Origin of the sequence: Hymenobacter negativus (assembly GCF_017571495.1) — a bacterium.
GTDB lineage: Bacteria > Bacteroidota > Bacteroidia > Cytophagales > Hymenobacteraceae > Hymenobacter > Hymenobacter negativus.
Window position 1 is genome coordinate 1 of sequence record NZ_JAGETZ010000022.1, and the last position, 96239, is coordinate 96239.

Genomic DNA, 96239 nt, shown 5'->3' on the forward strand with positions numbered 1-96239 from the left:
GTGAATGGCACATTTGGCTATTCACTTCCCCATTCCGGCTTTCCGGCCTTCGCGCATTGAAAAAGCCTTGCCTACTTTTGAGGCATGATGAGCTGTTGACTCATTTACTCATTCACCCATTCACTCATTGAACCGATGAACCTGCCCGCCACCCTGCACTACACCAAGGACCACGAATGGATTCGCGTTGAAGGCGACGTCGCTTACGTTGGCATCACCGACCACGCCCAAAAAGAGCTGGGCGACATCGTGTACGTCGACATCGATACCCTCGACAAAGACGTGGCCCAACACGACGTGTTCGGCACCGTGGAGGCCGTGAAAACGGTTTCGGACCTATTCAGCCCCATCACCGGCACTGTGCTCGAAGTAAACGAGAAGCTGGCCGACGCTCCCGAAACCGTTAACGCTGACCCTTACGGTGATGGCTGGATGGTGAAAATTTCCATCACCAAACCCGAAGAGTTGGCTGAGCTGCTCAGCGCCGACGCCTATGGGGAACTGGTAGGTGCCTAGCAACGCGATTTTGGGCTTAGTTTGGGCGTTGTAATGACGACTCCTCAACCAACCCAACCAATCCGCCGTCCCTACGCCGCTTTGCCGCTGCTATGGGCCACCGTGGTGCTGGTGCTCACCCTCACCCCCTCTGATGAAATGCCGCGCACGCCCGAGTGGGAGCTACTGTCGTTTGACACAGCTGCCCACGCGGGCGTGTTTTTCGTTTTTGCGGCCTTAAGCTGGTTCTCGCTGCACCGGCAACGCCGCTGGCCGCGGCTGGCTCGACACGCTGGTTTGGCCGTGCTGGTCGGCAGCTTCCTATTCGGTGCCCTCATTGAGGTGCTGCAAATGACTATGAAGCTGGGCCGCCACGGCGAATGGTCGGACCTGATAAGCGACAGTATAGGAGCGGCGCTGGCAGTGGGACTGGCCGCCGTGTGGGCAAAACGTTTAGGCTATAAACCACAACCGCTGGTAATTGCAGTTGGGCTGCTATTGGTTTCCAGCGCTATTCAGGCGCAGGATATTCCCCGCGCCCGTCACACCATCGAAGCACTTGCTTCTGATAAAATGCACGGCCGGGGTTATGTGCAACAGGGCGAGCACATTGCCGCTGGATATCTACGCAAAAGGCTAAAGGAATTGAAGCTGGAACCGTTGGCCACAAACTACACCCAGCCATTTACGCTGGATGTGAACACGTTTCCAGGACAGATGCGCTTGTCATTTACGCATAGTAGTGGGTCGTGGAAATCATACACCAATGAGTTGAGGCCAGGCCGGGATTTTATTGCCGCTCCAGAATCAAGAGCCGCATCAGGCGTTGGTACAGCTATACTGCTTGACACATTGTGCTTTACTTCGCCAAATGCTCAACGGGCGGTACAACAGCAAGCGCGCCAGTTGTTAACCAGCAGGGCCGGCTATGCTTTTCTCGTTCTCACCGCTCACAATGAGCAACGGCTGACAAGCTTGCCTGTGAGCTTACGCCAAACCCTTGATTCGTTGTCGAACCGGATATTGTTGCAGCCTAAGCTTACGGCATCACTCGCTGCATCTCAAGGTCCTGGCATCCGCATTGAAGCATTAAACAAGCCTGCCATTTGGTATCCTCAGAACGAAATTCTTGCGCTCCAGCTTGACGCCCAGCTCCTGCACAACTACCAAACCCAAAACCTCGCCGCTGTCGTTCGGGGCAGCGTTCAACCTGATTCCTTCCTCGTCGTTTCTGCTCATTACGACCACCTCGGCATGATGGGCAAGGACGTGTATTTTCCCGGTGCCAACGACAACGCCAGCGGCGTGGCGATGGTCCTGGAACTGGCCGCCCACTATGCCAAGCCCGAAAACCGTCCGGCTTGCTCCGTCGTCTTCCTGCTCTTTGGGGCCGAAGAAGCCGGGTTGGTCGGTTCGCAATACTTCGTGGCGCACCCGTTGGTACCACTCAAAAGCATCAAGTTCCTCATCAACCTCGACTTGTTGGGAACCGGTGAGCAGGGGGCCACCATAGTGAATGGGCGCGTATTTGAAGCGCCTTATCGCCGCCTCGTGGCCCTCAACGACGCACGTCATTACCTGCCCGTATTGGGAGCCCGTGGCCGTGCCGCCAACTCCGACCATTTTCCGTTCTCCGAAGCTGGAGTACCTGCCTTTTTTCTGTATACACGCGGCGGCAGCGCAGCCTACCACGATGTGAACGATAAGCCCTTGGCTCTGTCACTGGCTGGTTTTGCCGGGGCCTTTGGGCTGGTACGTGATTTTCTGAACGAAGAGGGTGCCGGCCCGAAATAATAAGTACCCGGCAGCTTTGCTTCGGCTTACGTTGAACGGTTTGCTCTAATGGGTCGATGTGCAGCTTCAGGAGAACTCGGGACAAAAGCAAAAATCGGTGGCTGAACTTTCGTTCAACCACCGATTAAGTAGCACTAGTTTGCAGATTAAAGGCTTAGCCTTTGGCTTTCAGCGAAAGCATAATTTGCTTGGCGATGGGCTCCCATTCGGGCTTCTGACGGTCGGCACAGTTGAAGGTGCAAATCATCAGCTTGCCTTCCACATCGGTGAAAAAAACCAGCGTGTAAACCTCGTGGCCCATCTCGGGCTTCATGAATTCGAGGTAGCCCACTTTGCGGTTGTTGATGTTCTTCACACCATCGCCGAACCAAGTGGCCTCCTTGTACTGCTTGTGATAAGTCTTGCCAAACGACGCGGCGTAGATGTCAACCATGTCCTGGTCAGCTTCGTTGTCGCTGTAGTTGAAGGCGAGGCTGATGAGGTTGTTATTGGTGAAAATAACGCTCGGGCGGCTTTGGGCTTTGGCATAGGCAAAGTCCATCTGCTGCTCGGTCATTACTTCGAAGCCTTTGGGAATCAGGATTTCAACGCGCTCGCTGAGCACACGCTTCTTCACCAACTCAATTTCAGATGCAGGACGAGCGGCCATCAGCAGCACTCCCAGGATACAGAGTAAAAATGTAGATTTCATGTAATGGAGGATAAGAGGGTGAAGTAACTTCAACGCTATTTGCGAACCCAAGTTAGATACAATAACGAGATATCCAACTTTGCTGCCACAAATATTGCCATAATTTTTTAAACCGAGAGGGGGGCGAAAGGTTTATTGGCAATAAATGCTTCATTTTTGGGCCATTGGTGGCTTTTTTACGCTAGGGTTATCTCATTGTCAAATCTTCAGCCAAATAGCGTTTAAAGCATTTTTGAATTGAAAAAAATAATGTAAAAATCCAATTAGTGGAAAGAAATTTCGTTGAACAGCCCTTTTGCCTAGGCGGATGATAGGGAGCACCTGTTAGACCAGTGCGAGAGTAAAGGGGATAGATACTACAAAATATTATTTAACTGCTCTTTTATTTTTTCTAGCTCTTCTTTCATGCCAACAACCAAATGTTGTACGTTGGCATCGTTGGCCTTAGAACCGATGGTATTGATTTCGCGGCCGATTTCCTGGGCCAGGAAACCCAGCTTCTTGCCCACTGTTTCATCGGGCTGGTGCACGGCTTGCTCAAAGTAAGCAAGGTGGGCAGCCAAGCGTACTTTCTCCTCGGCGATGTCGAGCTTTTCGATGTAGTAGAGCACTTCCTGCTCGAAGCGGGTCTCGTTAAAGTGCTCGTGGCTGGTGAGTTCGGCCAGGTGCCCGGCCAGACGCTGGCGCACATGCTCGATGCGGACCGGGTCGCGCTCCTCCACGGCCGCCAGCTGCTGACGGATGGTGGCCACGTAGCCTAGAATTTCGGCGGTTAAGGTGTGACCTTCATCCTGTCGGAATTGCTGGATGGAAGCCAGGGCTTCAGTAAGCAACGGCTGGAGCTCAGGCCAGGCAATTTCCTCGGCGGCGGGTTCGGCATCGCGTAGTTCGGTGGCGCTGGGTATGACGCCGGGTAGGCGCAGAGCGGCCAGCAGGGTGTCTTCGCCGGTGGTCAGGCCCAGGGTTTGGGCTATGGCTTTCAACTCATGAAAAGCGGCGATGAGGGCCTCTGTGTTGAGGGTGGCAGCGGTGCGAGTGGCGGCGGGACGCGTGAAGTCAAGGTTGAGGTTGACTTTACCACGGAGTAGGGACTTGGCCACGGCGTTGCGGATTTCCAACTCGTGGGGCATCAAGAAGCGCGGGAGGCGCAGGGTCAGATCCAGGGTTTTGGAGTTGACGGAACGAAGCTCGACGGTGGCGGTATAGGTGTCGGTTTCGCGGTGGGCTTGGCCGTAGCCGGTCATGGAAATGAGCATAAGGAGGGGCTGGGGCTGATTAAGGGCCGTAAAGGTCGTCATGCGGCGGGCTGAACACATAGCACGCAGGCAGGTGCATGGGTGCGAGGCTAAAACCTCGGACTTTTACGGCAAGGAATAAAAAGGGCAAAAGGGCCGCAAAAGTAGCCGTTGATTCTGGCCGAAAAAACGGAAAACAGGAGCATAACAATTGGATAATCCGGCGGCTATGTTGCCGTAATAAGCCCCCGGTAGCTTTGCGGCATCAAACCAACTTGTCGGTATATGCGCATTCTTTTACTGGGGTTCTTTTTGCTGTTTATGAATGGGTTGGCCTTCGGTCAGCAGGGAAAGCTGGCCGGAAAGGTTACGGACAAAAAGACCAATGAGGGAGTAATCGGGGCCACGGTTTTGGTAACGGGTACCACTCAGGCGGCCCCTGTAAACGTGGATGGCAGCTACGAGTTGCCGCTCGACGCGGGTACCTACAACATCACAGTAACCTACGTGGGCTACAAGCCGCTCACCTTCCCCGGCATAGTTATCAAAAGTGGTGAAACTACGACGCTGAATGGTCAGATGGAGGAAAGCGCTACCAGCCTCACCGAAGTGACTGTGACCGGCGTGAAGCAGACCGGCACCGAAGTAGCCCTGATTCAGGACTTGCGGCGTAGTGAAGTGGTAGTGAGTGGCATGAGCAACGACCAGATTGTGAAGACTCTGGACCGCGACGCGGCTGAAGTGGTAAAGCGCATTCCGGGCGTAACTATCCAGAACAACAACTTTATCGTGATTCGCGGCTTGGCCGAGCGCTACAATACGGTGATGTTGAACGATGCCCTCACGCCGAGCGCCGAGACGGACACCCGCTCCTTCTCGTTTGACATTCTGCCCAGCTCGGTGATTGACCGGGTGCTGATTTTCAAGAGTGGCGCTCCGGAGTTGCCGGGCGAGTTTGGCGGCGGTGTAGTGAAGGTGTACACCAAAAACTCGGTGCTGGAAAATTCTACTTCGCTCTCGGTGTCGGGCTGGGCCCGCAATACCAACACCTTTAAGGGCGGTTTCCAAAGTACCGACCACAGTTCGACCGACTTCCTGGGCTTTGATAACGGGCAGCGCGAAATGCCGGGCCTACTCAGCGACCTGAAGCCGACCGGCACGACCAGCTCGCAGGAACTGACCACTGGCCGCACGTCGCTGCGCAACGAATTTCTGCCGCGCATCATCACCTCGCGGCCCGACCTGCGCTTTTCGCTGGGCATCAACCGCAAGTTTGAGATTGGCAAGGTGTACGTGAGTAACGTGACATCCATTTCTTATTCCAACACACAGGAGCAGTACACTTCGGAACGCCAGCGCTACGATTTCTACGACCCCAAATTCCCGGACCTGATGCCACTGCCACAGTTCCGCTACCAGGATACCCGCTCGCTGTCGGCGGTGCGGCTAGGCGTTATTCATAACTATCAGGTGCGTCTGAATGACCGCAACCGGTTGGAATTCCGCAATTTTTTCAACCAGTATGGTACCGATGAAGTGGTGAACCGCCGTGGGCCCAACTACAGCGAACTGCCCGACATTGGCCTGGAACACAACGACTACAGCCTGCACTACCAGAGCCGGAGCATCTACTCGGGCCAGTTGGGCGGCACTCACGAGGTGGGCCCTGCTAACCGTACAGCCCTGACTTGGGCAGTTGGCTACAACTACGTGAGCCGCAGCGAACCCGACTACCGCCAAAACCAGCAAACTCGCCTCTACGATGCCTCGAAGCCCGGCGACCTGAACCCGGCGCCTTTTGAAGTGCAGGTGAACAACATTCCGCAAACCAGCGCCCGGTTCTTCGCCAACCTGAAAGAAAATACTTACATGGCCAGCGGCCAGGCCGAGCGCCGCTTTGCGGGCCGCGATACCCTTAGCGCCAATCTGTATAAGCTACGAGCCGGCTTCTACACTGAGCAGAAGAGCCGCGACTACGACAGCCGGTTTTTCAACTACGCCCGCGCCGGCCGGCTCGACCCCGCAATTGCCAGCCAGCCCTTGAGCACTATTTTTAGCCCTGAAAACCTGAACACGGCCAACGGCTTCGTGCTGCGTGACAACACCAACGAGTTTGACCGCTACACGGGTCAAAATACCTTATTGGCAGGGTATATAAGTGGAGTGGCTCCGCTGTCGGAGAAGTTCAACCTGAGCGGTGGTGTACGGGTGGAATACAACCGCAAGTTTCTGGAATCGGGGGCTGCGGAGAAGCCCTACGAGGAAAAGCGCACCTTCCTGCTGCCCTCGCTCAATGCCACCTACAACTTCAATGAGCGCCACTTGCTACGGGCCGGTGGCAGCATCTCGGTAAATCGTCCCGAATTCCGGGAAGTAGCGAAATATAACTACTTCGACTTCAATAATAATTTCAATATCACAGGTAATGAGACGTTGCGGACAGCTAAGATTTACAACGCTGATTTGCGCTACGAGTTTTATCCCACTCGTTCAGAAATGATTTCCGTAGGGGTCTTCTACAAGCATTTTACGGACGCCATTGAGCAGGTAACGGACCCGACCACCGGCAGCGACCTATACCTGACCTTCCAGAACGCCCCCAAAGCCTACGACCTGGGCGTGGAAGTAGAAGCCCGCAAGTCGCTGGTAGGTCTCACCGATAATGCATTTCTGCAGCATTTCTCTCTCATTCTCAATGCCTCGCTGATTAAGAGCCGGGTGCAGCTTGATGAGACGCTGGAAAGCAACACAAACTTCGCCATTACCGACCGGGCTCTGCAAGGCCAGTCGCCCTATGTGGTGAACGCCGGCCTGTTCTATCAAGACGATGAGCGCCACTGGCAGATTTCGGCGCAGTACAACGTCATCGGGCCGCGCATCTCGTTTGTGGGCGACAAGCAGAACAACCCGTCCATCATCGAGCTGCAGCGACACGTGGTGGATTTGGCCTTGACCAAGGGCTTTGGCAACCACCTGGAGGTGCGCGCCGGCGTGCAAAACCTGCTGAACCAGCTGGTGCGCCAGAACTACGACTTCGACCGCAACGGTGAAATCAACGGTATCGAGCGGGACGCTTCGTTCAACCGCTACCGTCGCGGAACTTACTCTACTTTAGGCCTTACCTATCGTTTCTAAGCCCGACGCTTAACAATAGCTTAAACTAAGAGCGATAATATGATAACGGCCGCCAGGTTCTGGTGGCCGTTCTGTTTTCGGACCTTTGCGCTACCAACTTTTGCGACTCCATCCCATCTTCATTCCTCTGTATGAAAAAGCTTATACTTCCGGTTTTGCTCGCAGTAGCCAGCCTAACTGCGCAGGCCCAATGCCCGGCAGCAGGCACCGTTGTTTCCATCGGCCTCGGCAGCACCGTGACGTCGGGCGTGGAAATCACGACCAACACCACCTGGACCAGCAATAACATCTATTACCTCGACGGCTTTGTGTATGTGAACAGCGGCGTGACGCTGACCATCCAGCCGGGTACCATCATCAAGGGCAGCTTGGCTAACAAGGGTGCCCTCATCATCCGCCAAGGCGCCCAACTCATTGCGGAGGGTACCCCGACTCAGCCCATCGTTTTTACTTCAGCTCAACCGGCCGGCCAGCGCCAGCCCGGCGACTGGGGCGGGGTGATTCTGGTAGGCCGCGCGCCCACCAACCTGCCCGCCGTGACCAACGTGGAAGGCGGTGTGGTGGCCACCTTTGGTGGCCCTTCAGCCAACCTGCCCAACGACAACTCTGGCATTGTGCGCTATGTGCGGATTGAGTACCCCGGCGTAGCATTCCTGCCCAATAGCGAAATCAACGGCCTGACCCTTTGCGGTGTAGGCGCAGGTACTACCATCGACCACGTGCAGGTGACGGGCTCGGGCGATGACTCATTTGAGTGGTTTGGCGGCACTGTGAATGCCAAATACCTGATAGGCTTGGCTGGTACCGACGATGACTTTGATACCGATAACGGTTACTCGGGTCGTGTGCAGTACGGCATTAGCGTACGTAATCCTACACGCGGCGATATCGCCACGGGCGGCGTTTCGAACGGTTTTGAGAGCGACAACGACGCCACCGGCACCAACAACACCCCGCAGACGTCGGCCGTGTTCACGAACATGAGCGTGTTTATGCCCACCACGCCGGCCGCTGCTACGCCCTTTGCCAACTCCGATGCGGCCCTGATTCGCCGCAACTCGGCCCAGAGCATCTTCAACTCGGTGTTTGCCGGCCGTCCCTTTGGCTTGCAGCTCAACAGCGGTTCGAGCGGCAATACCCTGACCAATGCCCAAACTGGCCTGCTGGCCTTCCAGAATAACGTGGTGGCTGGCTACAGCCCCCGCGTGGCCCGCGCCACAGGCGGCGCCCTGGCCGGCTTCAGCATCAACTCCTTCATCGGCACGGGCAACGACACCACCCGCACGGTAGCCGCCCTGGGCCTGAATGCCGATAACTTCGCCTTCGATGGCAACTGCGGCGCCAGCGCCTCGTGCACGCCCAATTTCAACCTGCCCGCTGCTTCGCTCCTCAACACCGGGGCTGCCTTTACCAATGCCAAGCTCACCGGCACGGGCAACGGCGGCGTGAACAGCACCATTGATGTGGTAACCTTCCGCGGTGCCTTTGGCACGACGAACTGGGCCACCGGCTGGACCAACTTCAACCCCCAGATTACCTGCTACAACGTAGCTGGCCAGGTGCTCGCCAACCGCGAGGTTGTCAATGCTCCGCTGCAAGCCCTCACCGTGTCGCCGAACCCGACCGAAGGCGCTGCTGCTAGCTTAGGCTTCGACGTTAAAACCGCTACCACTGCTACTGTGCGCGTGGTGGATATGATGGGCCGCGAAGTGGCCGTGGTACTGAACGGCGGCAAGTTGAGCGCCGGCCCGCAGCGCCTGATGCTGCCCGCCTCGCTGGTGCCCGGCATGTATGTGGCTACCGTGGCTACCGGCGATGCCGTGCAGTCGGTACGCTTCGTAGTGAGCAAGTAATGAGCTGATTCGGGGGCGCGCTGCGGCGCCTGCTGAACGAATTAAAAAGCCTGCCCCATGCATGGGGCAGGCTTTTTTTATAATCAACGTGGCAGGACTGTTGAGTAAAGCAGTGTTACCTAATTGTGACCGATAGGGCTGAGGCATAACAATTTGATTAATCAATCTTCATGTTACGCCCTTGGATATCGGGGGAACTTTGTGGCTCAAACATTTCCCCTTCATCATGAAGCATGTTTTTGGAGTGCGAGCCACCTTTTTGAGCTTGTTATTTCTGGTTATTCAACACCTGGCTGTAGCCCAGGTAACCACCTCAGCCATAAGTGGAAAAGTGACATCTGACAAGGGCGAAGAGCTGATTGGCGTGACGGTGGTGGCCACCAACGTGCCCACCGGCGTGAAGCGCGGCACCGGCACCGAGCCCGACGGCCGTTTCACCATCCCCAACTTGGCCCCCGGCGGACCTTACTCCGTGACGGTGACCTACGTAGGCTACAAAGAGCAGACCGTTACCAACGTATTCCTGACCCTGGGCAACACCACCCGCCTCAATTTTGTGCTGGCGGCCGAGGCTCAGGCCCTGAACGAGGTAGTGGTGGTGGGCAACACCCAGGCCACCAAAACCGGTGCTGGCACCAACGTAAGCGGCGCGGCCATTCAGCAGCTGCCTACCATTTCGCGCAGCATCTCGGACTTCACCCGCCTCGACCCGCGCAACTCGAACGGCTCGTTTGCCGGCAGCTCATTCCGCTACAACAACGTGACCCTGGACGGCGCTGTGAACAACGACGCCATTGGTTTCTCGCCCTCGCTGGGGGGCCAGAGCGGCACCAGCGGCCTGCCCGGCGGCTCGGCCCGCTCCAACCCGATTTCACTCGATGCCATTCAGGAAATTCAGGCGCAGGTAGCGCCGTATGATGTGAAGCTGGGCAACTTCACTGGCGGTTCGGTGAATGCCGTGACGCGCTCCGGCACCAACGAGTACACCGGCTCGGTGTATGCCTATGGCCGCAACCAGTCGGTCACCGGCAAGAGCATCGACGACGCCCGCAGCAAAATTGGCACCGATTACCACGACTACCAGACCGGCTTCCGGCTGGGTGGGCCCATCATCAAGAACAAGCTGTTCTTCTTCACCAACGCCGAAATTGCCCGCCGCCAGGAGCCGCAGTTCTACGGCGTGGGCCAGGCCAATTCGCCGGTGACGGCCGAGTTGGCCCAGCAGATTACCAACAAGCTGCAGAACACCTACGGCTACAACGTGGGCGACTACGGCAACTACAACATCCACGCGAACAGCAACAAGATTTTTGGTCGCCTCGACTTCAACCTTGACGACAAGACCAGCATAGCACTGCGCCATAACTACATCGGTTCCGAAGCTACCAACCTGGAGCGCTCGGGCAGCTTGTTCAAGTTTGGCTCGCAGGATTTTACGCAGCATAACGTGCAGAACTCGACGGTGCTGGAGGTGAAAAGCAACTTCAGCAGCAAGCTGGCCAACAACCTGATTCTGGGCTACACCAACATTCACGACTACCGCGACCTCATCGGCGGCCAGGCTAACCTGTTTCCGGCCGTGCAGATTAACTCGGTGAGCACCAACGCGGCGGCTAATTTCGGCGGCGGCTCGAATCAGATTCTGCTGGGCTCCGACCGCGAGGCGAGCATCTTCAACACCCGTCAGAAGACGTTTGAACTGACCGACAACTTCACGTTCTACACTGGCTCGCACGCCCTCACGGTGGGCACGCACAACGAGTTCTACCACATCGACTACGGCTTCATCAACTCCTGGAACGGCCGCATTGAGTACAACAACGTGGCGCAGTTCCTGAACGACCAGCCCAACCGCATCCGGGGGACCTACAACAAGACCGACAATTCCTACGCCTACAACTATAACAACCCCTCGGCCGCGTTCAACATCAACTTCTACAGCGCCTACGTGCAGGACGAGTGGAACGTGAACGACAAGCTGAAAATCACGCCCGGTCTGCGTTTCGACATTTCCTCGCTGCCCACCAAGCCGGCCCTGAACTCGGACCTGGTGAACAACCCGCAGAACGATGCCAATACGCTAAACCAGACCTACTCGCACACCGCCTGGAAGGATTTGAACAACGGCTATCTGGGCCAGGTGCAGATTTCCCCCCGCTTGGGCTTCAACTACGACGCAAACGGCGACCAATCATTTGTCATTCGCGGTGGTTCGGGTGTGTTCACGGGCCGCGTGCCGTTTGCCTGGTTCGGCTACGCCTACTACAACAACGGCGTGAACTTCAACTCGGTTGACTTGAACAACATTCAGCCCAGTACGACTTCGACCACCGGCCCGAAGTACCTGCTGAACTCGAACCCCAACCAGATTTACGCCCAGTTGCCGGCCTCGGCCCAGAACACCACGGAGGTAAACCTAGTGGACAATAAATTCAAGATGCCACAGGTGTGGCGCTCGTCGCTAGCCTTTGATTTTAAGCTGAAAACCGGCACGCGCTTCTCGGTAGAAGGTCTCTACACCAAGACCTTGCAGGATGTGAAGTTTGAGAACATCAACCTCGCTGATAACGTGACTTACCTCACCCAAGGCCCCACTGAGAGCCCGCGCTACGGCGCCGCTGGCTTCGGTTCGAAGGTGAACTCGAACTTCTCGAACGCCTTCTTCCTGACCAACACCCAGAAGGGCTACCGCTACCAGCTCACCGGCTCGGTGGGCCAGACCCTGAACCAACTGCTCGACGTGAGCGTGGCCTACACTTACGGCAAGAGCTACGACATCAGCAACGGCATCCGCAACTCGCCGCAGAGTAACTGGGAGCTGAACCCTGCTCTGAATGTGAACGACCCGGCCCTGGCCTACTCCAACTTCGACCTGCGCCACCGCGTGGTGGCTTCGCTGAACCTGCACAAAACCTTTGCCCAGCGCTTCACCGGCTACTTCACCTCTGTGCTGACCTACGCCAGCGGCTCGCCCTACACCTGGGTGTACAACAACAACTTCCTCGGCAACGGCCAACAGAACGTGCAGCTGGCCTATATCCCGGCTTCGGCTTCGGATATTACGCTGGTTAACAAAGGCGCTGCTCCCATCACCACCGCCAACCCCAACGGCTACGGCCTCGACGCCAGCGGCGCGCAGTATGCCGCCCTGAGCAGCTTCATCGACGGCGACAGCTACCTGAAAACCCGCCGCGGCGCGTATGCCGAGCGCAACGCAGGCCGCACGCCCTGGAACAACCAGGCCGACATTCGCCTGATGGTAGAGGCCAAGCTCGGCAACCTGGAGCCCAACGAAGCCGGCATCGCGCCCAAAGGCCATACCATCCAGATTTCGCTGGACATCATCAACTTCGGCAACCTGCTGAATAAGGATTGGGGCCGTCAGTACTTCGTGCCGAACACCTTCAACTCGACGGTAGGCACCGGCCTCACGCAAGTGGGCTTTGCCGATGCCGCCGGCAACGTGCAAGCCAACTACAGCGCCGCCACTTTCAACAAGCCGGCCTTCACCTACGGCACGCCGGCCACCTATTCCATCGACCAGCTGGCTTCGCGCTGGCAGGGCCAGTTGGGCCTGCGCTACTCGTTTTAGCGGTCGGTGATGAATGGTTAGTTAACCTTCGCCAAAACATCGAACAAGCCGGCCCTGATTTTCAGGGCCGGCTTTGTTTTTAGGGCTGCTGCTTGCCGAAAGCCTAGCTTTGTAGTTAAACTAACCAATAATCATTAACCACTAACCGTTGAAGACGCCGCGCGTTTTGCACCTGCCCAAGTGGTACCCGCACCGCTACGACGACCAGGACGGCGACTTCGTGGCGCGGCACGTGGCGGCCATTGCGGCGCACGGCGGGGTAGAAGGCGCAGTGCTGTTTGCCACCGTGGCGCGCGGGCCACTGCCGGCCCTGATTGACTCGGAAGAGGATTTCAGTGGCCCGGTGCCGACGTTGCGCTACTACTACCGCGCCGCACCCACCGGGTTAGGTTTCGTTGACAAGCCGCTGAAGCTGCTGCTATATTTCTGGTGTCTGTTGCGGGGGTACCAGCGGCTACGGCAGCACTGGGGCGGCCAGCGGCCTGATTTGGTACATGTGCATGTGCTGCTACGCACGGGCCTGTTTGCCTGGGCGCTGAAAGCGGTACGTAGCATCCCGTTCATCGTCACGGAGCACTGGACGCTGTATTTACCCGAACGAGCCGGCGGCATTTCCTGGCTGCGGCGGGTGCTCACGCGGGCTGTGGTGCGGCGGGCGGCGGCGCTGCACACCGTGTCGGACGGCTTACGGCGGGCTATGGCCGCACTAGGCTTTGTGAACCTGTACTCGGTCGTCATCGCCAACGTGGTGGATACGGAGCTTTTCCATCTCGGCCAGCCAGCCGGTTATTCAGCTGTTCATCCCTTCACGCTGCTGCACGTTTCGGCTTTTCACGATGCGGTGAAAAATATATCCGGGGTGCTGCGCGTGGTAGCGCAGCTACGGGCCAGGTGGCCGGAGTTGCGCCTGCGCATTGCCGGTTATGGGCCCGATGAGCAGCAACTCCGCGCTTACGCTGCCGAGCTAGACCTGTTGGCTGATGGTGCTGTGACTTTCCTGGGCAAGCTGCCGCACGAGGCAGTGGCTGCTGAGATGGCGCAGGCTACCGCGCTGGTTTCGTTTAGCCGGGCCGAGACGTTTGGTTGCGTGCTGCTGGAGGCGCGGGCCTGTGGCTGCCCGGTAGTGGCCACGCGCACGGGCGGCGTGCCAGAGCTTTTTATCCCGGAAAACACCTTCGGTCTGCTGGTTAATCCAGATGACGAAAAGGGGCTGGGAGAGGCCTTAACCAGTGTTTTGTCGGATACTTTTGTCTTCGACCCGGTATTGCTGAGGAACGATGCGACGGCTCGGTGTGCGCCAGCAGCTGTGGAGCAAGCATTCGGGCAATTGTATCAAAAAGTATTAAACGAGTAATAAGAGTACAGTATCGGTACAAAAGCCTTGGTTTGGGTTATGGCTGCGTTGCTTTTTCGACTTCTCATCCATTTCCAACTGGGATTCCTGTTCGCATGATAAAACGCATCCTCCAGCATTTTGCGGCACGAGTCCTCACGGCAGGGCTCAGCTTTGCGGTGGTGTGGCTCACGGCGCGGTACCTGGGGGCAGCGGGGCGCGGGCAGGTCAGCTTGTTTTTTACCGATGTATCGGGGCTGGCGCTGCTGGCGGGGCTGGTGGGCGGCTCCTCGTTGATATACCTGGTGCCGCGCCGCAACGTGTGGCTGCTGCTACGGCCCGCCTACGGCTGGGGCGTGCTGGTGAGTTTGGCCGGGGCAGCTGTGGTAGGCCTGTTGCGGCCGGTGGGGCTGGCCTACGTGCTGCATCTGGGCGCAGTATCGCTGATACAAATTCTGCTGTCCATCAACGTGCTGCTGCTACTGGGGCGGCAGCGGGAGCGGAGCTACAACGCGCTGACTACCGTTCAGGCGGCGCTGCTGGCGGTAGCTTTGGCGCTGGCTTTCGGCCCGTTGCGCTGGCTTTCGGTAGAAGCGTACTACTACGCCAACTACCTGGCCTACGGGCTGCCGTGGCTCATGAGCACGGGGCTGCTGCTGCGCCTGCCCGATACCTGGCGCCACCGCCGCCTGCGCCGCCGGGCCACGGCCCGCGAGCTGGCTCGCCACAGCCGCGGCGCCCACCTAAGCAACCTGCTGGCTTTTGCCAACTACCGCTTCAGCTATTATGCCGTGGCGTACCTGGTCGATACGCAGGCGCTGGGAGTGCTGTCGGTCGGTGTGGCGCTGGCCGAGGCCATCTGGCTGATTCCGCGCAGTACTTCGCTCATTCAGTACGTGGCCCTGGTAAATGCGCCCGACAAGCGCCGGCAGACCCACGCGGCGCTACGTGGCAGCCGGCTCACGCTGCTGGCCACGGCCGGCGCGGTGCTGGCACTGGCCGCCGTGCCGGCCAAATGGCTGGCCGCCATTTTCGGGCCGGAGTTTGGGATGGCGCACGGGGTTATTCTGGCGCTCGCACCGGGCATTCTTATCAACGGGGCGGGCATGCAGGCCAGCACCTATTTCGCCGGCACCGGCCAGTATGGCGTGAACAACCGCGCCACGCTGCTAGGGCTGGCCACCACCGTGCCGCTGTGCCTGGTGCTGGTGCCGCGCTTGGGCATTGTGGGGGCAGCGCTAAGCATGTCGGCCTCCTATGCGGCGGGCGTGCTGTACCTAGTAGGGCGCTACCGCCGCGCCATTGAGGCCGAATGGTATGATTTGCTGCCCGGTTGGGAGGATGTGCGCGGGGTGGCGCTTCGCTTAATGAGGAATGAGGAATGAGGAATTGCTCATTAAGCGAAGCGTTACCGCACTACTTCCACGGTGCCTTTGAGGCGGTGGCCGTCGGGGTAAACGGCTAGGTAGTAGTACACGCCGCTGGGCAGTCCGTCGGCAGCCCAGTTGTCGTGGTAAGTGGAGGACTCGAATACCTGCTGGCCCCAGCGGGAAAAGATTTGCAGGCGCGGGTAGCAGTCGGGCCCCAACTGGAAGGTTTGGTTCTGGCCATCGCCGTTGGGGGTGATGATATTGGGCACCTTCTGGGTTTTGACTTCTACCACGGGCAACGTGGCCTGCACTTCGCAACGGTCGGTATTGTAGCGCAGGCGCACGCGGGGCGTGAAGCTGCCGGCCGTAGTGTAGGTGTGCGTAGGATTGAACTCCGACGACTGGGTGCCATCACCAAACTCCCAGACTGGTGTGGGCGAGGCCGGCAGCCCGGTACCGTCCAGGGTGAAGCGCAGCGTGAGGGGCGACAGCCGGTACTCGGGGCAATTGGTGCTGGCCCAGGTAGGCTGGAGCACCGGTTCTGGCGCTACCGATATCTGCCGCCGGGCATTACCCGAGCAGAGCGTGGCGGAGGTGATGGTATAGGTCAGCGTTGTAGTGCCCGAGAACCCGGCCGGCGGCGTGAACGTGAAGCCCGTGGCCACGCTGCCTGTCACCCCCAGGCCGGTGAAGATGCCGCCCGCTGGTGTGCCCCGCAGCCGAAACGACTGCGTGCTGCCGGGGCACAGCACGGTATCGGCGCCTGCATTGGCGGGCGGCAGCACGGTTACCAGGCGGGTGTCGGTGGTGGTGCATTGGCCGGTGCCAACCAAGGTGTAGGTCAGGGTTTGGGTGCCCACCACCGCGGCTGAGGGGGTGAATGCAAAGCCAGTGGCCACGCTGCCCGTCACGCCTACCCCGCTCCAGATGCCACCTGCCGGCGTGCCCACCAACGGCAGCGGCGTAGTGGTCACGCACAACGTCTGGGGCGGTCCGGCGTTGGCTATGCCGGGCTGGAAGTTGAGCACGAAAGCGGCGTTGTTGCAGCTCGTGCCGAAAGCCGTGCCGCTGTTGTTGGTGGCCGAGTAGGTGTGGGCACCCGATGGAATTGGGAAGCCCGTGGGCGAAAAGCAAGAGCAAACCGCCTGGTACACAATGCCGCGCGGGTCGAAGCGCGAGGTGCCGCCGTCGACGTGCTCGCCTTCGGCGGCGGGGTCTACCAGGCCGTAATAGGTGGCGTAAGCCAGGTTGGTGAGGCCAGCCGAGAACTGGGCCAGGTAGAAGTCGTTGCCGTCGGTGGTGGGTTGCACCGCGTCGGTGGTCACGGGCAGGCCGGTGGTGGTGCCGTTGGCCGACTGGTACAGGTAGGTGGTGGGGAAGTTGGGCAAAGTGCGGCCGTTCACCTGGCCGCCCCAGCCGCACACGTACACCCGGTCGCAGCGGTCCACCAAAAATGCCGTGGGGTCGAGGCTGATGAGGTCAAAATTATCCGGGTCGGAGCTGCCAAACGAGGTAGACAGCAGGCTCTGGCTCAGGTCGGCGCTGAGCTTCTGAATGAACTGCGTGCCGTTGGTAGTTCGAAAAACGCCCGGCGAAACTGGGAACGAGCCCAGCGTCTGGCCCAGCAGGTACACCCCGCCATCGGTGCCCAATTGCAGGAAATAGGCCTGGTCGTAGAGAGAGGTGCCTACGTAGGTGGCCCGCAGCAACCCCGTGCCGCTGGCCGAAATCCGGGCCACAAAGCCGTCCACATTGCCGGGCCGGGCGGTGATGTAAGCGCCCGTAGTAGTGGGAAAGTTGGGACTGAGCGTGCCACCAGCCACATACACGTCGCCACTAGCCGGCTCAATCTGAATCGAATACGCGGCATCGGGCCCGCTGCCGCCCAGAAAGCTGCTCCAGGTCAGGGCCGTGAGGTCGGGGCTGAGCTTGCACACCACGCCGTCGGAAGTGCCGCCCCGGTAGGTGCTGTTGAAGCCGCGGGCCACCGGGAAATTGGGGGACGTTGTGTGCGAGGCGATGTACACGTTGTTGGCCGCATCGGTCAGAATATCGCCCCGAAACGGGTCGCCGTAGTTGTGCGACAGCTGGGGCGTGGGGTTGAAGGGCGAGACGTTGACGTTCAGCGGAAGCAGGCCGTCGTTGCCCGAGCCGCCCAGATACGTAGAGCCCACCACCCCCGTGCCCGCCGCATTAAGCCGGGTAACCACCAAATCGGAGCCGTTGGGCGAGTCGTAGGGCGCGCCGTAGCCAAACGGGGCGGCGCTGCTGCCCCCGCCGTAAACGCGCTGGAAGGCTCCCGAAGTGATGGGGTAATTGGTTGAGCCCGACGAGCCCAGTATCAGCAATTCGCCCAGGCTATTCACTACCAGGCTGTGCGGAAAATCGGCGCTGCTGCCGCCGATGTAGGTGGCCCAGGCCCGCGCCGCCGGCCCGTTCAGGCTGGTGTTGTACTTGATGATGGCAATGTCAATCAGGGCGGCGAAAGTGGTTTGGAAGGCGCCCGGGCTGGTGGGGTAGCCCGGCCCAAACGCAATGCCGCCCGAGTACAGGTTGCCCGCGTTGTCATAAGTTGCCGTGAAGCCCCAGTTGTCGGCCGTCGAGCCCGAGTAGGTCGAAAACACCACCACCGGGTCGATGGTCAGCGGGCGCGAAACATCATACGCGCCCAGCGCGAAGCGCACCACCGGGCCACTGAGCACGTAGCGGCAGGGCACGGGCTGGCGGCGGCCGGCGGCATCGGTTTGCCAGGCCCGCGGGGCGCGCTCGGTGATGCGGCCCACGCTGGTTTTCACCAGCAGGCTGCCAGTGGCGGCATCCAGGCTCACGCCGTCGGTGCCGTCGTGGCGCAGGGCAATGGCGGCCGGGTTGGCCCCCGCCGCCAGCTCAAAGTCGTATTCGAGGTGCTGGTCGGCGCTTTCGTAGACGCGGGCGTTCACGCCGGGCCACAGGCCGGCGTAGCGCAGCGCGCGGTAGCCGCGCACGTCGCTGGCCCAGTGCTTGGGGTCAGCCCCCAGAAAGTAGTTGCGGTGCTCGGCCGTGGGCATTTCGGCGGTGATGGTGGCCGGCGCGGCCCCATCGAAGCGCAGCGTGAAAGCGTGGCCACGAATGGTTTTATCCGGAGCCGGCGCGTCCTTTTTCGGCCGGCCCTGGTGGCCGTGCTGGGCGGGGCCACCATCGGCCAGCAGGGCGAAAGTGAGGCCGGTGGTTTCGGCAAAAAGCCGGCCGCCGGGCAGCGGGGCCTCGTAGCGGGCACGGGCGTCCCACTGGCCTTTGTTCTCAACGAATTCCAGCGTGCGCCCGGCCTGCCCGGAGTGGGTGTCGGCCTGCGCGTTAGCGGTAAAATTGAACAGCAGTCCAGCTTCGAGCAGTAGCAGTAGCTTCATCCGTGGTAATAAAAAGTGCGGTGGGTGCTCATAAAGATAAAGCCCCGGTAAGCAGACACTACGCGGACAGAATATGGTTTGTTGAGGTCTGCCGCCCAGGGCGCGGGCAGCACGAAAGGCTGCCTTGAGCCGGCCGCCACGCCGCGCCGCATTCCGCTTGCATCTGTAATGTGCTTCTTGTGGCGCGAGCGGCCCGAATAGATTACCTTTCAAGCAATGCAGCACCAAGAATTTGCCCCGCCTGAAGCGCTCCGGGATACCATCAAGTGCTTTTGGCACAACCGGCAAGAATTCGGAGAATCACCGGCGAGCTTTGAGGTGGTGCCGGATGGCTACGCTGAAATTATTTTTTATTTCGGAAGCACTTGCAGCATATCTGTCAACGGAAGCTGGCAGCCCTTGCCCTCCCCGTTTATGGTGGGGCTGCTCAATCAGCCGGCGCTTTTCAACACCGGACACCGATTGGAAATTATCGGTGTCCGGTGCTTTCCCTGGACCATATTTGAGCTGCTCAGCCTGCCATCCGGCCAGGACGGCGTGCGCATCGTTGAGCACCCCATTGCCCAGCTGCAAGCCTCGTTGGCCCACTGGGTTCAGGCGGATAGAATACCGGAAGCGGTGGCGCAGCTAGCCCAGTATTTCCTGCAAGCCCGGTCGCGGATTGCCGATGACAACACGCTGGTTAAAGCAGGCGCTGCGTTGCGGGAAGCCAACGGCATCGTGCCCGTAAGCCAGGTAGCGGCAGCGGCCCATGCCACGGTTCGAACCCTGGAGCGAAAGTTCAAGCAAGCGGCTGGTTATACGGTGAAAGACGTATCCAGCCTGATGCGCTTCGAGCAGGTCCGCAACCACTTATGGCAGCACCCGCGGGCCAGCCTGGCTGGCTTGGCGCAGGAGCTGGGCTATACGGACCAGGCCCATTTGAGCCGGGAGTTCAAGCGCTACAGCGGCACGACGCCCGCGGCATTTGCCCGAAAAGCAAGGAAGGGGAAACCAGCAGCAAGCTCCGATTTTATCGCATTCACCCGGAGCTGACTACTGCTCAGAATGCTCAGGATAACAGCTACACATTGCTGCCGAATGGCGTCCGCTCATTTTGTGGTCTGACTTTCCATCTCAACGCCGAGTTTTTCATATTCGATGTCGTTGGGCTCCCATAGCTCCACCTTGTTTCCCTCGGCATCCAGGATGTGGACGAACTTCCCATAATCGTAGGTTTCGATTTCGTCCACGATGGTCACGCCTTCCTTTTTCAGCTCTTCAACAAGCAATACGAGGTTTTCGACGCGGTAATTAATCATGAAGTCTTTTGAGGAGGGCGCGAAGTAGTTGGTGGCAGCTTCAAACGGGCTCCATTGGGTAAAGCCTTTTTGGCTTGCGTCGGTGGCCTGTCTCCACTCGAATACTGCGCCGTAATCGTTGGTGTTCAACCCGAGATGGGTCTTGTACCACTCCCGCATCTTGTTGGGGTCCTGGCATTTAAAAAATACTCCCCCTATGCCTGTTACTTTCCTCATGTTGGTATAATGGTTTGACGTGACACTGATTAAATCGTTGAAGGCAAAGCCAAGTCCAAATGCCACAGCAAGTGCAAATGAGATTAGTATTGCCTTTTTCATGGTGCTAAAATTATGGAATAATATTGATTCAAACGACTATCTATCAGGGTATATATTTTTTATCCTGACTAATTATAGCGAGGCGCTGAATGCGAATGCATTGCCCCATCATGCCATACACGGTTACCAGCGCGTTGGAAAACAAGTCTGCGGTACGCCCCCATTTTGTCGCGTTTATACAAGCCTGGCGCCAGCGCTTACCGGAGCTTTGTGTTCATGAAAGCTACTCCTGAAAACGCGCAAGCTGCGTCAAATCAACCTGTTTATGATGTTATTATTGCCGGCGCCGGGCCAGTCGGGCTGTTTCTGGCCTGCGAGCTGGCGCAGGCCCGCTGCTCCGTGCTGCTACTGGAAAAGGCGGAACAGCCGCATTCGCCCCTAAAGCGGCTACCGTTCGGGATACGGGGGCTCAATGCCCCATCTGTGGAAGCACTCTACCGCCGGGGACTGCTGCAGGAGCTGAAGGTTCCCAAGCAGGTTAGCAGTCCGCATGCCGCCTCGCCGACTGGCCAGGGCGCAAAGCCCAAGCGGGGCGGCCACTTCGCCGGTATTCAATTTGATGAGACGATGGTTGACGCCGCGCAATGGCCGTATCGCCTGCCCAGCTCAACCGCTGTTCAACTGGTTTCGGAGCTGGAAGAGCTGGAAACGGTGCTGGCCCGCCGCGCCGAAGGCCTGGGAGTTGTAATCAGGCGCGGGCTGGCCATTACCGCTGCGCAGCAGACTGCAGATGGGGTGACGGTTCGGGCCGAAGACCGTTCGTGGGAGGGCAAATGGCTCGTCGGGTGCGATGGCAGCCGGAGCGTGGTACGGAAGACGGGCGGGTTTGAGTTCGCCGGCACGGAGCCGGAATTCACCGGCTACTCGGTCCAGGTCGACATCGCCGACCCCGAGAAGCTCCGCCTCGGCCGCAACGTAACCCCCACCGGTATGTACATGCAATCCCAACCGGGTTACCTGATACTGCAGGATTTTGATGGCGGAGCAGCCCACCACGCTGGCCAGCCCGTCACGCTTGAATACATACAGGAGCTGCTGCGCCGCATCTCGAACACCGACGTCACCATCAGCGCCCTGCACATTGCCAGCACCTGGACGGACCGCGCCCGGCAGGCCACCGCCTACCGCAACGGACGCATGCTGCTGGCCGGCGACGCTGCGCACATTCATTCGCCGCTGGGCGGTCAGGGGCTTAACCTAGGGCTGGGCGATGCCCTGAACCTGGGCTGGAAGCTTGCCGCTACCATCCACGGGCAAGCGCCGGCTGGCTTGCTGGACAGCTACCATACCGAACGGCACCCCATTGGGGCGCAGGTGCTGGATTGGTCACGCGCCCAGGTTGCCATCATGAACCCCGCACCGGCTGCGCGTGCGCTGCATGCCATCGTCCGGGACCTGATGAGCACACGCGACGGGGCCACCTATTTTGCCGGGCGGGTGTGGGGCGTCTCCACGCACTACGCCCTCGGTGGTGCCCACCCGCTAGCCGGCCGCAGCATCCCCAATTTTGAGTTCGAAGACGGGACCACGATTGGTGAGCTGCTGCGTGATGGCCAAGGGATACTGCTTGATTTCGAGTCGAATAGTTCCTTGAAAACCCTGGCAAGCGAGTTCGGTAACCAACTGAAGTACATTGCGGGCCAGGCGAAAGACCAGCTAGGCCTGAGCGCCGCCCTGATACGGCCCGATGGAATTGTCGCCTGGGCTTCCGACCACGCCCCGGATAGCACCGACCTTCAACAAGCCGTCGCCCGCTGGTTTGTGGGTGATTCAGGCAGCAGTCGGGTTAAATAGCCCGAAGACAGGTTTGCCGTAAAATACTGTTTAGAGCAATAAAAGCCGCGTAGCAGTGACAGAGCCAGTTGGGAGTCTGTCACCGCTACGCGGCTTTGTCTTCTGGGCACTTGTGCGCCACAAACCTGTCTTCGGGCTGTGGCTCTTCAACGGCGGAAGGCCTAGCGCAGCACTTCTACCCAGCCTTTCACCCGGTGACCGTCGGCGTAGGTCAGGAGGTAATAATACACGCCATCGGGAAGGCCAGCGGCGTTCCATTCGTCGTGATAGGCGGCCGACTCAAATACCTGCTGGCCCCAGCGCGAAAACACCTGGAAGCGGGCTTGGCAATCGGGGCCGAGCTGGAAGGTTTCGTTCTGGTCGTCGCCGTTGGGAGTGATGATGTTGGGCACCTTGCGCTCCTTGGTAACCACAGCCGGCAGAGTACTTTGAATCTCGCAGCGGCCCACGCTGTAGCGCTGCCGTAGGCTGGGCCGGAAGCTGCCCACCGTGGTGTAGGTGTGCACGGGGCTGGTTTCGGTAGAAGTGGTGCCGTCGCCAAAATCCCACACCAACGCAGTGTAAGGTGCCGCCGAATTGAGCGGTACCTGAAAGCGCACCGTGAGCGGTGCCAACCGGGTTTCGGGGCAGACCAGTGGCGTCCAGGAGGGCACGCCGTCTGGCACGGGAGCAATGGAAACGCGTCGCACGGCCGTGGCCACGCAGCCGCCGTTTTCCACCGAATACGTCAGGCTGGCGCTGCCCGTGAGCCCGGCCGGCGCAAACTGGTAGCCAGTGGTGGGGCTGCCGGTCACGCCCGGCCCGGTCCAGGTGCCGCCCGCCGGCGTGCCCCGCAGCCGAAACGCCTGTGTGGTGCCGGGGCATAGCACAGTATCGGCGGAGGCAAATGCCGTGGTGTTATTGGAAACCACCACGTTCATGCTGGCCGCATATGAGCAGGTAAAGTCGTTGATTCGGTAGGTGAGGGCGTAAGTGCCCACGCCATTGACGGGCAGGAAAGAGTAGCCCGAGCCGCTGAAGCTCACCCCTGGCCCGCTCCAGACGCCGCCGGTTGGGGTAGCCGTCAGGGGCTGGCGGGTGGTATTGTTCACGCACAGCGGGCCCAGCGGCGTGAGGCGGATGCCCGGGTCCTGCACCACCGTAAATGACATGGTAGCCGCGCTAAGGCAGGTCTGTGATGACGAGTTGGGCGCTTCGGTTCGCACCGAATAAACCAGAGCGTTGACGCGCGGCATGCCCACCGTAGGCGTGAACACAAAGCCTGTGGCCACGCTGCCCGTCACGCCCGGCCCGGCCCAGGTGCCGCCCGCCGGGCTACCCGTCAGGGCAACGGGTGCGGCGGGCATGCACAGGGTTGTAGAAGGGCCAACTGATACGAAGACCACCCGCACCTGCTGGCTTACGGCTACGGTGCAGCCGTTGAAGGAGGTGTAGGTGAGCGTGTGAGTGCCTGCGCCGGCCAGCATGGGGTCGAAAGTATTGTTCACCACGCCCGGCCCGCTGAAGGTGCCACCGGCCGGACTAGCCACCAGCGCCACCGCCGGCAGGGCCGGCCCCAAGGCAAGGCGGCAGAACACGCCCGTGCCCACCGGCGCAAACGTGACCGTGGGCGGAGTACCCACCACCATGCGGCGGGTATCCACGGTGGAGCACAGGCCGGTGCTGGCCACGGTATAGGTCAGAATTTGGGTGCCGAGCAGGGCCAGCGAGGGCGTGAATACGAAGCCTGTGGCCACGCTGCCCGTTACGCCCGTGCCGCTCCACACACCACCGGCGGGGGTGCCCACCAGTGCCACCGGCCCAGCCGTGGCGCATACCGATTGGTCGGAGCCCGCGCTGGCAATGTTGGGCTGGAAGTTGAGCACAAAGGCTGCATTGTTGCAGTTGTTGCTGTTGTTGGTGGTCGAGTACGTGTTGACGCCGCCCAAAATGGGGAAGCCCGTGCTGCCCCCGCAGGCACATACCGCCTGGTACACCACACCGCGTGGGTCGAAGCGAGCCGTACCGCCATCCACATGGTCGCCGATGCCGCTCGACTGACCAAAGAACGTAGCGTATTCCAGGGTGGTAAGGCCGGCCGAAAACTGAGCCAGGTAGAAATCGTTGCCATCGGTCGTGGTTTGCCGGGCACCGGGCGTGGTGGGTAGGCCTGTAGTGGTGCCGTTCAGGCTCAGGTACGTGCGGCTCTGGTTGGAGCTGCCGCCCCAGCCGCACACGTACACCCGGTCGCAGCGGTCCACCAGAAAAGCCGTGGGGTCGAGGTCGATGGTGGTGCGCCCACTGCCGAACACCGTGGCCAGCAGCGTAGCCCCCAAATCGGCCCGCAGCTTATGGATGAACTGCCGCCCGTTCGCGCTGGTGTACAGGCCCGGCGTGGTTGGCCACGCGCCTACCGTCTGGCCCAGCACGTACACCCCGCCGTCGCTGCCCAATTGCAGGAAATAAGCCTGGTCGTAGCCATTGGTGCCCAGATACGTGGCCCGGCTCAGGGTCAAGCCATTGGCTGCAATGCGAGCCACAAAGCCGTCCACATCGCCGGCCTTCGTGGTCCTGTAAGCTCCTGAAGTAGCTGGGAAGTTGGTGCTGAGTGTGCCGCCGGCCACGTACACATCGCCGCTACTCGGTTCAATCTGAATAGAATAGGCCGCGTCCGAAGCCGCCCCACCCAGAAAGCTACCCCAGGTCACGGCCGTCAGGCCGGGGTTGAGCTTGAGCACGAGGCCGTCGGTGTCGCCGCCCCGGTAGGCCCCGCCCAGGCCCTGCCCACCCAGCGGAAAATTGGCCGAAGCCGTGTGCGACGCCACGTACACGTTGTCGGCCGCATCCACCAGGACATCGCCCCGAAATGCATCGCCGTAGTTGTGGGCCAGCTGCGCGGTGCTGGCCAGGTTTACGGGCAGTAGCCCGTCGTTGGCGCTGCCGCCCAAGTAAGTTGAGCCCACCAGGGCACTGCCGCTGGGGTTGAAGCGCGTCAGCACCAGGTCGGAGCCGTTGGGCAGCGACTCCGCCGCGCCGTAGCCGTAGGGGTCGGCGTAGGTGCCGCCCGCAAAGGTGCGCTGCACTACGCCCGCTGTGGTAGGGTAGTCGAGACTGGACGTCACGCCCAGCAGCACCAGCTCGCCCTGGTTGTTCACCACCAGGCTGGTGGGGAAATCGGTGCTGGCCCCGCCCAGGTAGGTGGCCCACACTCGGGCGCCCGGCCCGCTCAACGCGGTGTTGTACTTGATGATGGCAATGTCCGTCATGCCCGCAAACGTGGTGCGGAAAGCCCCCGAACTGGCTGGATAGCCCGTCCCAAACACAATGCTGCCCGAGTACAGGTTGCCCTGCGCATCGTAGGTCGAGGTAAACCCCCAGTTGTCGGCAAACGACCCGGTATAAGTCGAAAACACCACTACTGGGTCGATGGTCAGTGCGCGCTGCTGGTCGTAGGTGCCCAGCGCAAAATGCACGGTGCCATCAGCGGCCAGCTGGTAGCGGCAGGCCACGGGCTGGCGTCGGCCGGCGGCATCGGTTTGCCAGGCCTGCGGGGCCCGCTCGGTGATGCGGCCCACGCTGGTTTTCACCAGCAGATTGCCGGCCGCGTCCAGGCTCACGGCCTCGGCGCCGTCGTGGCGCAGGGCAATGGCGGCCGGGTTGACCCCCGCCGCCAGCTCAAAGTCGTATTCGAGGTGCTGGTCGGTGCTTTCGTACACGCGGACATTCACACCGGGCCACAGGCCGGCGTAGCGCAGCTCGCGGTAGCTGCGCACGTCGCTGGCCCAGTGCTTGGGGTCAGCCCCCAGAAAGTAGTTGCGGTGCTCGGCCGTGGCCACGGCGGGCAGCAGCCGCGCCGTAGGTGCCGCGCCCACAAACCGCAGGGTCACGGCGTGGCCGTGCAATACCGAGTCAGCAGGTGTAGCCGCCGGGTGCTCGCGACCGGCCTCGTGGCCGTGGTGGGCCAGCGCCGGTGCATCGACTAAAGCGAAGGTCAGGCCATCGGTTTCGGCAAAAAGCCGGCCACTGGGGAGGGCTGCCGCGTAACGGGCCCGGGCATCCCACTGGCCTTTGTTCTCCACAAACTCCAGCGAGGCATCGGCTGCGCTGGAATGTGAAGTGGGCTGGGCAAAAGCCGGGGCAGCCAGCGTAGCAAAGAGTAAGGCACTCGTAGCGAGTAGGGGTAGATTCATCAACAATTAATAAGGCAGAGGAAAAGAAACCGCCTGCCATCCTGAGCTTGCGCAGGATGGCAGGCGGGGTAAAATTAGCGACAAGCCTAGCGTCGGATTTCGACCCATCCCTTGGCTTTGCGGTCCTGGGTGTCGCGCAGCAGGTAGTAGTACACGCCACTAGCCAGGCCGGCGCCATCCCAGTCGTAGTGGTAGTCGTCGGTATGGTACACGCGCTGGCCCCAGCGGGTGTAAACGTCGAAGGAAGCGGGCAGGCAGCTGAAAACGGGCTTGAATGTGTCGTTGAGCTGGTCGCCGTTGGGGGTGATGATGTTGGGTACTTTCACTTCGCCCACTTCCATGGGGGCAAAGCCGGTGAGCACCTCGCAGTTGCCGTAGCGGGCCGTGAGCTGGATGCGGTAGCTGCCGGGGGTGGCGTAGCGGTGGGTGGGAGTGGCCTCGATGCTGTGGGGGCTGCCGTCGCCGAAGTCCCAGCTGTAGGTGGCGCGCGGGGCCAGCAGCACGGGCGTGAGCGGGCAATCGAAGGGGGCCAGGCCGGCGTAGCGCGGGGTGGCGGCGCACACGGGCAGGTTCAGGTCCACGTTCTGCTCGGAGGTGGGGGCCAGCACCACCAGACGGGTGGCGGTGGCCGTGCAGGGGCCCTGCCGCACGGTGTAGGTGAGGGGAAATACGCCGCCGCGGTTGTTGGTATTGGGCGGGGTGAAGAAGCCGCCGGGTGTCACGCCCGTGCCACTCCAAGTGCCGCCGGCCGGCGAGTAGCCGCGCAGCTGGAAGGGTTGCCGCAGGTCGGCGCACAGCGTGGAATCCGGGCCGGCGATAATGGCGCTGGGGTTCACTACCGAAACCTGTTGGGTTGTCGTGCCGCAGCCCAGCGAGTCGGCCACGGTGTAGGTAAGGGTGTGGGTGCCCGCGCCGGCCGTGGCGGGGTTGAAGCTGCCGCCCGACACGCCCGGCCCGCTAAACGTGCCACCCGTTGGTGTTGCCGTCAGGGCCACGGCGGGCATCGTCACGCACTGCGGAGGCAGCGCCACCATAGCGGGCACCACCGGCGGGGCCACCACGTAGCGTACCGTGCGGGTGCTCTGACAGATGCCGGTAGTGGCCACCGTGTAGCGAATGATGTATTGACCAGGCCCTACGGCAGAGGGCATGAAGCGGTAGCCGCCGCCCGTGGCCGCCTGCACGCCCGGCCCGGACCATACGCCGCCGGCTGGGGTACCCCCCAGTGGTACCGGGCTACCATCCACGCACACAAAGCGGCGCGGACCGGGGTCGGCCGTCACCACGTCGAAGGTCATCTTGAAGGCGCCGTTGTTGCAGTTGGTGCTGCCGTTGCGAATGGTGTAGGTGCCAGCGCCCGAGGGCGTCGGGAAGCCCTGCGCGCCGCCGCAGCTAGCACACACGGCCTGGTACACAATGCCGCGCTTGTCGAAGCGCGAAGTGCCGCCATCTACGTGCTCAGGCACGCCCTGCTGGCCAAAAAAGGTGGCATAGTCCAGGGCCGTCATGCCAGCCGCAAACTCTGCCAGGTAGAAGTCGGAGCCGTCGGTGGTTGTCTTCAGCGCGCCGGAGGTCACGGGCAGGCCCACGGTGCTGCCGCCCAGCCAGCCGGTGCCCCGGTCGTTCACCGAGCCGCCCCAGCCGCTGATGTAGATGCGCTCACAGTCATCAACCAGAAAGGCGGTGGGCACCAAGTTGGGGCCCGCGCCCGTACCGGCTCCGTTGCCGAATACGGTGCTGTAGAAGCTGCTGGTGAGGTCGGGGTTCAGCTTCTGAATGAAAAGCGAGCCGTTGGCGGTGGTGTACTTGCCAGTGGTGACCGGAAAAGCGCCCAGCGTTTGCCCAAACAAGTACACGTTGCCCAAGCCATCGAGCTGGAGCAGCTGGGCCTGGTCGTATCCTGCAGTCCCGATAAAGGTGCTCCGTTCCAGCGTCTGGCCATCGGCGCTGATGCGGGCCGCAAACCCATCAATGCCCCCACCCTGGAAAGTAGGGCGGTAGGCCCCGGCCGTAATAGGAAAGTTATTGGGCAGGTTGGTGCTGGCTTGAACGGAGCTGCCGCACACAAAAATACGGCCTTGCACATCGCGCTGAATGCAGTAGGCCATGTCGGAATTATTGCCGCCGAGCAGGCCAGACCACGTCACGGCGCTCAGGTCAGCGGTCAGCTTGCACACCACGGCATCGGAAAGCCCACCGCCGTAGTTGCCCCGGAACCCCCGGGACAGGCCCGGGAAATTGCTGGAACTGGTGGCCGAAGCCACGTACACGTTGCCCGACCCGTCCAATTGTACGTCGCTGCGAAAAGCATCGCCGTAGTTAGCCGTAATGCCCGAAGCGGCCACCACGCCGTCGTTGCTGGTGCCGCCCAGGTAGGTGCTGGCCAGCAGGGCGCTGCCATCGGCGCTGAAGCGCGATATCACCAAATCGGAGCCATTGGGCATGTCGTAGGGCGCGCCATCGCCAAAAGGGTCGAGCCGCGAGCCGCCTGCAAACGAGCGCTGCACCGCACCGGCCGTGGTAGGATAGTTGTTGGATGACGTGCTGCCCAGCAGCACCAGTTCGTTGCGGGCATTCACTACCAAGCTGTGCGGAAAATCGGAGCTGACGCCGCCCAGGTAGGTGGCCCACATCCGCGCCGACGCCCCACTCGCGCTGGTGTTGAACTTCATAATGGCCATGTCTTCGGTGCTGGCGAAGGTGGTGCGATAGGCCCCCGGCGTGGTCGGGTAGCTGCCGCCCCGGTTGTCGCACACAATGCCGCCGGAGTAGAGGTTGCCGTTGTCGTCATAGGTGGCGGTGAAACCCCAGTTGTCGGCTGTAGAGCCGGTGAGGGTGGAGAACTGCACGGTGGGGTCGATGACCAGGGCCCGGGCCTTGTCATAGGTGCCCAGGGCGAAGGTCAGGGTGGTGCCCGTGAGCACGTAGCGGCAGGCTACGGCTTGGCGCTGGCCCGTAGCCGTGGTCTGAAACGCTTTCGGGGCCAGCTCGGTAGTCGTGCCCACGGTGGTTTTGATAACCAGGTTGCCGGCCGCGTCCAGGGCCAGGCTGCTGGCGCCTTCGTAGCGCAGGGCCACGCGGGCGGGGTTGGCTCCGGGGGCCAGCAGCACGTCGTATTCCAGGTGCTGTCCGGCGTTTTCGTACAGGGTCAGGTCGATGCCGGGCCAGAGGCGGGTGTAGCGCAACTGGCGGAAGGCCCCAACGTGACTAGCCCAGCGCCGCTCGTCTTTGCCGATGAAATAGTTGCGCTCGCCGGCCGTGGGGGTTTCGGCCGTGAGCGTAGCGCGGGCGCTGGCCTTTTCGAAATGCACCGTGTAGGCGTGCCCGGCGATGCTGTCGGAGGGGGCGGTGGTGGACTTGGGGCTGCCGCCGTGGTGATGGGTCAGCGCGGCCGGGTCCAGAAAGTTATAGGTCAGGCCGGTGGGCAGCACGAAAAGCCGGCCGGCGGGCAGGGCCGCCTCGTAGCGTACCCGCCCATCCCACTGCCCTTTGTTTTGGATGAACTCCAGGCTGGCCGCGCCCGGCTCGACTGGAGCAGTAGCGCGGACGGATGCTACTGATAGAAACAACAGCAGCACCAGCAAGGGGCGACGCAGCAAGCGGAAAAGTTGGGGCATAGAGGTGCCGAAGGCAGAAAAAGTGGAAAAGCCGGAAAACAAAGGAAGCGGAGCCGCCGTATTAGCTGCGCTTTTTCCGGGAACGGCGCTGGGGCAAATTTCGTGCGAGCTTCCAGTCGCAAACTTTTACCGTCCGGCCCCGGCTACGCGGCGGGCCCGTACCGCTACCTTTGCAACCCCCGTTGCTTGTGCCGTGCGCCGCTCCTTTGCCTTCAAACTTACATTCCTGACCCTGGTCTGGCTTCTGCTGGCCATTGCCTGCGAGCAGGTGCCGCCCAGCGCCTTTTGGCCCGCCGTGTTCGGCTCCCTCACCACGCCGGTAGCCTTGCTGTGCACAGCCTTGCTGGCTCTGTATTGGCTGCGCCGCAGCTGGCGAATGGCCCTGCTGCCCATTGCCGCCCTGGCCCTGACGTGGCCCCACGTGCAGCGCGGCTTGGCCCTGCACCTGCCGGTCGAGGCAAAATCCAGCGCCCAAGATGAGAAGCTGAACAATGGTGAAACCATCCATTCCACCTTTTTTGCCCCGCAGACCAGCCAGGTGAGCATGCTCTCGGCCAATGTGCGCATCTTCAACGTGTACGCCGAGCTGCGCGACCCCAACTATACGTCGTCCAAAGGCTCGATGAACTGGCTGGCCAACAGCCCGGCCGATGTGCTCTGCCTCCAGGAGTTCTACAACGAGCCCGCCGGTACGCCAGAAAATAGTGGGGTCTTCCGGGCTGAGGCGCGGCTGGGGAAGGGCAGCGGGCGGCACGCTTTCGTGTCCACGAGCTTCACCAACGGGGCCGGTGCTGAGTTTGGGATGGCAATTTTCTCGCGCTTCGTCATCGTGCGCCAAGGCGTCATCAACTTCGGGCACGTGTCTCAAAACCACGCCATGTGGGCCGACCTGGCCCGGCCCGCCGACCGCACCAGCCACGGCCGCCCCGATACCATTCGGGTATTCAATATGCACCTGCAAAGCATGAGCATGGCCGAAAGCGACATTGCCGCCGCTACCGGCAGCCGCGCCGGCTTGCGCGCCAAAGCCCCCAACCTGCTGCGCCGCTTCCGCTACGGAGCCGTGGCCCGGGGCAGCCAGGTCGATACCGTGCTGGCCCGCATCGCCCGCTCGCCCTACCCGGTGCTGCTAGCCGGCGATACCAACGACCTGCCCTATTCCTACACCTACGACCAGCTGGCCGACCATCTTCAGAATGCCTGGGCTACCGTGGGCCTGGGCATCGGGGCCACCTACAACGGCCGTCTGCCTGGCCTGCGCATCGACCAGCAGTTTGCCTCTGCGCAGTGGCAGGTGCAAGGCTGCCGCGTGCACCGCGAAATAAAGTGGAGCGACCATTTTCCGGTCGAAGGGCTTTATCAGTTAGCAAAGTAGAACAACAACTCCCCTCCTCAGATGAGGAGGGGATGTTCGAGCTTTAGCTCGGACGGGGGTGGGTAAAATAGTTGAACGAAGCACAAACAGCACCCGAATAAAGCCCGAATATCTTCTAAATAACACCCGGTACAACTTCCACAAATCTTCGAACAACCAGCCCGTTATTGTCGTTGCAACACGTCCGCAACCATCGTTCGGGCTTCGTTCAACGAGGTCAATCACTCCGGTTTCAGCTTCGCTGAAACATCCCTTCCTCATCTGAGGAAGGGAGCCGCTACCTTTGCACCATGTCGCTCTCGCTTTATAATACCCTCTCCCGCAAGAAAGAAGAATTCCAGCCCGTGCATCCGCCCCAGGTGGGCGTGTATTTGTGCGGTCCTACTGTGTATAGCGAAGCTCATTTGGGCAACGCGCGCGGCCCGGTGGTGTTCGATGTGCTCACGCGCTACCTGCGTTTCTTGGGCTACCAGGTACGCTACGTGCGCAACATCACCGACGTAGGCCACCTCGAAAGCGACGCCGATACCGGCGAAGACAAGATGGAAAAGGCCGCCCGCGCCGCCCGCATCGAGCCCATGCAGGTGGCCCAGCACTTCACCAACCGCTACCGCCAGCACATGCTGGCCCTCGGCTGCCTGCCGCCCGACATCGAGCCCCAGGCCAGCGGCCACATCATCGAGCAGATTCAGGTCATTGAGGAAATCATCGCCAATGGCCTGGCCTATGAGGTGAATGGCTCGGTGTATTTCGACGTACCCAAGTATAACGAGCACCAACGCTACGGCAAGCTCTCGAACCGCAGCATTGAGGACCAGTTGGCCGGTACCCGCGCCGGCCTCGAAGGCCAGAGCGAGAAGCGCAGCCCGCTGGACTTTGCCCTCTGGAAAAACGCTTCGCCCGAGCACATCATGCGCTGGCCCTCGCCCTGGGGCGAAGGCTTCCCCGGCTGGCACCTGGAGTGCTCGGCCATGAGTCGCAAGTACCTGGGCGACATCTCCGACATCCACGGCGGTGGCCTCGACCTCATGTTTCCGCACCACGAGTGCGAAATCGCGCAAAGCCAGGGTAGCCACTCGCACACCGACGAGGCGCGCTTCTGGGTACACAACAACATGATAACCGTGAACGGCACCAAGATGAGCAAGAGCCTGGGCAACTTCGTGTTGCTCGGCGACATGTTCAAGGGGCCAACCGGGCCGCTGGCGTTCGGCTACTCGCCGATGGTGGTGCGCTTCTTCCTACTGCAAGCCCACTACCGCAGCCCGGTCGATGTGAGCGACGACGCCCTGCAAGCCGCCCGCAAAGGCTACCGCAAGCTGATGAATGGCCTACGTCTGCTCGATAAGCTGGCCGCCGACAGCCTGTCGGGCGAAGTAATCCGTGACCGTACGGTGATGCCACTGGCCGAAGGCCGCCAGCCCGACACCGCCACCGGCGACGAGGAACTGCGCAAGCTGGTTGCCGATGTGTTTGTGGGCCTGAATGATGACCTGAACACGGCCCGCGCCATCGCCAGCCTGTTCAACCTGCTGCGCAAGTTCAATACCCTGGCCACCAGCACCGCGGCCATGGCCACCGTATCGTCGGGCGCCCTGGCCGAGGCTGTGGAAGCCTACCGCGCCGTGGTGACCGACATCCTGGGCCTGCAAGACGAGCCCCGCGCCAATGCCGAAGAGCTGCTCAAGCTCACGCTGGAGTTTTACACCGAAGCCAAAGCCGAAAAAGCCTACGACAAGGTAGACGTCATCCGGGCCGCCCTCAAAAGCCAGGGCATCGTGATAAAAGACACCAAGGCCGGCGTGGAATGGGCCTATAGCGAGGAGTAAAGCTGCCTGTCATCCTGAGCTTGCGAAGGACCTTATTACGCTGGCATTGAGTTGAGTTACTAATCCACATGCCTCCTGGCGCGATAAGGTCCTTCGCAAGCCCAGGATGACAGAAAAAACATGAACTTCCGCACCCTTCGTCTTCCCCTCGCTGCCCTGGCTGGCCTGCTCGTCCTCACCGGCTGCCCGGATAAAAAGACCAACGAAACCGCCGACTCCGGCGCTACGGCCGAGCCCAAGCTGCCCAAAGCGCCTGTGTTCAACGCCGACTCGGCCTATGCCTTCACGGCGAAGCAGGTGGCATTTGGGCCGCGCGTGCCCAACTCCAGGGCTCACATTGCCTGCGGCGACTGGATGGTGGCCAAGCTCAAAAGCTATGGGCTGAAGGTAATGCAGCAGCCTTTCGAGGCCATGACGTTTGATGGCACCAACATCAAGGCCCGCAACATCATTGCCCAGTACCAGCCCACGGCGGCGCGGCGCGTGGCTATCTTCGGCCACTGGGATACCCGGCCCTTCGCCGACAATGACAAAGTGAAGAAAAATGCCCCGATGGACGGCGCTTCCGACGGCGCCAGCGCCGTGGCCGTAGCCCTGGAAATGGCCCGTGTGCTCAGCCAGCAGCCCGACTCGCTGGCTCCCAACGTGGGCGTCGACTTTATCTTCTTCGATGCCGAAGACTGGGGCCACGACGACACAACCCAGCAGGACCTGAAAAACCAGCTCGACGGCAGCGGCACCGAATCCTGGTGCCTGGGCTCGCAGTACTGGGCCAAAAACTTGGTGCCGGCCAACTATAAGGCCGAGTATGGCGTGCTGCTCGACATGGTGGGGGCCAAAGGCGGCAGCTTCACCCGCGAAGGCACCTCGCGCACCAATGCCCGGGGCCCGCTCGACAAAATCTGGAACACTGCGGCCCAGCTGGGCTACTCCGATTTCTTCCGCTTTCAGGATACCGACCCCATTACCGATGACCACGTATATACCAATCAGGCGGGTATTCCCACGCTCGATATCTACGACCACCCGCCGGTGGGCACCGACTTCTTCCCGTCCTACCACCACGCCACCACCGACAACATGAGCATCATCGACCGCAAGACGCTCAAGGCCGTCGGCCAGACCATGGTGCAGTCGCTCTACGTGGACTAGCGCCCGGAAACAGGTCACCCGATTTTATAAACAAGAAGGCCAGCCGGACAACCGGTTGGCCTTCTTGTTGTACTAGCATCCCGTTCGCAGAAACTGCTAGAGCGGTTTCGGCATCAGTGGTAAGTAGCGCGAACTTTCAGTTCGAGTCCCTGTGCCGCTTGGCAGTCGTTCTAGGCCAGTTCACAAGGCCGCTCAGCCTTGAGTTAAGCCGAGAGGGCGGCCAAGAGCGTCGTTCGCATCGGCCCACCGGTTTGCGCCAGAACAGTGTGGGGGCGGATTGCTAGGTTCGTGCAACGGCGGGTGGGGGAAGGCTCCGGCCCATCGTTGTGCTCATGGGAGCCGAGCCGGGCTACTCCACCATCAGGCGGGCCACCTGCCCGGCCGCCCGCACCAGATACAGGCCTGGGGCCAGGCCGGCCACGTCGAGGGTAGCCGCGCCGGCTGTGGCGGGCACCGTGCGCACCACGCGGCCCAGGGCATCGAGCAACGCGACGGTGGTGGCCGGGGGTGGCAGCGTGAGCTGCACCCGGCCGGTGGCGGGGTTGGGGTAGGCCCGCAGGGTGGCGGCCCCGGTAGTGGCCCCGGCGGTGGCCAACGGGGCGGCGGGTCTGTTGAGGCGCACGCTCACGCTGCCGGTGCCCGCGTGGGCGGTGAGCAGGTCAAGGTCGCCGTCGGCGTCCACGTCGGCCAGGGCTAAGCCGACGCCGGGCAGCGGCAAGGCCACGGTGCTGGCCGGCCCAAAGCCGCCGGCACCGGTGTTCAGCAGCACGCTCATGCCCCCGCTGCCGGCGCCGGTGGTCAACACATCGGGGCGGCTGTCGGCGTTCACGTCGCCCACGGCCAGGTCGGAGGGCGCGCTGCCCAGGGCCAGCTCCGCGCCGCCCCCGAAGGTGCCGGTGCCGTCGTTCAGGCGCAGGCTCACGCTGCGGCTGGTGAGGTTGGGCGTGAGCAGGTCGAGGTCGCCGTCGGCGTCCACGTCGGCCAGGCCCACGGCCTGGGGGGCAGTGCCCACTGCCACCAGCGTGCCGTTGCCAAAGGTGCCCGTGCCGTTGTTGCGGTGCACGCTCACCACGTTGCCCAGGGGGGCGGGCACCAGCAGGTCGAGGTCGCCGTCGGCGTCCACGTCGGCCAGCGCCAGCCGGCCGGGCTGCCCGCCCGTGGCCACCTGCGAGCCCTGCACGAAGGCGCCCTGCCCGGTGTTGGCGCTTACGGTCACCGTGCCGTTGCGCAAGCCCAGCACCAGGTCGAGGTCGCCGTCGGCGTCCACGTCGGCCAGGGCCAGGGAGTTGACCGCCACCTGGAAGCCGAGCCCGAGCTGGCTGTTGACAAAGCTGCCGTTGGTGTTGAGGCGCACGACGATGTAGTAACCGCCCCCGCCCAGCGACACCAGGTCAAGCTGGCCGTCGCCGTTCACGTCGGCCAAGTAGGCGGCCACCACGCTGCCGCCCATGCTCACCTCAGCACCGGGCACGAAGGTGCCGGTGCCGGTGTTAAGGCGGAGGCTGACACCCGCCGACGAGCCCGTGCCCACCACCAAGTCAAGGTCGCCGTCGTTGTCCACGTCGCCGGCCACCACCGACGACACCGCGACCGGAAACGGCAGGTCGCTGCCGCCGCCGAAGTTGCCCTGCCCGGTGCCCCCCACGGCCGTCGTGAACTGCTGCACGCGGGGCACGGCCAGGGCGGCGCTCACCGCGGCGGTGGCCGCAGTGAGGCTCACGGACACGGTTTCGCCGGGCTGGAAGTCGTAGGGCAGGGGCGCGTAGCTGAGGGTGTTGCCCACCAGCGTGGCCGCCCCGCCGGCCCGCTGGCCGCCCCGCTGGCTGCTAAACACCTTGAGTCCCCCGGACGCCCCCCCGCCCAGCGGCTGGCTGAAGGTGGCCACCACCGGGGCGTTGCGCGCCACGCTGGCCGCGTTGGCCGACGGTGTGAGGGCCACGAGGGTGGGGTCCTGGGCGCTGGCCGGCACGCCCGGCAGCCACAGCAAGACGAAGGCGGCGGCGCGGGCCAGCCGGGAGTAGGGGTGTTGCATGGGAGAGGGGGCTAAGGATGAGCCACTAAGCTACCTCATTTTCCGCAATAATGACGCTAGCCTTGTCCCGGCAAGCCGGCGCTACTGCCCGGCCACCTGGGCGGCCTCGGCGGGCGTGAGGCCGTAGAGGGCGGCCACGCGGGCATCAATCAGGGCTTCGGCGGCGAAAGTGTCGGCGGTGACGTCGGCGGCGCGGGCGGCGCGGATGGTCTTGACCAAGGCCGCGATTTCCGCCTGCTGCGCGGCGGTGGGGATGGGGATTTGCTCGACGTAAGAAATCTGTATTGCCAAAGCCCCGCCAGCCATCTTCGGCGTCACGCTCTTTAAGAAGTAGTACGTTGCGGCCGAATTGAGAATCCCTAATAGGAATTGGTCGTCGGGTGCAATTAGGAAGCTCAGCAAGTAGGGCAGCGCCAGCCACTGCTTCGCGTTATCCGGCGCGGCTGGCGGGGCCTTTGCGCCCTTCTTCTTCAGCACCGAGCCGGCGAAAGGGTCCAAGCCGGCCCGGTCGTTCAGCTTGCGGATGTAGAGCACGGTTTCTTCCTGCACGGCGGGCTGGAAGAAGAGTTGAGGTAGGGCAACTCGCTGAAGGAGGCGGCCACGTCGGGCGGGTGGCGGCGGGCCGATTCAGTACCCTGAAAAACAGCTTGTTGAGCTCATCGTACTCGGGCACCCGCGCTGGGGGCAGGAAGCGGAAGGCGGCGTGCTCGGCCGGGTGGTAGCGCAAGACCGGTGCTCCCTCTCCTTTGGGATGGGGGCGGGGGTGAGGCGCGTTCACGCCTCTGCGCCTGCTATCTACGCTTCCAAATGCCCGCCCGCCCCGTCCACGGTCAGGGTCACGGTCTGACCCACCACCAGCGCCAGGTTATCGGCCTCGTGGCCTACTGGGAAGCCGTAGCCCACCGGAAAGTCGTACATCCGGGCATACCGGTCAATGATTTCTTCGGCCGTGACACCGAAGGGAATGGCATTGTCGCGCATGTCGGAAAAGTGGCCCACCACCAGTCCGGCCAGCCCAGTCAGTTGCCCGCTGCGGTGCAGGTGCAGCATCATCCTATCGATGTGGTAGAGGTACTCATCCAAATCTTCGAGAAACAGGATGCGGCCCGCGAAGCCGGCCTGCGAGGCCGTGCCGGTAATGGTTTGGAGCAGGCTGAGGTTGCCGCCCACCAATGCCCCGGTAGCAGTACCCGGCCGATTGAGCGGGTGCGCCGCTGCGGCAATGGGCTGAAAGGCTTCGCCGAACAAGGCCCGCCGCAGGGTTTCCAATGCCAGCTCGCCCCCCGCCTGATGAAACAGCACCGGCATCACGCCGTGGATGCTGGCGTGGCCCAGGGCCAGCAGGTGGGAGTTGAGCACGGTGATATCGGAGAAGCCGGCCACCCACTTGGGCGCGGCGCGGAAGGCGGTGAAGTCGAGCCCGTCCACGATGCGGGCCGTGCCGTAGCCGCCCCGCGCGCACAGGATGGCGCGGATGCTCGGGTCGTCGAGCTGGCGCTGGAAGTCGCGGCGGCGCAGGTCGTCGGGCCCGGCAAACTGGTGGAAGTCGCCGGCAATGCTTTCGCCCAGCACCACTTCCAGGCCCCAGCTTTCGAGGGTGGCAATGGCGGGAGCCAGCTCGGCGGCCGAAATTTTGCGGGCGGGGCTGACGATGGCCACACGCTGGCCGGCCAGCAGGGCAGGAGGGAAGGAAACGGACATGGTTTAAAAGCTAAGCAGCTGCAAATAACGCATGACGGCGGGGCCAGGCGGGCCGGAGCGCGAACGCAGCAGTCCGTGGCCACATGTTGCATGAGTACTCGTCAGGCACGCAAACCGCAAAGTTCGCGCTCCGCCCCAACCTCAGTGAGTAGTTCTGCGTCAAGCCAGTAGCTTTGATTTATTCCGTTCACTGCTTTTCGGTTCCGTATGAGAAATCTGTTACTCCTTGCCTTGTTCCTGATGCTCGGCTTTGGCCAAAGGGCTGCCGCTCAGGTTCCCATCGATACCACCGGCGGCCGCTACTTCCAGCCCATCTTCCCAAACGTGACCATGACGCCAAGCGTGGTGTATGGCTCGGCGGTGGGCATTTTCGGCACCCAATCGCTGCTGATGGACATCTACCAGCCCACGGGCGACGCCACCACGCAGCGGCCGGTTATCATCTTCGCCCATCAGGGCGGCTTCGTCACGGGCACGCGCACCGAGTCGTACATGGCAAGTGTCTGCACACAGTTTGCCCGGTTGGGCTACGTCACGGCCAGCATCGACTACCGCCTCAACCCCCTGCTGGTGCTCAATCCCTCCGACACCACTGGCGTGAGCCGGGCTGCCATCCGGGGCATGCAAGACCTGCGGGCCGCCGTGCGCTTCTTCCGCGAAGACGCGGCCACCACCAACTCCTACCGCGTCAGTCCCAGCCGCATTGTGGTGGGCGGCGCGTCGGCCGGCGGCTTCATGGCCCTGGAAGTGGGCTACCTCGACAAGCTGAGCGAAGCGCCGACGGATTTAAACCTTACTGCGGCCGACATTGAGGGCAGCAGCGGCCACCCGGGCTATAGCAGCCAGCCGCTGGCCGTGCTCAACCTGAGCGGCGCCAGCAACCCGGTCAGCATCATTGAGGCCGGCAACGTGCCCCTCTACAGCGCCCACGGCACCGCCGATGCGGTGGTGCCCTACCTAAAGGGCCGGGTGGGCGCGGGCCTGCCGCCCAAGTACGTGTTCGGCAGCGGCCGGCTGAATCCCTACGCCAGCAGCGTGGGCGTGCCCAACGTGCTGCGCCGCTTCAGCCAGGCCCCCCACATTCCGCAGTACCCGGTGCAAAGCGCCAACACCGGCAGCGCCGCGTCGGCATCCTATGCCGACACGACCTATCGCGACATTCGGGCCTTTCTGCGGCCCCTGCTGGCCCCTTTCGCCCTGCCCAGCCTTGTCATCACTACCAATACCAGCGTGCCCGGCGGAGCATATCAGGACATTACCATCAACAGCGGCCAGGCCCTGCTGCTGGGCAACGTGACGGTATACGGCACGCTCGTTATCAAAAGCCTGCCCGGCCAGCCCACCGGCTCCCTCAATACCAACTGCTTCGTGGTGGATGGCCCCGGCAATTTCGACCTGCAGGCCGGGGCCGGGCTGCGCATCTGCGACCCGGCGGGCATCGCGGCCAGCGGGGCTGCCGGGGCCATTCGCAACACCGGCACGCGCAGCTTCAGCAACGATGCCAGCTACGCGTATGAGGGCACCGACAACCAGCTAACCGGCTCGGGCCTGCCCAGCCAGGTGCGGGAATTTGAGGTGAACCTGCCCGACCCCTTCGCCGTGACCCTGGCGAATGGGGTGAGCATCCGGCAGCGGTTTCTGCCCACCCAAGGGCGGGTGAACAACAGCCAGGCGCTGGTGCTGCTTTCCGGTGCCAACGGCACTGCCCTGGTGACGCCCGGCGTCGCCACCCTACGAAGCGACATTGTATTTGAGCGCTACCTCGCCCCCTCCGCGAACCCCGGCCTGGGTTACCGCCACCTGGCCTTGCCGTTTGACTTTGGCGGCTTTACCAGCATAAACGCACCCGTCTTCGCGGCAGAATTTAACCCGGCCTATAACACGGCCACCCGGCCCGACTTGGTGCGCCCCTTCCCTAATATCTACGTCTACGACCAGTCGCGGGCCCTGACTTCGCCGGCCACCAGCTACAGCGAGTTCGACAAAGGCTGGGCCGTGCCCGTGGCCCCCGGCGGCGCACTCACCAGCTTCGACCGCGGCCAAGGGTTCATCATGAACATCAGCGCCGGCCAGACGCTAAGCATCAACGGCCCGCTGACCCGCAACAACGAAGATATCACGGTAGCCTTGCCGGCTGCTGCCACGCCCACCGCCGGCTGGCACCTGCTGGGCAACCCCTTTCCCTCCGGCCTGAACTGGGACGCCGTGCCGATACCCGCCGGCATGGGCGGGGCCATGTACGTTTTTGTGAGCACCAGCCAGTATGCCGGCCAGTACCGCGCCTACGTCAATGGCATGGGCGGGCCCGGCAGCACCATCCCGCTGGGGCAGGGCTTCTTCGTGCGCTCATTGGCTAACTCGCCAGTAACGCTCACCTTTCCGCTGGCATCGCGCATCACCGACTTTGCCGCGTCGAATACCGCCACCGTGCAGCGCCCCACCGCCGACTTGCGCCCGTGCCTGCACCTCACGCTGGCTACCGCCACTCCCGCCATTGCGGATGAAGCTATTCTCTACCTCGAAGCCGGCGCCTTCGCTGGCCCTGACCTGCGCTACGATGCTGTGAAGCTGCCCAACTCCACCGGCCTGAACCTGGGCACTTTAGCCGCCGGCGAAGAGCTGGCTATCAATGGCCTGCCGCTGCTCACGGCTACTACCGTGGTGCCCCTGGCGCTCACGGTGCCCGCCGCTGGCGCCTATACTCTCCACGCCGAACAGCTGTTGAATTTCGCTCCCGGGACTGCCATCACGCTCACCGATGCCCTGACCGGGACGCGCACGCTGCTGGCTGTCGGCACCCGCTATGCCTTCAACATGAGCAGCTATACTGCGCCCGGTCGCTTCGCACTGGAGCTACGTCCTGCCAACGTCACGGCTACCAACCCGGCGCAGCTCCTGGCCGCGCAATTGCAGGTATATCCCAACCCCGCCACGGAGCGCCTGCAGGTGGAGCTGCCCGCCGGCGTTGCCAAAGGCACCGCATCCGCCTGGCTCACCAACTCCCTGGGCCAGATGGTGCGCCGCCAGCAGCTGACCGCTACCAGCCAGGGCCTCAAGGGCGAAATCAACGTCCGCGACCTGGCGCCGGGCGTATACCAGCTGCACCTCACGGTGGCGGGCACGCCGCTGGTCCGGAAGGTGGTAGTGGAATAAGTCGTATTTTTATCAGACAATCTTTTCGTTATGAAAGCAGCTCTGCTCTCCCTATTGCTCGTGCTGGCCTCCTGGCAGGTCGCCTTTGCCCAAACCGTTATCGACACTACCGGCGGGCGCTACTACCGACCCATCTTTTCCAACGTGACCGTGGCTTCTGGCGTGACCTACGGCGCGGCCGTAACCTCGGCCGGTGTCAACCAGGCCCTGACGATGGACATTTACCAGCCCACCGGCGACGTGCTGGCCCGGCGCCCGGTCATCATCTTCGCCCACCAGGGTGGCTTCCTTGTCGGTTCTAAAACTGATGCGTACATGGTGGCCGTCTGCACGCAGTTTGCGAAGCTAGGCTACGTCACGGCCAGCATCGAATACCGGTTGGGCTTCCCCATCACCGGCTTCCCATTCCCTGCTGCCGATACCGTGGGTGTGGCCCAGGCCGCCGTGCGGGGCATGCAGGACCTGCGCGCCGCCGTTCGGTTCTTCCGCAAAGACGCCGCTACCACCAATACCTACCGCATTCACCCCAGCTACATCACCGTGGGCGGCTCTTCGGCCGGCGCTTTTGCCGCGCTGGAAGTCGGCTACATCGACAAAGCCACCGAGATACCCGCCTACGTAGGCCTGGCCGCGCTGGGTGGCGTTGAGGGCAACAGCGGCAATCCTGGCTACAGCAGCGCCGTGCTCGCCGTGCTCAACCTGAGCGGGGCTACCGAAAACCCCAGTATCATTGAGGCCGGCAACGCGCCCCTGTGCAGCGTGCACGGCACCGCCGATGGCACTGTGCCCTACTTCCAGGGCCGGGTTGGTTCCTTCCTGCCGCCCAAGTACGTGTACGGCAGCGGCCGCCTCAACCCCCGCGCCACCGCCGTGGGTATCCGCAACACGCTGCGCACCCTGCGCGGCGCGGGCCACATTCCCTTCGAGAGCAACGCAGCCTACGCCGATACCACGTTCCGCACCATCCGGGACTTCCTGCGACCCGTGCTGGCGCTGCCGGGTACGGTGGTCACGGCGGCTAAGTCCGCCGTGAGCCAGCCCGTGGCCCAGGCCTATCCCAACCCAGCCGCAGAAGCCATTCGTATTGTAGTCCCGGAGACTTGGATTAACCTCGCTGAAGCGCAACTGATTGATGCCGCTGGCCGGGTGGTTCGCACCATCAGCCCCATCAGCACCCGCGACCTCAACATGCTGCGCGGCTCATTGAAAGCGGGTATTTATTCCCTGAAATTCCCCGGGCAGGCCCCGGTCCGCATCGAATTCAAGTAAACACTTGTACCCCGAAATTTTATGTCGACTCACGCGAACTACTTGTTCTAGCGGGCCGAATTGGAAATTCGGGGTACAACTGTTTTCGGCGCTTTCTTTAACCTACGCCCACACTGCTGCCACTGCCTCCGCTACTGGCGCGGCCGCCCGGATACTGCCCTCCCTCGCCACAAATATTCCATTGGTCCGCAGTTCTTTACGCCAGCTCCACAGCTGCTGCACCGCTACGCTCCCTTCGGCATAAGCGCCGTGCGCGTCGGTGCGTAGCGCCTCGGCAGGCAGCTCCAGCCACGTCAGTACCTCGCGCAGCACGCTGGCGTCGGGATGGCTCACGTAGGCATTTAGTTCGAGCTCAGTGGTCAGTTGGGCCTCGGGTGCGGTGGCTTGTTTGGTGTAGCCGTAGCGCAGGCCGCGCTGCAGGGCCAGCACATCAGCCAGCACCGCCGAGCCCGTAGGGTGTCCGCCAGCACCACGCCCCGTCAGAAACTGCGTACCCGCATATACCGCCTCAATAGCTACCCCGTTGAACTCATGCTCCACGGTATAAAGTGGCGAATCAGGCCCCACCAGCTGTGGCGTGACGAGGGCCGTCACGTGCCCGTTGGGTAGCCGCTGCACGGCCGCCACCACCTTGATTTTCCGGCCCTGCGCGGCTGCTCGCGCCATATCGCCCGCCCCAATGCCCTCAATTCCTAGGTTCAACACCTCATCGGCATCGAGAAACACCCCATAGGCGTGCGCCGCCAGAATAACGGCTTTGGAGCGCGGGTCAAACGCGCCCATGTCGAGCGTTGGGTCGGTTTCGGCAAAGCCTTTGGCCTGTGCCTCGGCCAGCGCTGGGCCGTATCCGAAGCCTTGCGCACTCATGCGCGTCAGTACGTAGTTGGACGAGCCGTTGAAGATGCCGCTGACCGCACGCAACGGCTCGTGGATGAAGTAGTTATCCAACGTCCGGATGACCGGGATGCTGCCGCACACCGCCGCCTCATACAGCAGCGTACCACCAAATTGCGTTTGCAGCTGCACCAGTTCCGGCAGGTGACGGGCCAGCATGGCCTTGTTGGCTGTTACCACGCGGCGTCCCTGGCGCAGGGCTGTGCTCACCAGCCGGAATGCCTCATCCGGGTCATCAATTACCTCAATGAGCAGGTCCAGTTCAAGGTCGTTTAGCAGCTCATCGGCGTGGTAGCTGAACCGCTCGGCGGGCAGCATACGGGGCTTGGTGGGGTTCTTAACCGCAATGCGCGTGATGGCCAAATCCAGGCCGGACTGCGCTTGCAAGATGTCATAGAAGCCCTGTCCCACGCAGCCAAAGCCAATCAGGCCGATGCGCAGGGGCTGTTTTTCAGCATCCATTGGTTTTGTCAGTAAATAAAGAACGTCCTGCCGGGCGCAGCTGAGGCACGACGTCCAGGTAAATCATAATCCTTAATGCACGAACGTGGGCGCGTAAAACAGCTCCAGGAAGTGCGTAATTGCCGCCGTTTCCAGTAAAAAGCCGTCGTGCCCGTAGCGTGAATCCAGCTCCGCATACATGGCGCCCGGAATGTGAGCAGCCAGCTCCCGTTGTTCGCTGAGTGGGAACAGTACATCGGACGTAATGCCCAGTACCAGCGTGCGGGCCCCGATGCGAGCCAGCGCCGCCGGTACTCCGCCCCGGTTCCGGCCGAGGTTGTGAGTGTCCATGCTGCGGCTCAGCGACACGTAGCTGTAGGCATCGAAGCGCGACACCAGCTTGTCGCCCTGGTAGCGCTGGTAGGTGCTGGCGCGGTGTTCGCGTAGCAGCTCATCGCCGTCGGAGTCGGTTTGGGTTTCGGCGTAGGCCGGGTAGCTGCGGTAGCTGAGCAGAGCTATGGCGCGGGCGGCGCGCAGGCCGTCGTCGCCCCCACCGGGCTGGCCGGCGGCGTAGGTGGGGTCGGCCTCAATGGCCAGCCGCTGAGCCTCGTTGAAGGCAATGCCCCAGGCCGAGTGCCGGGCATTGGTGGCAATAACTACCAGGTGGTCAAACAAATCAGGTCGCTGCACGGCCCACTCCAACGCCTGCTGCCCGCCCAATGAACCGCCGATTAACGTATGGATATCCATCAGCTCCAGGTCTTGGCGCAGTAACTCGTGCGCCGTCACCAGGTCCCGGATGGTTAGCAGCGGGAAGTGCTGGAAGCGTGCCTGGCCGGTAGCCGGGTCGGCATCGAGTGGCCCGGTGCTGCCGTAGCAGGAGCCCAGCACGTTGGCGCATACAATGAACCAATCGGCCGGGTCGTAGTAGCAGCCCGACCCCACCAGGCCCGGCCACCAGGCCGGCACATCGGCATTGGCCGTGAGGGCGTGGCACACCCATACCACATTGTCGCGGTCCTCGTTGAGCTGGCCAAACGTCTGGTAGGCCACGTGCGCCCCAGTCAGGGTTTCGCCGCTTTCCAGTTGCAGGTCAGGTAGTTGAAATAGCTTGTTCGACATGATTTTCAAAAAAGCGCAGCTTTAGAACCAGTGGGCCAGGCCCGAACATGGTATCTCACCCCCAACACCCTCCCAATCACAGAAGGGCCGCCGGACCGGCGCACCGGCTCTAAAGCTGCGATAAACGTGGCCGCCAGCGAGACTGGCACCGACCCGCCAGGGGTGGCCCGCTAGCGGCAGTATTTTTAGTAATTAACGGTTAGTGGTTAATGATTAATTAGTTCTAACAGGTCATTGATAGCTAGCCGTTAACCACTAATCATTAGTAGATTAAACTTCCAGCGGCTGGGCGTGCTCCAACTCGGGCTCGCTCACTTCGTCGCCTTCGGTGGGCTGGCTGGCCGTGTTGCCGATGGCGTCGAAAGCGGCTTGCAAGTCGGCTTTGATGTCCTCGAAGTGCTCGATGCCGACTGAGAGGCGCAACGACGTGGGCGTGACGCCAGCGGCCAGCTGCTCAGCTTCCGAAAGCTGCTGGTGCGTGGTAGCCGAGGGCTGAATGATGAGCGTTTTGGCATCGCCCACGTTGGCCAGATGGCTGATGAGCTTCAGGTTGTCAATGAATTGGGTGGCCGTTTCCTTTGTGCCCTTGATGCGGAACGAGAGCACGCCGCCGAAGCCGCGCTTCAGGTACTTGCTGGCAATGCCGTGGTAGGGGCTGCTGGCCAGCCCGGGGTAGTTCACGCTTTCCACTTGCGGGTGCTGCTCCAGCCAGGTGGCAATTTTGAGGGCGTTTTCCACGGTGCGGTCCACGCGCAGGCTCAGGGTTTCGAGGCCGATGAGCAGCTGCCAGGAGTTGAACGGGCTGAGCGCGGGACCGAAGTCGCGCAGACCTTCCACCCGCGCCCGAATGATAAAGGCGATGTTGCCAAACGGCCCACCTTTTCCGAATACATCGTTGAAAATCAGGCCGTGGTAGCCCTCACTGGGCTCGGTGAACTGCGGGAACTTGCCGTTGCCGAAGTCATAGGTACCGCCGTCCACAATCACGCCGCCGATGCTGGTGCCGTGCCCGCCAATCCACTTCGTAGCCGACTCCACCACAATGTGCGCGCCGTGTTCCAACGGCCGGAACAGGTAGCCGCCCGCCCCAAAAGTATTGTCCACAATCAGCGGCAAGTCGTGCTTATTGGCAATGGCCGCAATGGCCTCAAAATCAGGAATGCTGAAGCTGGGGTTGCCAATGGTTTCCAGGTAAATGGCCTTGGTCTTCTCGTCAATCAGCTCCTCAAACGAAGCCGGATTGTCGCCATCGGCAAAGCGCACTTCAATGCCCAGGCGCTTGAAGGCCACCTTGAACTGGTTGTAGGTGCCCCCGTAGAGGTAGGCCGTGCTCACGAAATTGTCGCCGGCCTGCAGGATGTTGTTGAGGGCAATGAACTGGGCTGCCTGGCCGGAGCCAGTGGCCAAGGCTGCCACGCCGCCTTCCAGGGCCGCCACGCGCTGCTCAAACACATCGGTGGTGGGGTTCATCAGGCGGGTGTAGATGTTGCCGAACTCCTTCAGAGCAAATAGGTTGGCGCCGTGCTCAGCGCTCTTAAAGACGTAGCTGGTGGTTTGAAACAGCGGCACGGCGCGGGCGCCGGTGGTAGGGTCGGGCTGCTGGCCGGCGTGGAGTTGGAGGGTTTCGAAGTGCTGGGGCTGAACGGACATGATGCTGTTATTTTTTGAGTTTTAAAAACCAGAGATGCAATTGGAAAAGGAGCGCAACAGTCTGAAAAGACAATGTTTAGCGCAGTAAACTCCCCGAAGTGGCCCGTGCTGCCAGAGTGGCCCAAATCCACCGCGAAGCCAGAAAAAGGCGCGCGGCAGACCCGCAGGGCCACCAAAAAATCCAGAAGAGGGGGGAGGGGTTCTAAGCCGGAATCAGCTTAGCAACAACACGGGCGGCAACAGCACATTCGCATTCGCGCCGGACGCGATGCCACATTCCGGCTCCCAATGGCCGAAACGAAGAAGCCCGAACCGACGGCGCGCAACGCAGCCGAAGTGTTCGGGGCAAAAAAAGCAGGATGTGAAGAATTTTCCATGGCACTCGAATCATCTGTCCCACGGCGGCCGAAGCTGCGGGTGGGTAGGAATTGGCACCTTTCGTTTTGCGAAGGTTGCCAGTGGGTCACGGAGCCTAGTCTCTCGCCACTTCTGTATAAAACTTGAAAACTGCTCACCGTTAGCGAGGAGTACCGGGTTGGTAGGGCAAATGTACGGGAGAATATTTTGCGCGGGCAAGCGGTGGGGCGAAAAATATTTTTCTGGCACTCACAAATCGTCTGTCATCCTGAGCTTGCGAAGGACCTTATCAGGTAAGCACGAGTTGCAGTAATTCTGGTAGATGCAGGTGTGGCGAGGTCCTTCGCAAGCTCAGGATGACAGCGAAGAACGCAAAAAAGCCACCCTGAAACAGAGTGGCTTTTCTCACCTTTTTTCTGCAAAAAAGTACCTAGAGACTAGGTAGGGTCAACACCTGGCCCACTTCAATGTGGTCAGGGTTGGTGCCGATGGTGGCCTTGTTGGCCTCGTATATCTGGTGCCACTTAGCGGCATCGCCGTAGTGGTGTTTGGCAATTTTGGAGAGCGAGTCACCGCTTACTACGGTGTACGAGTCACCGGCCGTAGTTGGATTGGCAGCGGCGGCAGAATTATTGCCGAAAAAATCGGTGGCGCCGCCTGCGGGCTTGGCTGCCGGCTCGACGGGCTTTTGCTCGCCTTTGTCACTAAGAAAATCAAAGAGTCCCATGAGTGCGGTCGGGTTAGTATGGAGAAATTAAGGGTAGGACTGCCCGCCGTGCGGCAAGCAAACCTGAGCCCTATACGCGGCGGCCGTGGGGAGGTTTCGTTGTAAACTCTTTTGAACATCAGCCGTAAGCCGACGAGTTCGCTAAGGCGGACAGTACCACTTCATTCTTTCACCATTACCCTCGTTCACATGAAACCTCAGTCGCTCTTTTCGTTTCGTTACCTCGCCAGCCTGCTGCTGCTGGTCTCGCTGTTTGCCGCTTCGTGCAGCAACGACAAAGGCAAGGTAGAAGGTGTCAACATGCTGTACGGCACCGACAGCAAGGTGTGGAAAACCGCTAAAGAAACCGATACCGCCGGCGACAAAGTGAAGCAAACCGACGCCCAGAAGCAGGAGGAACTGCGCATTTTCGCCAACGGTACTTATAACATGACCGGTGCCAGCGGCGCCGTTTCGGGCAAATACACCTTCGACCAAGCCGGCAAAACCATCACCATGACCCCGGACGGAGCCACCACCAGCAATACCTTCGCTGTGGAAACCCTAACCGACGACAAACTCACGCTGAAGTCGGCCGACGGCGCCGCATTGATGCTGGAAGCCGAGTAAACTTCTGCAACCTTTTCGCTGAAAAAAGCCCCATACCAGCACTGGTATGGGGCTTTTTGTTGCCGGCTCGTTTGGTTGAGTCTGTTTCGCAAAGGGGCCTTAGCTTGCGACAGGACTTAAAAGGCCAGTTTTTAGTCCTTTCATTTTAGTCTACCGTTATGTTTTTTGGTGCGAAAGCCCTTGCTGTTTTCTGCTTGTGTTATGGCATGCTGCTGTCGGGCCAAGCGCAAACGCCGGTGCCGGTGCATGCAGTGCGTAGCATCAGCCCAGGCGATACCGATTTTGGAGACCTGGAATTTCTGACCCAAGAAATTGGACCGGCGCGCGTGGTGATGCTCGGTGAACCCAGCCACGGCGAGGGCAACGTATTTGAGGCCAAAATTCGGCTGTTGCGTTTTCTGCAGCAGCGAATGGGCTTTACGACCCTGGCTTTTGAAAGCGGCTTCTACGACTTGCACAAGGCGCAGCAGGCGTTGGAAGCCGGAAAGTCAGCCGAAGAGGCACTGAGCAACAGCGTGTTTCCGGTGTGGACCAATATGCAGGAGTTTCAGGCGGTGTTGCCGCTTGTTGGCCGGGGGAATCTACGCGTGGCCGGCTTCGACCCGCAGCTGAGCGGCTTATATGGTGAGGAATTGGTGGAGGAATTGCAAGCATTTCTGACTATTGAAAAAGGTGGCGCGGCCCTTAACTATGACTATCTGGAAGAGGTAATCAGCTACATGGGCGAGCGTTATGCCTTTGCACCTACGGCCAAGCTGGCTGATTTTGAAAAGGAGCTGGCCAAAGCCAGTCGGCTGGCCGACCGCGCTGCCACGGGCCCGGCCACGCCACGCCGGGCCGAGGCGGCGTTCTGGCAGCAGTGCCTGCGCAGCCTGCTAGCCCAGGCCCGCGACTACGCCCTCAACGACCCCGGCGCGAAAACCGAAACCACCTTTAAGGCTAAGGACAGCAACCCGCGCGATGCCCAGATGGCCGACAACCTGCTGTGGTACCTGAAGCAGCACCCGCAGGAAAAGGTGATTTGCTGGGGCGCGCTCCCGCATCTGGCCAACAAAGCCGAAATGCTGGCGGATGCCGAAATCGGCGAGTACCGGCCCATGGGCCGCGCCGTGAAAGCGGCCCTGGGCCCCGACCAAGTGTATGTGCTGGGTACCTTGAGCGGCAGTGGCAGCCACGGTGCTTTCGGGGCCAATGTAAAGCCGGTACCCGTCCCCGCCCCTGGCTCGCTCGAAGCGGAGCTGCTGGCCCAGCCGGCCGACTACGCCTTCGTGAGCCTGAAGCATGACGCGCCCGGCCGGGTGCTCACCACCTACGCCTTCGATTACCAGCCCTTGTCCGGCCTCTGGAGCGAGGTGGTGGACGGCTTCCTGTTTCTGCGGAGCGTGAACCCGCCCCACGGAGCCACAGCCACCATTGAAGCCGCCCAACCGACCGGCGCAGCAGCCGAAGCAGCACCGGCAACGTCCAGCGTCCTCAACCCCGCTGCTCGGGCTGTGCGCGTGCGCCTGGGGAATGTTGCGGCCGCTGGCCCGGCCGTGCGAGGCGTAGTGCTTGACTGGAAAACGGGCCAACCCGTGCCGTATGCTTCGGTATCGGTGCCGGGCCGGGGCGTAGGTACCGTGGCCGATGGCGCGGGGCGGTTTGTGCTGGCGAGCGGAGGCGGGGATAAGCTGCAAATCAGCAGTGTGGGCTACGCAACGGTCACGGTGCCGGCCTCGGCAGCGGCCACGGTGCGGCTGGTGCCGTCGGCCTACGAACTGCAGGGGGTGCAGGTGCGCGGCGAAAGCCTGGACCCGCGCAAAATCATGAAGAAAGTGCTGGCCGCGCTGCCCCAAAACTATGAGCAAGAGGACTATTCATCAGAGGTTTACACCCACCGGCAAACCACCAATTTCGATACGCTGAGCTACGAAACTGAATACGTGAGCCAATACTTTGAGCCGGCGGGCCACCGGCACTGGGGCGGCGGATTCTTGATGCTAGGGTCCATTGGTCAGCACCGGGTGAAGGAAATTCACCCAACGAAGGAGCTTAGCAAGGGCCAGAAGTTTTTCTCGGAGCAAAACGGGCCCGGCTTTATTATGGGTACCACCGATGCTGTCCGCATTTCGCCGCTGTTCAAGACCAGTACTTTTCGTAAGTTCAACGTGCACCTGGACAGCGTATTAGAGCGGGATGGGACCACAGTTTACGTCATTGGTTTTGCCGCCAAGCACGCCAACCACCGCAGCACTGGCACCTACCTGACAGCAGGCTATTCGGGCCGGCTCTACGTGCAGCAGCGCGACTACGCCGTGACGCGCTACGAATCCATCTGGCTGGCTGATACCGCGTACATCAACCGGGCTGCGCGCCAGCACTACGGGCAGCGCAACCTGCTGGCCCGCCTCTACCCGAACCTGCTAACGGACTCGCGCACCGACCACGCGGCCGACTACGTGCGGGCCCCCAACGGCCGCTACTACCTGCGCCACAGCCTGGGCCAGAGCCTCGACGTGGGCCGTACGCTGGGTGGTTCCGCGTTTTACCGGCAGTCATCGTGCGAGGAATATCACTCGCCCCTGCCTGTTGGCACCCCACCCATTCTGTCGAAAGCAGAAATGACCAGTGGCGAAGTACACGAAGAAATGGCAAAGCTTCCACCCCCCGAGTACCACCCGGAATTCTGGCAAACCTACCAGCGCCCTTCGGCCCTCGGGGAAACGGTAGGCCCGGCCGGCCGCTAAGCCGTAGTCGCCGGCCGCTTGCCGAACACCCGCGTCACCCAGCGCGGCAGGAATATGAGGCCGAGCACGAGGTAGAGGTAATACGTCACGATGCGGTAGAGGAACACTAGGAAGCTGGTCATGGTGGCTGTGCCGATGAACTTGCCGAAGAAGGTGGGAAATGCACCTTCGGCAATGCCCGCACCACCCGGCGTGATGGCCACCAGCAGGATTACTTTGTAGGTAATGTTGCGGGCGAAGATGAACAGGAAAGTGTTCGTATCCATCGGCACGAAGGCGGCAATGAGGCAGCCGATGATGGCGTAGCGGGCCGTCCAGACAAAGGCCGTACTCACGCTGGCATGCCACCAATAGCGCGGCCCATTGCCGCGCAGCTGCACCGAGGCGCGCACCATTTCCTGGCCGTGGCGGTAGGCCGTGCGGCGCCAGCGCTTCAACAAGGGCAGCGAAAACAGCCGCACCAGCAGCCGACGCACCGACTTCGGGTTGACGAAAATGGCGTACAGCATCAGCCCCGCGTAGAGTGTCACGAACAGGTAGCTCACCCCAAACGCCACCCGCAACGTGGCCACAAAACCGGTTTGCAGCGCCTCGTGCGGGTAGAGGCCGGCGCCCGCAATGAGCACCACCAGCGGCACCATTACCACGTAATACAGGTTGTCAAGCAGGGCCGTTACCATGATATATGCCAGGCCCTTGCCCAGTGGAATTCCTTCTTTTTCCAGAATGAACGGGGCCGCGCCCGTGCCGCCCTGCCCCGAAGGCAGCACGCAGGAGGCAAACTCCCAAATCATAATCACATCGAGTGCCTGCCGGTAGGTGAGCTCGGTTTCGGCGATGTGGCGGATGCGGTACACGTAACCCAGGTCGCGGGCGGCCAGCACCAGCAGGGCCACCAGCAGCCAGCGCCAGTCGGCGTGGGCCAGCGGGGCCAGGTCGCCGGGCTTGTAGCTGCGCCAGAACAGGTAGCCCACCACCAGCAACCCCAGCGCCACCGGCAGAATGAGTCGCGAAGGCCGCAGACGCTGCAAAAAATGCGCGTCGTCTTCGGGAAGGGCAGCGGGAAGCTTGTCGGACATGGCACAGAGAAATGGCGCAGACAAAAGTAGAGCGCTGCCGGACGGGGGCCGCGTTAAAAATCAATTAAGAGTGCCGGACTGCAAACAAAAACGCCATGCGGCGACGGGCGCAGCATGGCGTTTTTGTTTGCTTCTAAAACCAGCAACCCGCAACTTATGGCCGGCCGCCGGGGCTGCCGGCGGGTGTGGTGCCATTGGGCGTGGTAGTGCCCGGCGAGGGCGCATTGGCCGGTGAGTTGATGGGGTTGTTGGCCGGAGCCGCTGGCTGGCTGCCACTGGAATCGGCCGGCTGGGCCGTGGCGGGACGCAGGCCGGGGTAGCCGCTCGGCAGCGCACGACCGGTGCTATCGGTAGCGGGCTTGCCGAGGGTGCTGTCAGCGGGGGCAATGCCAGGCTGCTGGCCGGGGTAGCCGCCGGGGCGAGCACCGCCTGCCGGGGCGCCACCTGGCGCGCCTCCTGTCGGAGCGCCGGGGTAGCCACCCGGCCGGGCTCCAGCAGGAGCACCGCCTTGGGCGCCAGGGTAGCCGCCGGGGCGGGCACCACCCGCTGGAGCGCCACCACCCGCAGGAGCTCCACCGCCGCCACCACCACCGAGGTCGCCCCCGCCGCCTTCACCGCCGCCTTTCAGGTCGTCGTTGTTGATGCTCTTGCCGCGGCGCGGGCGCTGGTCTACGGTGAGCTTGCCGATGCGGTAGCTCACGTTCACCTTAAAGCTCATGTTGTGCAGCACGTTGCGGCTGCTTTGGTCGATGAGCGGCGACACCACCGTATTGCGAATAGTGATACTTGGCGTAAAGAAGTTCTCGGCACCGAAGCCGATGCTGCCACGCTTCTCGGCAAAGTCGCGCTTCACGCTCAGGCTATACACCCCGAAACCGCTCTGGCTGCCTTGCAGCTGCACCTGGTTGCCGCGGTAGAAGGCAAAGGCCTGCAGGCCCCACACCGGCGTGAAGTTATAGGAGCCAAACACGCGGCCGCTCATCACAAAGCCTTCGTTGCTGGCGTTGAAGTTCTTGTCGGGTACGTTGTTCGTAAGGGTCGCGTAGTAGAAGTCGGTGCCCGCGTTCAGGCTCAGCTTGCCGTTGCTGATGTTAGCGAATACGCTACCGCCGTAGGCGTTCTGCTCGCCAATGTTGGCGTAGGTAGTCGACACAACATCGGGACCCACCACCGTGCGCAGCGCCTCGATGGAGCCGGTCGTGTTGCGCATGAAAGCACTGAAGTTCAGGTTCAGACGCTTGTAGGCCGTACTATAGCCCAGTTCGTAGTTGTCGGTGTATTCAGGGTTCAGGGTAGGATTGCCTTCGCTGATGTTTTTAGGGTTTTGGGCGTTCCGGTTGGGGTTCAGGAACTGCAACGAGGGGCGCTGAATACGCTTGTTATACGCCAGTTTCAGCACGTTGCCATTCGAGAGCTTGCGCGAGAAGTTCACGCTGGGCACCAGCACTCCGTAGTCAGGAATGTTGACGGGCTCAGTGGAACTGGCAAAATCGGCGCTGATGGTGGTATACTCGTAGCGCAGGCCCGGTTTCAGCGTGAAGCCTTTGGGCAGACCCAGGGTGTAGGCCACGTAGCCGGCCGTCACGTTCTGGCGGTAGGTGAAGATGTTGTTGGACGAAAGTCCTACCGACGGCACCACCCCGCCATCGGTCCCGTAGCTGGTGGTGGTGTAGTCCGAATTCACCCGACGTAAGATGTTCTTCGCGCCCATCTCCAGAATCTGCGTTTTGCTGATAGGATTCTGGTAGTCAAGCTGCACGGTGTACTCTTCGTTGTAGCTCGGGTTGTCGTTCACGATGCGGGCCGGGCTGGTGGCATCGGTGGTACTCAGAATGCTGTTGGTGAAGCTGTTTGTCCGGTCATTGCGGCTGAACAAGGTCAGCAGGCTGATTTCGTGCTGCGGCTTTTCAAAGCTGTGCGTGTAGTTCAGACTGGCATCCACAGTCCCCGATAGGTCTTTCGAATACGTGTCGCGCCGGCTGTCGGAAACCGGGAAGCCCGTAGCCGCAGCCCCCAGATACGTGCTAGTGGTGAGGCCATCCTGGTAGTTTCGGCCGCTGCGGGTGCCATAAGCCACCGAGGCCTGTAGGGAGTTGAACTTGTCGATGTCGTAGTCCCAGCCCAGTGTGTAGCGCCCAAAAATCTGCTGCAGGCGCGTATCGGCACCTTGCAGCGTGGTGATGGCCGAGCCATCGGCGATGCTGCGCGTCACCTGCGTGTTCGAGAACTCGCCCGGCACGTTGTACTGCGCCCGGCCGAAGCCGCCCAGCGAGAAACCCATTTTGCCGGTGCGCAGGCTGCCGTTGAGGCTCAGGTTGCTGCTGCGGGTGCCCGCGCTGGCATCAATGCCCAAGGTGGCCCCGCGCAGGTTGTTGCTTTTGGTTATGATGTTGATAATACCGCCCGAACCTTCCGCATCATATTTAGCCGAGGGCGAGGTAATGACTTCCACCGTCTTAATCTGGTCGGCCGGAATCTGCTTCAGTGCATCGGCAATGCTATTGGCGGCAATGGTCGAGGGCTTATTATTAATAAGCACCTTAATATTCGAGGAGCCACGCAGGCTCACGTTGCCATCCAGGTCCACGCTCAGCAGCGGCACACGCTTGAGCACATCGGTAGCGTCGCCGCCGCGGGCCGTCTGGTCGTTTTCGGCGTTGTACACGGTGCGGTCCACCTTCTCCTCTATAATGGCCTTCTGGCCGGTCACCACCACTTCGCTCAGCTTCTGGGCCGAGGTAGCCAAGGCCACGGTGCCCAGGCTCACGGTGCCGCCGGCGGGTACTACTACACCGGTCCGGTCTTCATTTTTATAACCCAGAAAGCTGATTTCAACTTTGTAAGTCCCGGCCGGAATACCGGCCAGTACAAACTTGCCATCGTCGCCGGCCACGCCGCCGTTCACGGGGTTGCCGCCGGCATCCAGCACCGCTACCGTGGCGTAGGACACGGGTTTGCCCGTGGTGGCATCCGTCACGGTGCCGGTCACGCGGCCCGCCGCGGCGCGGGGCGCAGCAGTAGCTGCAGGCCGTGCTCCGGTTGGGGGGGCTTGCTGGGCACTGGCTAAATTATTAAAGCCCAGGAGAGTGCTGAGCAAGACGGCAGTAGCCGGTAGGGTTGGTTTCATACAATGCATAACGGCCAAAGTGCCGTATGGGGAACCGGAGGTTGCATCCGGGAAGGTGTTTTGAGTGAAAATTTTGTCATCCTGCACACCGCACAGGATAACTGGCGGCATTATGCTCTGCATGACGTGCTGCGGTCAGCAATGCTTGAGTTCTATCGCTCAGCCGGGCGTGTCCATTACGCAAAGCTCCCGCGGGAGGCGACTTTTCCGGGTAAAAACTAGATTATCAAACGCCGAACCCCGACCAAGCCCGGGATTCTACCGCTCTCCACAACCGGACTTCGCCCGCAGTCGTACCTTTGCGGCGGTCCCGTAATCTTTTAGCGGGTCAGGCGGTTATCTTCCGTCACTTCTCCCCCTCGCTTGCCCTGATGATAGTTGAACCCGGCCCGCTGCTAGCGGCGATTGACTCGCCCGACGACCTCAAGAAGCTCGCTCCCGAGCAGTTAGTCCAACTCAGCACCGAGCTGCGCGACTTCATCATCGATTCCGTGAGCATCTACGGCGGCCATTTCGGCGCCTCGCTGGGCGTAGTGGAGCTCACGGTGGCGCTGCATTACGTCTTCAATACGCCCTACGACCAGCTTATCTGGGACGTCGGCCATCAGGCCTATGGCCACAAAATCCTCACCGGCCGGCGCGACAAATTCCCAACCAATCGCCGCTATAAAGGCATGTCGGGCTTTCCAAAACGCAGTGAGAGCGAGTACGATGCCTTTGGCGTGGGCCACAGCAGCACCAGCATTGGCGCAGCGCTGGGTATGGCCGTGGCATCCGACTACAAGGGCGAGCTGGACCGCCAGCACATCGCCGTAATCGGCGACGGGGCCATGACGGCTGGCATGAGCTTCGAGGCCCTGAACCAGGCCGGCGTGCTCAGCAATAACATGATTGTCGTGCTGAACGACAATTGCATGAGCATCGACCCCAACGTGGGCGCGCTCAAAGAATACCTCACCGACATCACCACCTCCCGTACCTACAACAAGGTGCGCGACGAGCTCTGGAATGTGCTCGGCAAGCTCTCCAAGTTTGGCCCTAACCCCCAGCAGATTGCCCGTAAGGTAGAAGCTGCCATGAAGGCCACCCTGCTCAAGCAAAGCAACCTGTTTGAGGCCCTGAAATTCCGCTATTTCGGCCCTGTTGATGGCCACGATGTGCAGCACCTCGTCACCATCCTCAACGACCTGAAGTCCATTCCCGGCCCCAAGCTGCTGCACTGCGTGACCGTGAAAGGCAAGGGCTATGCGCTGGCCGAGAAAGACCAGACCTTGTGGCACGCGCCGGGCTTGTTCGACAAAATTACGGGCGAGATTTACAAGAAAACCCCCGAGAAGCCGCAGCCGCCCAAGTACCAGGACGTGTTCGGCCACACGCTGGTGGAGCTGGCCGAGGCCAATGACAAAATCATGGGCGTGACGCCGGCCATGCCTTCCGGCTCCTCCCTGAACCTGATGATGGCTGCTATGCCTGACCGGGCCTTCGACGTGGGCATTGCCGAGCAGCACGCCGTGACGTTCTCAGCCGGCTTGGCTACGCAGGGGCTCATCCCATTCTGCAACATCTACTCCTCGTTCATGCAGCGGGGCTACGACCAGGTGGTGCACGATGTAGCGCTGCAAAACCTGCACGTCGTGTTCTGCCTCGACCGTGCCGGCTTTGCCGGAGCCGACGGCCCCACGCACCACGGCTGCTACGACCTGGCCTACATGCGCTGCATCCCCAACATCGTGGTTTCGGCCCCGATGAACGAGCAGGAGCTGCGCAACCTGATGTACACCGCCACGCTGCCTGAAAACGCTGGGGCCTTCAGCATTCGCTACCCGCGCGGCGAGGGCGTGATGCCCGAGTGGCGCACACCGCTGCAGCGCGTGGCCATCGGCACGGGCCGCGTGGTGCGCGAGGGCGAAGAAGGGGGCGTGGCCATCCTCAGCATCGGCCACATCGGCAACTACGCCGTGAAGGCCACCGACGCGCTGGCTGCCGAAGGCTTCGACGTAGGTCACTACGACATGCGCTTCTGCAAGCCGCTGGACGAAGAAATGCTGCGCGACGTAGCCCGCCGCTACCGGGCCATCGTGACCGTGGAAGACGGCTGCCTGCCCGGTGGCTTCGGTTCGGCCGTGCTCGAATTCCTCACCGACCATGGCTTCCACCTACCGGTGCGTCGCCTCGGCATCCCGGACCGCGTGGTGGAGCATGGTTCGCAGGATGAGCTATACAAAGAGTGCGGCTTTGATGCCGCTGGCATTGCCCAGGCCGTGCGCGAAATGGGCACCAAGGTTGCCACCGGCGCGCTGGCTACGGTGTTGCGGTAAGCAGTCTCTGAATAGGTTAGTGATATTGAAAAGCTCCTGCAGCATGTGCTGCAGGAGCTTTTTTTATGCAGAAAAGAACGTTTCAGAACGGCTAAGGACGTTATGCTGACTGCTTTATCGGTTCACTTTGTCGAATACGGCTACCACGTCCTTGGTCGAAATTTTCTGGCCGGTTTCGGCGGCGCGGTAGATAGCTTCAAGCAGCTGTACGTCGCGCAGGCCCATTTCGCCAGGCACGCGCGTGGGCTGGTTGTTGCGCACGCAGAGGGCAAAGTCGTCCATTTGGGCCGCTTGCTGGTTCACGTTCTGGATGTTCATTGTGCCCTGGCTGGTGCGGCCCTCAATGCCGCCGTAGCCAAAGGATGGCGCCAGCTCGGCCCAGCCCTTAGAGGCCTCGGCGCGCAGGCGGCTGCTCATGTTTTCGGCGTAGCTGGTGCGGCAGTCGGCTACCGAGCCGTCGGCAAATTGCAGCTGCCAGTTCACGCCCGCTTCCACTTCCTTGAACAGTACCGGGTCGGTTTTCGGGATGAAGCTTGCTGTGACGGATACCGGTAGTTGGCCTTTGGTGTAGAGACACCCTTGCAGGCAGTAGATGCCCATGTCCATCAACGGGCCGCCGCCACTCAGGCCCTTATTCACGCGCCAGGGCGTGTCGTTGTTGAATTTGAACCCATTATCGGCCCACAAATGCTGCACCGGCCCGAATGCCTGCTGCTGGCCCAGGCGCATCATTTCGCGGTGGTGCGGCTCGAAGTGTAACCGGTAGCCGATGCTGAATTTCTTGCCCGCCTTCTGCATGGCCGCAATCATGCGCTGCGCATCGGCCACCGAGGTAGCCATGGGCTTCTCGCAGATGACGTGCTTGCCAGCCTGCGCGGCCCGCACTACATATTCGGCGTGCAGGGCATTGGGCAGTACCACGTACACAATATCGATGTCCGGATTGTCAATCATCCGGTCGAAGGTTTTGTAGTCGTAGATATTGTTGTCGGGCAGGCTGTACTGCTGCTTCCACTGCGCCGCTTTGGCCAGCGAGCCCGTGACGATGCCCGCCAGCTGGCAATGCTGGGTTTGCTGCAAAGCCGGTGCCAACTGGCCGGTGCTGTATTTGCCCAAGCCTACCAGGGCCACGCCCAGCTTGCGGTCGGCAGCCGGGCTCTCGGCCAGCCAGCGTAGCGGGCGTGCCAGGGCAGACGCGCCCACCAGCGTGGCGCCCGTGCCCAGCGAAAGCGTGCGCAGGAAAGCGCGGCGTGCATTCAGATAGTCGTCGTTGGTATCGTGCATAACCCAGGCAGTTCGGTTCAACGGGGATTTACCCCATTAAGTGGCCGCGGGTTATGGTTGGGCTACCAGAGCCGGATGTCGGTGATGCCCGTTGGGATGGGGGCTTGGTCGCTGAAACCCAGCACGCACCAGTTGGGCTGAATGCCAAATACGCCGCCCTGGAGCACGTAGCTCACCCAACGGGTGACGGTACGGCCGGTGTATTGTTCGCTTTCGGGTTCGTATTCCCGCAAGAGCAACACGTCGCCGACCTGAAAATTCCGGTCGTTTTCGCGCACATCGAACGGCTTAGTGCCAGCCTTAACGGCGGCAAAGCAGCCAGGCCAGATTTTCAGTTCGTGTGTCTGATGCTGGGCGGGATTGGCAATCTGAAACTGAGGAGCCTGCTGTTCGGGAAGTAGGGCGTTGGTGGTCATGGGTTGTTGGATTGGGGCGTGCCCGGCGGGGCAGAAAATGCGGCTAGTTAGCGGCTGGGGGAGTGGCGCGGCCGGGGCGCTGGGGTAAAAATTGGTTTCGTTTTCCTGAAGATAACCAATTTGGGATAAATGCATCGGATATAAGAATAAGAAAATCAGAAAGGTTCACGAACGAAGTCTCATTTTGCTACTGGCGGCATAGCTAATTATGGGTTTGGCACAGGTACAGACGAAGTTCAATAATAGCTAAAGCCGCTAACATAGATAGCCGAGCTGCGCCCTTGGCCAGGGCCTGCTGGCGAATCCCGATTCCGGGGCTAATGGTCTTCTAGACGTCCTACGCTTCCGTAGCGCCTCTGGAAGCACCGTCTTTTCTGCTGGGTGAGCGGAATGCGTTGCGTGGCCACCAGGGTTTGTGAGTAGACTCAAGCCACCGCGGCCGTTTTCGGCACGGGAGTTTCAGCGTCAGGAACGGTTGGCTCAGTTGCTTTTATGTTGCGCAAATTCCGAACGTAGAGCAGCGCAATGAGTAGCGCCATAAATCCTTCGGCCAGTACCGTCGGCTGCACGCCGATGCGCTGTGACACCGCGCCCACCAGCAGGCTGCCCAGCGGCAGCGCACTCGTGAACACCAGCACGTAGATGCTGATAACCCGGCCGCGCATGGCCGGCAGCATAAGGGCCTGCAGCAGCATAATGCTGATGGTGGTTTGCGCCATCATGCCAAACGCGCCCATCACCAGAAACGCCAGCGCCAGCCCGTACCACGGCGTGTAGGCAAACAGTGCCAGCCCCGCGCCGAAGACGAACATATTTACCATCAATACCTTGTTCAGGTCCACGCTTGGCTTCAGCGAGGCCAGGTACAGCGCTGCCACCAGCCCGCCTAGGCCAAGGGCCCCATCGAGCAGGCCGAACGTAGTGGCGTTGCCGTGGAAGATGTCTTTGGCATACACGGGCATCAGGTTGGTGAACGGCAGCACCAGTACGCTGGTAATTCCGAGCATGGTAATGACAAAGCCAATGGCCGGCGTATCCTTCACGTACTGAAATCCTTCTGTCAGCTCACCCAACACGTTCTTCGTGCGGGCCTTGGCCACGTACGCTGGCAGCCGTAATGCCAACAGCGAGCCGATGACGGCCACGAAGCTGAGCGCATTGAGGCCGAAGCAGGCCGCCGCGCCCAGCTGCTCAATGGCGAAGCCCGCTACTGCTGGCCCCAGGAGTTTGGTCAGGTTCAGCATAATGGAATTCATTGCCACAGCGTTGGGTAAGTCCTGTTTGTCATCTACCAGGTCGTAGACCAGCGCCTGCCGGGCGGGCACGTCGAAGGCGTTGATAACGCCCAGCACCGCGCTCAAGGCAATGATTTCCCACACCGCATCCTGCTTGAGATACACGGCCAGCGTCAGCAGCAGGGCTTGCGCCATGGAGAGCACCTGCGTCAGGAGCAGCACCCGGTAGCGGTTGTAGCGGTCCGACACCACGCCGCCAATCAGCGAGAACAGGGCCGACGGGAACAGCGTGGCAAACACACTCACGCCCAGCATAAACTTGGACTGCGTTTGGGCATACACCACCCAGCTCACGGCCGTTTTCTGCATCCAGGTGCCCAGCAGCGACAGGCATTGCCCGGCGAAGAAATAGCGATAATTGCGGTTGCGCAAAGCGCGGAACATATCCAGATTCATGCGAGGCCGGGCTGGGATAGGGTGAGGAATGCCTAGTCGAAATCGACCAGCTTGGTGAGGATGGGCAGGGCCTGGTGCAGACTGGCGAGCTCCTCGGCTGAACAAGTCGTTTGCAGGGCCTGCTGCAGCCACGCATCGGTTTCCTGCCGCACGTTGGAAACAAACACCTGGCCGGCGGGCGATAGGGCAATGAGCACCTTGCGCTTATCGGTGGCTGAAGCCTCCCGCGTGATGTAGCCCAGCTCTGACAGATGGCTCAGTATCTGCGACATGGATTGGGTGGTGACTTTCTCCTGCGCGGCCAGCTCACTGGGGAGCATTTGTCCGTGCTGAGCCAGCAGCTTCACCACCGCCCGCTCGGTGAGCGAGAGCGACGAGTGCATGGGGGAATGACTGCGCAGCTTTTTGATAAGCCGGGCAACAACGGTGCGTAGCTCGGCAGCCAAATGCAGAGTATCGGGTTGAGTGGGCATGTGCGTAGGTAAACTTGTTAGTTTACTTAACAAATATACGACACATTCATTGGCTTGCTCCTATGGTCACAACTTCTATTTGCCGCTACCGCAAGCGCTACATCCGCGTCGGCCCGCTCATGGGTTCTTTCTGCCCAGCCTCGATTATGGAAAGGGCCAAAGGCTTCCTTTTCCTGGCTTCCGACGATTCGTCCTACATGACCGGCGCCGACCTGACGTTGGACGGCGGCTTCTGCGACCTGTAAGAGGCCACATGTGCTGAATCGAAAGCAACGCAAAAAGGCCGCCGTGACACGGCGGCCTTTTTGCGTTGCTTCGCTTGGTGAGGCGGGCGCTAATTCCGGTTGCTGCCCTTGGCCTGCCGAATGCCCTGCCCGTCTTTCAGGTTGAAACGGTACGTGAAGCTGAGCCGGTAGCGGGCAGCATTCGGGCTGTTGACTTGGTTGAAGACGTAGTTGTCGCCAGTGGTTTGGGTGCGGTGCTTGTCGGAGTTCAGCACGTTGGTGGCGTCCAGCACCAGGGAGGCTTTGTCGCGCAGCAGGTTCTTACTCAGGCCAAAGTTCAGGGTGTGAATGGCCTGGGTGCGGGTCTGGGCATTGCTTTGGGCCCCAGTGAAATTGTAGCGGCCCTGCACCCCGAATTTCGCCGGCAGCTTCACCTGGGCGCTGAGCCGGCCGGTCACCACCTGGCCCGAAAAGCCGAGGTCGCGCCCCTGGTAGCTGCCCTGTTGGCTGAAGGTATAGCCGTTCAGCTCAGCGTTCAGCGGCAGCCACTTAAGGGGCGTGTACTGCACAGATAGCTCCAGGCCCTGGCGGATTTCCCGGCTCAGATTGACCGGCGAGCTGATGAACGTGCCCGCCGCGTTGAGGTAAACGTATTCCTGAATAAAGCCCGTATTGCGCTGATAGTAAACCGACGGATTCACCGTCAGCTTGCTCCAGCTGCGCAGCAAGCCCAGCTCGAACACGTCGCCGTAAGACGGATTCAAATCGGGATTGCCGACGTATTGTGAGTTGAGGTCGGTGAGCTCGTTGAAGGGGTAGAGCATCCACAGCGCGGGCCGGTTGATGCGCTTGCTGTAGTTGAGCTGGGCCGTGGTACTCTCGCCGAGCTGGTAGCTCAGGTTGATGGTGGGGAACAGGCAGTCGTAGTTTTTCTGGTTGTTGAAGGCGCCTTCCCGGTCGGCTATGTTGATGCGGGTCAGCTCGGTGCGCAGGCCCAGGAGGTAGGAAAAGGTCTTGGTTTTGCTGCCAAACTGCGCATACGCGCTACTGATGACTTCCTGGTATTGCAGCTTGTTGTTGATGCCTTGAAAGATGGCCCAGGCCTCCCCCAGCTGCTCTTCGGCCCGGAAGTCACTGCTTACCCGCCGGCTTTCGAGCTTGAGGCCGGCTTCCAGCGTGTACCGCTCGCTGAGGGGCTGCACGAGGTCAGTTTGCACCACCAAGTCCTTGCTGGCCCCCACCGAGCTGGTCCGGATGCCCGGCAACGCCAGCTCCCGGGGATAGGTGCTGCGGGTAGCCAAAACCCAGTCCTTGTCGCTGTTCCAGAAATCGTATTGCAGGTCCGCCGTGAGCTTCCGGCCCGCCTGCGCAAACAGCCGAGTGTAGTTGAAGTCCAGCTGGTTGTAGCTCCGGCGCTCCCAGGATTCGCCGTTGCGGAGCAGGCTGCTGTCGGTGGCGGGGCCGTGGGTGGCGTAGTCGTACTGCAGTGCGGTTTTGTCGTGGTCGTGAGTGGCATTTTTCAGGAACGAGGCCGTGATGGTGTTGTGGTCGTTGAGGTAGTAGTCGGCCCCAAAGTAGAGCAAGCGGCCGTCGTCGTGACGGTTCTCGTGCTGCAACTGGTGCAGGCTGGTCTGGTCGCCGCTGGGGCCCGTCACCTGATCGGTGCTGTAGCGGCCTACGTAGTCGGACAGGCGCAGGCCGGCCGTGGCAAACACGTTGAACTTGCTGGACTTGTAGCTCAGGCTCGGGTTGGCGCGGGTGTCGTTGGGCTGGCCGCCCACCAGCCGCAGCTGCCCGCTCAGGCCGCCCTTTTTGTTCTTCTTCAGAATCACGTTGATGATGCCGGCGCTGCCCGCCGCGTCGTAGCGGGAGGAGGGGTTGGTGATGACTTCGACCCGCTCAATCTGGTCGGCCGGAATCTGGTCGAGGGCGTTGCTCTGCGTCAGGCCCGAGCGCCGGCCGTTTACCAGCACCGTCACGTTGGCGTTGCCGCGCAGGCTCACCCCGCCCGACGGGCTCACCGCCACCGACGGCACCCCGTTCAGCACGTCGTTGGCCGAGCCGTTCTGCGATAAAATGTCCTTGCCCACTTCAAACACCTTCTTATCGAGCTGCAGGCTGATGGCTGGCTTTTCGCCCGTCACCGTAACCTCACTCAGCTGAGTAGCGTCCGGCGTCAGTTGTACCGTGCCCAAATCCAGTGTGCCCACGCCCACCGGCAGCGCCTGGCTGATTACCTGGTACCCTAGGAATCGGAACTCCACCTTCGTGGCCTGCGGCGGGATGCCTTCCAGCCGAAAAGTCCCGTTTTCGTCGCTGATGCCGCCGGTCAGCAGCTTATCGGCGGCATCCAGCACATTGACGGCGGCGTAGGGCACCGGGGTGCCGGAGCGCTGGTCCTGCACCTTGCCAGCAATGGTGCGGCTGGCGGTGGGTTGCTGGGCCAGGACCGGCCCAGTCAGGAGCATCAATAAACAGAGGTAGAGCCATACTTTCATGCCGCAAGGTTAGGCGGCCCCCGAACGGCTTGTAAGTAAATACATGCCAACGGCTCTACGACCTCGTGAACAGCAGGGAAGCGCCGTTTGATGCCTTCTACCTTTACATCATGGCCCGCCTCCTGTTCTTTTGTGTGTTCCTGCTCGCCCTGACATCCTGCAAATCGGAGGTGCGCTACGAGGAAGCCGACGCCGTGTACCGAACCGGCGACGACCCGCGCTGGGTCACCCCGCAGTACGACGACGCTGGCTGGAAACCGGAGCGTGGCCCCACGGGCAGCCAGGTGTTCTGGGTTCGCAACTGGGTCATCCTTGCCCAGCGCAACCCCAAAATACCGCTGGGCTTGCAGGTCGGCACTTTCGGGGCATTTGAAGTCTATTGGGACGGCGTTCTCATTGGCCAAAACGGAGAGCTAGCCACCCGCCAGCGGACGGAAGTGCCCGGTACGGAGAGCAGTAGCTACTTGGTTCCGGACTCGCTGGCAAAGCCCGGCCGCCACCTTGTGGCCCTCCGCAGCACCCAGGCCTACCTGAACCACGAGGAGCGTGGCACCGCCATCCGGCTCGAAAGCTACCCGCGGCTGCTGCGGGCCCCGCTCATCGTCATGTCGTTCATGAACCTGATGGCCGGGGCCTTCCTCATCGCGGCCATCTACTACCTGTTTCTGTTCAGCAGCGGCAGCCGGAAAGAGCCGGCTATTCTGGTATTCAGCATCATCTGCTTGCTGTTTTTCGCCCTGCTGATTGCCGAATACATCAAGTTCTACGTCGTTATTCCCTACCCGCGATTCTACCTCCGGCTGGAGGTTATTGGCTGGCTCACCTTTGCCATTTCCCTGCTGGTGCCGCTCTATTTCGCCATCCAGTTCGGGTTTAAGCGCAAAGGGCTACTAACGGGCCTGATGCTAGCCGTGCTCATCGGTATTTACCTCATCAATTTCAACCACTACGACCTCACCGCCATGCGCCTGAGCTACGCCATGTGGCTGGCCTCTGTGGCGGTGGTAGCGGCGGCCACGGTGCAGCAGGCCAGGGGCGGGGGCGTGGTGCTGGCCGGGCTGCTGGCCAGCGCGGTGGTCAATTACTTTCTGGTGTATGACTTCGGCCTGTTCATCTGCTTCACGCTCATTGTACTGTGCATGCTCTACCTGCACGCCATCCGGGTGCGGGCCATGGAAAACGAGCGTCAGGCGGCCCTGCTGCTCTCGTCGCGGCTGAAGCTGGAACTGCTGAAGAAGAACATCCAGCCCCATTTCATCAAGAATACGCTCACGTCCATGCTCGATTGGGTGGAGGAAGCGCCCAAGGAAGGCGCGGTTTTCATCCAGGCGCTGGCCCGGGAGTTCGACATCCTCAACGACATGGCCGAGGCCACGCTCATCCCTGTTGGCCAGGAAATTGAGCTGTGCCGCCACCATTTGCAGGTGATGGAGTTCCGTAAGGAAATTGGCTACGAGCTGCAAACCACCGGCATCGACCCCACCGACCTGATGCCGCCGGCCATTTTCCACACCGTGCTCGAAAATGGCATCACCCACAGCCTGCCCCCGCTCGATGGCCGCATCGTGTTCAAGCTTCACTTCGAGCACCGCGGCCGTCACAAGCGCTACACCCTGCTCACCTGCGCCCGCAACCGCCCCGAATCCGGCAATGGCAAGCCTAGCACTGGTTTTCACTACATTGAAGCCCGCCTTCGGGAAAGCTTTGGCAGCAACTGGGAATTCTGCTCCGAAGCCGTACCGGAAGGCTGGCTTACCACCATCAACATAGGCCCGGCCGCATGAAGATTCTGATTGTTGAAGACGAGGCCCGCATTGCCCGGCGGCTGGAGCGCATGACGCACGACTATTTTGGCCCGCAGCTGGCCAGCCTTAGCAGCTGCGAATCCCTGCCCACGGCCTTGCACGCCCTCACCACCGCCGCGCCCGACCTGCTCCTGCTCGACCTGAACCTGAACGGCCAAGACGGCTTCGACCTGCTGAAAAGCGTTGCGGCTGGGGCCTTCCACACCATCATCATTTCCGCCTACACCGATAAGGCCATTACCGCTTTCGCCTACGGCGTGCTCGATTTCGTGCCCAAGCCCTTCACCGAGGAGCGCCTCGCCCAAGCCTTCGCCCGCCTAACCGCCGCTACCCCAGCCCGCAAGCCTGAAAGCGCCCTCCAGTTCCTCGCCGTGAAGAAGCAAGGCAGCCTCTCGCTGATTGACATCAAGGACATCCGCTACATCAAGGGCGCGGGCATCTACGCGGAGCTGCATCTGCAAAACGGCAAAAAAGAGCTGCACGACAAATCCCTGGAAAAGCTGGCGCAGCTGCTGCCAGGCTCCTTCAAGCGCATCCACAAGTCCTACCTCGTGCCCATCGCACAAGCCGAAAAAATCATCGTGCAGGAAGGCAGCAGCTACCAGCTCCTGTTGAAAAACGGCGAGCTCATTCCCATCGGCCGCTCCCGGTACAAGGAACTGAGGAGCAAAATGGGGTGACTTGGTTACTTGGCGCCAAAAAAATCCCCCGTAGCAGTTTCTGCGAGGGACTTTTTAATTTCAGAGAGTTACTTCGTTTGAGGCATAAAAATCTACCAAGCTTCTGGTTTCAGCATTAATGAGTGCTGACAGATTTTGCAAGGTGGTGGTAGGAGCAGGGATGATTGGTTGGAAACCAACGTGGGCATAGGCTTCTACACCCTGCGTAGTGATGAAACCATCGGCCTCAAAGGACTTGATGCTGGCAATTAATTGCTCGGCGGCTTCTTCCAGGCGTTTTGTCTGGCGGGTGTCTTCTTCGCGCTCACGGTCGGGTGGCCGCAGCTTGAACTCCACAAAGGCAATTTTATCATTCGTATAAAAAGCGCAGTCGCAGCGCTTGGGTTTGTTGGCTCCTTGGCCAATGAGGCATTTGTCGATGGCGATAAGGGTTACAGAACGGCGCTCTTCTGCGTGCACGGTAAAATGCCGCTCCTCATCGTAGGCTTCAACTGCCCATCTGACGCAGCCATTGGTGGGGTCTTCGTAGTGGCTGCTTCCGGTGGGGCAGACCTGTACACAGTTCCTCTGGCGGCAATGGGTGTACTGCTGTTCTATGGCGCGCTGCATTACACTGCTTGTTGCTTTTGCAGCCGGAGCAGCTTGCGGAAACTATCCGAAATATCCCCGGACACCGCATCCAGCTCATTGCTGCCAATCAGGTGCGTGCGGTCGTCGGTGATGGGCTTCACAGTGCCATCGGCCACGTAGTAGGCGGCAAACTCTTCCGGGTTCAGCCAGCAGGCACGCGGTACAATCTTGTCAATTTCATCGGCCAACTCCGGCCGTTGCTGGGCCACTTTGTAAGCCTCAAGCAGCAAGTTGCAGCTTGACAAAATGTAGGGGCTGTGCGTAGTAATGGTCAGGTCATTTTCGCCCTTGGTGCATTTCTCCACCAGCCAGTTCAGCAGCCCTTGCTGGGCCGTGGGGTAGAGGTTTAGTTCCGGTTCCTCAATGATGAAGCTCTGCGCCTGCTCCGTATTGCGGCTCAGATGCTCCAGCAGCACCAGCAGCGGCGTGACGGACTGGATGCCGCTGGCTGTTTCGAGAAGCATTAATGATTCTTCGCGTTCAGGTATTGTAATTCGGTCCCGGCCATCAATATGCAGGTATTTGACATTAAGAAAAGGAATATCTAATTCAGGAACGTCTTTTCTTGATAACGAAAAACTATTCGCAAAATCTAGCAGAAGTTTAGGCAGCCCTATATCATCTCTAAGCAACCCGGCCCATGAGTATTCTAATGCTGATAAAAAGATTCTTTCACTAGGGATATAATGGCAGCCTGAGGGTACCAATGCCTTAAAATATAAGGTGTTGAAATAAACTTCCCTTTCTCTTACTGATTCTAAAGCCTTAATTAAAGCTTTTCTTTTTAATGACAATTCTGATGTCTTTGTGCTGAGTGAATTATCGTCAATATGCTCAGGGTTGCTTGTAACTAATCTTTTTGCTTCTTCAATTTCTTTGGCTAAGTGCTCGGCCGCATTTAACTGCTCTGTCAATTCTTGCATCTTATGCCCTATATCATTAGCAGTATCAGCATGCTCTTTTGTTAAGGCCACAAAAATGTCAAAACGCTCATCTTTATATTCTACATTGCCTAAGCCATTTGTATAGCGGAAATAAGTTTCTTTTAAAATGAAGTTGTTTATAGCATATTTCTTAAATGCATCTATACTCACTTTTTCAGAAACTCGCTCATTATCTTTAAAGCTTGTCTCTGTTTTCATTATCGCCGCCAGCTTCGCCAGCGTGCTCTTCCCGCCGCCGGTCGGCCCAATGAAAACGGTGACGCGCTTGAAGTCCACGGTGGCGTCTTTGATGGGGCCGAAATTCTTGACAACTAGCTGCTCGTTCATGGGATTCTCAACAAAGGGACGGGCCCAAAAGTAACACGCGGCGGCCCCCGTTGCCGGGAACCGCCGCGTGGCAATTGATAGCCGAAGCTACGGGGGTTATTTCAGCTCCAGCGCGGCCAGCATGGTTTTCAGGCCGGCCTCGGCGTCGTTGCCGAGGTTCACGCGGAGGGTGCGGCGGCCGTTGTCGTGCAGGGCCTGCAAGTCGCCCAGGGCCTGGGCATTCTTGAAGGTGCCGAAGGTGTAGGAACGGCCGGGCAGCGGCAGGTCCTGCGGGTTGTCGTCGGTGAACTGGATGAACAGACCGGTGTTGGGGCCGCCCTTGTGGTACTGGCCGGTGCTGTGCAGGAAGCGCGGACCGTAGCCCGACGTGGTAGCAATGTGTAGCGCTTGTTGCACGCGCTGACGCAACTCCAGCAGGCTGGCGCTCACGGCGGGCGTTTCGGTCAGGTAGGCTTGCAGGCAGAGGAAATCGCCGGGGCGGGCTTGGGCGAAGAAGGCTTTCAGCACGCCGCTGGCGCCGTCGCCGTGGGCGGCGGTGTAGTAGTCTACGCCGTTTTCGCTGGCGGCGGGGGCTTCGGTTTCCGGTAGTTTGCCGTCGGCTTCCACGGCCTTCATCAGCTTGTCGGTGGCCGTTTTGGCAGCTTGCACGTTGGGCTGGTCGAAGGGGTTGATGCCGAACACGGCGCCGGCCACGGCCGTGGCCATTTCCCAGCGGAAGAACTCCTGGCCGAGGTCGAAGGCGTCCTTCATCAGCAGGGTGATGACGGGGTGGCCGGCCTGTTTCAGGGCTTCGAGCTTGCTGGCGTCGGCCTCGTCGGCCTGGTCCTTGTAGCCCACGTACACGAAAATGCGGTCCGAACCGTAAATGCCGGGCTCGCCTAGCGGCTCGCCGGCCACGGGCAGCAGGCCTTTGCCTTCCTTGCCGGTGCTTTCGGCGATGAGCTGCTCCAGCCACAGGCCGAGGTCGTGCAGGGCATCGGGCACCACGATGGTCAGCTTGTCGTGGCCCTGCTGGGCGAGCACGCCCAGTGCCGCGCCGAACTCCAGGCCGGGGTTTTTGTCGGTGGCACCGTAGGCTCCGCAGGCACGCATCATTAATATTGCCCGCTCCAGAATCTCACCGATGGGCAGGCCGTAGAGGGCCGCCGGCACCAGGCCGAAGTAGGTGAGGGCCGAGAAGCGCCCACCCACCTCGGGGAAGTTCAGGAAGATGTGGCGGTAGTTGGCGTTGGTGGCGTCGGTCACGAACTTAGAGCCCGGGTCGGTGATGGCTACGAAGTTTTCGCCGGCCTTGTCGCCCTTAATCTCCTTCACCTTGGCGTAGAAATAGTCGCCGAAGGCCAGCGGTTCGGCCGTGGTGCCGGATTTGCTGGCCACGATGAACAGCGTATCAGCCAGCGGCACGGACGCTTCAATCTCGCGCACGGTGCCGGGGTCGGTGGTGTCGAGCACCGAGATGGGCAGGCCGTTTTCGCCTTGCGGGAACGACGACTTGAACACGATGGGGGCCATGGTGCTGCCGCCCATGCCCATCACCACCACGTGCTTAAAGCCGGCGGTTTTTACCTCGTTCACGAAGGTTTCGATTTTCGGCACAGCCTCCACCATCGTTTCGGCCACGCGCAGCCAGCCCATGAAGCTGCGGATGCTGTCCTGCCCGGCGGCGTCCTGCACCCACAAATCGGCCTGCTTGTTCCAGAAACCGGGCACAAAATCCTTGCCCTTCAACTCCTGAATCTTGGCATCGACGGGCACCTGGAACTGGCCCAGCTCAAATTTGGCGTCGTCCACCTGCTCGCCTACGGCCAGCGCGCGCTTCTTCTCAATAGACTCCATCAGCTTGGCGAAAGGCTCCTTGAATTTCTTGGCGCCGTCTTCTTCCAGGAACTGCGTGCGCTCGTCCAGGTCGATGCCCAAGCCAGGCAGGGCAGCCAGCACCTCTTTCACCTTGTCGAGGTTGTCTTCAAGGGTGACGGCAGCTTTGCCTTCCTTACCAAACAGGTCGAGGGTTTCGACGGGCACAGTGTTCACCGTTTTCGGGCCGATGAGGCCGTTAACGTACTTCAGGTTGTCGTACTTGGGGTTTTTGTTGCCGGTGCTGGCCCACAGCAGGCGCTGGCTTTCGGCGCCTTTGGCCTTGAGCGCTTCCCAGCGCGGACCCGAGAAAATCTCCTTATATATCTGGTAGGCCTGCTTGGCGCTGGCCAGGGCCACTTCGCCCACCAGCCCTTCGGCCACTTTGCCTTTTTCGCCGCCTTCGGCCGCGATTTTTTCCAGTACGGGGTCAATCAGCACGTCGATGCGGCTGAGGAAGAAGCTGGCCACCGAGTCGATGCGCTCCAGGGGCTTGCCGGCGGCGGCGCGGTCTTCGAGGCCCGCGAGGAAGGCTTCCGTCACGAGGCGGTAGCGCTCCAGGCCGAAAATCAGGGTCACGTTCACGTTCACGCCTTCCGAGATGAGGCGGCGGATGGCGGGCAGGCCTTCGAGCGTGGCCGGCACCTTAATCATCACGTTGGGGCGGTCCACCGCTTTCCACAGGCGCAAGCCCTCTTCGATGGTGCCCTCGGTGTCGTTCACCAGTTCCGGCGATACTTCGAGGCTCACGTAGCCGTCCGAGCTGTTGTCGGCGCTGTCGTAGAGCGGGCGGAAGAGGTCGGTAGCGGCCTGCACGTCGGCAATGGCCAGGCTGGTGTAAATTTCGTCGGTGGTTTTGCCTTGCAGCGCCAGCGCCTTGATGGCCGAATCGTAGTCGGCCGTATCGCCGATGGACTTGGCAAAAATGGCCGGGTTCGAGGTCACGCCGCGCAGGGCTTCTTCCTTGATGCGGTGCTGCAACTTGCCGTCAATCAGAATCGGGCGGCTGATAAAGTCCAGCCACAGGCTTTGGTCGAACTGACGGATATAGAGGAGAGGGTTCATAGAAGAGGGTTGTAGTACGATGTTTTGGTGGGCCAAAGGTCTGGAAAGAACCGCTTTGTTGGTCGTTAGTTGGGATGAAATTGCCGCGAAGAATCAAAAGCCCGCTACCGGAACCGATGCCGATACGGCCGGCCCCTCGCAGCGCCGCTTGAGCACGGCCAGAATGCGGCCTTGGATTTCACTCATTACGTAGCCCGTCCACAAACCGGCGTACCAATTGAGGTGGGTGCTGAGGCGCTGCCGGCTGTGCAGCACCAGCCGCGTGCGGCCGGGGCCGGCGGGTTGCAGCTCGTAGGTGCCGCGCAGCACGTCGAAAAACCGGCCGCCCACAATCACGTGCTCATCAAAGGTGGTGGGCGGAATGGTGGCGGTATTGGGCACAATACTGAACGACAGGCGCTGCAATGGCACCCATTCGTCCACGGTTTCGATGAATTCCACGCCGCGCTCGAAGGTGGCGTGGCGCACGCTGCCCACGCCCTCGTGGGTGAGGGTGGCCTCTACCGGGCGCGGAAACCCGATGTCGTCAATCAGGCTATGGCCCAAATCCTGCGCTTGAATAGGAGCTACCCGGATGATGTGTTGCCAGACCACGGCGGCCGGAGCGTTTATCTCAATCGTGTTTTCGACGCGCCGGAAGTCGTCGGGATTATTGAACTGGTTTTCGAGCGGCGCGGCGAGGAAGGGCAGGAGGGCGAAGGCGGCCACGACGAGGGTTTTGTCCGTTTGGTCAGGCCTAGGGTCGGCAATTGTGGAATACAGCACTGCGCCGAGGGTCGACATTACCAGAAAGAGCGGGAAGATAATGATGACGCAAATCATGCCTTCGAGATGGAAAAGCAGGGCTGCACACAGAAAGGTCATCACCGTCCAAAAGGGAGCCCACACTATGCGCCGCATGGAATTTCTATTGTCGGGCGTGAAGTGAGCGGAAATAGCTCCAATACCAGTCGGGATGCCTAATAGAAAGGCCCAACTGAGCAAGCCGTTCTCAGGCAGCATGCCATTGACGAAGAAGAAGTGGGCAAATAGCGAATAGGCCAGCCCCAGGCAAAGGGCCAGCAGAAAGGGGTAACGCGTCCGTGCAATCTTCATGAGTAGTTTTGATGAAACTGAAACGCGGGCCTCGGGCGGCCGGAAGCTGCTTCCGAAACCGCCACGCCCAATCGTTTCGCAAGGTACCTGCCCGCATGACTCCCGCCTCCACGCCGCCCACCATCGTTTTCCTCCACGGTTTTGCCGAAAGCCGCGAAGTCTGGACCGATTTCACCCGCCCTTTTCCCGCTGACTACCGCCTGCTAACGCCCAACCTCCCAGGCCACGGCACCAATCTGGCGCCTGTGCCCGACTTCTCGATGGAGGCCCAGGCCCGCCACGTCATCGACTACCTCAACCAAAAGGGCTGCCCCGACCCGGTGCTGCTGGTGTGCCACAGCATGGGCGGCTACGTGGCGCTGGCCCTGGCTGAGCGCTGGCCCCAGCGAGTGGCCGGCCTGGCCCTCATCAACTCCACGGCCCTGCCCGATACCGACGAGAAGCGCCAGAACCGCGAGAAGAACATCGGTTTCGTGGAGAAGTATGGCGTGGGCAAGTTCATGGAATCGTTCGTGCGCCCACTTTTCGCGCCCATCAACCGCGACCGGCTGACCGAGGCCCGTGGTCTGCTCGAAGAAATCGGCAAGGCAACCCCCGAAAGCACCATCACCGGCGCGCTGCGCGGCATGGCCGCCCGCCCCGAGCGCACCCAGCTGCTTCGCAAAGCTGCTTTCCCGGTGCTGATGGTGGCCGGCAAACACGACGTAGCCGTGCATTTTGAGGACGCCGTGCGGCAGGCCGCCATGCCGCCCATCGGCTCGGCGCTGTTTCTGGAGGGCAGCGGGCACCTCTCGTACCTGGAGCAGCCCGAGGCCACACGCCGGGCAGTACTGGCGCTGGCCGAGGCGGTGTTTGGGCGGTAGGTGGGGGCGCTGCTGCTGCTATCCCATAATAAAAAGCCCGGCCTCGTGATGAGGCCGGGCTTTTTAATTGCGAACTGTTAGGGGCCAGGCCGAATGTGCAGGCCGGTGTCCGCCCATGCCCATACCAGCGGAATTGTTGTCAACAGCGCGGATTTGGGCGTACCAATTGGTGAGGAAATACACCAGCAGAAACACCAGCCCAGGGCCACAAACAGGTTGCAGGCCGTCCCATTTTCATTGGTAAAACCAAACAGCCAGGGAGAGGCGATGAACATCAAGCCGCTCACCAACTCCAGCTTGCCGTGGGTAGGGAACGGAATAAGGCGCGCCCAGTGGCATATTGGTGAGCAGCGAAATAACCAGGTAGCCGGCGGCCAGCACATAACACACCGTGGCATAAGTGCCCTGCAGGTTGAGCAGCGAAGGTGCCAGCGCCAGAAACGCACAGGTGCCGTAGTCGAGCACACCGTGCAGGGTGGGGGATATAGCTTTCATAATGGGGAAGAAATAGGAGTGGAAGGATAACTTTTTATGGCCCCTATTTGCGAAATGATATTGTCGAGGTGGAGAAAAGGCCATTGCCTCGGCCGTAGCGCCTGTGGTGGACGCGTTGGATGTGAACGGTTTGAAAAATGGCTTTTCTGCCCCCACACGGAGTTGGGATGGCGTATGGCGCAGGCAACGTGCGCTGGCTAGCCAGGGCTGTAGCGGCTACTTCAGCTAGCGGCGGAGCCCAGCCATCGGGCACCACCTCCCAGAAGCCGGGGCCGGGTGGGCAAGCGCAGAAATCACCCCATTCAACAGCTGAGCTAAAACTTTTTTCGGACTTATTCGGGCCCTGGCCGCCAAGCAGAACGGTATTGGTCAATTAAGCTAAACAATTAGCTGACTTGCGACTTACCTTCGCGCACTTTTTATGGTTGCGTTTATTCGCTTTATTAAATATTCATCCTCAATGAGGTCTTTTTTACTATTGTCGGGCCTGATGCTGGGCCTTGCCGGGTCACTGATTGCCCAGCCAATTGTTCCGCTTGTTGACCCTGCCACGCCACCCGCAACATCCGGTACGGCTCCGGTTCCAGCCGAGTTAAAACCCCACGGCAGCCTCTATTTTAGTTGGGGCTACAACCGCGACTGGTACACGCGCAGCGACATCCGTTTCAAAAACACCACCACCGATAATTACGACTTCACTTTCCTGCGCGCGCATGCCAGCGACAAACCCGATTTCAAGGACTTCTGGCGTTTCAATTCCTGGACCATCCCGCAGTACGACATGACGCTGGGCTACCTCTTCCACGACAAGCATAACCTTGGCATCGAAGTGAGTTGGAACCACCTCAAGTACGTGGTCGACGACAACCAGATGATTCATGTGCGGGGTAACATCCGGGGACATTACATCGACAAGGACACGCTGGTGGACCCCGATTTCGTGCACCTCCAGCACACCAACGGCAACAACTACCTCATGGTGAACCTGGTGAAGCACAAGGTGCTCTGGGACCGCCACCATTTCAAAGTGAGCGCTGTGGGCAAAGTGGGAGTTGGACCCATGATTTCCTACACCATTTCCACCGTACTCGGCAACCACCAGGAGGGACCTTTCCACTACCACGGCATGGTGGTTGGCAGCAGTGTGGGCCTGAAAGCGGACATTCTGCGCTATTTCTTCTTGCAAACTGACATTCAGGGCGCCTGGGCCAACTACACGAACACCTACTTAGGCGACGACCGGGTGGGCCGGGCCACGCACAACTTCGGGTCGCTGCAAGCCATCTGGGCCTTCGGGTTTAATGTGCCACTGTAGCCGCTTCGTTTTAATGCGAAATGCGGAATGAAGAGCTGATAGCCAGTTCTTCATTCCGCATTTCGCATTAAAACGAAGCGTTAAACCAATCCACTCATTCGCTCAAAGCCGGTACCGAGGATGGCAGTGTCATCGGCTCCGAGCCAGTCTTTGAGGACGTTGGCGTAGATGCTGCGGAAGTCAACCTGGTGGCGCAGGTCGCCCTGGTCAAGGTTTACGAGGTCGGGGGCGTCGTTGATGACGCCTTTTTTCTGGAGGGCACCACCGGCCAGAAACACGTTGTTGGCCGTGCCGTGGTCGGTGCCGTTGCTGGCGTTCTGACCTACACGCCGGCCAAATTCGCTGAATACCAGCACCAGCGTGTTGTTCCATTGGTCGTGCTGGCGCAGGTCGTCGGCCAGCGCCGCAAGGCCGTCGCCAAGGTCGGTAAAGAGGCGCTGCTGCTGCTCGTGCTGCCGCACGTGGGTATCGAAACCCGATAGCGCCAGGTAGTACACGCGCGACTCCACACCGGAGTTAATCAGCTCGGCGGTAGTTTTTAGGTTCTTGCCAAAGTCGGAGTTGGGGTACGTCACGGCCGACTTATAAATTTTCGACTTGTCGTACAGGTAGTCGGCTGAGGAAGCGGTTTCGGCCAGCGTCTTGTAGAGGTAGTCAACCTGGTCGTGGTGCTCGGGTGTGGTTTCCTTGCTGACCTTCGACAGGAAGCGGTTCTGGGTAATCTGGTGGAATTTGTCCGGATTCTTGAAGGCGAGGCCTTTGCGCTGACCACCTTTCAGGGCCAAGCTCAGTGTGTCGTCGATTTCCAGCGCGTTGTAGGGCCGCTGGCAATCGGGGCAGCTCGAATCGAGGTAACGGCCCAGCCAGCCGGTACTCACCACTTGGTCAGAGCCCGAGCCGGACTGCCAGATATCCATCGAGCGGAAGTGCGAACGGTCGGGATTGGGATAACCGACGGAATTCAGCACGGCCAGCTGGCCTTGGTCATACAAGCCTTTCAGGCCTTTCAGCGCGGGGTGCAGGCCCATGTCCTTTTCCAGCGCCAGAATGCCGTCCGTTTCCTTGATGCCGAGCGTAGGTCGGACTTTGTAATACAGGTCGTTGCGATAAGGCACGACGGTGTTTAGGCCATCGTTGCCCCCGCTGAGCTGTACCACGATGAGGCGTCGTGCCCCCACCGCATCGCGCAGCTGGGTCAGGCCGGGGCCCCGGTCCAGAGCATGGAGAAACTTGGGCACCAGTAGCAACGTGCTGGCCAAAGCAGAGGTGCGAAGAAACTCGCGGCGGGTGGAAGCCATAAATGAGAGCGGAAAGGAGTGGAAAGAACGTCAAATGCCCTTTTTCAAGAGCAGGGATTACGCCAGCTGATATTCCGGCAGGCTTAGCAGGCTCACCAACGTGGAGCGGAGGGCCTCAGCTGGCTCTTTTTGCTGCGCGGCCTGCTGTACCAGTTGCAAATTCTCGGGCCGGATGCCGGCCTGCAGCAGGAACCCGCTCAGCTTCTCGGGCTGCTGCGGGGCGGGCGTGGCACCGAGCAGCAGTTGCAGCGGGGCCAGCGGCAGGTGGGCCCCCGCGCCGGGCCGCACAGTGCGCTCGGCCTTGGTTTGGTTGGGGGCGATGTCGTTTTCGTCCTGCTTGAGGGCGACAGCAAATTCCGCGTTCTTAAACAGAATGGCAGGCAGCTGCAGGCGCAGCAGCAGCGACGATGAGTCAATCCAGTTGCGGCCACCGGGCCAGCCAGCCACATTGGGCGGCTGAAACAGGTTTTGGCCCAAGGCGCGTTGGTAGCCCAGCAGCGGTTGGGCGTTGTCGACCTTCACATTGAGCGTACGACGAATGCCCGCCAGCAGCTCCACCGGCGACTTGATGTGCGTGCCCACATTGGCCGGGTCGTAGAACCAATCAGCTGAAAACATGCGCTCCATCAAATCAGCGATGTCATAGCCGCTCTTGCGAAACTCCCGAGCAAGTGGTTCGATGTGGGCCGGATTGGGCACATCGTTCACAAAGAAGCGGTAGATTTTCGTGGTCAGGAACGTGGCAGTAGCCGGTTGCTCCAGGATGATGCTCAGCACATCCTCGCCCGTAAAGTTGCCGGTGCGGCCGAGGAAAGTCTTGCTGCCCGCGTCATGCTCTCGGTCCCGGAATCTGAAGTTGCCCTGGTAATCGTAGGCCCAGCCCGTGAAGGCGCGGGCGCCCTCTTTCACGTCGTTTTCGGTGTAGTTGCCGCGGCCCAGCGTGAATAACTCCATTACCTCGCGGGCAAAGTTTTCGTTGGGGTGCTCCTTGCGGTTTTGCTGGTTGTTGAGGAATTGCAGCATGGCCGGTTCCTTGCTCACGGCCAGCAGCAGGTCGGGGAATTTGCCTAAGGCATACTGCCGGGTGGTGTTGTGCAGGCGTAGCGCGGCATCGGGCTGGCGCACGCGGCAGGCAAAGTGCCCGTGCCAGAATAGCGTCATTTTCTCCCGCAGCTGAGCCGGCGAAGTGGCCATGCGCTCCATCCAGGCCGTGCTCATGTTATTGAACGCGTCCTGAATCCCCTTATTCTGCATCTTGCGCTGCTCGGGCGTGAGGTCGGCGCGGCGCAGGCGGGGCACGCCAGCCGCTACCGTACCTCCCCTGAAGGCCGCCCGGGGCCGCATGGGGGCCACCGGCGCAACCGGCGCCTCGGGAGGAGCGGGCTGGTCGGGCGTGGTCACCATGCCGTTGGGCACGGGGTTGTTTTTGGTCGAGGCCGGGTCAGTCATCACCATGCCCTGCGGGTCGGCATAGTTGAGGTCGGCGCCGACCAGCGGCTCGTATTTCTCAGAATCGTGAAGCAGCTGGCGCAGGGCTTTGCGTGGGCTGAGGCCGGCGGCCACGTCCTGGGGACGCGGGCCAAAGCCGGCGCGCCAATACAGGTGTTGTAGTTGCTGGGTGCTGTTCATGCCTTTTAAGACGCAGGTTTTACCCAGAGGTTTAATGGGTTGGCACCTATCATGGCGAGCGGCGCGCAGTGGAACGCGGCAATCCTTCCTGTCAGTATCCGACACGACGAGATGTAAAAAGCCCCGGTTCTCTGCAGAATCGGGGCTTTTTATCAGCAAAAAGAGTTCGTCACATCCCAACGCTAGGGACTTTCAAATAGGACGGATTGCTACGGGCTGCGTCGTCGCAGTGATAATTCTTCACTCCTCACGCTTTATTAAGCGCAGCGTCAAAACCGTGCCCCCAGCACCACCGTCTTCTTGTATTCGCGCTTCTCGCCGCCGCTGGGGCGGAACAGCTCGACTAGCAGAATGTAATAGCCCACGGCCGCCTTGTGGCCCCGGTCATCGATGCCGTCCCACTGGATGAAGCCGGTGGTAGGCAGGGTTTCGTTGCGGGTGAGGCGGCGGGTGAGGCGGCCCAGGGCATCGTAAACCGTCACGCTGGCGGCGTAGCCGGTCGCGTCGAGGTGGTAGTTGAGGGTGGCGAAATCAGCTTGGCCGTCGTCGTCGGGGGTGAAGACTTCGGGCGTCACGGTCCAGTCCTGGTTGCCGCCGGCGGCGTCTTGGGCCTGCGAGTTGGGGCGGCCGGGCGTGGCGTAGCCCACCGCGCCGGCGGCCGAATGGAAGTTGCTGCCCAGCGTGGGGCCATTGGTCCGAATGCGTTCGAGCGATACGCCTTCCTGGGTGCTCAGCAGGCTCAGGTGCAAGTCTTTGCTATACATAAACCGGTCTATCTCAATGCCCCGGCTATCGAATAGCAACGCCGTGCTGGCATCTGGGAAGGTAGGAAGGCTGCTTAGCTGCACCAGATTGGTGGCGTCGCTGCTGGTGGGGTATTGCGAGGTGAGGATGGCCGTGCTGGTGCTAAAGGCCATTATCTGGTTTGGTGCCAGCACCAGCGGCCCGGTGCTGAGCAGGTCGACATCCACGCTCCCATCGGGCTTGAGGTTGCCGAGCTGCCAGCGCTGCAGGTCGATGAACTTGTTGCTGCGGTTGATGAGCTCGACGAAGCGCACGGCGCTCACCCGCGGGTTGAATAACAGCTCGTTGAATACCACATCGCCAGCCACGCCCGCTTCGGGTAGCGCGAAGGTCGCCGATTGCAAGGCCCCACTGGCGTTGCCGGCGCAGTCGGTGGCGGTTTGCACGGTGAGGGTAGCCGGACGGCTGGGCAGCAGCGCCGCGCTCAGTGTCAGGTCGACCTGCCGGAAATCGGGCCCTACAGGTGCGGCGCGGGTAATGGTGGCCGTTGGCGTGAGGACGTAGCGGCCAATGGTGGCGGCCGTGACGCTGTCCAGCTTTTCGGAGAAGTAGGCACGTATCGTGAGGGCATCAATGGCCACGGCCCGCAGCAGTGTGGGAGCAGTGGCATCGGCATTGGTGGCACGCACCGAGTTGGCGCGGCCGGGCGTGCCGCCACTGGCGTCGGTGCTGGCAATCCAGTTTTCGGCTCCGCCGCAGTAGTTGTTGGCGTCAATCATTTCCAGGCTCCAGCCGCCGTCTTTCTTGCGAGCGTCGCGGTACCAGGAATCCGAGTAGGTAACTTCAAACAGCGTGCGGCCGTCGCGCCCGCGCAGGATGAGTTGGTCGCCGCCGTTGCTGAGGGAGGGAAAATTAGTGGGGCCGTACACCTTGCCGTAGCCGACAAATTGTGGCACCCGTGTGCTGCCGCATACCACGGCATATTGGCCGGGCAGCAGCTTGGCCGTATCGGCAAATACGGCTACGGTCGCCGTGCTGCCTTTGCCCAGCCGCACGCCGCGCAGGCTGAGTGTTTTGGTGGCGCTACGGTTGTAAATCTCCACGTATTCCGACTGGGGCGAGGTGGGGCTTACTGGAGGCGTTTCGTCGGCAAAAATCTCGCTGATAAGCAGGTCGCCCACGGCGGGCGCAACGGGTAGTGCCGTGAAGGCCGCCGTGAGCGGGCCGGCCGCCACGTTACCGTAGAGGTCGGCCACGTTGCGGACTTCCACCACGCTCTGGGCCGGGAAATCGGCGGCAAAAGCAAGACGCACGACGGCCGGATTGGTAGCCGAAGGTGTGACCGAAACCGGTGCCGCACCGCTTTGCAGGCGGTAATTGCTGACCAGTGTGGCGCTGGGCGTGGCCACGCCTTCGTTAAAAGCCACATCTACCTGACGGGCATCAAACGGCACGGCGCGGACGAGGAGTGGCGCGGTGGCATCGGTCACCGCGAAGTCGTCGAAGTAGAAATTGCGGCCGTTAGTTGATGAATACGTGAGCGCCACACCCATGGCCACACTGCGTTGGTAGGTGGCATCAATGGGCTGAGCGGCTTCGGCTACGAAGGTGCGGGTGCCAGCAAGGTCGCGCTCCAGGGTCCATCGGTTGGCAGTGGTGCGGGTCACACGCACGCGGACCAAGTTGTTGGTGCTGCTGCTCAAGGTGCCATTCAGCCCGTCGATGACGAGTACGGCGGTGCGGGTCGAGTCTTTGCGGAACAGGCTTACTTCGTCGTCGGTGCCGCCCAGGCGCACGAAATAGCCCGAGTTGTTGGTGGCTTTGAGGTCGGATTGGGAGGCCATCAGCCACACATCGGCGAGGTTGCCGGAACTGGTGGCCAGCCGCAGGTTGGCCCAGAATTCCCAGACGGTGCCCGTAACGGCTTGGCAGGGCGTGCTAAGGGCTAGCTGCGTGCCGGTTACGGCTGGGCCGTTGCTTTGCAGCTGCTGAGCCGTGACCAGGAAGCTGGCCACGTCGCCGGACCAGACGGGGTTGGTGGTGAAGTTGCCGTCAGTGAAATTGTCAGCTACCTGGGCGAAGGCAAGGCCCGGAAGTAGCAGGAAGAACAGTAAAAGGTGTTTCATGTAGGAAAATGAGGAATGAAGAATGGAAATAAAGAATGCGCAGACTGGGTCGAATACCCAATTCTTCACTCCTCGTTCTTCATTCCTCATTAAAAATACAGCGTCTAAAGTAACCCTTTTCTGGCGACATTTGCAGTGGCGCGCCCGCCAACGGTCCCGCTTTTTATTTTCTGCTTTTGACCATGAAAATTGCTGTCGTGGGTGCCACCGGCCTGGTGGGCACCGAGATGTTGAAAGTGCTGGCCGAGCGTCAGTTCCCCCTCACCGAGCTGCTCCCCGTAGCTTCGGCCAAGTCGGTAGGTCAGTTTATTGAATTTCAGGGTAAGCAGTTCCCCGTGGTGAGCATGGACGACGCCATTGCGGCCCGTCCCGACATCGCCATTTTCTCGGCTGGCGGCTCAGTTAGTAAGGAGCACGCGCCGCGCTTCGCCGCCGTGGGCACCACCGTTATCGACAATTCCTCGGCCTGGCGCATGGACCCCACTAAGAAGCTGGTGGTGCCGGAACTGAACGCCAATACGCTCACACCGGAGGATAAAATCATTGCTAATCCGAACTGCTCTACCATTCAAATGGTGGTGGCTCTGAACGACTTGCACAAGCGCTATCAGGCCCGCCGCATTGTGGTGAGCACCTACCAAAGTGTTACCGGTACCGGCAAAAAAGCCGTGGACCAGCTGCTGGAAGAGCGCGCCGGCCAAACCGCCAGCAACCCCGCCTACCCGCACCCCATCGACCTGAACGTGCTGCCGCACATCGACGTGTTCGAACCCAACGGCTACACCAAAGAGGAACTGAAGATGGTGAACGAGACGAAGAAAATCATGGGCGACGACAGCATTCGCGTCACGGCCACTTGCGTGCGCATTCCCGTGGTGGGCGGCCACTCGGAGTCCATCAATGTAGAATTTGCTGAGGAATTTGAGCTCGCCGATGTGCGCGAAATCCTGGCCAACACGCCCGGCGTGGAGCTGGTGGACGACCCTGCCGCCAACCATTACCCCATGCCCAAAGACAGCCACGGCAAAGACGCCGTGCTGGTGGGGCGCCTGCGCCGCGACGAAACCCAGCCTAAAACTCTCAACATGTGGGTAGTAGCTGATAACCTGCGCAAAGGTGCTGCCACCAACGCTGTACAGATTGCCGAGTACCTGGTGAGCCAGCAAGTGCCGGCAGTTGGCTAAAAGCCAAGCCCGGAAAACGCAAACGGCCCCGGCGGAGCAGCAATGCCCGGCCGGGGCCGTTTGGCATACGGAAAAGTCGGATGCCAGCATCAAAATGTATACTGGTCAGCACAGGTATTACGTTGCAAAAATGTGTGGGCAGTGAGGCAACCACTTAGCTTGGCGGTGCATCTGCTCCCATGTCCGGCCGTAGTTGGCGGCGGGCAGTTTTGCAGAACGATGATGCGAGTAATACGCGGTTTTTTTCTGAGTTGGCTGGTGCTGTTGGTGAGTCAGGTACAGGTTTGGGCCCAGGCCCCAGCCACGTTGCGGGGGCGGGTAATTGACGCCGAAACCCACCAGCCCATTCCGAATGCGCAAGTCGGAGTGGCCGATAACCGTATTGGAACCAGTACTAACGACGACGGGCGCTTTGCCCTGAACATTCCGGCAGCCTATGCCGAAGGAAAACTGACGGTGGCCTTGCTGGGCTACAAAAACCATAGCCAAAAGCTGCCACCGCTGCCCGGCCCAGAGCTGCTGATTGAGTTGAAAATTGTGCCAGCCGCGCTGGGCGAAGTGCAGGTATCGGGCTCGGTGTTGGGCATTGTGCGCGAGGCGGTGGCCCACATTCCGCAGAACTACCCGGTGCGGCCCACGCGGCTGGAGGGCTTCTTTCGGGAGTCGGATAAGGAGCTGGACAAGGGTCAGTACCGCTACTTGGGTGAGGCCGTGCTGAAGGTGCTGAAAGCGCCCTACACGCAGCCGAAGGAGGATGGTGAAATTGTGATTGAGCAGTCGCGTAAGGTCGATTTGCTGATGCAGAACAAAACCAGCATGTTGCAGGAGGGGTGGTATGCCGGGCCGTTTATTCCCCATCGGTTCGATTTTGTGCACAACCGGCTGGCTTTTATCAACGAAGACGACTTCAAACACTACGAGTATAAGCTGGCCGACCTCACCACCTACAACGACCGGCCAGTGTTTGTCATCACCTTCGGGCCAAAGGCGAATGATAAAAGCGCCGACTTTGAAGGCCGGATGTACATCGACCAGCAGAGCTACGCTTTTTTGGCGGCCGAGTGGCACCGGACGCCGGCCGGCATCCGGCATGAGTTCATGAACTTCGATGCCGAAGAGCGGGCATATCGCATTGACTACCAAATGTACGCCGGGCGTTGGCACGTGAAAAGCGTGTGGTACAATACCATAGGCAAGGGGCTGATGGGCGGCCGCCTGCACCACCTGAGTGAGTTTCTGACCACGGCCATCGACACCACCCAGCGCCCCGCCCCGGAGTACATCGAAAAAGCGCAGTTCCGCGACGTATTCCGGCAAAATGCCGTGCGCTACGATTCGGCCTTTTGGAAAAATTACACCACCCTGCTGCCACCGGAACAGCTGCGCCACGCCCTGCGCGACCAGGACCGCCAGCAGCAAGCCGAGCAGCTGTTTGCCGCGCAGGGGGCCCCGGCCAGCAAAGCACCGTCGAAGGGACTTTTCTGGGAGGTGCTGGGGCGGCTGCGCGCGGGGCCTTCGGGTGGCCTGCTGGCCCTGGATGCCACTGCGGCTGATATTAGCCTGAGCTTCGCGCCGGAGAGTTCAGCATTTCTGGCGCAGGCGCAGCGCCGCACGCCGGCCAGCACCATGGCGTTCAGCAACAGTAACCTTTTCAACGGCAATTTCCAGGTTGACTTCACCAAAAAGCTGTCGGCCTACTACAGCATTCGCAAAGTGCGGGGCGACTTTCAGGGCTTGGGCATGGAAATCGGGGCCACTTATGAGCACAACTTCAACCCGCGTCACCGGCCCATCATGGGCCGCATAGGGGTGGCCTATTTTACGCAGCGGGTGGGCTACAGCTTTGGCACTTTCGATAATACCGACAAGGGCCTGCGGGTAGTTGGCACCAAGCTGAACGCCGACGAAATCAGCGTGGCCGTGCAGAAGTTTACCGAAGGCTGGATGCCGCGGCTGGGCCTTGGTGTGGAGGTATCGCACCATCTCGAAATAGTGGCCGATGCGGGCCTGCTGCTGCCCTGGCGCACCCGCAGCGAGCTGCATCTGGCTGAGGAAAGCGGCTTTTTCCTCTTCCGCAACGAGGTTGACCTGGCTTTGCCGGCCGCTGGCGCCACGGTGTTGGTCAACAATGCGCCGGCCGCCGCGCCGTGGTCGCTGGGTCGGCCGGTGCTTACGGTGGGCATTCTCTACCGGCTGCTGTAGGGCCACCCGAACGTAAAAGGCGACCCTGCACACCTGCTTAAACCCGTTCTAAAAACCACTAGCGTTATGCGTTACATTGGGTTGTTAGTTCTGCTGATAAGCTTTGCAGCCGATGCGCTGGCGCAAGGCGGTGGTGTGCTGCGCGGCCGGGTCTTTGATGCCGAGACTCACCAACCCATTCCGAATGCGCAAGTCGGAGTGGCTAATAACCGCATCGGGACCAGCACCAATGAGGATGGGCGCTTTGCCCTGAACATCCCGGCGACCTATGCCCAGGAAAAACTGACAGTGGCCCTGATTGGCTACCGCCCATACTCCCAAGCGCTGCCGCCGCTGCCCGGACCGGAGCTGCGCATCGAGCTTCGGCTGGCGCCGGCTTCGCTGAGCGAAGTGCAGGTGACGGCCTCCGTGGTGGGCATTGTGCGCGAAGCGGTGGCCCGCATTCCGCAAAACTACCCGGTGCGGCCCACCAGGCTCACGGGCTTCTACCGTGAGTCGGACCACGACGAGGTGGGCCAGGCCCGTTACCTGGTAGAGGGGCTGCTGGCAGTGTTTAAGGTGACGTACCAGCGGCGTACCGATGCCGGCGATGTGCAGATTCAGCAATCGCGCAAGATGGACTTGCGGCCGAATAAGGAACTGGTGCACATCGACTGGGCAGGCGGGCCGTTTATTCCGCATATGGGCGATTTCGTGCACGTGCGGTCGCAGTTTATTGACCCCAGTCATTTCCGCGACTACGATTACCGGCTGGCGCCCGGCAGCAGCTACGCGGGCCGGCCGGTATACGTCATCACCTTCGCTCCGAAGCCCGGTAACCAACGGGCCGATTTTGAGGGCCGGATGTACATCGACCAGGACACCTATACTTTTCTGGGAGCCGAGTGGCGCTACACGCCGGCCGGCCTCCGCCATTCGCCCAATGCGGCCGACTCGCGGGCGCTGCGCGTAAGCTACCAGCCCTACGCCGGCCGCTGGCACCTCAAAAGTGTGTGGTGGCAAACCAAATTTCGCCACCCGGTTTGGGGGGATATTAACTACTTCGGTGAATTTCTGACCACGGCCATCGATACAGCGCAGGCCCCGCCGCCCACCTATATGGAGCGGGCGCAGTACGAAGACGTATTTCTGCGCAATACCGTGGGGTATGATTCGGCCTTCTGGCGCGGCCAAACCACGCTGCTGCCTCCCGAGGCCCCGCAAAAAAGCCTGCTCGACCAGCGGCGCCAGCAACTAGCCGACTCACTTTTCCGACCCAAGCCTGCCACTGATAGCACCGCTGCCGTAAAAAAGGAAGGCTGGCTTGGACAGCTTTTTGACCGGTTTCACTTTTGGTCGGCGGTGGGCACCTGGCCGCTGGCGGTACCGACGGCGAGCCTGGCGGTGGCGTATGCCCCGGCTGGCTACGGCTTCCGAATGCAGGCCACCAACGAGGTAGCCGCGCAAAGCCTGACGGTGTTGTACCGCATCGGCTACCAGGTCGACATCACCCGGAAGCTGGCGGTGCGCATGGCCACCCAGCGCCTGTACCGGCAGTTTGGCGACGACGGCTGGGATGGCTGGGAGGCTGGCCTGAGCTATCAGCACAACCTCAACCCGCGCCGCCGGCCGATTTATGCCCGCGCGGGCCTGGGCTACACCCGCCAGACCGTAGGCCGTAGCCTCGGTACCTTCGAAAACCCCGATGACGGCCTGCGGGTGGTTGGCAAGCACCTCGGGGCCGACAAGCTGAGCGTGCAGATTCAGTCGGTAACGTCGGCTGTGCAGCCCACCGTGGGCCTGGGCCTGGAGCTGAGACACCTTATCGAACTGACCGCCGACTTGGGCTACCTGCTGCCGCTGAGCACCCGCTCGCAGCTGCAAGTGAGCGAGGAAAGCAGGTTTTCACTATTCCGCAGCACGGCCGCCATCCCGCTGCCCGCAGCCGATGTGAGCCTGCGCGTGAACGACCAGCCCACCACCACCGTGCCGTGGCAGCAGCAGCACTGGCTGCTGAGCATCGGCGTGATGTTCCGGATGCGATGAAAGCGCGGCGGTTACGTATGGGCGAAGGCTATTTAGAAATTCAGAATAGCTTCAATCTTTTCCATCCGAAACTATGCCCCATATTAAGCTGCCCGCCGAGTTCTTTCAGCGCCCCGACCCGTTGCAAATTGCCCGCGACCTGCTTGGCAAGCACCTCTATACCAACATTGATGGCGTCGTTACAGCTGGCCGTATTGTGGAAACCGAGGCCTATCGACACGAAGGCGACCACTCCCTCACGCTGCACCTGCAACGCAAGCGCCAGCAGGCGCGGGGCCTGCACGTAGCCGGCGGCCACACCTACATCTACACCGTCTACAATCGCTACGCGCTGTTCAATATCGCCACGTACGACGCCGCGCACCCCGATGCCGTGCTCGTCCGGGCCATCGAGCCAACGATTGGAATCGACGAAATGCTGCGCCGCCGGGGCATGGCCGAAGTCAAGCGCAGCCTCACCGCCGGACCCGGCGTGATGAGCCAGGCGCTGGGAATCACGCCGGCACTTACGGGCCAGCTGGTGACAGGAGAGGCCATCTGGTTTGAGGACCACGGCGAAGCAGTTGCAGCCGCCGACGTGGTGGCTAGTGCGCGCGTGGGGCTGGAGTACGCGGGGGCGGAGGCCGCCGGCCTACCATGGCGGTTCCGGCTGAAGGACAGCAAGTGGACTAGCCCGGCGAAGTAGCCCGGGCAGCGGCTAGCACAGCAAATCCGCAACCTGGGCCAACCGAAGTGGTTACGAGAGCCGCTTGCTTATGGCGCGTCGGCTTACTGCCCCTGCGGTGCTTACTGCCCCTGCGGTGCTTACTGCCCCTGCGGTGCTTACTGGCCCTTGCCAGCTGGGTAGGGGTTTTCCTTCTTCATTTCGAGCCAACGTTCGGGCCGGTCCAGCGGCTCGTAGCCGAAGCGCTGGTAGAGCGTGTGCGCGTCGAAGGTGGCGAGCAGGTGGCGGCGCAGGTTTTGTAAGTCGGGGTGGGCCAGCATCTGTTTCACCAGCCACTTGGAGAGGCCATGGCCCCGGTGCTCGGGCAGCACGAATACATCGCAGAGCCAGGCAAAGGTGGCGCGGTCCGTCACCACACGGCAGAAGCTGGCGAGGTGGCCATCGGGTGCGTAAAGGCCGAAATTGAGAGAGTTAGCAATGGCCCGTTCCACGGTGGCCAGCGGAATGTTTTTGGCCCAATAGGAGTCCTCGCTCAGCCAGCGGTGAATGGCGGCGACATCAAGCTGGGCGGGGTCGGTGCTGAGGGTGTAGCCCGAAGGGTGGGCGGCAGTGAAAAAGGAAGACATAGGGCAGTGGATATCAGAAGTGGCTGCAAGCTACTATCGCGCTGGGTTGGCATCCATTGTCGACCGGGTTTCGTTACTCCAATTACAGTTCCTTCATTGTTTGTTCATTCTAATCCTTCTCATGATGAAAACATTACGCATTGCGGCACTGGCCCTTCTACTCGGAGCCGGTTGCCAGCCGGCAGCCCGGGCCCAGGCTCCGGCCCTGACCACTTTCCCGGTGGGCAGCACCACGGTAACGGCTTCGGCTTTGGCCAGCAACCTCAACACCGTTTGGGAGCTGGTATGGGGCCCGGATAATTTCCTCTGGATGACTGAGCGCGGCGGCCGCGTCAGCCGCGTAGACCCCGCCACCGGGCAGGTGCTGCCACTACTCACCATCCCGGACGTGACCCAGACCGGCGAAAGCGGGCTGCTGGGCCTGGCCGTGATGGCGACGCCCACGGCCGGTACGTACTGGGTTTTTGTGGTGTACAACTACACCGACCAGCTCATTCTCAAGGAAAAGCTGGTGCGCTACACCTACGCCAACGGTGCTTTGAGCAGCCCAACGGTGCTGCTCGGCAACATCAGCGCCACCACCACGCACAGCGGCTCGCGTCTGCTGCTGCTGGCCGACGGCACCCTGCTCATGACCACCGGCGATGCCCAGCAGCAGCCCCAGGCGCAGAACACTTCCTCGCTCAACGGCAAGATTCTGCGCCTGAACCTCGACGGTACCATTCCGGCCAACAATCCCATTGCCGGCAACCCCCTATACACCTTCGGCCACCGCAACCCGCAGGGCCTGCTGCAACTGGCCGATGGCCGCATCTACAGCTCGGAGCACGGCCCCAACAACGACGACGAAATCAATAAGATTGAAGCCGGCCGCAACTACGGCTGGCCCAACGTGGAAGGCCTCTGCAACCTGCCCGCCGAAGCCACCTTCTGCGCTGCCAACAACGTGCGCGAGCCCCTCACTACCTGGACGCCCACGGTGGCCCCGGCCGGCCTAGCGTATTACGACCACCCTGCCATTCCTGGCTGGCGCGGCAGCCTGCTGCTAGGCACGCTGGGAGGCAGCCGGCTCATGCAGCTCACCCTGGATGCCAGCGGCCTGACCATTCCCACCCGCACCGATTTTCTGTCTGGTTTTGGCCGGTTGCGGGCCATCTGCGTGTCGCCGCAGGGCAAGGTATATATCGGAACCAGCAACCGGGATGGACGCGGCCTCCCGGCCGCTACCGACGACCGGATTCTGGTGCTGGAAAACCGGGCGTATGTAGCCACGGCCACCGTGGCAGCCCAAAAGCTGGCGTTTGAACTGTTTCCCAATCCGGCCCAGCGGCAGGCTACCGTCCGGCTGGCAGCTCCGACCCAGGTTCTGACTGTGCGCGACTTGCTGGGCCGCACCCTGCTTCGGGTGCAGCCCACAGGCCTCACAGCCACGCTGGACCTGGCTGGCCTGCGAGCCGGCACCTACCTGGTACAGGCCGACGGCCCGATGGGCCGCAATACCCAAAAGCTCACAATAGAATAGCTTGCAAGGCAGGACAGCCAGCGCGAGGATTGGGTATTTTCCATAAAAAAGAGCCGGCAATTTTGCCGGCTCTTTTCATTTGCGAAGCTACTTGAGGCGTGCTATTCGAGCACGACTTTGCGAGTCAGTACCTGTGAGCCAGCTTCTACGCGCAAGGTGTAGAGGCCGGTGGCCAGGTTGCGGGTGCTCAGGGTCTGCTCGGCGGCAGCGGTGAGGTTTTTGGTGAGCACGACTTGTCCCAGGGCGTTGAGCAGGGTTGCCTGGCCGGCGCCGCTCAGGCCACTGAGCTTGAGGGTGAGCTGGCCGGTGCTGCTGGGGTTGGGGTACACCAGCAGCGCATCGGTATCGGTTTGGGCCCGGGCCGCCAGTACGCCAGCCGAAGGCGCGATGGTGAAAGTGCCCGACGGGTCGGAGCTGCCGTAGCCGCTCACGGCCATATAGTAGCGGGTGCCCACGGTCAGGCCCGCCACGTTTACCGGTGCGGTGATGGCTGTGCTGTTGCTGCCCGAAGAAACGCAGCTCACCAGCGCAAATGGTCCGGCCGAGCAGCTCGGCGAGGAGTACACCCGCACCATGCCGGCGGCCGTGCCGGTGAAAGCGAAAGTAGCCGTAGTGCTTGAGGCAACGAAGCTAAACCACACGTCTTTCGGCAGGCTTGCTGGCGAGCAGGCCGGAGTTGAGATGCCGGGTTGCGAGCTGGTAGTAGCACCAACGTTTGTGCTGGTGAGCACACCAGCGCCCAGGCCTATCGCGCCGCAAGGCTCGTTGTTGGCCGGAGCCGTGAGCGGGGTGGCGAAGCTGATGGGGCCCGCCAGGATGCTGCTGCCATTGAAGCCGCCGCACACCTGCTGCACGTAGAATTCATAGTTGGTGTTGGCCTGTAGGCCGGTCACAGTCGTAGTTTGGCCCGTAATGCCGGTGATGGAAGTGCTGCCGGTGCCGGAAGGAGGGGTAAAGCCCACCGGACCATAAATAACCGTAAAGGTGTTGCCCGTGCTGGAGGCTAATGTCCAGTTCAGTACGGCCGTAGTGTTGGTGATGGTGCCAACGGCGAGGCCAATTGGAGGCGGGCAGTTGGGTACTGGCACAGCGCAAATCGTGAAACTACCCAGCGTGGGCTGGAAGCTGTCATAGGCGCCCACCCGTACGTAGTACGTAGTGCTGGGCGTGAGGCCGGTCAGGTCCAGGTCCGGGGCAGGCGTGGTGTTGTCGCCTGATGCTGCGCAGTTCAGGAAGGTGAGTGTGCCGGTGCAGCTAGCTCCCGAATATGCCCGCACGGTGTTGGCCGCAGTACCCGTCACGCTGATGCGAACCTGGGTGCTGGTAGGGCCAGTGGCGGCGGTGGTGAACTTATACCACACATCGGCAGGCGTAGTGGTGGGGAAGCCTGCAGCACAGGAACCAGCCGATACCCCCGTGGTGGGCGTAGCGCCAAAGCTGGTAGTCGAAAGTGGGGTGCAGGTATTGTTTATTGTGAGAATGGCCGCGCCGCAGGGCTCATCGTTCACAATCTGCGTGGTGAAGGAGCCAGCGTTTGAGCGGGTGCTGTTGCCGTTGGTGCCGCCGCAGTTGGCCGTCACGTAGAACTGGTAGGTGGTGCCGGGGGCTAGGCCCGTGATGTTGTAGGGCGGAGTTGGCACGTTGGTGGCCGTCGTGTAGGTATTGGTAGGCGATGAAATCTGATTGGGGTCGAAGCCAGCGGGGCCGTAGAGCACGGTATACGTAGCGCCCGTTGTGGCTTGCCAGGAAAGCGCCGCCGTGGTGGTGGTGGTAGTACCCGTGAGCAGGCGCGGCGTAGCGCAGGGGCTGGGTGCGGGCGGCGTGAACGAATACACCTGGCCCGTGGCGGGCAGGCTGCCGATATTGTCGGTTTCGGTGACGGCGCTAACCGTTGCCGTGGGTGATGAGTCGCTGAGCGACAGGAAAGTGCCCGGCCCCGAGCCTACCCCCGACAAGCCAATGGAAGCGGCCGCACCGGTAATGGGAGCACCAGCCAACTGCGTGTAGACAAATCGCACCACATTGGTGCCTTCCACCAGCTGCACCTGCATGGAGAAGGAAGGACCGGTGCTGTTGCCGTAACGAATCCAGTTTTTCCACTCGAAGGTGAAAGTGCGGTTAGGCGAGGCCCCGGTAGTCAGGTAGCTGGCCGTGCCGTTCGTGCCGTTCAGGTCATCCCAGAAGGGGGCTACCAGCGGGCGCTCGCTGGCCGCGCCGGTGGCCAGCTCATTGGTCAGGTTGCTGTAGGTAGAGCTGGTGTTGAAAGTGAGCCAGCCGTTGGAAGATACCTTGCAGCTGGTGTAAACCGTGCCATCGAAAGTGAAGTTGAAGCCCAGCGGGATGGTCCCGGAAATCTGGTCATCGCCCTCAATAGATGATTCGCTGGTGGCCGTGGATGGCAGCGGCGTGAAGGTGCCGCTGCTCGGCGCGAAAGAGTAGGTGTCGACCTGAGCATGTCCCTGGCGTGCGGTCAGCATAAGGCCCGCTAGCAGCAGGCCACTGCCCCACGTGCCGAGTCGGCGCGTACGTAACAATGTTTTCATGATAAGGGGGTTGGGAAAAAGAGGTGGTGGAGGGGAAAAGGAACCTGGAAAACCTCAGGCCGGGGTAAGACAGGCAGTAGCTTCGGCCTGTAAGTTATAGAAACTGTTGGAAGCCTCCTTACATTATGCCTTTTTTTCTTTCTTCACCTATTTAGGCCAAAGCATTAAAAAAGGGGCTGTTCCATCGGAACAACCCCTTTTTTAACTTAAATAATAATACTTGAGACTACCTATTCGAGCACGACTTTGCGGGTCAGGGTCTGGTCGTTGGTGTCTACGCGCAGGGTGTAAACACCAGCAGCCAAGTTGCGGGTGCTCAGGGTCTGCTCGGCGGCAGCCGTGAGGTTTTTGGTGCGCACGACTTGTCCCAGGGCGTTGAGCAGGGTTGCTTGGCCGACTCCGCTCAGGCCGCTGAGCTTGAGGGTGAGCTGACCGGTGCTGCTGGGGTTGGGGTATACCAGCAAGGCATCGGTGTCAGTTTGGGTCCGGGCCGCCAGTACGCCAGCCGAAGGCGTAATGGTGAAGGTGCCGCCCGTATCCGAGCTGCCGTAGCCACTCACCGCCAGGTAATAGCGCGTGCCCACGGTCAGGCCCGTTACGTTCACGGGTGCGGTGATGGCCGTGTTATTGCTGCCCGAGGAAGTGCAGCTTACCAGCGCAAATGGTCCGGCCGAGCAGCTCGGCGAGGAGTACACCCGTACCATACCGGCCGGCGCACCTGTGACTGTGAAGGTGGCCGTCGTGCCCGTCGCAACGAAGCTAAACCACACATCCTTGGGTGAGCTTGCGGGAGAGCATACCGGAGTTGTGATGCCAGGCTGCAAGCTGGTGAGTGCACCTAGCGTAGTGCCGGTGCGTGTGCCGGCACCCAGGCCAATGGCGCCGCAGGGGTCGTCGTTGGTCGGAGCCGTGAGGGGAGTGCTGAAGCAGGTGGGGCCAACCCAAGCGCTGCTGCCATTGGCAGTACCGCAGTTCTGGCGCACGTAGAAGCAATAGCCCGTGGCGGGCGTCAGGCCTGTAACGGTTTGCGTAGTGGTGGTCAGGCCCGTAACCGTCGTGCCCGAACCTTGCGTGAAGTTTTGCAGGCCATACTCAATCTCATAGGTATTGCCGGTGGTGCCGCCGGTGGGAGCCACCCAGTTGAGGACCGCCGTGGTGTTGGTGGTAGTGCCTACGCTCGGGCTGGTGGGCGCGGCGCAGTTCGAGGGCGAGGTAACGCACACGGCAATGGGGCCGGTGGTGTTGCCATTGTATGCCCATACCCGGATGTAGAGCACTTCGCCGGGCGTGCGGTTGGTCAGGTCGAGGAGCGAGTAGTTGCCGTTCGGGCTGCTATCGTCGTCGCAGCCAATGGAGGTCAGGGTACCGCAGGTACCGGAGTATACGTTCAGGCCGGTGTCGACCACGTTGCTGCCGCCGGTGGGGGGCAGGGTCTGGATAGTGACCGCGCCACTGACCGGCACCGTTACTTTAAACCAGATGTCCTTGCTAACATAGCTGGCGCAGCTGGGGGCCGCAACACCCGTCGAAGCAGTAGCCGCCGTGTTGTCGGCACTAACCTGGGTAACGCAGGTGCCAAACTGAATGGGCACGTTGATGGCCCCGGCGCAATCATCGTTGGTGGGCGTAGTCGGGCCGGGCACTACGCATAGTGTGAAGGTGCTGGCGGCTGCCGTAGTGGGCTGGGTGCCCGTGGCATATACCCGCAGAAAGTACGTTTGACCGGCGGTGAGGCCGCCAATGGTGTTGTTGCCTGATGCGCCGGAGCCTACCGTGCCGCAGAAAACGCTGGTGGTGCTGGCGCAGGCTCCCGAGCGCACATCATAAGCCGCGCCAAACTGCGGAGTCAGCAAGATGGTGTGCGAGTTGCTGGTGGCAGTGAAGGAATACCACACATCATTAGCCGTCGTGCCGCCGCAGTTGGTGGTTGGGGCTACACTCTGCGTAGCGCCAAATACGGTGCCGCTTAGCGGGGTGGTGCAGGTGGCGGCCACGGTCAAGCCCACGGCCGTCGTGCACTCGTTGTTGGCAGGAGGGTTGGGGTTGGTGGTGAAGCTGCCGGCGTTGGAGATGGCGCTGCTGCCATTGGTCCCACCGCAGTTCTGAACCACATAGAACTGGTAGCCAGTCTGAGCCGTGAGGCCGGTAAGGGGAGCCGTGCTGTTGGCTGACGTGATGATGGAGTAGACGTTAGTTGATGAAGGCACCAACGCCGGGTTGAAACCAGTCGGACCGTATAGAATGGTGAACGGGCCGGGCGTGGTGTTCGATACGGTATAGCTAACCGTGGCCGATGTATTGGTAATCGCCGTAACACTCAGGTTGCGGGGCGTGGGGCAAAGCGACGGGGCGGGCGGCGTAAAGGCGTATACTTGGCCGGCCGCCGGAGGTGTGGCGATGTTGCTGGTTTCAACCGTTGAGCTAGCCGTGGGCGTAGCCGTGGAGTTACTCAACGAAAGAAAGGAGCCACTCCCAGTGCCCACACCAGCCAAGCCGATGGAAGCAGTTGGAGAAGTCGGCGTTGCCGCTTCAGGCCGGTAGATGAATTCGACGCGGTTGGTGCCCTCATACAGCTTCGCCTGAAAAGAAATAGCGGGAGCCGTGGCGAGGTATCGCCACCGCCAGTTGCGCCACTCAAAGGTGAGTACCCGGTTCGGGGCTGTGCCCGTGAGTTGGTAGCCAGCATAGCTACTAGGGTCGCCACCGCCCAGGTCGTCCCATAGCGGAGCTACCAAGGGCCGTAGACTAGAGGACCCTGTCGCGAGGTCGTTGCCATTTGCATAATCGGCCGCACTGTTAAATGACAGAAAGCCGTTAGATGATGCATAAAAAGACGTGTAAGGGGTACCATCAAACACAAACGTGAAGCCGATGGGCAGCACCCCCGAAATGTCGTCGTCGGTCAGAATATCTGGTACCGCCGTAGCCGTAGCCGGCAACTGCGTGTAAGTGCCCGTACTTGGAGCAAAGGTGTAGGTATCGACTTGGGCTTGGCTCAGGCGAGCAGTCAGCATCAAACCTGCCAGCAGCAAGCCTTTGCCCCACCGGCCAAGCCGTTTGGTGTGTAATAATGTTGCCATAAGTATTTAGGTGAAGGGAAAAAGGTGAAAAAAGGGAACGTCAGGGGGTGGATGCGCCGTGGGTGACAGCAGAAAATATGGCCAAATTCTTAGCTAGCTATTTCTCGCCGCCTAATGTATGTATAAACCAGGTAATCATTCCAATATTCATTGGGATTTCATGAATGAGTGGGGTGTTATTTGCCCGTTCACCAAACAAAAAGGGCTGCTCCAACCGGAGCAGCCCTTTCAACTGGAAGGGTAAAGTGCCTATTCCAGCACCACTTTGCGGGTAAGTACCTGCGTTCCGGCGGTTACGCGCAGGGTGTAAACGCCAGCGGCCAGGTTGCGGGTGCTCAGCGTTTGCTCGGCGGCAGTAGTCAGGTTTTTGGTGACTACTACTTGGCCCAGCGCATTAAGCAGCGCAGCCTGGCTGGCGCCGCTGATGCCGCTCAACTTGAGGGTGAGCTGGCCGGTGTTGCTGGGGTTGGGGTACACCAGCAGCGCATCAGTATTAACCTGGGTGCGGGCCGCCGTCACCAGGGCCGTGCCGGCAATGGTGAAGGAACCTTGGGCATCGGAGCTGCCGTAGCCGCTCACAGCAATATAGTAGCGCTGGCCAACCGTCAGGCCAGTCACATTCATCGGGGTGGTGAAGGCCGTGTTGTTGGCTCCCGAAGAAGCACAGGCTACCAGGTTAAACGGTCCGGCCGAGCAGCTGGGGCTGGAGTACACCCGCACCATGCCAGCCGGCGCACCGGTGAGCGTGAGGGTGGTGCTGGTGGCAGTCGGCGTGAAGGCGAACCACACATCCTTGGGCTGGCTGGCCGACGAGCAGGCGGGCAGCTGGATGCCGTTTTGCACGCTGGTAGTGGCACCTACGTTCGAAGCCGTGAGCGTGGTAGTGCCCAGCGTAGTAGCAGCGCAGGGGTCATCGTTGGCGGGAGCAGTCAGCAGCGTATTGAAGCAGTATTGGGTCGAAACCGCGCTGGCACCGTTGAAGCCGCCGCACACTTGCTGCACCACGAAGCAGTAGTTGCTGTTGGGCTGCAGGTTGGTGAGCGTAGTGGTGAGGCCGGTGATGCCCGAAACCGTAGTGCTGCCCGCACCGCCCGGCGTGAAGCCCGACAGGCCATACTGCACCGTAAAGGTGCTGCCCGTGCTCACAGTAGCAGCCCAAGTCAGTACTGCCGAGGTGCTGGTCAGCGTGCCGTTGCCTAAGCCCGCTGGCGTAGCGCAGTTGGGCACCGGCGTGGCGCAGATGGTGAAGTTGCCCAAGGTACCGGCCGTGCTGTACTCATTCACGCGGATGTA

The 96239-nt window shown here is 61.1% G+C and carries 59 protein-coding genes and 1 riboswitch; of the genes, 27 read left to right on the forward strand and 32 right to left on the reverse strand.

The features are described from left to right. The first annotated feature begins 135 nt into the window (after positions 1–135). Both gcvH and J4E00_RS27660 read left to right on the forward strand, forming a co-directional pair. On the forward strand, positions 136–516 hold the full coding sequence (gene gcvH, locus J4E00_RS27655) for a glycine cleavage system protein GcvH (protein WP_208178599.1): 381 nt from the start codon (positions 136–138) through the stop codon (positions 514–516). Positions 517–549: 33 nt separating this feature from the next. Continuing rightward, positions 550–2289: a VanZ family protein gene (locus J4E00_RS27660; protein WP_208178600.1), complete on the forward strand. Its 1740-nt coding sequence runs from the start codon at positions 550–552 to the stop codon at positions 2287–2289. A gap of 154 nt (positions 2290–2443) precedes the next feature. Here the strand turns inward: J4E00_RS27660 and J4E00_RS27665 are convergent, their stop codons facing one another. Continuing rightward, positions 2444–2980: a hypothetical protein gene (locus J4E00_RS27665; RefSeq protein ID WP_208178601.1), complete on the reverse strand. Its 537-nt coding sequence runs from the start codon at positions 2978–2980 to the stop codon at positions 2444–2446. Between the two features lie 356 nt (positions 2981–3336). Further along, on the reverse strand, positions 3337–4236 hold the full coding sequence (locus tag J4E00_RS27670) for a YicC/YloC family endoribonuclease (protein ID WP_208178602.1): 900 nt from the start codon (positions 4234–4236) through the stop codon (positions 3337–3339). Positions 4237–4500: 264 nt separating this feature from the next. Between J4E00_RS27670 and J4E00_RS27675 the strand changes: the two genes are divergently transcribed. The 5 genes from J4E00_RS27675 (at position 4501) to J4E00_RS27695 (ending at position 15513) form a co-directional block, all read left to right on the forward strand. After that, on the forward strand, positions 4501–7350 hold the full coding sequence (locus J4E00_RS27675; protein WP_208178603.1) for a TonB-dependent receptor: 2850 nt from the start codon (positions 4501–4503) through the stop codon (positions 7348–7350). 131 nt (positions 7351–7481) lie between these two features. Further along, entirely contained in the window at positions 7482–9203 is a 1722-nt protein-coding gene (locus J4E00_RS27680) for a T9SS type A sorting domain-containing protein (RefSeq protein WP_208178604.1), read from the forward strand. A gap of 226 nt (positions 9204–9429) precedes the next feature. After that, entirely contained in the window at positions 9430–12795 is a 3366-nt protein-coding gene (locus J4E00_RS27685) for a TonB-dependent receptor (RefSeq protein ID WP_208178605.1), read from the forward strand. 148 nt (positions 12796–12943) lie between these two features. Then, a complete protein-coding gene (locus J4E00_RS27690; protein ID WP_208178606.1) occupies positions 12944–14149 on the forward strand; it encodes a glycosyltransferase in 1206 nt (401 codons plus the stop codon). Positions 14150–14244: 95 nt separating this feature from the next. Then, positions 14245–15513, forward strand: coding sequence for a lipopolysaccharide biosynthesis protein (locus tag J4E00_RS27695; RefSeq protein ID WP_208178607.1), 1269 nt, complete (start codon positions 14245–14247; stop codon positions 15511–15513). A gap of 23 nt (positions 15514–15536) precedes the next feature. Here the strand turns inward: J4E00_RS27695 and J4E00_RS27700 are convergent, their stop codons facing one another. Beyond that, on the reverse strand, positions 15537–18884 hold the full coding sequence (locus J4E00_RS27700; RefSeq protein WP_208178608.1) for a gliding motility-associated C-terminal domain-containing protein: 3348 nt from the start codon (positions 18882–18884) through the stop codon (positions 15537–15539). 216 nt (positions 18885–19100) lie between these two features. Here J4E00_RS27700 and J4E00_RS27705 point away from each other — a divergent pair, with 216 nt between their 5' ends. Continuing rightward, positions 19101–19919, forward strand: a complete 819-nt coding sequence (locus J4E00_RS27705) for a helix-turn-helix domain-containing protein (RefSeq protein WP_208178609.1) — start codon at positions 19101–19103, stop codon at positions 19917–19919. A gap of 56 nt (positions 19920–19975) precedes the next feature. Here the strand turns inward: J4E00_RS27705 and J4E00_RS27710 are convergent, their stop codons facing one another. Then, positions 19976–20503, reverse strand: a complete 528-nt coding sequence (locus J4E00_RS27710) for a VOC family protein (RefSeq protein WP_317196685.1) — start codon at positions 20501–20503, stop codon at positions 19976–19978. A 216-nt stretch (positions 20504–20719) separates the two neighbouring features. Here J4E00_RS27710 and J4E00_RS27715 point away from each other — a divergent pair, with 216 nt between their 5' ends. Next, positions 20720–22297 (forward strand): FAD-dependent monooxygenase, encoded by a 1578-nt coding sequence (locus J4E00_RS27715; protein WP_208178610.1) that lies wholly within the window; start codon positions 20720–20722, stop codon positions 22295–22297. 161 nt (positions 22298–22458) lie between these two features. Here J4E00_RS27715 and J4E00_RS27720 read toward each other — a convergent pair whose 3' ends face one another. Then, positions 22459–26466 carry a gliding motility-associated C-terminal domain-containing protein gene (locus tag J4E00_RS27720; RefSeq protein WP_208178611.1) on the reverse strand — a complete coding sequence of 1336 codons (4008 nt, stop codon included), beginning with the start codon at positions 26464–26466 and terminating at the stop codon, positions 22459–22461. 86 nt (positions 26467–26552) lie between these two features. Beyond that, positions 26553–30083: a gliding motility-associated C-terminal domain-containing protein gene (locus tag J4E00_RS27725; RefSeq protein WP_208178612.1), complete on the reverse strand. Its 3531-nt coding sequence runs from the start codon at positions 30081–30083 to the stop codon at positions 26553–26555. A gap of 193 nt (positions 30084–30276) precedes the next feature. Between J4E00_RS27725 and J4E00_RS30150 the strand changes: the two genes are divergently transcribed. The 3 genes from J4E00_RS30150 (at position 30277) to J4E00_RS27740 (ending at position 34439) form a co-directional block, all read left to right on the forward strand. Beyond that, positions 30277–31458, forward strand: a complete 1182-nt coding sequence (locus J4E00_RS30150) for an endonuclease/exonuclease/phosphatase family protein (RefSeq protein ID WP_208178613.1) — start codon at positions 30277–30279, stop codon at positions 31456–31458. 290 nt (positions 31459–31748) lie between these two features. Continuing rightward, complete coding sequence (cysS, locus tag J4E00_RS27735) at positions 31749–33287, forward strand: cysteine--tRNA ligase (RefSeq protein ID WP_208178614.1); 1539 nt, start codon at positions 31749–31751, stop codon at positions 33285–33287. A 120-nt stretch (positions 33288–33407) separates the two neighbouring features. Further along, on the forward strand, positions 33408–34439 hold the full coding sequence (locus tag J4E00_RS27740; RefSeq protein WP_208178615.1) for a M28 family peptidase: 1032 nt from the start codon (positions 33408–33410) through the stop codon (positions 34437–34439). A 349-nt stretch (positions 34440–34788) separates the two neighbouring features. Here the strand turns inward: J4E00_RS27740 and J4E00_RS27745 are convergent, their stop codons facing one another. From J4E00_RS27745 to J4E00_RS27755, 3 genes are all read right to left on the reverse strand, one after another. Further along, positions 34789–36471: an FG-GAP-like repeat-containing protein gene (locus J4E00_RS27745; RefSeq protein WP_208178616.1), complete on the reverse strand. Its 1683-nt coding sequence runs from the start codon at positions 36469–36471 to the stop codon at positions 34789–34791. Between the two features lie 81 nt (positions 36472–36552). Beyond that, positions 36553–37020: a hypothetical protein gene (locus tag J4E00_RS27750; protein WP_208178617.1), complete on the reverse strand. Its 468-nt coding sequence runs from the start codon at positions 37018–37020 to the stop codon at positions 36553–36555. A 246-nt stretch (positions 37021–37266) separates the two neighbouring features. Beyond that, positions 37267–38172, reverse strand: coding sequence for an LD-carboxypeptidase (locus J4E00_RS27755; protein WP_208178618.1), 906 nt, complete (start codon positions 38170–38172; stop codon positions 37267–37269). 207 nt (positions 38173–38379) lie between these two features. On the opposite strand from J4E00_RS27755, the gene J4E00_RS27760 reads away from it, so the two are divergent. After that, entirely contained in the window at positions 38380–41325 is a 2946-nt protein-coding gene (locus tag J4E00_RS27760; RefSeq protein WP_208178619.1) for a T9SS type A sorting domain-containing protein, read from the forward strand. A 30-nt stretch (positions 41326–41355) separates the two neighbouring features. Beyond that, positions 41356–42594, forward strand: coding sequence for a carboxylesterase family protein (locus tag J4E00_RS27765; protein WP_208178620.1), 1239 nt, complete (start codon positions 41356–41358; stop codon positions 42592–42594). A gap of 102 nt (positions 42595–42696) precedes the next feature. Here the strand turns inward: J4E00_RS27765 and J4E00_RS27770 are convergent, their stop codons facing one another. The 4 genes from J4E00_RS27770 to J4E00_RS27785 all read right to left on the reverse strand — a co-directional run bounded on the left by J4E00_RS27770 (position 42697) and on the right by J4E00_RS27785 (position 47785). Then, entirely contained in the window at positions 42697–43950 is a 1254-nt protein-coding gene (locus J4E00_RS27770) for a homoserine dehydrogenase (protein WP_208178621.1), read from the reverse strand. 72 nt (positions 43951–44022) lie between these two features. Further along, positions 44023–45051 (reverse strand): homoserine O-acetyltransferase family protein, encoded by a 1029-nt coding sequence (gene metX / locus J4E00_RS27775; protein ID WP_208178622.1) that lies wholly within the window; start codon positions 45049–45051, stop codon positions 44023–44025. Between the two features lie 270 nt (positions 45052–45321). Beyond that, the gene (locus tag J4E00_RS27780) at positions 45322–46701 is read right to left on the reverse strand and encodes an O-acetylhomoserine aminocarboxypropyltransferase/cysteine synthase family protein (RefSeq protein WP_208178623.1); all 1380 of its coding nucleotides are present in this window, start codon (positions 46699–46701) and stop codon (positions 45322–45324) included. A 384-nt stretch (positions 46702–47085) separates the two neighbouring features. Continuing rightward, positions 47086–47201, reverse strand: a riboswitch (SAM riboswitch). Between the two features lie 287 nt (positions 47202–47488). Beyond that, positions 47489–47785 (reverse strand): LysM peptidoglycan-binding domain-containing protein, encoded by a 297-nt coding sequence (locus J4E00_RS27785; protein ID WP_208178624.1) that lies wholly within the window; start codon positions 47783–47785, stop codon positions 47489–47491. Positions 47786–47974: 189 nt separating this feature from the next. Between J4E00_RS27785 and J4E00_RS27790 the strand changes: the two genes are divergently transcribed. Both J4E00_RS27790 and J4E00_RS27795 read left to right on the forward strand, forming a co-directional pair. Then, positions 47975–48394, forward strand: coding sequence for a hypothetical protein (locus J4E00_RS27790; RefSeq protein ID WP_208178625.1), 420 nt, complete (start codon positions 47975–47977; stop codon positions 48392–48394). 206 nt (positions 48395–48600) lie between these two features. Then, positions 48601–51120, forward strand: a complete 2520-nt coding sequence (locus J4E00_RS27795; RefSeq protein ID WP_208178626.1) for an erythromycin esterase family protein — start codon at positions 48601–48603, stop codon at positions 51118–51120. On the opposite strand, the gene J4E00_RS27800 is transcribed toward J4E00_RS27795, so the two are convergent. Both J4E00_RS27800 and J4E00_RS27805 read right to left on the reverse strand, forming a co-directional pair. Then, the gene (locus J4E00_RS27800; RefSeq protein WP_208178627.1) at positions 51117–52199 is read right to left on the reverse strand and encodes a lysylphosphatidylglycerol synthase transmembrane domain-containing protein; all 1083 of its coding nucleotides are present in this window, start codon (positions 52197–52199) and stop codon (positions 51117–51119) included. The two genes, J4E00_RS27795 and J4E00_RS27800, sit on opposite strands and share 4 nt — an antisense overlap. A 154-nt stretch (positions 52200–52353) precedes the next feature. Continuing rightward, complete coding sequence (locus J4E00_RS27805) at positions 52354–55326, reverse strand: TonB-dependent receptor domain-containing protein (RefSeq protein ID WP_208178628.1); 2973 nt, start codon at positions 55324–55326, stop codon at positions 52354–52356. A 371-nt stretch (positions 55327–55697) separates the two neighbouring features. On the opposite strand from J4E00_RS27805, the gene dxs reads away from it, so the two are divergent. Next, positions 55698–57644 (forward strand): 1-deoxy-D-xylulose-5-phosphate synthase, encoded by a 1947-nt coding sequence (dxs, locus tag J4E00_RS27810; RefSeq protein WP_208178629.1) that lies wholly within the window; start codon positions 55698–55700, stop codon positions 57642–57644. Positions 57645–57758: 114 nt separating this feature from the next. On the opposite strand, the gene J4E00_RS27815 is transcribed toward dxs, so the two are convergent. From J4E00_RS27815 to J4E00_RS27830, 4 genes are all read right to left on the reverse strand, one after another. Beyond that, positions 57759–58928 (reverse strand): Gfo/Idh/MocA family protein, encoded by a 1170-nt coding sequence (locus tag J4E00_RS27815; protein WP_208178630.1) that lies wholly within the window; start codon positions 58926–58928, stop codon positions 57759–57761. A 62-nt stretch (positions 58929–58990) separates the two neighbouring features. Continuing rightward, the gene (locus J4E00_RS27820; protein ID WP_208178631.1) at positions 58991–59479 is read right to left on the reverse strand and encodes an ASCH/PUA domain-containing protein; all 489 of its coding nucleotides are present in this window, start codon (positions 59477–59479) and stop codon (positions 58991–58993) included. Positions 59480–59769: 290 nt separating this feature from the next. Further along, on the reverse strand, positions 59770–61035 hold the full coding sequence (locus tag J4E00_RS27825) for an MFS transporter (RefSeq protein ID WP_208178632.1): 1266 nt from the start codon (positions 61033–61035) through the stop codon (positions 59770–59772). A 32-nt stretch (positions 61036–61067) separates the two neighbouring features. After that, a complete protein-coding gene (locus tag J4E00_RS27830; RefSeq protein WP_208178633.1) occupies positions 61068–61508 on the reverse strand; it encodes a MarR family winged helix-turn-helix transcriptional regulator in 441 nt (146 codons plus the stop codon). A gap of 62 nt (positions 61509–61570) precedes the next feature. On the opposite strand from J4E00_RS27830, the gene J4E00_RS27835 reads away from it, so the two are divergent. Beyond that, the gene (locus tag J4E00_RS27835) at positions 61571–61753 is read left to right on the forward strand and encodes a hypothetical protein (RefSeq protein WP_208178634.1); all 183 of its coding nucleotides are present in this window, start codon (positions 61571–61573) and stop codon (positions 61751–61753) included. A gap of 89 nt (positions 61754–61842) precedes the next feature. Here J4E00_RS27835 and J4E00_RS27840 read toward each other — a convergent pair whose 3' ends face one another. Beyond that, positions 61843–64230: an outer membrane beta-barrel family protein gene (locus tag J4E00_RS27840; protein WP_208178635.1), complete on the reverse strand. Its 2388-nt coding sequence runs from the start codon at positions 64228–64230 to the stop codon at positions 61843–61845. Positions 64231–64340: 110 nt separating this feature from the next. On the opposite strand from J4E00_RS27840, the gene J4E00_RS27845 reads away from it, so the two are divergent. Both J4E00_RS27845 and J4E00_RS27850 read left to right on the forward strand, forming a co-directional pair. Continuing rightward, positions 64341–66014, forward strand: coding sequence for a histidine kinase (locus J4E00_RS27845; RefSeq protein ID WP_208178636.1), 1674 nt, complete (start codon positions 64341–64343; stop codon positions 66012–66014). Continuing rightward, positions 66011–66715: a LytR/AlgR family response regulator transcription factor gene (locus J4E00_RS27850; RefSeq protein ID WP_208178637.1), complete on the forward strand. Its 705-nt coding sequence runs from the start codon at positions 66011–66013 to the stop codon at positions 66713–66715. Before J4E00_RS27845 ends, J4E00_RS27850 begins: the two co-directional genes overlap by 4 nt. Positions 66716–66775: 60 nt before the next feature. Here J4E00_RS27850 and J4E00_RS27855 read toward each other — a convergent pair whose 3' ends face one another. The 4 genes from J4E00_RS27855 to J4E00_RS27870 form a co-directional block, all read right to left on the reverse strand. Further along, the gene (locus J4E00_RS27855; RefSeq protein WP_208178638.1) at positions 66776–67324 is read right to left on the reverse strand and encodes a hypothetical protein; all 549 of its coding nucleotides are present in this window, start codon (positions 67322–67324) and stop codon (positions 66776–66778) included. After that, positions 67324–68616, reverse strand: coding sequence for an AAA family ATPase (locus J4E00_RS27860; RefSeq protein WP_208178639.1), 1293 nt, complete (start codon positions 68614–68616; stop codon positions 67324–67326). The genes J4E00_RS27855 and J4E00_RS27860 overlap by 1 nt, the downstream gene beginning before the upstream one ends. Before the next feature lie 96 nt (positions 68617–68712). Further along, positions 68713–71535, reverse strand: a complete 2823-nt coding sequence (locus tag J4E00_RS27865) for a bifunctional transaldolase/phosoglucose isomerase (RefSeq protein WP_208178640.1) — start codon at positions 71533–71535, stop codon at positions 68713–68715. A gap of 93 nt (positions 71536–71628) precedes the next feature. Beyond that, complete coding sequence (locus J4E00_RS27870; protein ID WP_208178641.1) at positions 71629–72630, reverse strand: hypothetical protein; 1002 nt, start codon at positions 72628–72630, stop codon at positions 71629–71631. A 95-nt stretch (positions 72631–72725) separates the two neighbouring features. On the opposite strand from J4E00_RS27870, the gene J4E00_RS27875 reads away from it, so the two are divergent. Beyond that, complete coding sequence (locus J4E00_RS27875) at positions 72726–73493, forward strand: alpha/beta fold hydrolase (RefSeq protein ID WP_208178642.1); 768 nt, start codon at positions 72726–72728, stop codon at positions 73491–73493. A gap of 234 nt (positions 73494–73727) precedes the next feature. Here the strand turns inward: J4E00_RS27875 and J4E00_RS27885 are convergent, their stop codons facing one another. Further along, positions 73728–73988 (reverse strand): hypothetical protein, encoded by a 261-nt coding sequence (locus J4E00_RS27885; RefSeq protein WP_208178644.1) that lies wholly within the window; start codon positions 73986–73988, stop codon positions 73728–73730. A 460-nt stretch (positions 73989–74448) separates the two neighbouring features. Here J4E00_RS27885 and J4E00_RS27890 point away from each other — a divergent pair, with 460 nt between their 5' ends. Beyond that, the gene (locus J4E00_RS27890) at positions 74449–75303 is read left to right on the forward strand and encodes a hypothetical protein (protein ID WP_236050289.1); all 855 of its coding nucleotides are present in this window, start codon (positions 74449–74451) and stop codon (positions 75301–75303) included. An 80-nt stretch (positions 75304–75383) separates the two neighbouring features. On the opposite strand, the gene J4E00_RS27895 is transcribed toward J4E00_RS27890, so the two are convergent. From J4E00_RS27895 to J4E00_RS27905, 3 genes are all read right to left on the reverse strand, one after another. Next, entirely contained in the window at positions 75384–76601 is a 1218-nt protein-coding gene (locus tag J4E00_RS27895) for a DUF1501 domain-containing protein (protein WP_208178645.1), read from the reverse strand. A 57-nt stretch (positions 76602–76658) separates the two neighbouring features. Further along, a complete protein-coding gene (locus J4E00_RS27900) occupies positions 76659–78230 on the reverse strand; it encodes a DUF1800 family protein (protein WP_208178646.1) in 1572 nt (523 codons plus the stop codon). A 269-nt stretch (positions 78231–78499) separates the two neighbouring features. Beyond that, positions 78500–81100 carry a lamin tail domain-containing protein gene (locus tag J4E00_RS27905; protein ID WP_208178647.1) on the reverse strand — a complete coding sequence of 867 codons (2601 nt, stop codon included), beginning with the start codon at positions 81098–81100 and terminating at the stop codon, positions 78500–78502. 182 nt (positions 81101–81282) lie between these two features. On the opposite strand from J4E00_RS27905, the gene J4E00_RS27910 reads away from it, so the two are divergent. The 4 genes from J4E00_RS27910 (at position 81283) to J4E00_RS27925 (ending at position 87196) form a co-directional block, all read left to right on the forward strand. Continuing rightward, positions 81283–82284: an aspartate-semialdehyde dehydrogenase gene (locus J4E00_RS27910; RefSeq protein ID WP_208178648.1), complete on the forward strand. Its 1002-nt coding sequence runs from the start codon at positions 81283–81285 to the stop codon at positions 82282–82284. A gap of 219 nt (positions 82285–82503) precedes the next feature. Further along, positions 82504–84486, forward strand: a complete 1983-nt coding sequence (locus J4E00_RS27915; protein WP_208178649.1) for a carboxypeptidase-like regulatory domain-containing protein — start codon at positions 82504–82506, stop codon at positions 84484–84486. A 66-nt stretch (positions 84487–84552) separates the two neighbouring features. After that, entirely contained in the window at positions 84553–86511 is a 1959-nt protein-coding gene (locus J4E00_RS27920; RefSeq protein WP_208178650.1) for a carboxypeptidase-like regulatory domain-containing protein, read from the forward strand. 73 nt (positions 86512–86584) lie between these two features. Continuing rightward, entirely contained in the window at positions 86585–87196 is a 612-nt protein-coding gene (locus J4E00_RS27925) for a DNA-3-methyladenine glycosylase (RefSeq protein WP_213017998.1), read from the forward strand. 137 nt (positions 87197–87333) lie between these two features. Here the strand turns inward: J4E00_RS27925 and J4E00_RS27930 are convergent, their stop codons facing one another. Further along, positions 87334–87801, reverse strand: a complete 468-nt coding sequence (locus J4E00_RS27930) for a GNAT family N-acetyltransferase (RefSeq protein WP_208178651.1) — start codon at positions 87799–87801, stop codon at positions 87334–87336. 121 nt (positions 87802–87922) lie between these two features. Between J4E00_RS27930 and J4E00_RS27935 the strand changes: the two genes are divergently transcribed. After that, positions 87923–89323: a PQQ-dependent sugar dehydrogenase gene (locus J4E00_RS27935; RefSeq protein ID WP_208178652.1), complete on the forward strand. Its 1401-nt coding sequence runs from the start codon at positions 87923–87925 to the stop codon at positions 89321–89323. 101 nt (positions 89324–89424) lie between these two features. Here the strand turns inward: J4E00_RS27935 and J4E00_RS27940 are convergent, their stop codons facing one another. From J4E00_RS27940 to J4E00_RS27950, 3 genes are all read right to left on the reverse strand, one after another. Further along, the gene (locus J4E00_RS27940; protein ID WP_208178653.1) at positions 89425–91866 is read right to left on the reverse strand and encodes a fibronectin type III domain-containing protein; all 2442 of its coding nucleotides are present in this window, start codon (positions 91864–91866) and stop codon (positions 89425–89427) included. Positions 91867–92096: 230 nt separating this feature from the next. Then, entirely contained in the window at positions 92097–94946 is a 2850-nt protein-coding gene (locus J4E00_RS27945; RefSeq protein WP_208178654.1) for a fibronectin type III domain-containing protein, read from the reverse strand. A 249-nt stretch (positions 94947–95195) separates the two neighbouring features. Continuing rightward, the coding region (locus J4E00_RS27950; RefSeq protein ID WP_208178655.1) for a T9SS type A sorting domain-containing protein at positions 95196–96239 on the reverse strand (1044 nt) is incomplete at its 5' end.

Coding starts and splice junctions, on each gene's coding strand:
- J4E00_RS27875 (WP_208178642.1), top strand. CDS start 72,726: ATGACTCCCGCCTCCACGCCGCCCACCATCGTTTTCCTCCACGGTTTT.
- J4E00_RS27720 (WP_208178611.1), bottom strand. CDS start 26,466: ATGAATCTACCCCTACTCGCTACGAGTGCCTTACTCTTTGCTACGCTG.
- J4E00_RS27930 (WP_208178651.1), bottom strand. CDS start 87,801: ATGTCTTCCTTTTTCACTGCCGCCCACCCTTCGGGCTACACCCTCAGC.
- cysS (WP_208178614.1), top strand. CDS start 31,749: ATGTCGCTCTCGCTTTATAATACCCTCTCCCGCAAGAAAGAAGAATTC.
- J4E00_RS27780 (WP_208178623.1), bottom strand. CDS start 46,701: ATGTCCGTTCAGCCCCAGCACTTCGAAACCCTCCAACTCCACGCCGGC.
- dxs (WP_208178629.1), top strand. CDS start 55,698: ATGATAGTTGAACCCGGCCCGCTGCTAGCGGCGATTGACTCGCCCGAC.
- J4E00_RS27675 (WP_208178603.1), top strand. CDS start 4,501: ATGCGCATTCTTTTACTGGGGTTCTTTTTGCTGTTTATGAATGGGTTG.
- J4E00_RS27860 (WP_208178639.1), bottom strand. CDS start 68,616: ATGAACGAGCAGCTAGTTGTCAAGAATTTCGGCCCCATCAAAGACGCC.
- J4E00_RS27760 (WP_208178619.1), top strand. CDS start 38,380: ATGAGAAATCTGTTACTCCTTGCCTTGTTCCTGATGCTCGGCTTTGGC.
- J4E00_RS27855 (WP_208178638.1), bottom strand. CDS start 67,324: ATGCAGCGCGCCATAGAACAGCAGTACACCCATTGCCGCCAGAGGAAC.
- J4E00_RS27820 (WP_208178631.1), bottom strand. CDS start 59,479: ATGCATTTATCCCAAATTGGTTATCTTCAGGAAAACGAAACCAATTTT.
- J4E00_RS27905 (WP_208178647.1), bottom strand. CDS start 81,100: ATGAAACACCTTTTACTGTTCTTCCTGCTACTTCCGGGCCTTGCCTTC.
- J4E00_RS27795 (WP_208178626.1), top strand. CDS start 48,601: ATGCTGCTGTCGGGCCAAGCGCAAACGCCGGTGCCGGTGCATGCAGTG.
- J4E00_RS27940 (WP_208178653.1), bottom strand. CDS start 91,866: ATGAAAACATTGTTACGTACGCGCCGACTCGGCACGTGGGGCAGTGGC.
- J4E00_RS27845 (WP_208178636.1), top strand. CDS start 64,341: ATGGCCCGCCTCCTGTTCTTTTGTGTGTTCCTGCTCGCCCTGACATCC.
- J4E00_RS27660 (WP_208178600.1), top strand. CDS start 550: ATGACGACTCCTCAACCAACCCAACCAATCCGCCGTCCCTACGCCGCT.
- J4E00_RS27800 (WP_208178627.1), bottom strand. CDS start 52,199: ATGTCCGACAAGCTTCCCGCTGCCCTTCCCGAAGACGACGCGCATTTT.
- J4E00_RS27885 (WP_208178644.1), bottom strand. CDS start 73,988: ATGAAAGCTATATCCCCCACCCTGCACGGTGTGCTCGACTACGGCACC.
- J4E00_RS27770 (WP_208178621.1), bottom strand. CDS start 43,950: ATGGATGCTGAAAAACAGCCCCTGCGCATCGGCCTGATTGGCTTTGGC.
- J4E00_RS27715 (WP_208178610.1), top strand. CDS start 20,720: ATGAAAGCTACTCCTGAAAACGCGCAAGCTGCGTCAAATCAACCTGTT.
- J4E00_RS27680 (WP_208178604.1), top strand. CDS start 7,482: ATGAAAAAGCTTATACTTCCGGTTTTGCTCGCAGTAGCCAGCCTAACT.
- J4E00_RS27830 (WP_208178633.1), bottom strand. CDS start 61,508: ATGCCCACTCAACCCGATACTCTGCATTTGGCTGCCGAGCTACGCACC.
- J4E00_RS27705 (WP_208178609.1), top strand. CDS start 19,101: ATGCAGCACCAAGAATTTGCCCCGCCTGAAGCGCTCCGGGATACCATC.
- J4E00_RS27945 (WP_208178654.1), bottom strand. CDS start 94,946: ATGGCAACATTATTACACACCAAACGGCTTGGCCGGTGGGGCAAAGGC.
- J4E00_RS27755 (WP_208178618.1), bottom strand. CDS start 38,172: ATGTCCGTTTCCTTCCCTCCTGCCCTGCTGGCCGGCCAGCGTGTGGCC.
- J4E00_RS27740 (WP_208178615.1), top strand. CDS start 33,408: ATGAACTTCCGCACCCTTCGTCTTCCCCTCGCTGCCCTGGCTGGCCTG.
- J4E00_RS27935 (WP_208178652.1), top strand. CDS start 87,923: ATGATGAAAACATTACGCATTGCGGCACTGGCCCTTCTACTCGGAGCC.
- metX (WP_208178622.1), bottom strand. CDS start 45,051: ATGTCGAACAAGCTATTTCAACTACCTGACCTGCAACTGGAAAGCGGC.
- J4E00_RS27670 (WP_208178602.1), bottom strand. CDS start 4,236: ATGCTCATTTCCATGACCGGCTACGGCCAAGCCCACCGCGAAACCGAC.
- J4E00_RS27745 (WP_208178616.1), bottom strand. CDS start 36,471: ATGCAACACCCCTACTCCCGGCTGGCCCGCGCCGCCGCCTTCGTCTTG.
- J4E00_RS27790 (WP_208178625.1), top strand. CDS start 47,975: ATGAAACCTCAGTCGCTCTTTTCGTTTCGTTACCTCGCCAGCCTGCTG.
- J4E00_RS27785 (WP_208178624.1), bottom strand. CDS start 47,785: ATGGGACTCTTTGATTTTCTTAGTGACAAAGGCGAGCAAAAGCCCGTC.
- J4E00_RS27710 (WP_317196685.1), bottom strand. CDS start 20,503: ATGAAAAAGGCAATACTAATCTCATTTGCACTTGCTGTGGCATTTGGA.
- J4E00_RS27900 (WP_208178646.1), bottom strand. CDS start 78,230: ATGAACAGCACCCAGCAACTACAACACCTGTATTGGCGCGCCGGCTTT.
- J4E00_RS27835 (WP_208178634.1), top strand. CDS start 61,571: ATGGTCACAACTTCTATTTGCCGCTACCGCAAGCGCTACATCCGCGTC.
- J4E00_RS27920 (WP_208178650.1), top strand. CDS start 84,553: ATGCGTTACATTGGGTTGTTAGTTCTGCTGATAAGCTTTGCAGCCGAT.
- J4E00_RS27850 (WP_208178637.1), top strand. CDS start 66,011: ATGAAGATTCTGATTGTTGAAGACGAGGCCCGCATTGCCCGGCGGCTG.
- J4E00_RS27895 (WP_208178645.1), bottom strand. CDS start 76,601: ATGGCTTCCACCCGCCGCGAGTTTCTTCGCACCTCTGCTTTGGCCAGC.
- J4E00_RS27910 (WP_208178648.1), top strand. CDS start 81,283: ATGAAAATTGCTGTCGTGGGTGCCACCGGCCTGGTGGGCACCGAGATG.
- J4E00_RS27890 (WP_236050289.1), top strand. CDS start 74,449: ATGAGGTCTTTTTTACTATTGTCGGGCCTGATGCTGGGCCTTGCCGGG.
- gcvH (WP_208178599.1), top strand. CDS start 136: ATGAACCTGCCCGCCACCCTGCACTACACCAAGGACCACGAATGGATT.
- J4E00_RS27925 (WP_213017998.1), top strand. CDS start 86,585: ATGCCCCATATTAAGCTGCCCGCCGAGTTCTTTCAGCGCCCCGACCCG.
- J4E00_RS27815 (WP_208178630.1), bottom strand. CDS start 58,928: ATGCACGATACCAACGACGACTATCTGAATGCACGCCGCGCTTTCCTG.
- J4E00_RS27825 (WP_208178632.1), bottom strand. CDS start 61,035: ATGAATCTGGATATGTTCCGCGCTTTGCGCAACCGCAATTATCGCTAT.
- J4E00_RS27700 (WP_208178608.1), bottom strand. CDS start 18,884: ATGAAGCTACTGCTACTGCTCGAAGCTGGACTGCTGTTCAATTTTACC.
- J4E00_RS27805 (WP_208178628.1), bottom strand. CDS start 55,326: ATGAAACCAACCCTACCGGCTACTGCCGTCTTGCTCAGCACTCTCCTG.
- J4E00_RS27725 (WP_208178612.1), bottom strand. CDS start 30,083: ATGCCCCAACTTTTCCGCTTGCTGCGTCGCCCCTTGCTGGTGCTGCTG.
- J4E00_RS27765 (WP_208178620.1), top strand. CDS start 41,356: ATGAAAGCAGCTCTGCTCTCCCTATTGCTCGTGCTGGCCTCCTGGCAG.
- J4E00_RS27685 (WP_208178605.1), top strand. CDS start 9,430: ATGAAGCATGTTTTTGGAGTGCGAGCCACCTTTTTGAGCTTGTTATTT.
- J4E00_RS27870 (WP_208178641.1), bottom strand. CDS start 72,630: ATGAAGATTGCACGGACGCGTTACCCCTTTCTGCTGGCCCTTTGCCTG.
- J4E00_RS27915 (WP_208178649.1), top strand. CDS start 82,504: ATGATGCGAGTAATACGCGGTTTTTTTCTGAGTTGGCTGGTGCTGTTG.
- J4E00_RS27695 (WP_208178607.1), top strand. CDS start 14,245: ATGATAAAACGCATCCTCCAGCATTTTGCGGCACGAGTCCTCACGGCA.
- J4E00_RS27840 (WP_208178635.1), bottom strand. CDS start 64,230: ATGAAAGTATGGCTCTACCTCTGTTTATTGATGCTCCTGACTGGGCCG.
- J4E00_RS27665 (WP_208178601.1), bottom strand. CDS start 2,980: ATGAAATCTACATTTTTACTCTGTATCCTGGGAGTGCTGCTGATGGCC.
- J4E00_RS27865 (WP_208178640.1), bottom strand. CDS start 71,535: ATGAACCCTCTCCTCTATATCCGTCAGTTCGACCAAAGCCTGTGGCTG.